The sequence below is a fragment of the Pseudoalteromonas sp. NZS71 genome (assembly GCF_015864715.1).
Taxonomy (GTDB): domain Bacteria; phylum Pseudomonadota; class Gammaproteobacteria; order Enterobacterales; family Alteromonadaceae; genus Pseudoalteromonas; species Pseudoalteromonas arctica.
This window is the reverse complement of sequence record NZ_JADYWS010000002.1, coordinates 1-115343: the sequence shown is the minus strand read 5'-3', so window position 1 is coordinate 115343 and position 115343 is coordinate 1. Positions and strand designations below refer to the sequence as shown.

The window sequence follows — 115343 nt, the reverse complement described above, 5'->3', positions numbered from 1 at the left end:
AAAAATCGTTAGCTGAGCTAAAAAAGTATGCCGTATTTGCAAAAGTTGACATTAGTGCATGTTCAAAGCGATTAATTGGTCTCATTGGTGATGATTTATCGGGTGTACTCGCACAACTTGATATTAACTTTGAAGGTGATGCGAGCGCGTGTGACTTTGAAAGCGGTAAAGCACTAAAATTAGCTGATAACCGTGTTTTATTAATGGTCGATAGCCAGTTTAGTATGCCTGATGACGTATCTACACTTGATAACGAAGCTCCTTGGCAACAAGCATCTATGCTTGCAGGTGAACCTCAGTTAAGTGCAGATGCAATTGGCGAGTATGTTCCTCAAATGGTAAACCTACATGCTATTGGCGGTATAAGCTTTAAAAAAGGGTGTTATACCGGTCAAGAAACTGTGGCTCGCATGAAGTACCTAGGTAAAAATAAGCGTGCAATGTATATAGTCTCAGGTCAAAGCGAAGGGATACTTTCAGAGCCCGATTTAGAAACCCAATTAGGCGAAAACTGGCGCCGTGTGGGTAAACTTATTGCACAAAGCTTTAATGAACAAACAAATAAATTAACAGGCCTTGTTGTGTTGCCAAACGATACTGATGTAACTCAGGTACTTCGTGCAAAACACACACCTCAGGTGGAGCTAAGCATTCTGCCTCTACCCTACTCTCTTGAAGATGAATAAATAGGAATGACTATGATCGTTGCGGCAAACAAAGTGGTAAAAATGCATTATTCGGTAATGGATAATGATGGCAATAGCATTGATAACTCGTTCGGTGGTGAGCCACTACACTTTATCATTGGCACAGGCTACTTAATTTCAGGCCTAGAAAATGCTTTGCAAGGCAAACAACCAGGCGACACACTTAGCGTAAAAGTTGAACCTGATGAAGGTTATGGCGAACGCCACGATAACCTAATGCAAGCTGTACCTAAGTCGATGTTTGAAGGTATGGAAATTGAAGTCGGCATGCAATTTCGTGCATCAACAGATGATGGTGACCAATCAGTAATGATCATCGATATCCAAGATGAAGAAGTTATTGTAGATGGTAATAACCCACTTGCAGGCATAACACTTAACTTTGATGTAGAGATACTAGAAGTACGTGATGCAACCGAAGAAGAACTCACTCATGGTCATGTACATGGTGAAGGTGGATGTGGTCACGACCACTAATACACTGTTAAACCAAGTAAAAAAGCGCCTAGGGCGCTTTTTTTATATCATATTGTTGCGCTTAACCGTTTCAGTTTTTGCCTTACTAGGCAGCGCGATTGATACATTCTTTTCTTTTAAAGCGGCTAGTAAACCTTTTTGATCGTTTGTGCCAACTCGATACAAAGTGCCATCTTTAAGCGTTAGCTGTATTGCACTAAAGCCAGATACTGTATACACCCAACCATCGTGAGTAATTCGCATACCAATACCGTGTCTGTAAGAGTTTTGAACTGCCTTAGCTTCTAACACTTCGCCAAGCTCAATGCTTTGCCCTGCAACGCCAGGACCAAACGCCCAGCTAATTTTTTTATCATCTACTTTTACTGTTAGACCATGGAACAAAAAGCCCACCAGCACTAAAATCCCAGCAAATATCATTAAAGGTCCATCAGCGCCTAACAAGTTCCATGCAAGCGCTACAAAACCGCCTATCCACGCTAATACAAAAAAGATAAACACCGCATACTGTTTATGCTGATACATAATATTCTCTAAATTAAATAAATACTTAAAAGCTGTACACCAATGTAGCACTCAGCTCTGAGTCAAACTTGAGTTTATCATCTTCGGGTTTTGAATTATAACGATACATGTAGGTAAATTTGAGTGATACCGCACCAATCACTTGGCTTATCAGTGCGGTTTCCGATTTTAAGCGAGAATTAAGACCTGAAAGCGACTGCTCTATACTCACATCTTGATTAAAACGAGTACGCTTAGAAACCAAACGTTCCCACTGCATTGCAACACGTACTAAATAACCGGTTTTATTAATTTCATCTTCGCTCACATCCGAATCTTCATCGGCTACTGAACGGTATAAACCAGGTCCTATATCAATATCTACTTTGTTTTTAGAGCCTTGATATACACGCGCACCATAGCCTGTCGCCACCGTACTTTTAAAATCAAGTCCACTAAACTCATCTTCTTCGTAATCACCGTAAATAAAAAATGAGGAGTTTTTAACACCTACTTTATAGTTACCTTGCGCAGATACAAAAACACGATTAGCTGTAACATCAGTGCCACCGCTTTCATCGTTCTCATCACGCTTATAAAGAGAGTCTATTTTAAATTGGTTACGCCACTTTTCAAAGTCTTGGTATAAATTACCTTTGAGCTTAAAACTGGTCGAATTGGTGTTACCTTTACTTAGAATAAAGCCAAATTCAGTATCACCGTAGAACATGTCACCTTTGTGTAACTCATGAATTTCTTCATCAGAGAGCTTGCCATATTCATGAAAATCTTCAAATGGATCAACGGCCCAACTTGGGCTGCTAATTATTAAAAAAATTAAAAATAAATACTTACGCACAATACTCTCTCTGCACACAATTATAAAAATAAGCCGTATTGCTTATTCAGTTTCTTTCCATAAAATATGACAAAACGGAGCATCTTTATCACGACTAATCAAAATTTTAGCAAACAAAACATCATCATTTTCAAATTCTAAACCAACCAACACCTGAATAAAGTGCTCTGGCTCTATTTCAAGGGCTACAAAGTCTTGCCACTGGTCATCTGGCTCGTCTTCTTCAATAAAGCCTAGGTCTTCTCTAAACTCATTAAAGTCTTCAACATCTTTTTCACTCAAGTTATTTGGCGCTAACTCTAAAAAAATATCATAAGCTTGGTGAGTAGCTTCTTCTACCGTATATAAACGTGGACCCGACATATGTGCTTAACCTTAAGCTTTTAAGTTGCGCTATATTATCAAATCTCATCATCATTTTGATAAAAAAAAGCTTAAAACACTGACTTTTTTGTAACCGAGTCATGCTTTATTCAGCATACAACTAAAACGACAAATAACAACTCACCTAACCTATTGAATATAAAGATTACTTTTATTATTTAAGTTAAAATAACAACGTAAAATATTTTTATTATCTTAGGTCCGAATTGTTTAGCCTTTTCTCATCTAAAACCAATCCTTTAAGACTACGGCTTTAGCAATAAATTCCATTTATTTAAAAAATACCGTCACTTTACTTAATTCCTATAACAACATAAGCTCAAGCAACAGGTCAGAGGAGTGTGTAATGATAAAACTAGAAAAACAAAATGGCATTGCAACCGTCACGCTTAGCAGAGCAAAAAAACAAAATGCATTAAGTTTTGAAATGTTTGTAGAGCTAAACAAAGTCATTAAAAATATAAAAAGAGATCGCAGTATTCGTGCTGTGGTAATAAAAGGCGATGGCGAACATTTTTGTGCAGGCCTTGATATATCTGCAGTAATGGCTACACCAATGAACATAGTGAAATTATTGCTTAAATGGTTACCTGGCAATCAAAATTTAGCGCAAAAAGTAGTATTAGGCTGGCAGTCACTGAGTGTGCCCGTTATTGCACAAATTGATGGCAACTGTTTAGGGGGGGGTTTGCAAATAGCTTTGGGGGCAGATTACAGAGTTGTTCATATTGATGCCAAACTTGCCATTATGGAAGCGCGTTGGGGATTGTGCCCCGATATGGGCGCAAATGTAATGATGAGCGGTTTAGTTAAGCGCGACCAAGCACTTTGGCTTGCAAGCCACGCAAACCCAATCACTGCACAACAAGCAAATGAGCTAGGTTTGGTTACTAAACTTACCGATGATACTCAGCAAGCAACGCAAAACATGCTCAATACATTACTTGAGCGTTCACCAGATACGCTCGCTGCAATTAAACGCATTACACAACTTAGCTATAAACCAAACCAACGAAAAATACTCGCTAAAGAAACCTTCAGCCAAATTCGCTTATTGCTAAACCCAAACACTAAAAAAGCAATTGCTAAAGCAAAAGGAAAAGCGAATATAACCTACGCAAATACAAAGCACTGGTAGACTATTGCACAATGCATAAAAGAGTTTGATTTGTTAAAGTTAAGCTCTTATCTTTTCTGTGGGCCACTTTGATGAAATATCTGCTCAGTAGCGCTATTATTTTACTATGTTTAGCCTGCGCTAAACTCACTATGCACTTTATTGGTGGAAGCTTTCCTGCACCGTTACTTGCTATGGTTATTTTATTAGTTTTACTCTTATCGGGTATTGTAAAAGAGCAACATGTAAAACCATGCGCCTCCCCTATTTTAAATATTATGCCTATCTTTTTCATTCCTGCGGGTGTGGGATTTATTGAACATCTCGGCCTTATAAAATCGCACTGGGCATTTTTAGCCTCAGTTGTGGTGCTAGTCCCTATAACTACCTTGTTGCTTGTTAGCAGTGTAATTGCGAACTTTAAGGGAAGAGAAAATAATGACTGATTTTACTTTTTCCGCTATTTCAGAGCTACAGCCTAATTTATGGTGGCTAAGTATTCCTTTTATTATTGTATTATTTTTAGCGCTAAGGGCCGTAAACCAAAGTATAAAAAACAGCGTATTTAAATCGCTCACTAACCCCGTATTTTTAAGTATTAGTATTATCGCTTTATTACTAATTAACCTAAATCTGCCTTATACGCAATTTGCCTCGCACAGCAAATTATTAAGCTGGTTATTAGAGCCCGCGATTGTGGCTTTAGCGCTTCCTTTATATCAGCAGTTTACACACGTACGAAAAAACCTATTACTCATAGTCGCAACATGTAGCTTAGGTATTGTTAACGCAACCGTTGTGGCATTTTTGCTAAGCATATTATTTAATACGCCTGCGCAGCTAAGTGCATCTGTTGCCGCACTCAGTGTCACAACCCCAATATCTTTAATTGTTACTGACTCATTAGGGGGGATTAGCTCTCTTGCTGCGGTTTTAGTTATTTTTATTGGTTTACTAGGCGCTTTATTTGGCTTTATGCTTTTTCAACTCATTAATATTTTTAATCACGAATCTCAAGGTGTTGCCATGGGCACAGCTTGTCATGCAATTGGGACTGCTGCTGCTATTGCTGAGCATCCAAAAGTAGGCGCTTACTCCTCAGTTGCAATGGCGCTAAGTGCTTTATTAACAGCGATTATAGTGCCGCTGTTATATCCATTTTTAGTCAACATTTTGCTATAGTTGGAAAAATACAACATAGCCCTAACATAGAGCGCTTTATGATCAGTTCTGAAATCGAACAGTTTGAAAAATATTACACCATGCTTACTGAGTATATGGTTACCTACAGTATGCAAATTGTTGGCGCTATTTTTATCGTCCTCATTGGTTTGTGGATAGCACAAAAGCTTGCCAAATTTGTAGCCGCGTTAATGACCCGTCATAACGTTGACATTACGCTTACTAACTTTGTCAGTAGCGTGGTAAAAGTACTGCTAATTGTAATGGTTATAATTATTGCACTTGGAAAAATAGGTATCAGCGTTACGCCATTTGTAGCAGCCATTGGTGCTGCGTCTTTGGGTGCAGGTTTAGCGCTGCAAGGAATGCTCTCTAACTATGGTGCAGGCCTTGCCATTATAGCCACTCGACCTTTTGTTGTTGGTGATACTATTGAAGTTAAAAATGTAAGCGGCCAAGTTAAAACAATTGAGCTTGGCTACACTATTTTAATCAATGAAGAAAAAGTAGAAATTACCATTCCAAATAAGCACATAGTAGGTGAAATACTTCATAACTCATTTAGTTACTCATTGGTCAAAGGTGAAATAGATATAGCCTATAGTGCTTGCTCTGATAACGCGATTCGCCTTATTGAAGACGTACTTAAAGCACACGAATTAGTCGCACAAAATCCGTTATCACAAGTGGGTATTGAACGCTTTGCCGATAGCGGTGTTACAATAAGCTACCGATATTGGGTACCTACCACTAAAATTATTGAAACCAAGCTGGCTATTAATGGCGGTGTTTATAAAGCAATTAATAACGCTGATATTGAAATCCCATTCCCTCAACGCGTCATTACTATAAATAAAAGCGATATATAGTCATAAAATCCAGTGGGTAATTCAATATTGAATTACCCACATCAATAAACTTCTTTTACTGCGTAAAAACTCCTTATCTGTTTGTTATTTTATCTGTAATATAAAGACTTGGTTAAAAAAGTCGGCTAATCACTCGCTTTAATTACATAATAACAATAATGAGCCATTATGAATCGCAGCCCTTTTTATTTAGGTGATTGGCAAGTCAATCCCCAGTCAAATACTCTTCAGCGTGCAGAAAAAAATAAACAGTTAGAACCAAAAGCCATGGATGTGTTAGTTCATCTTTGCTTCCAAAAAGGCGAAATTGTTACTACTGACGAGCTATTAGATCAATGCTGGAAAAATGTTGAGGTAGGCGATAACCCGCTGCATAAAACAATTACCCAGTTACGAAAAGCCCTCGGTGATAAAGCAAGTGAGCCCACCTACATAGAAACTATTCGCAAACGTGGTTACCGCGTTATTGCAAAACTTGAGTTTCCTCTGGCTGAAGATATAAAAAAAAGTGAAAACACATGGCAAGGTGGCTCTCCTTTTTTAGGATTAAGCGCCTACAACCCAAGCGATACACACCTATTTTTTGGCCGCAATCAATCTATAGAAACGTTACTCAATAGAATATCGAGCCAAGTTAAATTTGGTCGTGCTTTTTGCTTAATACTTGGCCCTAGCGGTACGGGTAAATCTTCGCTTGTTAATGCTGGGATTTTACCAAAACTGCTAGATGAGCGAGGCTATAACGGCATTGGGGTTATTTCTTATAGCCAACTCGACTTTGCAGATGTTCATAAAAATAGACTTTTTTTAGATTTAGCTTCTGCATTGCTTGATTGGGATATAAATGGCCTTCCTGTATTTGAAGGATTAAGCGCGCAAACACTGGCAGAGCAACTAGAATTGGCAATCGATGGCGTAATCAACGCCATACAAATTGCACTTAGCAAAGCCTCTACACAACTTAAAACACCCCAGTTATTTTTATTTATTGACCGCTTAGAAGTACTGCTTTCTTCTCCTTTATTTAGTAGCGAAACGCGCAGCCATTTTTTATCAGTTATTGAGCGCTTAGCAACCTCTAAAACTGTGATTGTATTTAGTGCGTGTCGTAACGACTTTTACCCTTTAGTGGTTGAACAACCAAGTCTAATGGCAGGCAAAGCTCATGGCGCGCACTACGATTTAACACCGCCAAATCGCCAAGAGCTTCAACAAATTATTCGCCTGCCAGCGTTAACCGCTAATTTAACGTTCTCGAATGACCCAGAAACCCAAACACCACTGGATGAAATATTGTGCGCCGATACAGCTAATAACCCCGATGCATTACCCATGCTGCAATACACATTGCAAGAGCTGTACTTGCAGCGCAGTGATAGTAACGAGCTACTGCACAGTGTTTACACAAAACTCGGGGGTATTGAGGGAGCCATAGGCAAAAAAGCAGAAGATATATTTATTGACCTCAGCAACGAGCAACAACAGCAACTAAAAAGCGTATTATCACAGCTGATCACTTTAAATCCAGATGGTAAAACCATTACGAGCCGCGCTGCCCGCTGGCAAACATTAACGAACACAAGCCAAAAAGAGCTTGTGCAAGCCATGGTCGATAGCCGTTTATTTGTATCGCATTTACAAAATCAAGAAGCCTGTTTTAGCCTTGCTCACGAGGCATTATTACGTCAATGGCCGCGAGCAAAACAATGGATTAATGATCATAAAGATGCCTTAGCAATAAAAAGCCGCTTACAACACCAAGCGCAAAATTGGATAGATGAAGGTAAAAGTAGTGCTTACCTCCTAGCGCCAGGTAAACCGCTACAAGAAGCGCAGCTATTACTAAACGACAAACTGTTTAAATTAGATGATAACGAGCACACTCTTATCAAAAGCTCTATTAAAAAAACAAAAACAAAAATAAGAGTAAAACGGGTGACCGTTGCTTTATTGTGCTTACTTACATTTACCGCGTTATTAATGAGCTTTACTAGTTTTAAGGCCCAGCAACATGCGCAAAAAAAACAGCTTGAGGCCGAAAGCTTACTGGGGTTTATGGTGGGTGACTTTGCCGACAAACTGCGTAGCGTAAAGCGTATGGACTTACTTGATGGTATTAGTAATAAAGCACTTGAATATTTTACAAATCAAACAGACGAATCAGGTTCACTCTTTAGCTTTAGCGATGATAAAGCACAATTTAACAACCGTTTCCAGTACGCACAAACCCTCGAAGCAATGGGTGAAGTAGCTTATTCCCGAGGTAAAACCGATGAAGCCTTTACCGCCTTTGAAAACGCCCGCACCCGCCTTGAGGCATTATTAAAAATACAGCCTAACAATATAGAATTACTAACGCTTGCGGGTGCCAATGCCTTTTGGTTAGGCCAGCTTCATTATGATAAAAGTGATTACGCTGCCACTGAGCCATTATTTAAAAAGTATCATATGTATAGCGAAACCATGTATTCATTAGCAGCGAATGATTTTAATTCCATTATGGAGTTGTCGTATTCACATAATTCGCTGGGATCTTTGTATTTAAAACAATTTAATTATAAAGCGGCAAAACAGAGCTTTACCGAATCACTTACTCTTAAAAACGAAGCGCTTGTGCTAAAGCCCAACAATAAAAACTTATTGCGTGATAAAGCAGATACCCTTAGTTGGCTTGCAAAAACTGAAGGTATGCTTGGTAACTTCAACACTGCAGTGTATATATTGGACAATGCAGTTGCTGTGGTCAAAAAGGTGGCTAATCACTACCCTGATGACGCGAGTCTTTTTTATATGTCAGCAAATATATATATGCAACAAGGCTATTTACTAAGCTATTTACCTGATAAAAAAATGGCCTATTTAAAAGCTCGCTTTGCGAATGAAAATATAAATGAGGCTTTAAAGCAAGATCCAGAAAATAATGAATTTCAACATATGTATTATCGCTCTTTAGCGCAATTAATAATGTTGTCTTATGACAAAAAAGTAGATTCAAGAATAGGAGAAATTATTAGCTTCTTAAAATCACAAGGTTTTAATAGTATCAATTCTATTAATACACAAATTAGTCTGGCTCGCTATTTTATTGACAGAAACTTCCCTCTTAAAGCGCAAGAGTTATTAACAACCCTTGAGAATGATGGCGAATATAAACGTTACATAACCAATAAAATGAAGAATAGAGATAACTTAGCTCCCATAAATATAAACCTGCTCAAAGCTAAATTAGCTTCGACCAGCGAACAGCGAGAGCAATTTTGCGTAAATGCGCTTAAAGCTATTACTCAAACAGTAAAAATAAACCAAAGTATTCACGTAAAGTACCCGCAGGTACAAGCATATACCTGCTTAAACCGAGCAAACGAAATACCAACAATAACAGCAAGCCTGATAAAACTAGGCATTACTGACTTTAAACTATAAATACAAAGGAAATAACATGAATACCACCTTAGAAAAAGTCGATTTTCAAGTACATATTGAGTTTAACGATAAAAAAGAGGCCGTTTTTAGCTATACAGAAAATGGTAAAGCCGTTGACGGCGGCGGTACAGTAAGAGCCGAAACTGCAGGTACTTACACTTTAACTCCTGTAACAGTTGGGCTAGGCTTTTTTTTCACGGGGGCTACAATTACTAATAAAATCGGAACATGTGCCCAAGATTTCAGTTATGAACTTAGTGATAACCGCCAAGCAATCACCGTCACCGATACAGCAAAAAACTCAGGCACTGCATGTTTAATATTTAACGTTGAGTGTAATGATAAACCTTATTCAAGCCCTGACCCACAAGTTATAAATAAAGACAAAAATTAATTATTGATTTTAAATTGCACAAGCATAATTTCCCCAGTGCAATTTATTTATAACCTAACTACCTTTTAGCTAAGCACTGACACACTTCAATAAAAACAAATAAAATCAACAAATTAAAAAAGAAGGTTACCGAAAGGTTTAAAAACCATAAATTAAATAAACTCCTAGACATAAAGTTTCATTAACAATAAAAATGAGCAACACCATGTCTAACAATAATGAAAATAGCAGAGCAAACAACACCGACAACGCTGTATCTGCATTAATGAGCAGCATTTCTAATACCGTTAACAATGAAAAAATAAGCGCAATTATTAATGTCACTAATGTGATGGCCGATGCTATTTTTATTGTTAATGCAGATGGAGTGTTTGAATCAGTAAATCCCGTTGCAGCTCGTTTTTTTAATGTTACGTCTGACTCGTTAATAGGTAAAAAATGGCAAGATTGTTTACAAGAACAGTATCGCGATGACTATCAATACATGTTTGAAAGTTGGAAAAACAACTATCAAACACCACTCAATCATGGCCCGAAAGAAGTTAAAATAATAAAAAACAATGGTAACTGTTTAGATATAGAGCTCTCAATTTCTTGTATACCCGCATCAACTACAAACAATATCCCTCTATTTATTTGTATTATGCATGATATTTCTAGGCATGTTAAAAAGTATAAAGTACTCGAAAACATAGCCAAAATAGATCACCTTACAGGCGTCGCTAATCGCTGCACTTTAGAAAAGGCGATTATTAAAAATTGGCAAGAATGCATAGTAGACAAACAGCCTTTGAGTTTTATCTTGATCGATATTGATTTTTTTAAACTGTTTAATGATAATTTTGGTCATGTAAAGGGTGATAAATGTTTGCAAAAAGTAGCTCAAACAATTGAAGACTGCCTCCCCTCAAAAGATAGTTTAGTAGCACGCTATGGTGGTGAGGAGTTTGCTGTTGTATTACCCCGCTCACATGTCTCAAATGCAGAAATGATCGCAAAACGTATTCAAGAAAAAATACTCAACATTAATTTTAGAGATATTGGTTTGCCAGCGAATGTAAAGATAAGTGTAAGCCAGGGTTTAGCGTGTGAATACGATAATCAGTACAGAACATCTGAGGCATTAATATGCGCGGCTGATACGGCTTTATATAGAGCGAAGTCGGAAGGTCGTAATAAATTATGTATAAGGTGATGTACTAACTATTTGGTATAGCCTTTATCTACTAAAATAAAAAACCGCAATTGCGGTTTTTTATTACTTGAGAAAAGCTTAAATGTCGATTAGCAGCCCTTCGTCTTTTTTAATCTTTTCGATCACCATATAAGTATGATGAGTGCCCACGCCGGGAATATCGACTAAGTCGCCAAGAACTTGTCTATATTCTTCCATATTAGAAACGCGGATTTTTAATAAATAATCATAACCGCCTGCCACCATGTCGCATTCAACGACTTGTTGTATTCTTAGTATATGCTCTCTAAATACCTTAAATACTGCTGTATTTGAAGCAACAAGCGACACTTGAACATGTGCTACTAAGCTTTGATTAAGCTTTGCTTCGCTAAGCTTAGCGTAGTAGCCTTCGATATAGCCTTCTTGCTCTAATCGTTTTACACGATCAAGACACGGGCTTGCACTCAAATTAACCTGTTTTGCGAGGTTAACATTTGAAATTCTGCCGTTCTTTTGTAGAACGTCTAGTATGGCTAAATCAATACGATCTAGCATGCGTAATCTATTTGGAATTGTCATAACAGAATTTTATGCGGATAAGTTAAATTTATGCCCTGTAAATTATCGTAAAACGCGAAATTTAACCAGCATATTCTGCTGAAATTTAATTAGAATGCACTCACAATATCACTGGTAATTTATTGGTAATTAATTTTACTTTAATTCTTAACACTCCTGAGGGTTGCTTATGTTATTCAACGGCGATTTAACAACGATTTGTCCTATTAGACAAAGAATCCGTGACTTCTACCGCATAGATGAAAATGCGGTTATTGATCATATTTTACCGCTTGCAGAAGTAGGCGTAAAAGCACGAAGTCGTGCCTGGGAAAGAGCCCGCCAGATTGTTTTAAACATTCGTAAAGAGCAAGATGGGCAAGGCGGTGTTGATGCGCTTTTAAATGAATTTTCACTCTCTAGTGAAGAAGGCGTTGTATTAATGTGTTTGGCCGAAGCGCTGCTTCGCGTACCAGACAAAGCAACTCAAGATGTACTGATTCGTGACAAGTTAGCGAAAGGTGATTGGAGCTCTCATTTAGGCAGCAGCGATTCTTTATTCGTAAACGCGTCTTCTTGGGGATTATTAGTTACCGGTAAAATGGTTAACTACACAGACAAAACGAAAGAACAACAGTTCGGCATGCTTAAAAAGACCATTGGTCGTTTGGGTGAGCCAGTTATTCGTAAGTCTGTAAATTTTGCTATGAAAATTATGGGTAAGCAATTCGTTATGGGTCGTACCATTGACGAAGCAATTGAACGTGCTGCCGATACAGAGCAAAAAGGTTATGTATATTCTTACGATATGCTAGGCGAAGGCGCGCGCACAATGAAAGATGCGAAGCGTTACTTTGACAGCTACATGAATGCTATACACTCTATTGGTAAAGCGGCAAATGGTCGTGGTCCAATTAAGAGCCCTGGCATTTCAGTTAAGCTTTCTGCTATTCATCCTCGTTATGAGTTCACTCATAAAGACCGTGTGATGGAAGAAATTGTACCAAAGTTAAAAGAGCTTGCGCTTGCAGCTAAAAAATACGATATCGGCTTTACCGTTGATGCTGAGGAAGCTGACCGTCTAGATATTTCATTAGATGTAATTGAAGCAGTATTTAGTGATGAAGATCTTGGTGATTGGCAAGGATTTGGCTTAGCGGTTCAAGCGTACCAAAAACGCGCTATTTTTGTAATTGAATGGCTAACCGACCTTGCAAGCCGTGTTGGTCGTAAAATGATGGTACGTTTAGTTAAAGGCGCGTACTGGGATACTGAAATCAAAACCACACAACAAGATGGTTTAGAGCATTTCCCTGTATTTACCCGTAAAGCAACAACCGATGTTTCTTACAAAGCATGTGCTATTAAAATGCTTGAAGCGCGCGACGTACTTTATCCGCAGTTTGCAACACACAACGCTTACACTGCCGCGACTATTTTAGAAGTAGCGAAAGGCGACAACACCGGTTTTGAATTTCAACGTTTGCACGGTATGGGTGAATCTTTATTCGACCAAATCGTTAACGAAGAAAAAATTCAATGTCGTGTATATGCCCCAGTTGGTCAACACGAAGACCTACTTGCTTACCTTGTTCGTCGTTTGTTAGAAAATGGTGCTAACTCATCATTTGTGAACGCGATTGTAGATACAACAAAACCTGTTGAATCATTACTACCAGACCCTGTAGAAACATTGCAAGGCTTGCGTAATAAGTACAATACGCAAATCAAAATGCCAATTGATTTATACGGTGAAGAACGTGCTAACTCTAAAGGCATGGATTTAACCGATATTAATGTTATTACCCCTTTCAAAGAGAATCTTGAAACATGGTTTAACGAGCACTTAATTGAGCAAAGCCAAGTACCAGAAGGCTCATTGGCTGTTAAAAACCCAGCAAATCACAAAGAAATCATCGGCCACGTTAAACTGCAAACTGGCGAAGAGATGAAGGTATTACTGGCTAACGCTGAAGCGGCACTTGAATCATGGTCACAAACACCAGTAAAAGAGCGAGCTAATTTACTGCGCCGCGTTGCTGACATTTTAGAACGTCATCACGACGAACTAGTCGCTATCTGTATTAAAGAAGCGGGTAAAGTAGCGCAAGATGGTATTGATGAAGTACGTGAAGCGGTTGATTTTTGTCGTTACTACGCAGCGCGCGCTGAAGAGTTGTCTAAAGATGAACGTTTTGAAGCCCGTGGCGTTATTTTATGTATTAGCCCGTGGAACTTCCCGCTTGCAATATTCTTAGGCCAAGTTGCTGCTGCGATTGTTACAGGTAACACTGTAATTGCTAAGCCTGCTGAGCAAACAAGTTTAATCGCCCTTCGTGCCATTGAACTAATGCTATCTGTTGGTTTACCTGAGCACGTTGTTCAACCGGTTATCGCTCGCGGCTCAGAAGTAGGTAAAACAATTGTTCCTGATGAGCGCATTCAAGCGGTTATGTTTACAGGTTCTACTGAAACAGGCACATTAATTTCTCAAACACTTGCTGCACGTAACGACATTCAAGTACCGTTAATTGCAGAAACAGGTGGCCAAAACTGTATGATTGTTGACTCAACGGCGCTTCCTGAGCAAGTAGTTGATGATGTGATCAGTTCTGGTTTTCAAAGTGCTGGCCAACGTTGTTCTGCTCTTCGTGTTTTATTCATTCAAGATGACGTAGCAGATGGCATTATCGAAATGCTTAAAGGTGCTCTAGCTGAGTTACACATTGGCGATCCATCGTTACTATCAACTGATGTTGGTCCGGTAATTGATGAAAAAGCACTTAAAAACTTAAACGAGCACGTTGAGTACTTAAAAGGTAATTCTATACTTCATTACGAATGTAAAATTCCTGATAATACACAAAATGGCGCATACTTTTTTGCTCCTCGTTTATACGAAATCAAAGACTTATCAGTACTTAAACGTGAAGTATTTGGCCCATGTGTTCATATTGTTCGCTTTAAATCGAATGAACTTGATGATGTGATGGATCAAATAAATAACACAGGCTATGGTCTGACAATGGGTGTTCATTCACGTATTGAAGAGCGCTGTGAGTACCTTGCTAAAATGTCACGTGCGGGTAATGTCTACATTAACCGAAACATGATTGGTGCCATTGTTGGTGTGCAACCGTTTGGTGGCCGTGGTTTATCAGGTACTGGCCCTAAAGCCGGTGGCCCTAACTACCTACAACGTTTAGTAAAAGAAAAAGCATCACCAGATAACGTACAAATGACTAACCTAACGCCTGACGAACTTGATTTGCACCACTACAGCGGTGCGAATGAGCAAGTTAAAAAGCTAATGGCCAACTCAATGCGCGATGAGAAAATCTGGCGTGCAACACCACTAAACGACCGTGTTTCGGCTGTACGTCAGTTGCTTGCTAAAATCGCGACGGTAGAAATTATCGACGATTTAGCAGACGACTTAGCATTAACATTATCAGAAGCACGTGCACAGCTTAACCGCCTTGAAAAGCACATGCGTAAGTTTACTACCCTGCCTGGGCCAACGGGTGAGTCTAATACACTTCATCTAGAAGCACGTGGTTGTGTAGTGTGTTATGCAGATAAGAGCACATCATTTAACTTCTGGGCATTGTCTATCATCACTGCTATTGCCGCAGGTAATACGGTAATTACTGTAGCGTCTGAGCTGTTTTATGATGAAGCCGTTGCCTTTAAAGATAAATTTATCTCTACAGGTGTTGCAGAAGGTGTTTTCCAAGTAGCTAAACCTAACCAGTTACAAGCTATTTTGGCGCACCCTCATTTAGCCGGTGCGGTAGTTGCTGCTCGCTCGTCTCGCTTGGGCTACTTTAGCCAACAGCTTGCACAGCGTAAAGGTGCTATTTTACCGGTAATTAGCTCTGAGTATTACGATACATTAATCAAACGTCTTATTACTGAAAAAACAATCAGTATTGATACAACAGCATCAGGTGGTAACACATCACTAATGACGCTTGTTGAAGATGATGAATAATTAAGCTAATGCTTTTTAACTAAAAAATAAAAAAAGGCACTGAAAAGTGCCTTTTTTATTAGGTAGTAACGTATATATTTGTTAGCTTAATGAAAGATTAACAATAGAAGTAATAAATTTGAAAATAATTCCTGTTGGTCAGTTACTGCCTGGTATGTTTGTGCAAAGTGTTACCAGGCAAACTGGCAGTATTAAAATTAAAAATCAAGGCTGGGTTAAAACTCAGGCTGGTATTAATAACCTAATAAAAGCAGGAATTTTAGAAGTAGAAATAGACCCTGATAAAACCCTCATTGACTCAGTCCCTGAAAAAGCTCCTATCACTGTACCTGCAACAAAAATAAAGCGTGACCCTTGGCAAAAAACACACAGTGCCGAACAAGAAATGGGAAAGGCAAAAAAGCTGTATGACGAAGCTAAAACACTGCAAATAAAAGCATTTAAAGATATTAAAGCAGGCCGCGATATAGATATTACGCCATTCAGAGAGCTGGCAAGTGGCTTTATGGACTCTGTTTTTAGAAACCAAGATGCCCTAGCCTGCCTTACCCAAATGCGCCAAAAAGATGCTTACCTACTTGAGCACTCTATTAATGTATCGATATTAATGGGGATTTTTGCTAAGCATTTAGGTATAGAAAAAAACATTATCGTTGAACTGACTACCGGCGCACTTTTACACGACATTGGTAAGATAAAAATTCCTGATGAAATACTCAATAAACCAGGTCGCTTTACCGATGATGAATTTAAAATAATGAAAATGCACTCGCTTTTCAGTAAAGAGATATTAGAAGAGTCTGGTTTAACGGGTATTGCAGTTGATATTGCTGGCATGCATCACGAAAGGCTTGATGGTAAAGGCTACCCGTTTGCTAAAAAGGGCGACGAAATAAGTCAATACGTACGTATGGCGTCAATTGTGGATGTATATGATGCACTTACCGCAGAACGTGTTTACAAAGCAGGCATGGAGCCAATAAAAGCCTTTAAAATACTAAAAGACGGATGCCCAGATAGCTTCGATCCCGAGCTGCTTAATAAATTTATTCAATGTATTGGTATTCATCCGGTAGGAACGCTCGTTAGATTATCGAGTCAAAAAGTTGGTTTAGTGACCGAGAGTAACCCTAGCACACCGCTAAAACCTATCGTTAAAACATTTTACAGTGCTAAGCATAGTCGCTATACAGAGATAAAAGATATCGATTTAGCTAATAAAAAAACCCTAGATACCCTTGAGTCAGCGGTGAAACCTAAAGAATATAATATTGATTTAGAACGCTTTTATAAAAACTCAATATTATCCTAAGCAATATTGAGAGCTCAACATTCTACCGAGCTCTCAACATAATAGCTAAGCGTTTACTGCGGCCAGTCTTGCAAAGCTTTTAAGCTAAACTCATAACCATCAAAATCAAGTACACTTTGCTCAGGTGTAATCTCTCTTACAGTTAAAGCGCCTATGCTCTCTCCTTCATGTAGCTCTCGGCCATTTAGCTTGATCCAACGCTTGTCAGCGCTCGATGAATAAATATGCGCTTGATATTTAATACTAGGTAACATTGATTGCAAGCCATCTGGTAGCAATTCTACAGGCTCAACACGTGATGACGTTTTTGATGCATGGGTAACTTCATAATCCTGATTTTTTTCGACGTCTTGTATAGCTTGCGCAAACGCATTTTTAAGTGTTGTAGGCACCTCATCAAGCTCAGGATCGCTCATCTGTTGAGATTGGTTGTTACCATTAATTGGCTTACCTAGTACTTTATATTTACTCATATCTAGTTGAGCTGATGCTGTATTTTGACTTTGCCCAAATACCGAAGCGTTCTGTGTATTATTTGGATTGTAATTATTTTGTGGATTAAATACTGGCTGATTATAATTTTGAACTGGCATTACTTGTTGCACGTTCTGCTGATTATAACCCGTTGCGCTCGTGACCTGACTCGATGGCATAGGAATATATTGCCCATTAGGCGTTAATAACATTTGCTGTACACCATTAGGTGTTTGCACATGTACAAGTTGCCCTTCAATCGTTGCAGTATTTGTTGGAGCTACTTTAGCAGGTTCTAACTTAGCTATTTGCTGCTTTTCAACTGCGGCATCTACCTCTTTAACTTTTTCTTTAGTTGACGATTTTTCGCTTTCAACCACCTTAATTACAGCGGGTTCCGATATGTTTAATAAAGTAGTACCTTGAAACCACTTACCAGTAGTAAACCCACCAGCTACCGCAATAAAAGCAGCTAAGCTTGTACCAAATACTAACGCTAATCGTCTATAACGCTTAAGTGCTTGCTGTTGCTTTAACTGCTCTGATTGTAAGTCGTATTGCTCAGCACTCATATCTGATTGCTGCGACTGCTTTAGCGCATCTAATAAATAAGACATAACTTACCTAACTATAAAATAAATGAAAGCCCAATGCCTACGGCAAATAAAGCAGCGAATGCAAGGCTATATGGTACAAATGACGTTGCTTTGTTGGCCTCATTAACTGGCGCTACAAAATCCATGGGTAATGACTCATGTGCTGATTTTTTTATTATATCGCTATCAACTATCAACTGCTGCTTTGCAAAAGTGCCTACCAAAGCTCGCTCACATACCAAGTTCATTAATCGTGGCACACCACCGGTTAATTGATGAACAGCTTGCATGGCATCCATCGAAAAAATTCCTTTATCACATCCTGCAACATGTAACCGATGCTTTATGTAAGCAACTGTTTGGCCTTGCGTAAGTGGTAATAAATGGTAACGAGCTGTTATTCTCTGGGCGAGTTGCCTTAATTCATTGCGCTTTAAAAGCTCTTGTAGCTCAGGTTGACCAACCAATACTATTTGTAATAATTTTTTATGATCGGTTTCTATATTTGTCAGCAAGCGTAATTGTTCAAGCACATTAGGGGCAAGTAACTGCGCTTCATCAATTATAAGTATGGTGTGCCCACCCGATTTATTATTGGTCTCTAAGTGCTTTTTTATAATATCGGTAAGACTTTTAAGCGTCGCATTATTAGCATCGTAACTAATGTTGAGCTCATCACAGATACTAGCTAATAACTCTAGCTCTGAAAGTGCTGGGTTATGGATCATCGCTACTTGCGTGTTTTCGGGTAACTGCTCTAACATACTGCGGGTAATTGTAGTTTTACCAGTACCCACTTCGCCTGTTAATAATACAAAACCACCGTCTTCACCTAATCCATAGGTAAGGTGTGCTAAGGCTTCTTTATGTCGTTCACTTAAAAATAAGTAATGAGGGTTGGGCGAAATTGAAAAAGGTTTTTCATTCAGGCCAAAATAGCTTAAATACACCGTGATGTTCCTTCGTAATTAAATCACGGCCTATAATGGCAAAAAAACGCACTAAGTGACAACGTTGTAAGCGCTTTATTATTGAAATAACGTAAATTTATGTAAAACAAAAAAATGCAGCGGTTTTAAGGCTGCACTTTCATCTGTCTAATCTTAGTATGTAATTTACTCTTCGTAGCGAACTAACCGTAAATACACATTACTTGTTTTAGCGTGCAAACTATTCAGGCCACTATCAAATTGATAAACCCATGCAGAGCTCATCGTGCTCACACCCGATGTATTTGACCAATAGTTTTGAAGCTTAGTACCAAAAAACACCTCTTCATTAATGCTCGGCTCGGTGCAACTGTGCTCTAAAATACTCGCCAACTCTTTAATGTTAGGCATTTGCCAATCATCGTAATCTGCGGTTGTATCATTTTTAGCACCGCGTAGTGCTTCTTGCCAAGTAAGAGAAGGTGTAGAGCCTTCGCAAAGCTGCGTCTCTGTATTATAAATTTGCCCATAACTACAACGTTGCCACATAAGGCCTGTTTCGGTATCAGACACTGTGCCATCTGTATTTATGGTAAATCTATCTGTCGGCGTTGTGGTATCTGCACCGTCGTAGCACGTTTGCGCCGCTGCAATATTAAAGCTCAAGCTTATAGTTGCTAGTGCATAGAGTAATTTTAATCTCATTATTTTCTCCTAACGGCTTCTAACTAAACGAACATACGCGGTATTTTCTTTTGGATAAGCAAGATCGTTACCATCACTCATATCAATAATGTACGCTTGCGATAAACTTGTACCATCGGCTGCGGTTTGTGAAGTCCAATAACGTAAGTGGCTTAATGCACTTTCACTTGGCATATTGGGGAAAAACACCTCATCAATTAATATGCTTTGCCCTTGCTTACCATAATCAATTAAACCTAAAAGCTCTGTATAAGTAGGTAACCGCCAATTTGTACCACCACAAAAATCTAAGTTATTCACTTCGTTTATATAACTTTGTACTCCACAACTCGTATCATCCGGACAAGTTGAATTGGCTGTACTGGTATCGGTAAAAGTAGTATCGCCTAAATCCCAAAAGTAATGATTTTGACCCTCACGCAAGCTTGTATTTGGCAATACTCCTGAGGATTCACTTTTTACTTCCCATACAAGTCCAGTAACATTATCGCGTATACAGGTAAAGTCACTACTATCATCACCAACTTCATCAGCAAACTGATTAAGTTTAGTGTAATCAAACGCTAAATTACCTTTACCAACCTTATCTAAGCGGTTTGCATAGCTATCGCGTCCAAATTCAGCATCTTGCGCTGGAAAGTCATCGCTTTCACAGTTAATGCGTTGGGTGTTGTTATAGCACTCACCAACACCACTATCGTTTATAAGCCCAAGCGCTTTTGGTGATACATCAACAAATAAAGAATCTGTATCGGTGCGTTCTTTTGAGTCGGTTACCGTTACTTCAAAGCTCAACGTGGATTCAGTATCTACATCAGAGGCAAAAAATGTCGTTGTACATTGGTCGCTATTACTTAATGTTTCGCTATTACCGGTAAGTTGTTGCCACTTACACTGATAGGTATCGGTGACAGTTTCGCTATTCGTTGCGTCAAGTGTTACTTCTTCAAACTCTTCGATATTTTGATCAGCGCCTGCATTTGCATCCACTAGTTCATTTGTTTTATTAAGCGTCATTGAATATTGAGTACTTGCCTCACCGCCCTCATCATCAGTGACTGTTAGCTGCCAAGATAAATTTACGTTACTTTCTAGTAATGGATGAGAAAAGCTAAGAGTTGACTCATTAAAGCTAGCAATATCTAAATCAGGACCTGATAGCAGTTGCCACAAGTAACTATCAATTTGGCCATTATCATCAGGATCGCTCGACTCAAGGGCGCTCAAAGTAACTGTGTCTTTGTATACAGAAGGAAGTGTTTCAGGAGATGTTTGGGTAACAACAGCAAGAGGAAGTTGATTATTAGAGCTCACTGAAATAGAAATGTCGTCACTAACAGCGCTACTACCGGTGCTTTGATAGCTTACTCTTAAGATTATTTCACTATCAGTTTTTACGTCAGGGGCTGTCAATGTTTGCTCAGCGCCTTCAAGCGGAAAACCTTCTAAGCTTGGGCCGCTAACTTGTTGCCATGAAAACGTACCATCAGCGGGGGAACCTTGTGCTGTGATAGTAAATTCAGTTTTTTCGATAATTTGTAAATCGGTTCCAGCATTAACAGATGTTTCTACAACTGTATTATCGCTATCACCGCCACCACCTCCACACGCACTCAGCAAACCGCAAGAAATGAGGGGGATTAAAGCAAACGCTTTCATACGCAGCACCTTATTATGTCAAATAATTACTATAGTGTAATTACTAGCAATAAGGATGCCATTAAAGTACTACATATATGTATCTTGATGAATGCGTACAAACAATTTCGTACCGATTTTACTGTAATCTACTTTGTATTCACGCCCATCTAAAGCTTGAATAAATAGTAATTGTTTTTCTTCGCCAAATATATCAGGGCTTCCAACATAGACTATTTCTAAATAGCGATCTTTTGCATCACGGCGGTTTTTAGGTAACTCTTCTTTAAATGGCTCTAAGCCATGTTGAGTCACTTTAATTTTAGGATGAATTTCAGAGTTTACAATCACTAAATCATGCTTTTTATCTTTATGTATTATGGTGTTTCGACCACTTTTTAAAAAGGCTCTCTCTTGACTCATTTTTCTTTCCTACAGTCGCAGCTTAATTATTAATTTGCGACGCTATAAACTGACTAGGCTCGCGCTTCCACTTATTTAAGTTAGCACTAAATGCCCAGATATCTCTATCTAACACACTGGCTGGTAATAATAAATCGTAACCGGTTAACAGTTGAAGGTGCTTAGTCCTGTTAGCAAACATAGCTATAAGACCAGTATAGCTTATCCCTTTATGGGATGTGTAATGTGTATCTTCTATTAGCCATTCTGATGGGCAATTGCCATTTTTGCAATGTTTTTGAACAACTTGCATAAATAAATTACGCTGCTCTATTAATAATTTCCCTGCAATTCGAGGCGCTATGCTTGTTAAAAAGTCATCTATGTCGTTTACCTTTATACCAACCGCATTTAATTCTAAGTAATCAAAGCCATCTTCTATTTTGGGTATACCACTGTGATGAAAGTTACTATGAGGCATACACCAAGCTCCGTACTTATGGTAATAAACGAGCTCAGACTCATTTAATATAAGGCTATGATATGGCTCTTGAGTTTTTAAATATCCAATAAAAATAGCGGCAATACACAAGCTCACTAAAAATATTTCAAGTATGCTAATCTCACCCGGTCTCAGTAAATTAAACAACATAATAAAAACTAAACCAATTGCACCTGCAACAAGCACCTCAATTGCGTTTCGCGCACCTTGTGCCCGAAACTTAATGACATTGTTAGATTTATCCATATTGGTAAAACACCATATAAAAAACAAACATAATAACAGCCCAAATTATGACCTTTCTTGTTGTTATACATAAGTTACAGGTGGTTTTAAATTTCATACATTACCGCTTTTTCCTCAACAAAATAGGAACAATGAATAAATCTTATTTACTTTTACGCTTAACGCACAAATTTATGAGACACATAACCGTCTTTTCCCGGTCTTATTTCGTACAATACTTACAATTCATTTTCAGGTATGAAATCAATGTACTCAAGACAATCAGGTAAAGCACTTTTTCCATTTATTATTACGTTACTTCTAATATTTAGCGTTTATTTATATCTACCCGCTAGCCACGGCGAACAGGCCGATTTATCACAAATGTCTACTCAAGTAACAGCTCATACTGTTACTTCTCAGGAAAACGCAGTGATGATAGAAGCGATCGGTAGCGCGCGTGCAAACCAAGCAATCTATATAAAAAGTGCGCAAAACGATTATGTCACAGATATATATTTTAAAGACGGCGACTTAGTCAGTAAAGGACAAAAGTTAGTACAGTTACAGAGCCAACAAGAACAACTTGCCGTTAAAGAACTTGGCATTAACTTACGTGAAGAACAACGTCAGTTAGATCGCCTAACCGAACTTTCACGCTCGCAGTCAACGGCAAAGTCGTTACTTGAGGAGCAGTTATCTCGTGTTGATGCAACAGAGGCCCAACTAGAAAGCGCTAAAACTAAATTAAACGAAATGACTATTAGTGCGCCCTTCTCAGGCTTGTTAGGTAAGCGTGAAATATCAATAGGTGCCTACGTAAGTAATACAACAATAATCACAACACTTGATGATATTAGTATTATTAAAGTTGACTTTAAAGTACCTGAAAAATATTTAGCACAATTAAATATGGGCATGAAAGTGCTTACGCAAAACGATGCCTACCCAGGACAAACATTTAACGGCAAGGTAACGCATATTAGCTCGCGTATTGATTCGGTTACTCGCAGTGTTGAAGTAACAGCAAGCTTTGCCAATAAATCAGGATTACTTCGCCCTGGTATGTTACTAAATACAGCACTTGAGCTAAGCAGCAACCAAGCTTTAATGGTGCCAGAAAAAGCGGTTATACCTTTGCAAGACAAACACTTTGTTTTTCAAATTCAAGATGGGATAGCTAATAAAATTGAAGTGCATGTTGCTAGCAGAAATAATGGCTGGGTTGCTATCGACGAGGGCCTAACTGATGGCGAGCAAATTGTTACTGAGGGGCTAATAAAAATTCGCTCTGGAAGTAAAGTAAGCGTAAAGGGGTAATACGTGAAAATTACAGATACTAGCGTCAAGCGCCCCGTTTTTGCCATTGTAATTAATTTACTGCTTCTTACTTTTGGACTGGTTGCGTTTACTATGCTGCCACTTCGTGAATACCCGGATATTGAAACGCCGATTGTAAATATCAGCACTGAATACACAGGTGCTTCTGCCGAAATTATAGAAACCAAAATAACGCAAATAATAGAAAATCGAATTTCAGGTATTGAAGGTATTAAAAGTATTAACTCATCGAGTCGTAATGGACGTTCAAACATTACCATTGAGTTTGATATTAACCGCGACATAGATGCAGCATCTAACGATGTACGCGAACGTGTAGCACGTGCACTTGATAGTTTGCCTGATCAGGTACGCCCGCCAGAAGTATCTAAATCAAATAGTGATGAAAGCCCAATCGCCTGGTTTGTATTAAACAGCGAAACAATGGACTCGTTACAGCTCTCTGATTACGCGCAGCGTTTTATTGTTGACCGCTTAGCCGTAGTAGATGGTGTGTCTAACGTACGTATTGGTGGTGAGCGCCAATACGCCATGAAAATTTGGCTAAACCGCCAAGCAATGGCTGCACGGGGTATTACCTCAAGCGATATAGAAAATACACTTCGTACAGAAAACGTTGAGTTACCGGCTGGCGAAATAGAATCTATAGATCGTGACTTTACCGTGCGTACTGCCCGTAGTTATAAAGATCAGCGCGATTTTAAAAACCTGGTAATTAAACGTGGTGATGAAGGTTACTTAGTACGTTTAGGTGAAGTTGCCGATGTACGTTTAGAAGCTGCCGATGACGAAAGCTTATTTCGTGGTAACGGGCGTAATATGATTGGCTTAGGTATTGTAAAACAAGCTAAAGCAAACACACTAACCGTAGTAGATAACGCACGCAGCGAACTTGAAAAAATCAAACGCAACCTACCTGAAGGCACTACAATTCAAGACAGCTACGATTCGTCTGTATTTATTAAAGAGTCTATCAATGAAGTTTACAGCACGCTTGCCATCTCTATGGGTTTAGTCGTACTCGTTATATTTTTGTTTTTAGGCAATATACGAGCAACGCTTATCCCTGCGGTCACCGTACCGGTCGCACTTGTTGGTAGCTTTATGTTTTTATTGGCAATGGGCTACTCAATTAACTTACTCACTTTACTTGCCTTAGTACTAGCCATTGGTTTAGTAGTAGATGATGCCATTGTAATGCTTGAAAACATTCACCGCCGTATTGAACTGGGTGAGCCGCCGTTACTAGCTGCATTTAGAGGCGCGCGTGAAGTAGGTTTCGCTATAGTAGCAACCACGCTTGTACTAATATCGGTGTTTGTGCCATTAGTATTTATGGATGGCCGTATAGGTGCATTATTTACTGAGTTTGCTATGGCGGTAAGTGCTGCCGTATTTTTCTCAAGTGTTACAGCACTGACTCTCGCACCAGCCTTGTGCTCTAAAGTACTTAAAGTATCAGACAAACCAAATAAATTTAGCCAATGGATGGACCGCCAGTTTACTAAAATTGAAGTAAGTTACCGTAATTCACTCTCCACCAACATAACCCGTAAATGGGGTTTAATGGTGAGCCTATTATTAGCTGGCTTTGTTAGTTACTCGTTGTTTTTACAAGTTCCTTCTGAGCTAACGCCAAAAGAAGATCGTGGCACGTTCTTTATTATGATGAGCGGCCCTGAGGGCGCAAGTTACGAAAATAACGCCGCTAATATGGCTAAAATTGAAGAACGCTTAATGCCTTACTCGCAAGCCGGTGAGCTAAGTCGCGTACTTGTTCGAGTTCCTGGTTGGGGTGGCAGCGGCGGTGTTGCGATTGTGGGTATGGCCGATTGGGATAAACGCAAACGCTCAACGTGGGAAGTAATGGACGAAATAAGCGGTAAAATGCAAGAAGTTACCGATGTTCGTGCATTTGCCATTATGCGCCGTGGTATTGGCGGTGGTGGTTCATCTCGCCCAATAGAGTTTGTGCTTCAAGGTAATGATTACGCTCAACTAGCCGATTGGCGTGACCGTATAATAAAGCGTGCTGAACAAAACCCTGGTTTAGTAAGAATCGATCATGATTATAAAGAAACCTTCCCGCAGTTTTTAGTCAGCATAGATAAAAACAAAGCTGCCGATTTAGGCGTTTCGGTATCTGATGTAGGCCGTACACTAGAAACAATGCTTGGCCAGCGCCGTGTTACGACCTTTATTGACCGCGGTGAAGAATACGATGTGATTTTAAAAGGAACAAAAGAAGATTTTACCAATCCTACTGATATTTCAAATATATACCTTAAATCACGAAGCGGTGAACTAGTTCCACTTGATAGCCTTATCAGCTTAAAAGAAGAAGCAACAGCATCGCGCTTAAACCGTTACAACCGTATGCGCGCAATTACATTAAGCGCCAACTTAGCTGATGGCTATACACTTGAGCAAGCGCTTAACTTTTTAAACGAAGTAGCCGCGCAAGAAAACGATATAGATGGCGCAGTAGATTACAAAGGTGAATCGCAGCTTTATTACGAAGGCGCATCAGCGATGACCTACGTATTTATACTTGCACTCACCGTTACTTTCTTGGTACTTGCTGCGCAGTTTGAAAGCTTTATGCACCCATTTGTAATTATGCTTACCGTACCGCTTGGTTTAATGGGTGCTATGTTTGGGCTTTGGGCTACAGGACTGACCTTAAATATTTACAGCCAAATAGGTATTGTTATGCTCATAGGCTTAAGTGCTAAAAATGGTATTTTGATTGTAGAATTTACTAACCAATTACGCGACAAAGGCGTTGAGTTTAGTGAAGCAATACTACAAGCAGCTACCCAGCGCCTTCGCCCAATAATAATGACCTCACTTACAACCGTTATGAGCTCTGTTCCCTTGGTTTTTGCTTCAGGCCCCGGCGCTGAAAGCCGTATGGTAATTGGTGTAGTTGTGTTTACAGGGGTTATTGTATCTACCCTGCTGACTCTTTTTGTTGTACCTGCTGCGTATTATGCTCTATCGAAAAATACACAGTCACCTGAGTTTTTACAACAAAAGCTGAATAAACAAGCTGCTGAAAAGCCTTTCGAAGAGATCTAATCTCTTTATTGCGCCGTAACCTTGTTGTTGCGGCGCATACAATTTATGCTCGCCTTTAAACTCCATATACATTTTAGGAATACTTATGAGTTCAACAACGCAAGTAGCAACATTTGGTGGCGGCTGTTTTTGGTGTATAGATGCAGCATTTAGACGTGTAAATGGCGTATTAGATGTGAGTTCTGGCTATACCGGTGGCGAAACCGACACCCCAACCTATAATTCTGTATGCTCTGGCACAACCGGGCACGCTGAGGTTGTTAAAATTGAATTTGATACCACTGTAGTTAGCTTTGAAACACTGCTAGCAATGTTTTTCACTTTGCATGATGCAACACAATTGAATCGCCAAGGTAACGATATAGGCACACAGTACAGAAGCGTTGTTTACTATCACGATGAAGCGCAACTAAAGCAAACCAATGAAATGGTAGCTCAACTGCAAAGCCATGTGAGTGAGTCAATTGTGACAGAAGTCAGCCCTGCCACTACGTATTATCCAGCAGAGCATTATCATCAAGATTACTATAACGAAAACCCACAGCAGGGTTACTGTAGTATTTTAATAGCACCTAAATTACATAAGTTTGAAACCGTATTTAAAGAGTTCTTAGCTGACTAGCTAATTTGAGCAGTTAAATTGATTAGTTAAACTTAGCTACACATTAAAAAGCCCGACGTAAGTCGGGCTTTTTAATATTAATAAATACCGTTAAAACTGGTAGCTTGCGCCTGCAAAAAAGCGACGCTCTGGCGTGTTGTAGTAATACACTTGACCCGTTGTAAAATCAGTATTTGAATCAACAGCGTTATACTCTTTATCAAATAAGTTTTCTACACGAAGCGAAACTTCAATATGCTCATTTACTTGATAATTACCCGCTAAGTTCCAAAGCGTGTATGATCCTAAACGCGTCACAGCACCTTGTCGGTCGCTACGGTATTGCATGTCTAAGCTTGCATCAAAAGCACCAAACTGTTTTGCAAGTTCCCAGTTAAAAGTACGTTTAGCAACATTACGTAACTCTGCGCCCGTTTCTTCGTCTTCAGCGCTTAAGTAAGCAAAGTTAAGGTTGCTATCAAAACCAAAAAACTGCTGAGATAAGCTAAATTCAACCCCTTCGTAGCGTGCTTCATTTAAGTTGATAGGAAAGAAGTTAGAATCTAAAGATATCTTATCTTCAATATCATTTCTAAAAATAGCAACGTCAATACTTGCTATATCAAAATCTACATTTAACCCAATCTCTTGATTTAATGATTTCTCAGGCTCTAAATCAGGATTAGATGAAGGTGGAAAACCAGGAAAAGCCGGAAAGTATAAATCGTTAAATGTAGGTGCTTTAAAACCAGTGCTTTGGCTTATGCGGAACGTGGCGTCTTCAGATAAATGATAACCCGCAGCGGCTGTATATGTTGTTTCATCACCAAACTGTTCATCATCGTCTTGGCGAATTGTTAAATTAGCTAACACTTTTTCAGCATTGTAATAAGCCCCAACAAATACAGCTAATACATCACGCTCTTGCATATCATACTGCGTTGAACTGTGCGATACATCATCGTTGTACCAGTTAACACCACCGCTAATATTAAGCTCTTCAGATAGTATATATTGACCGTTATAATCAAATTGCACACGTTTAGTTATAAAATCATTTACACCAAATGCTGAGGTATCGTGAGAATCATCTGTTGAAATAGCAATATCAATACTGTGCGATTGGTTAGTGTAGTTTTTACTCCAACCTGCAGAAAGCTGATAGTTTTTAAAATCACCTGTTTCTATAGTACTTGTGGCTGGACTAAAGCGACTGTCGTAATCTGCATAGCCTTCACTGTATTGGCCTAAAAACTTAAAGTCGCCGTAATGTGCATCGGTGTAGTTTATTTTAAAACCAAGGTTTTTATTTTCATAGCCATCTTCATCTGGTGCTACGCCTTGCAGTGCATCAAAGTTATCTGTTTTTTCAAAGCCTGCATTAAATGCTGTTGTTATATCATCTGATTTTACAGAGCCTGCCACTTGATAATTTTGATAAGAGTCAGAACCAAATGTAGCGCTTAGGGATAAGTTATCTGACTCACGCGTAATAATATTAATAACACCAGCGAGTGCATCAGAGCCATAAACAGCCGCGCGAGAGCCTTTAATAATTTCTATGCGTTCAATACTATTTAAAGGGACATTATTTAATGCTTTTTGACCAAGTGTTGCTGAGCCTGTACGTACACCGTCAATCAAAATTAGCGTATCGCCAGAGCCAGTACCACGAAGTGACACACCTGTATTTTGGCCAAAACCACCGTTTGGATTAACCTGAAAACCAACTCGCGTGCTTAATAAGGTTGGTAAATCGCGTACGTTGCTTGCTTCTATTTCTGCACGCTCAATAACATTTACACTTGCTAAAACGTCATTGATTGATTGCTCAAATTTATTAGCTGTAACGGTTATTTTTTCAATTGATTGCTCTGCGCCAGACACAGAAAATGAAAGCGCAGCAGAAATAGCAACGCCTAAAGTTGTTTTGTTTAACATGATGTCCCCTACCTTTGCCCACCGCAAAGATTTAAGTAAGTAAGATTGCATCAAGGCCGGTCTCCGGACTCAGTAAGCACATCAAAATATGCAATACTTTACCGTTGCGGGGGCAGTGTTGGGCTTGTAGTCATCATGAAAACGCACCAACTTCCCGATTATCCTGCTAAAAAAATCATTACATGAAGTGGCTAGCAAGCACCTTAAAATATGTCGCTATTGTGAGTATTTTGTTTACAAATGTCAATGGACGTCTATACAGCTAAAAACCTTTAAAATGCAGTTAAGGGCTAGTATAGTTTGAAGAAACGCCATATTTATCAAGTAGCTTCTGAAGTTGTATTTGTGCAGTAGGTAAGCTTAGTATTTCATCCATTTTATTACTAGTGATCTTATTTGATTTAGAGTTAACTAAAAAGTGCGTTTTATAAACGGCATCTGGTACGTTACTTTTATAGAGTAAATCCATATTAAAAGTATTTTGATTTTTAAAATATTGGTAAGCAATATTATTTAAAACACCTACTTCCGCGCGCTTTAATAGCAGCATTTTAACCACATTGAATTCATCAATGGTTAAACTTACCTGATGTTCCTCACTTAAAAATTCGGCATCGGTATTAAATCCAGCAAATTGATACGAGTACCCCAATACCCCAACCTTTGTTAATGACGTAATGTCGTCAAAGTAAGCTTGCTCATTTGTATTTTCTTTAAGCGTATAAAGCTCATTTTTGGTAATGGTATAAAATTCGGTTTTTTTAATATTCTCTTGCGCTGATTGTGGGATCCATTGCAGTGCCATTAAAAATAAAACATCAAAATTATTTTTTTCAACTGACAAAGCAAGCCTTTTTACAGGTAGAGACTCAAGTACGAAGTTAAACTCCTGCTGTGCGCCGTTTAAAATCTTAATAAACTCAGGAGCAAAACCCTGTTTTTTTTGCGCATTAATAATAATGGGAAAGTAGCCATCTTCAACCAGTACATCAATATCAACTGTTTTTGATAAGCTTGGTTTGGTAAATGTAAGCAAAACAAATAACAAAAATAATTGATGACGTTTCATTTTAATACCTTCTAGTGTGAAGTACTTAATTGCATGTGATTAAATATAATAGCTTAAATATCAAAAAGGAGATTAATACATACGGGAGTATCTAGGCAGCAAAGAGGGATAATAGTGAAATATTTAAAAAGAGTAAGTAGCTTCAATCTGTCTGTAAGTATAAACAGATTAAAGCATGCTTAATTTAAAACTATTTATTAATTAATCGCGGAAATTTTTAAACTGAAAAGGTTGACCTAGCTCAGCACTGCGCACTACTTGCATAGCCTCTTGAAGATCGTCACGTTTTTTACCCGTTACACGTACTTCTTCGCCTTGGATAGCAGCTTGAACTTTAACTTTAGAGTCTTTAATGGCTTTAACTACTTTTTTAGCCATGTCCTTTTCGATACCCTGCTTTAAGCCAACGTTACGAAATACATTTTTACCTGCACGGGTAATATCTTGAAGCTCTAAGCTTGATACATCCATACCACGCTTAGATATTTTGTTAGCTAAAATATCAAATAATTGCATAACCTGAGAGTCTGCTTCAGCTTTAAGCTTAATTGTTTTGTCATTTAGCTCAATAGATGCATCAACGCCTCTAAAGTCAAAGCGAGTCTCTAGCTCACGATTTGCATTATCAACTGCGTTTTTAGCTTCGTTCATTTCTACTTCAGATACAATATCAAATGAAGGCATTGGTTTGCTCCTAACTATTTAATCTTAATTTTATGTGGCAATTATAACGCTAAAATTATAAATCTTTACATTTTTCTGCATCTTGTTCAGGTGCGATATTAAATTAGTTTGATATACTTGCGCCTCTTTTTTAAGCGATTTTAGGATTTGTCGTGACAAGGCGTGTTTATCAAGCAATTTTTTTAATCAGCATAGTAGCTTTTACCTTTTTATTTGCCAAAGAAATAAAAGGTGGCGTTGTAAATTTATTTCCTCATGTTGATAAAGTCGCCCATTTTGGGATTTTTTTTATACTAGCCATAATAATGGATAAAGCGTTTAAGCTTCCTTTATATGCGCAAATACTTTTATTGGCAGGTTATGGCGCCTCTATAGAAATAATGCAAGACGCACTTCCATATAGGCAAGCATCACTCGGTGATTTTTTTGCTGATTTTGCAGGTGCTGCTAGCTACTTTTTACTTAGAGTAATTTTTACACCTCGAAAAAAGAACCCATATGGCTAATATTTTAATTGTCGGCGATGGTGCTATTGGCTTGTTACTTGGTCATTTTCTAAGTGCGTCGCATAATGTCAGTGTTTTAACTCGCAAAAGCCCAACAAATACCCGCTTTTATAGTCGAGGTAAGGGGGCATCTAAAAAAATTGACGCACAATTTATTACATTAAATCAGCTAAATAAAGCAGCTGAATTTGATGTTGTTTTATTTACCGTTAAAGCCTTTCAAGTACTTGATGCATTTACGCAAATAAAGCCATTTTTACCAAATCATTGCTCTGTTGTACTTTCGCATAACGGAATGGGTAATGTTGATGAGGTAAATAGCCAACTAAGCACTCACCAAGCACTCTACTTTTTAACTACAAGCATAGCGGGCTTTAAATCAAACCAATACATTGTGCAGCACACTGGTGAGGGACAAAGTGTTATTGGTGCTTGTAATGAATTAGCTTTTCAAAATAGCGCGCCAATAGCTGATATTTTTAAAGTGATACCCAGCCTAAAGTTTACTAATAACATTCAGCAGCTTCGTTTTGAAAAACTACTCGTAAATATTGCCATTAATCCATTAAGCGCTTTAAGTAATGTAAAAAATGGTGAGTTACGCGCACCTAAGTACAACGCTATAATTTTTAATGCACTCACTGAAGCATGCAATATAGCAAAGGTACAAGGGCTTAATATCCCATTGATTAAAGCACTTAATACCGCTTATAAAATAATGGAATTAACGTCTGACAATTACTCTTCAATGCATCAAGACGTAGCGCATTGCAGAGAAACTGAAATATCAGCTATATGTGGCTATATTGGCCAACAAGGTAAAATTTACGGTATTCCTACACCTTACAATGATGAGTTGTTTGTCAAAATTCAGGCAAAAAAAAGCGTGGTATAAACCACGCTTATATAAATTCTTAACTTTAAGACTACAAACCTTATGGGCGGTAAACTTTTACAGTTTCAAAGCCTTGTTCGTGCAGCATAAGTGCCTGTAGTTGGCTCATTACGCCTCTATCACAATATAAATAGTAGTCAGTGTCTTTTGGTAAATCACCAAACTTAGTCGCCAGACGGAAGAACGGTAAATGAACCACTTCAACACCGTCGATTGCAAGCGGTGCAGCTTCTTCTTCCTCTGGTGAGCGAATATCAACTACCACAGAGCCTACAGGCAAATCAGCAACCGATTCAGCTTCTTTAAGTTCTTGTTTGGCTTCTACGTCAATATCACGCACGTCCATTATACGTGCGTTGTTTACAACGGTATCAAGTACATCAAAGTCGAACTTTTCTTCTTCACCAAGAATAACGTCTATTTTGGCTTTAACCGTTGGCTTTTTAGAAATAACACCACAGTATTCAGGCATTGTTTCTGCCATTTCAGCCGTACCAATTTGGCGAGCAATATTAATAATTTCTTGCTTATCGTGTTGAATAAGCGGGCGTAAAATAAGCGTTTCAGTAACACGGTCAATCACGCTTAAATTCGCTAATGTTTGACTAGATACTTGGCCAATACTTTCGCCAGTAACAAGTGCTTGAATGTTTAACTTTTGCGCAACCACACTCCCTGCGCGCATCATCATACGTTTAAGTACAACACCCATTTGGCTGTTTTCAACGTTTTCTAAAATTTCAGCAACAACAGGTTCAAAATCAACCGTTACAAATTTAACTTTATGTGTAGAGCTGTATTTTTTCCATAAGTAGTAGCTTGCTTGCTTAACGCCAATTTCGTGCGCTGCGCCACCTAGATTAAAGAATAAAAAGTGCGTGCGTGCGCCTTTACGAATCATTTGGTAACTTGCTACGCCAGAGTCAAAACCACCCGACATCAGCGAAAGCACATCTTCTTGAGTTGGCAGAGGAAAACCAGCCATACCAAAATGTGTATGAGAAACAATGTAAGCTTTATCGTCTTTTACTTCTAAGCGTATTGTTACTTCTGGGCGGCTAAGCTTTACGCTTGCGCCTTCAATATGCTGATTTAATCCACCACCAACATAACGCTCTAAATCAGTTGAGGTAAAATCGTGTTGCCCTATGCGCTTAGCACGAACACAAAAGGTTTTACCTACAATAGTATGACCAACTAAAGCGATGGTTTTTTGATAAATATCATCAAGAGTTTCAAATTGTGTTTCGGTTACTTCAATAAATTGAACAATGCCAGGGATGCGTTTAAGGCTATCGATAAAATCAAGGCGGACTTGCGCGTCTTCAAGCTTTGTAACAACTGAAATGTTATCCCAGTTATTTCTTACTTGTACTTTTTCGTCAACACGGCGCAATACAATTTTAATGTTATTTTCTAACACTTTAGTAAAGCGTTTACGGACTGAACGGCTTTTAATGGCTATTTCAGGATGTAGTTTGACGATAAATTTAAGCATAGTTCACTCTTAGACTGCGGGAATTCGCGCTCCCAGGCATTTGGCGCGGGATTATAGCAAAAAATTCAGCGCCTAGGAAACAGCCTATTACTATCGATTAAACTACAGCTAGGGCCTGTTTATCTTTCGAGGTTAAATTTACAGCAGTGTGTTTGGTATTTAGGCAAGGCAGAGCCTATGTAGTGTGGTTATTCCCCATAAATAGGCGATAACGTAGCATAAATGCCAAACAAGCGCTGCCCAAAGGGTTCAGCCTAGGGGCGATTAACTCTTTGTTGCTCGGTTTTTACTTAGCCCACTAGGTTACAAACCTCGCGTCGCGATTTAATCGCCCCTAGATTGAACAAATTTTAATCCTGAAAGGTCAACAGGCCCTAAGGCTTGTTGCGCTAATTCAGTATATTTTTCACGTAGCAGGTTCATTTTATCAATGCTTTTATCGGTACTGTACGCTCTAAATAATGTAAGTACTTTTAAAATGCCATGATATATATCTTGCTCAGCAAGCGTACCACTTGGCCTACGGGCTTTAATATAAGGCGTCCAAAAACTAACCGTTAACTTTAGTGTATGTGCTAAATCAATGACATCTTGCTCATCAATAGCAATCATTTCACTGTCGCGAAGTCCTAAAATAATTTTACGAACTTGCTCTAACAACTCTAACTGAAAATCAATATAAGCTTGTTTTAAATCAGCATCTCTAGAGAGAATATCCCCGAGATTATCGTAAAAAAAATGATAGCGCCACATCAGCTCAAATAACGAATCTAGGTAAGCCGTTAAATGATTAAATGCATCATCATCTTTATTAATAGGTTTAAAGTGAGTATTTAAATGATCGCGATACAGCGCAAAAATATGACGGATAATGTCTTCTTTATTTTTAAAATGATAATAAAGATTACCCGGGCTCATCCCTAAGTTTGATGCAATATGATTTGTCGTTATTGCACGCTCACCATTTTCGTTAAACAACAAAATACTGGTGTGTATTATTTTATCCTTGGTATTCATATGCTAATACTCAAATTATCTATAGGCTACATTACACTCAAAAGAGGTAAACAGTATAAACAAATATGAATCATTAAAACACTCCCACCATGGACTGACCTGTTTAAAGAAAGTAAGTGTTTATATGCTTTTTTAGCTAGGCTGCTTTGTGGCATAAACACTGTTAAACTAGCGCTAAAATAATAAATAGTGAACATTATGAAAGTTATTGCAATTTACCCTGGCACCTTTGATCCACTAACTAATGGGCACACAGACCTTATTCAACGTGCAGCTAAAATGTTTGATACTGTATTAGTTGCGGTTGCTAATAACCCAAGTAAAAAACCCTGCTTTAACCTTGAAGAACGTGTTGAGCTTGCAAACTCTATTTTAAGCCACATAGATAATGTTAAGGTGATTGGTTTTTCTGGTTTATTGGCTGACCTTGCGCGCGAGCACAATGCTAATGTGCTTATTCGCGGTATTAGAGCTGTATCTGATTTTGACTATGAATTTCAATTAGCTAACATGAACCGCCGCCTGAACCCCGACTTAGAAAGTGTATTTTTAACACCCGCAGAGCGAAATTCATTTATTTCATCAACACTCGTTAAAGAAGTAGCTCGCCACAATGGTGATGTAAGCGAGTTTGTAGACCCTGTAATTGTTAAAGCTCTAAAAACTAAATTGGGCTGTGGTGCCAGTTAATAATAAATAAGGCCTGTTAGCACTGAAATCCATTACTAATAGGCCCTTTTATTAAACACTTTATTTAGCTTTCCTTCTAACCAAGCAAGTTTTAAAACATCTTTACCTATAAAGAAAACTAAAACCATGGTCAAATCTGTAAAATTTATACCTACTATGTACACCCACCAGAACCACCAAAATTCATAATGGTGCATAACATCATTATCTATATACATTGCAAAAAATAGTAAGGTGTTTATACCTAAACCAAATAATAAATAAATGTATACGCTGCTAATCTTTATAAAAAAACCAGATAAAATAATAACAAATAGAGTAATAATATCGAATAAGAAAAAATCGAAGTAAGTAATCGCGTCCATATCAATAAACATACTAGAAGAGTAAGAAAGTGCCATGATGAAAGATAGCCAAACAATGCTTTTATCTGCGCTATTTATCGAACTTGCTAAAGAATATAAAAAAGCCATCAAAAAGCCCCATTGTACAAAAATACCTATATAAAAAGAGATATTTGTATTTAAAAGTAGCTCAACCATTTTACTCCAACACTAGATAAAAAATTATTATACCGCTTTACATATTACGGCAACATCAAATAAAGGCACAAAATCACTCTTCTTTTAAGTTGAGCTTACTGCCTCAGCGATCTAAATTTAACTTTCTAACACATCTTAAAAGCTTGTTTAAGCCTAAAAAATCCTTATTGATGATTAATACCAATGCCATGGTAAAATCGACAAAATACATCCCGAATGTGTAAATGGTCCAAAACCACCAATAGTAAAGAGTGCCAACGATTACAATATCGTAATGCATACCCAGGAACAGACACGTATTAATAAATAGACCAACAATTACATAGACAAAAGCAATGGGGACAGGATTTTTACATACAGCTCGCCAAAGTAATAAAGTACCTATGGTAGCAAAATCAAAATAAAAGTAATTTAAGTGAGGAGTCGAAGTTCGAGGATCCATAAAAAGACTTGAAGTATAAGAAACCAGCATAATGAATGATAACTGTAGCAGGCTTTTATCTGCCTTATTTATACTTGCTGATAGATTATATAAAAATGAAATTAAAAAGAACCAAGTAAATAATAGTCCTATATTATCGCCTAAATCGACAAGACTCCAGAGTAGGTCAGCCATCAACTGTCCTTTTCAAACTAGTAATCAAACTATTTTTAAATTTCATCAAGTATAAAAAATCTTTGTTTATAAAAAATATAGCTACCATTATGAAATCAGCAGCGTTGACCCCTATCGCGTAAGCATTCCAAAGCCACCAGTAGCTTGTATTATTTGATATATAGATGTCGTAATGCATGAGAAAATGCAGAGTTGAGTTTATAGCTAAACCAGTAATAATATATAGATAGGTAATACCATCATGCCAGAGCCGCCTAAGGGAAATAATAACTAGAAGAGTTAAAATATCGGAAAACAAAAAATCTAGATAAGTTACCGTATCCATATTTGTAAATATACTAAACGAATATGAAACACTCATAACCAAAGACAAATACACTCTTTCTTTATTAGGCTTATTAATCGAATGAGCAAGGGAGTACAAAAAAGCCATAAGAAATCCCCATTGTACAAATGCACCTATGTACAGAGAAACTGTTGGGCTAATTAAAAGTTCATTCAATATTTTTCAACTTTTTAAAGTTCAATGCAACCCCTCTTTTAAAAATGGTATTTTTATTGAATACTAGTGACAGAAACATTAAAACATCGAACATATTAACGCCAATAGAATAAACACTCCAATACCACCAAGGCTCATAGTTATATAAAACGTATAGATCGTAATGCAATATTAAGGTGAGCACAGCATTTATTATTAACGCAAAGGTGATGAAGTGAAAAGCTATAGAGCGGTGAAGTACTTTAAAGTACTCTAAAATTAACAAAGCTAAAATTGTAATAAAATCGTAGAGCGCCCAATTTAAATATAAACTTTCTAATAAGTTTATGTAACCACTGGAAATATATGAGCAGAGCATAACCGCAGATAAATAAACCGAGGATTTATTTTCTTTATTTATACTGGAAGCTAAACAGTATAAGAAGGCCATTAAAAAGCCCCATTGAGAGAAAGCTTCTACATAATCCATCAGGGCTTCAGTAACGTACATTTAAGTTAGGTTACTTTATGGGTATCGTTTGACTTGAAGTAGTTGAGAGTTTTATTTTTTAATTTATGAAGACCGAGAAAGTCTCTATCAACAATTAATGCGACAACCATTGTTAAGTCTATTACATTTACACTATAAAGATAAATATCCCATAGAATCCAAGGCTCTTGATTACCATAAATATAAACATCTAAATGCATAAATAACACAAGAATCATATTTATGGAAAGACCTGTAACTAAATATAAGAGAGAAGTACTAGAACGCTTTACTACACTATAAGCAATTATTAAACTAGCAATAGTAATAGCATCATGTATAGCCCAATCAAAATAAGTTGTATTGTAATATGATATCCAGGTATAAAGATAATCAGTTGCAGAATAAGAAACCATCATAATAAGTGAGCTGATTAGTAAAGTCGTATTTCTTTTAACACCTAAACTATAAACAAAAATGTTAAAAAAGAATGCCATCAAAAAAGCCCACATAACCAGGGCTGATAGTGAAAAAAGACCAAACAGCTCAAATAAAAACATCGAATACCTATATAACTATTTTGGGCGAGAACCAGTCCCACCAGAAAGTAATGAACCACCACGCTGTAAATCAGTACTCGCAGCAGTCATTGCCTCTTGAGAGAAGCTTACTGTATCAGATTGCAGGGTTTTAGGGCTAGCAGTTTGTTCCATTGCAGGCTTTAATTGTTGTGTTTTGTTGTATGCTTGCATTTGTACTTGGCTATTAGCTGAAACTTGCATGTGATTGATCCTTGTAAAAGTTTTAATTATATTTGGTGCAACTTTTAACCACATTATTATGTAGATAAATGCATCACCTGTTTAAAGTAGTGATAGCTATTTTGCTATCTACCTTATACAAAGCAACCAATGTGCCAACTTTTTTTGACACATCAAAACTCACTCAAAACATACTTATATAATCAAACCAAACAGCTCCGACCAGTTTACTACAAACATAAAAAAACGCACAGGGATAACCGTACGTTTTTTGTATCCAGGGAGTTTAAGCTACGTATTTACACGGGATCTCCGCACGTGTACTTAGCTTCAAAATATATTCCATTGCTACTTCGTCACAATTTTCTTTACGAAGGCAAAGTTCACAATCTTTCATTACTTTTTCAGGCAAAGAGTCTTTGCTACAAAAAGTAAAACGTTGGTGTTCAAAAAAATCTGGTACACGTGTTAATACAATAACTCGGTTAAGTGCCAATTTTTTGGCTTTAGTAAGTAGATGATCTACAAGCTGTCTACCCTGCCCCGACACTTTACTTTTTGGGTCTATACCCAATGAGCGTATTTCAGCAAGGCCGGTATCGTAAATGTATAACGACGCACAGCCCGACACTTTTCCATTTATTTCTGTTACTGCAAACTCGTTAATAGAGTGCACCATATCACTTTTTGCACGAGGCAGGTTTTCACCTACCGTTGCCCAATGCTGTATAAGCGTGGCAATTGCTTCTACATCATCTAAATTTGCATCACGTACCGTTATTTGCTGTTTTTTTTTGGCTTCTTTAACAGCATTAGTTACTTGTTCAATAGACGTCCCACCAAGGGCTTTACGTGCTTTTATACATGCATCAATTTCAAGTACTGGGTAAACATCGTCTTCAAATACAGTGTTTACTGATTTGTACTGCTCAAGCGATAGCTCTTCAAGCGTTTTACCTTCGCTAATCGCAAGCTGTACAAGTACACCTACAATGTGATGCCCTTCTCTAAATGGCACACCTTTAGCAACTAAGTAATCAGCAAGTTCGGTGGCATTTGCATGCCCTCCTTTTGCTGCAGCAAGTGTCTTATCGCCGTTTACTTTAACGCCTTTAATACATGCTTGCGCCATATGAATACATGCAAGCCATGTTGGCATAGCGTCGAACAGGCCTTCTTTGTCTTCTTGCATATCTTTATTGTATGCAAGTGGCAGCGCTTTTAACGTCATCATCATAGCGCTAAATGCACCAAATACACGTCCGGTTTTACCGCGAATAAGCTCGAGTGCATCAGGATTTTTTTTCTGAGGCATGAGCGATGAGCCTGATGTTACGTTATCAGCAAGCTCTATAAATCCGGCTTCACCCGAATTATAAAAAATCAAATCCTCTGACATACGAGATAAGTGAATCATCGAAATAGACGCACAACTTAAAAGATCTAAAACAAAATCACGATCAGATACGCCATCAAGGCTATTTTTTGTAGCCGCTGTAAAACCTAATCCGTGTGCTAATGCTTGGCGATCAATCGGATAAGCTGTACCTGCTAATGCACCACTGCCTAATGGGCAAAAATTCATGCGCGCTTTAGCGTCTTGCAGGCGGCTTTCATCACGCTCTAGCATCTCTACATACGCCATACACCAGTGGCTAAATAATACTGGTTGTGCGCGCTGTAAGTGCGTGTAACCTGGTAATATTGTGCCAAGCTCTCGCTCTGCAAGCGCTACAAACTCGCCTTTAAGCTGTGCTATAGCATCTAGTAAATGATCAGCCGTATCACGGCACCATAATCTAAAGTCGGTGGCAACTTGGTCATTACGGCTTCGGCCTGTATGTAATTTTTTAGCTAAATCACCTACTTTTTCAATTAGAGCTGCTTCAACATGTGAATGAATATCCTCTGCACCTGAAGTAGCTACCGCTTGTGGATCTGCTTTAACTTCTTCAAGCAGCTCATTTAATGCAGCCACTAATTTTGTGTGCTCGTCACTTGAAAGTACACTTACCTGTTCAAGTGCACCAGCCCATGCCACAGAGCCAATAATATCTTGCTCTGCTAACTGGTAGTCAAAGGGAAGAGAGTCGTTAAATTGCTTAAACGCCTCATCTGGACCCGTAGAAAAACGTCCGCCCCATAATGCCATGAAATCTCTCCAAACCCTGTAGTGCCCCTTTTATAAGGGGCGTAATAAATTACTTTTTAGCGAGTGCTGAAATTCTGCTTGAAAGCGAGAATAAACGAATAAAGCCTTCAGCGTGTGATTGGTCGTACACATCATCTTCGCCAAATGTAGCAAATGCTTCGCTGTATAAGCTATTTGGTGACTGCTTTTGAACTGCAGTTACTTGGCCTTTGTATAGCTTAAGTACCACTTCACCTGTTGCCACTTTAGAAAGTGCTTCTGCACCGGCTAAAATAGAATCTTTAAGAGGCGTAAACCAACGGCCGTCGTATACTAAATGCGAGAACTCGCCACCGAGTACTTCTTTCCACTTACGGCTTGCTTTATCAAGCACTAGCTCGTCAATGGCTTGAAGCGCTGCCATAATGACTGTGCCGCCTGGCGTTTCATAACAACCGCGTGACTTCATGCCAACTAAACGATTTTCTACAATATCAACACGTCCAACACCATGAGGCGATGCAATATCGTTTAATTTAACTAAACAATCGTAAGGTTTAAGTTCTACGCCATTTACAGCAACCACTTCGCCTTCAACAACTTTTAATGTTACTAGTTCTGATTTATCTGGAGCTTGCTCTGGAGAATTAGTCCAAGTCCATACTTGTTCAGTTGGTTGACACCATGGGTCTTCAAGCTCACCACCTTCGTGCGAAATATGCCAAGCGTTAGCATCACGGCTATAAATTTTTGTAGCAGATGCTGAACACGGAATGTCACGCTCTGCTAAGTAATCAAGTAATGATTCACGGCTCGATAAGTCCCACTCACGCCATGGCGCAATTACTTTTAAATCAGGGGCTAGTGCTGCAAAACATGATTCAAAACGAACTTGGTCATTACCTTTACCAGTACAACCATGAGAAAGTGCATCAGCACCTACTTTACGTGCAATTTCAACTTGTGCTTTAGCAATAATTGGGCGCGCCATAGAAGTACCTAATAAATAAGTACCTTCGTAAATTGAGCCCGTTTTAAGCGTTGGGTAAATGTAATCACTTACCATTTCATCTTTTAAGTCAACTACGTAACATTCAGATGCACCAGAGGCAATTGCTTTAGCTTCTACGCCTTCAAGTTCTTCAGCGCCTTGACCTACATCGGCAACAAACGCGATTACTTCACAGCCGTAGTTTTCTTTTAACCATGGCACGATAGCCGACGTATCAAGACCACCAGAATAGGCTAAAACGACTTTTTTAATTGAACTCATAGGTGTTCCTTAACAAAATTTGGATTTAGTAATGTAACTAGCAGAGCATTTTGCGCATGCATGCGATTCTCTGCTTGTTGAATGATTTTTGATGCTGGACCATCCATTACCTCAGAGGTAATTTCAAATTCACGGTGTGCCGGTTGGCAATGTAATACCGTAGTCGCACCTGTTTGATCTAGCAATGCCTGGTTTAATTGATAAGGCATGTATTTTTCTTTTACTTGCTCAAGCGGCGTTGTATCACCCATTGATACCCATGTATCTGCATATACAACGTTTGCACCAACCGCAGCCTCAACTCTATCGCTCACCATGACTGATGCGCCATTCATTGCTGCAATTTGCTCTGCTTTTTTAAGTATTTGTGAATCTGGCGAACACCCTTTTGGTGTTACAGCAACAAAGTCAGTACCTAGCGTTGCGGCAAGTAACATCAATGAATGAGTTACGTTATTGCCCTCACCTAAGTAAGCTACTTTAAGCTGACTCACATCGCCATGTACTTCTTGAAGTGTTAAAAAATCAGCAAGTGCTTGGCAAGGGTGGTACAAGTCACACAAGCTATTTACCACAGGTACCGATGAATATTCACCTAACGTGGTTAATGTGCTGTGCTGATTTACACGCGCCACAATACCGTCGGCCCAAGTAGAGATATTAAGTGCAAAATCTTTAATTGATTCACGTGCACCCATAGCGCCATTTTGCTGATCTAAATAAACAGCATGACCACCAAGGCGATTAATACCTATATCAAACGATAAACGTGTACGTAAACTTTGCTTTTCAAACAATGTTACGATTGATTTACCCGATAATACTTGGCTGTATTTTTCTGGCTTTGCTTTTATATCTTGCGCTAACTTTAATAAATTAAGTGCGCCTTCTTGGTCTAATTCTAAACCCGTTAAAAAATTCTCAAACATAATAAACCTATGGTGTAATCTTTGTTCCGACATGCTCACCTTGCAGCAGAGCAGTTAAATTTTCTGGCTTTTGCCAGCTGGAAATATACACACCGCGTCGTAAATGTTGGGCAGCGTGAAGGCTGGTCTTAACTTTGACCTCCATCCCGCCCACAATTACTCCATCTGTAATTAAAGTATCAATGTGTTTTGTGTCAAGTTGATGTAACGGTTGTTTATTTGCGTCAAGTACCGCTTCTACATCCGTCATAAAAATTAGTTCTGCATTTAAATTACTGGCAATAGCCGCTGCAGCTTCATCTGCATTTACGTTGTACCACAAGCCTTGTTCATCAAAGCCGATAGAGCTAACAATAGGTAAACGAGAAATTCTAAGTAAATCATTGATGATAGAATCGTCGTTACTTGTGCATTTACCCACTAAGCAAAGCGCTTTTAATTTTTGGGTTGCAGTCACACCCGCCTCAAAAAGACTTAAACCAACAGGCTTATGCCCTGCGCTTATAGCTTGAGTCATTAATTGTTTATTAGCGCAACCTGCAAGCGCACCCACTATATAAGGCATTTGCTCTGCTGGACTAATACGTAAACCTTGGTGTTTAGCACTAGCAAAACCCGCTTGCTTTAGCCATGTATCAACTAAAGCGCCACCGCCATGAACAATGACAAACTCATCATTTTTTTGCTCGCTTAGCACGTCAAATAACGCTTTTGCTGCATTTTCTGTATTAAGTACTGCACCACCGAGTTTAATAACCCACGTTTTTTTACTCATTTAAAACGCCCCTTTTAAGCCCGTAGTGTGATCTAAATTCATAGAAATATTGATACACTGCAAAGCTTGTCCAGCAGCGCCTTTTAATAAGTTATCAATGGCAGACATTACAATTAACTGCGTGCCTTGTTGCTGCCAGCCAATATCAACAAATGGTTGCTTAGCAACACCTTTAATTGAAGGTATTTTATCGCCTAACAAACGAATTAATGGTTCGTTAGCAAGCACTTGATAAGCAGATGCAACGTTTTCCTTGGTAACGCCAGGCTTAAGTTGTACATAAATAGTTTCTAAAATACCGCGCGCAAAGCTACCTAGATGCGGTGTAAATAATACTTTGTGGCCAAGGTGTTGTTCAATTTCAGGACCGTGGCGATGGTTAAACAAACCATAAGGTGCAAGCGATACCTCACAAAAATGTGTTCCTACACTCGCTTTACGCCCGGCACCCGTAACACCCGAAACGGCATTAATAATAATACTTTCGCTGCTCAATAAGCCTGCTTGTTTAAGCGGTTTAAGTGCATTGAGCGCCGCTGTTGGGTAACAGCCTGCAACAGCAATTAGCTTTGCGTTAGCGATAGCATCATGGTTCCACTCTGCTAAACCGTAAGCCGCTTCATTTAAAAGCTCTGGGTGTTGATGCTCAAAACCATAGTAAGTAACGTAATCATCATTATTTGCTAGGCGATAGCCACCAGATAAATCAAATACTTTTTTACCCATAGCTAAAAATTGAGGCGCTAAATCAACACTTACTTTGTGATCGGTACATAAACACACATAGTCAGCATCACTTTGAATGTCATCAAAAGCTGATGCACTAAGAGGAAGTAAAGGACAATCTAGTAAGCCAAGGTGCTCTGGGTATAAATCACTTAGTAATTTATTTTTATCTAAGCTACCCTCAGATACATAACAGCCTGTTAAGGTAAGGTTTGGATGATTAGCAACTAAGCTTGCTAACTCTGCGCCGCTATAACCGCTTGCGCCAATAATAACTACATTCATTGATTACTCGTTATTTTAAAATTTACTGCTAAATATATATGTTGTTCGCTTAAACTAGCTAAGACGCTAAATTAAGACTTAATTTAATGAATTTGTAGATTATCGTCGCATTATTTTCATAGCTTTACTTTAATATATTTATGCTTAAAAAGTGAATTGATATTCATCATAAATACTTTTATATTGTTATGCAATTAAATTGAATAATAATTTTGGATTTTTTTATGCCTTTGCCTTCGTTTATTTCTATGTATCAACAATTGATTGCAGCCCCTTCTATTAGTGCAATTGAAGACAGCTTGTGTATGAGCAATAAAAACGTAATTGAACTCCTTGCGAGGTGGTGCGAAACACTCGGTTTTACGTGTGAAATTATTGAATTAGAAGGAGGTAAGGGCCGCTTTAATTTATTAGCAAAGCGTGGAAAAGGCGATGGCGGGTTAATGCTTGCGGGCCACACTGATACAGTGCCTTTTGATGACAGCCGCTGGAACCACAATCCGTTTAAACTTACCGAACTCGACAATAAATTGTACGGGCTAGGAAGCATTGATATGAAAGGCTTTTTTGCTTTTGTATTACAAGCGATTAGTGAACTTGATGAAAAGCAGCAAACTCAACCTATTTTAATACTCGCCACTGCCGATGAAGAAACAACTATGGCAGGTGCACAGCAAATATGTAAGCACCCTAATTTAAAACCTGCGCGTTGTATAATTGGCGAACCTACTGATATGACGCCAGTATTTATGCACAAGGGCCATATGAGTACAGCAATAAGAGTGGTTGGTCGCTCTGGGCATAGCTCAGATCCCGAACGTGGCCTTAACGCCATTGAAGTAATGCATAAAGTGATTACAAAATTGATGATCTTAAAAGAGCAATTAAAGCATAAGTATTCAATAAATCACTTTGAAATTCCTTATCCAACATTAAACTTAGGTAATATTCATGGTGGCGATAATGCGAATAGAATTTGTGGTTGCTGTGAAATGCACATAGATATGCGCCCATTACCAGGTTTAAGTGTACAAGAACTACAAGCATTAGTGCTTGATGCAACAAAAGAGATAAATCAGCAATATCCAAATGCGGTGAGCGTTATTGATTTACATGAACCAATCCCGGCATTTAGTGGTAGCACCGACAGTGCTTTAGTGAAAATGGCTGAAAAAATAGCGGGGCAAAAAGCGGTCGCGGTAAATTATTGCACTGAAGCGCCGTTTATCCAGCAACTCGGTTGTGAAACGATTGTAATGGGCCCAGGCTCAATTAACCAAGCGCATCAGCCTGATGAGTTTTTAGCGTTGGAAAAAATAAAACCATCGCAACAAATAATCACCAATATCATAAAAGCAAACTGCTTTAGCAATCAGAGTCACTAACTGCTAACAACACAAAATAATAAAGGCGCCAATTGGCGCCTTTATTAATACAAAACTAAGGCCTAATCACCTTTAACTTCTAAGTTAATAAACTTAACTAGCTCTTCAGGTTGCCCTACTAGCATCATAACTTGTTGGTTAATTTCCATCATAGTTTTACCTTCAGGTAGCTTTGCTGACACACTGAATGAATTTAAACCTTTCGCAAAGCTAGTTAAAGCCTCTGCAATATTTTCAGTTACAGGAGCTTGTTGTAACTGCTGCTCTAACATCATTTCCATTTGCTCTAGCGTCATGCCTTGCTTTTCAAGCTCGCTTGATAGTAAGTCTTTTAACTTACCTTGGTTATTTAAGGCAAAGCTAACATTGCGCGGCTCTAACTTACTCATTGCTTGCATAACAAGTGTTTGCTGCTGTAACTCTTGCTCATAAGTAAGTGGCTGGTTACCCGCTTCTTGCTGCGCTTTACTAATCGCCAATGAAGCATCCATTAATGCTTTTGAATTAGCCAAGCCCATATCCATATTAAAACTAACAATGTCTTTTGCATCAAGCTTAACTACTACATCACTATTGCCAGACTCTTCATCGTAATCAAGTGATGAATGTAAGTCGTAACTTGCCGACGCGAGCATTTCGTTTGTATCAGCAGGTAATTTTGAAACAAAATCTTTATCAAACTGAAAGCTTTTTACATCAAATGATGTATGCGGTGATATTTTATCTGGCTCGTAACCTGTTATTTCAATGCTTTGAATATTAGCAACATTGTCGCCCTCTGGGCTTATTACTTCCATGTTTGTTATTTCTACGCTTTTTGAAATAACACTTGCCGATAAACCAGCGTATTTAAATGTAGCGCCAGTTTGCTCGCTTACTAAAGCAAGTTGCTTATCTACTTCTGCACGCACTTCTTGTGTAGCTACATAATTTGCATAGCTCACGCCACCAACGCCCGCAGCTACAATCGCTGCAACTATTACTAACTTTTTCATGTTATTTCCTTATTCTATTCTTTGTGTAAACCGAGTTCTATTAAGAGTAACATTACACATTAACACCCGTAAGTATTAATTAATTAAACTAAGCAACTCATGTACTGTTTTAACTGGGGTAATTTTAGCGCCCAGCCCTTCCATCGACTTATGGTAATTACGAAATGGAATATATATTTCTGTAAAACCATGTTGTGCTGCTTCTTTAACACGTGGCACACCACTATCAATTGGGCGTACATCGCCGTTTAAGCTGAGTTCGCCCATAATACACGTGGTACGTGGCACAACAAATTCATTTAAGCTGCTAAGTAGCGCGGTAACCAATGCTAAATCGATACAAGTTTCTGTTTCATCTATTCTTAGGCCACCCACAATATTAAAAAACGTATCGTGGAATATTTTGGTTTTAGTGTGTTTTCGTAATATACCGGTCAGCATTTTTATGCGGTTCATGTTTAAACCAACGCAAACACGCTGCGGAAATTCCGCCTCGGTTTCGGTAGTTAAACATTGAATTTCAAGTAGTAAATTTCGATTCCCTTTACGGATACAGGTAATTGTAGAGCCTGGCGAGTCGGTTGTAGACCCCGATAAAAATATTTCGCTCGGGTTATCAACGCTTAACATCCCACGTTCGCACATTTTAAAAATGCCAACGGTATCTATATCACCAAAGCGGTTTTTATTTGCCCTAAGGGTTCGAATTTGCCCATCGTTGGTGTCTATGTGTAAAAGCGCATCGACAATATGTACAAGTGTTTGAGGACCTGCTATTTCGTTATTTTTATTTACATGAGCAATAATGAACATGGTTACATCATTTTGCTTACAGTATTGAGTCAATGCTTGGGCGGCACTTTTTACTTGCGAAGGGGAACCTGGGCTACCATTTGCCGTTTCGGTTACAACCGCTTGAATAGAGTCAATAACAGCAAACTTAATTTTATTTTTCTCGAGCTCTTCAATGATGGTTTCAACACTGGTTTCTGAAAGTAAATAAAGCTCGTCAGGGTTATAGTTTAACTTTAAACGATTTACCCTGTTTTTAAACTGCGATAATGACTCCTCGGCCGTACAGTAAAGTGACGGCATACGTTGTGACATTCTCGCGACTAGGTCAGATAGCAAGGTTGTTTTACCAGCACCTGGATCACCCGAAATTATATTAACAGAGCCGGTAGTTACACCACCGCTTAGCACACGATCGAGCTCGCCAATTTCTGTCAGCTGTTTTTCTGCCTCTGACGTAGCAATATCATTAATTTTTTTAGAGCCGCCACCAGCACCGCCAGCATAACCACCTACATTTGCTCGAACTGACGCTTTTTTACTCTGCCCTGCTGAAGGTTTAAATTCTGCTAATGTGTTCCACGCACCGCAGCGGCATTGACCCTGCCAACGTGGGTAGTTCATGCCACATTCTGTACACACAAACTCTATTTTTGCCGCTTTAGTCATTTATAACCTTATCTACGATTCTCTAATTTTAAAAACATTTACTGTTAACAACTTATTTTGCCACTTCAAGCATTTACTTAGCAACAAACTCTTGCCTGCGTAAAAATCTAGCGTCACAATCATTAAATACACATGGTGTTTCTTTTTAGCTATAATTTAGGGCATACTTTTTGCTTTGAAATAGTTTAAAGTAACTTGCCAACAAAATGGCATATAACACATAATAACAAGAGCTAAACAGTAGTAACTAAAATAATTGTACCTATATTAATAACATAGTGCGATTTAACGTTTATTGAACTTCTAATAAATGGACTTAACAGTATACCTACTTTTTCAATTAGACGGTGATGGTTTTATAAATGGCTGATGACATAATGCTCAAACACGAAGACCTCGTGAATGAGTTAAAAACATATTTAGGCAATGCTAAATTTGACCTAATTTTCAAATCAAAAACCGCTGGGTTAACCAAACCTGAGCAATTTTTGATGAAAATGGAAATGTCACGCTTATCTCAGCCAGTGGCACGCTTTGTTGATCTTCGTGGATTAGTGACGGGCCAAGTAAAACCGTATGAGCATAACGGTAAACAGCACTTTATGGATGACACAGCCATTGAAGTGTTTGAAAAAGCACTTAAACAGCATGGTGAATATACCCTAGCCGTTTACGAAGCCGTAATGAATACAGAAAATAACCACCGCGTATTACAAAAACAAGCCGCCGAAAAATCAGAACTACAAGAATCAGAAAGTAACTTAAGCACTGAAGTAATTAAGTTTGCCTCTTACGAGAGCCGCCGTGAAGAACGGATGAATTACTCAATAAAAGTAACTATTGATTACAAAGATAAAAAGAACATTGCTGCTAGCACCTCAGATATATCTTTAAGCGGTTGTAAAGTTAAGCTTGCAACGCGCTACTCTATAAAAAAAGGTGAACTAATAGCAATGCGCTTGGTAGGCCTTGAACAAGACTTTGAACTTGGCCTAAAAAACGGTATTCAATACGAGGTTGTTGCCGTTGAAAATATCTCTCGTGAATACAACCACATTCGCTTAAAACGCACTTATATCGAAAATAACGATGCCTTTAATGACTTTTTAGAAAGCTTTATTCACGGTAATAAACGTCGTTATAAAGTAAATTTAGATAACACGCTCGATGCTGTAGTATCAAAGGGATATGAGCAATACTACATCCCTCGTGTAACGTCTTTATATGTATTTTTAAGCAAAAAAGATGAACAGTACTACCCAAGCCTTAGCCTTACTACTGAAAATAATATTTTTATCCAGCGCTATTTTACCGATGAAAGAAAAACACCGTGTTTGTACAATATACTCAATCATCAGCGCATTACACAATTACTAACCCAAATTACCGCGGTCAAAGAAGATTACCTCTATACATTTACACATATATCATCGGGTAAAATTTACTATTACTCTGCGACACGAACTGAGCTAAATATTAACCCTAAATTACGTGATCTATTTTTAGGTTTTGGTAGCCAAAAAGAAAGTTGGCAGTGCTTTAAAATACAAATAATGCCAAGTCATCCAGATGATTCTTTTATACCGCTTTCATTACCTAATAGTGCTGGCGCTAATATTGAAAAACTCAACAAGCCGCCTTCCCCTCGAGTTAAAGGCCTTATAAAAGACGTTAAATATATTGTTGTACTTACAAGTATTGGCAATAAAACAGAGCAAACAGATTATAAACAACTGACTTTTGATAAAGCGTTAGTAAATCAGCTTAAACATTTTGGCCACGCAAAACATAAAACGCCACCTTATTTAGATATTGTGCCACTTGAATACGTAAATTTACGCTCGCATAAGCGCTACCTTTATAAAACACCGGTTAGCGTCACTATTAATGATGAAGTATTTAACGGTTATACACGTGACTTTTCTGTAATGGGTTTGCAATTAGAGTGCGAGCAACCAGTCACATTTAAAAAAGGTGATATAGTACTTTTAACATTTCCTGAGCTTCAAAAAATAACTAAAAAGCATAAGCTTAGCGAACTAAAGTACGAAATAATGGCCATTAGTAAGTCATTCACTACTATCAACCTAAAAGCGAATCGTGTTGCTGATTTACCCCATGCTGGCGTGACTTTTTTCACTCAGCTAATAGAAGGGAATAAAGACAAACTTAAAGTATCTGAAGAAGCCGCTAAAGTAGAAGGCTTATCTACCGCGCTTAGAAATATGGTTACAAAAAGTGTATGCCAATTTCCGCTGTATTTACACAAGGAAGCTGCACACTTTAAAACAGGTGCAATTGGTTATGGCTTATACGCCAGTCCTATGCATGTTATTTTGCAAAATTTTGGCTTATTAGGTAACAAAACTGACTTTTCGAGTATTCTTACCGAAGAGCAAATTATTAATGTAATAACGCCTAATATTAAAGATCGCAGTCGCCAAGATGCACCGCTTGCTTTTACACTCGCTATTAATTTCGACCCTCGTAAGGGCAAAATTGAAGAGGCTATTGTTAGCCAATGCGCCCTAGGTGAAGACTACTCAAGCTTTTACAAACAAATTAGTAAAGGCATTACATCACAACTTATATTTGTGATGCGTTTGTATATTTCGCGCACAGGTCGCCCCGATACTGACTACCTATCTAATGAGCTTAAATACGTAAGCCAATATGCAATGCATAAAGCAAAAGACTTAGAAGAAGCATTATGGGCTGTTGCAGGCGTGGGGGACGTAGTAGATATAACTGAAGAAGCTCTAAGCCATTTAGAGCTTAAAAAAGAGCAAGTTGAACAAATGGGCCGCCGTAAACTAATCTGGTTAAACCGCTTACGCTAAGCGGTTTAACTTAAACAACTTTAAAGAGCGGGCTCATTTTCTAACGGAATAGCCAACATATACAGCAATTGCAATAATGACCCTTCACAAATAGCCGCTTGTGCTTGCTCAACTACTTTAGGTTTGCCATGCACTGCTACACCTAGGCCAGATTTAGCCATCATGATTAAATCGTTTGCGCCATCGCCAATAGCAACTGTTTGCGACTTCTCAAGCCCTAGTTTATGTTGTAACGACTCTAGAATAATTGCTTTTTGTTGTGCATCTACAATTGTACCCAGTACTTTACCTGTTAGTTTATCGTCTTTAAATTCGAGTACATTAGCGTGCACTTCATCTAAATTAATAAGCTCTTGAACGCGCTCTGCAAACGGTACAAAACCACCTGATGCAATTGCTAAATACCAGTCATGCTGTTTTAGAATTTGACACAGCACTTTAATACCCGGCATGAGTGGCAATGCACTTTTTAGTTCTTCAATTAAGCTTTTTTCAATACCAGCCAGTTTAGCTACACGCTGATTTAAACTCTCGCTAAAATCAAGTTTACCCGCCATTGCAAGTGCGGTTACAGAGGCAACTTCGTCGTAAACATCCGCAAGCCGTGCTATTTCGTCTATGCACTCAATAGTTATTGCAGTTGAATCCATATCCATAACCAATAAACCAGGCTCATATAAATTAGGCGCAGTAGCAACTTGCACTAATTGACAATCTAGAGTGTTTGAAAACTCTTGTAGCACTAACGGGTTTATAGCTTGATCGGAGTTTTGCACGTAAAAACACAGTGCTGGAGCTAACCCTAAATCTGGTTGATATTGGCATATAGCAGTGACGGTTTGGTTATGCATAGCTAAAAAGTCAATAATGCTAACAATGTGTTTTTCTTCAAAATCACCCGCAAATGCGATGCTAAATAACCCTAATGCTTTGTTTGGTATATAATCAAGAGGTGTAAATACACCACCACTATAGCTAAACCATTTATTTAGAGTTAAGTGTTGTAATGGTTGCTCAGCAGCTTGCTGTGCCATGTTGATTTGCGACATGGGATCTCCGTGTTTATTTTTATTTTCCTGATAATTGGCATATCATAACTGGTATTCTCAACACTAAATTCGCCATCAGGTGGGGTTTAAGGTTATAGTTAGTGTAGTTGTAACATCAAATCAAAATGCTGTCAGTAGCATAAACGGTGACTATGAAAAATAACCATATTAAAAACCCTATTACTGCTTCTCAAAGAAAACGACTTGTTCGCTTAATACTAGCGGCTGGTTGTTTTGTATTACTAAGCTGGGTAGGTGTTAATAGTAGTTTTCAGAGTCATCAGTTACTTTATGATAGTGCCGATAGCACGGCAAAAAGCCTCACTCAGTTTATGGCTTTAAATGTTAAAACACCGCTTATTGAAAAAAACAAACCACAGCTCAACGCCATTTGTAACGATATAAGTAAAGATGAATTTGTGCTTTCTGCGACTATTTATGATCAACAAGGCACTTTAATTGCTAGCAGTGATAATTGGCAGTCACATCATATTTATGGACAACTCCCTGACTCTACACCGGGTATTAGTAAACTAAAAACACCTTTTATGGAACCCGTGATAAGCGATGATGACCGCCCTATAGGCTTTGTGTCTGTTACTTATTTAACTCGCGCCGCAATATCCGACAGCCATAATCATTTTCATGACTTAGGTCGACAGGTACTATTAATGCTAGTGATTGCATGTATTTTTACGTGGCAGTTAGGGCGTGGATTAAAACGTTGGCAGGTAAATCGCTATATGCAAAAAACATCTGAACAAGAATCGTAAAGCTGCTTTGCAAGCGTCCCTCTTTCACTATGTGGCTTTAAATCACATAACGCGTTAAATACATCAGGTATATGCAGTGGCGTGTTAACTTCACCTTGATGACCGCTTAACGGCATTGAAGGTGAGTCGGTTTCAAGCACTAAGTGCTCTGGCTCAATAGCAGCAATAACAGCGCGTGTTTTAACTGCGCGTTCATAAGTAATAACACCGCCTACGCCAAGCTTAAAACCTTGCTTAATATAGTACTGCGCTTGTTGAAGTGAGCCAGAAAAGGCATGAATCACTCCCCCGTTTTTTGGCTTACACCGCTTAAACGATTGCGCAATTAAATCATGGCTTTGCCTATGATGCACAATGAGCGGTAAGTTAAGCTCATTAGAAAGCCCTATTTGCTGCTCAAATAAATAATTTTGTTTAGGAAGGTTTTCAATACTTCGATCAAGCCCGCACTCCCCAATAGCTACCAACTGATGCTTATTTGCAGTCGCGAATTCAAATAACGCTTCTATGTGCGATTCGTTATGTTGCTCTAAAAAGTAAGGATGTAGCCCTGCGGCTATTTTTATACTTAGGTAAGTTGCTTTGAGTTTTATGAGAGTATGCGATTGAGCAAGCGTAATCCCCGGCACAACAAACTGATTAACTCCCTTTGCTACACACTCGTTTATGAGCGATTCACGATTCGAATCAAACTCGCTAAAGTCGAGGTGGCAATGAGAGTCAATAAATTGCACGGTTACTTACTCATCTATTTATTAAGGGTTTAAGCGTGTAATTTGCCAGCTATTATCTGCTTGGCGCTGATATATAAAGCGATCATGCAAACGATGCGCCCCACCTTGCCAAAACTCAATTTTAGTGGGCACTACACAATATCCGCCCCAAAAATCAGGAAGTGGTATTTCACCTTTAGCAAACTTATTTTTCATGTTGGCGAAGGTTTCCATGAGTACTTTACGTGATGACACCGGACGACTTTGCGCTGACGCCCACGCTGCTAATTGACTTTCTTTAGGACGAGATAAAAAATACTTTGCCACAGCAGAGGTAGGCAATGGTTTAGCCTCGCCATATACAATAACTTGGCGTTCCATGTGGTGCCACGGAAAGTGCAGCGATATTTTGTTATTACCTTTAAGCTCTTGCGCTTTACGCGAACCTGTATTGGTAAAAAAGACAAAACCGTTATCATCCAGATGCTTTAAAAGCACAATGCGCTGTGAAGGTTGAGCGGTTTCATCAACAGTTGCTACAACCATCGCAGTTGGATCGGGTAACTGGCTTGCCACTGCATGCTCAAGCCATGTTTCAAACTGCTTGAATGGATCATCTTGCAAGTTATCTTCGCTTAACGCGTCTTGCAGGTATTCACGGCGGATATCTTCGAGTTTCATAACAAATCCTTTAAATAAAGCCTTAGAAAAGAGCTTAGAGTAGCGAGCTTAAAACAATAGATGTTGAGTAATAACAAATATTAAGATTCAGGTGCATTCGATAGCAATAACACCGAGTCTCGAGTGTATTCGATAGCAGTAAACATAGAGTCTCAGGTGTATCGATAGCAATAAACACAGAGCCTCAGGTGCATTCGATAGTAATAAACATAGAGTCTCAGGCGTATCGTTGGGTTTCGTTTCACTCAACCCAACCTACAACGTAAACTACACAACTCAGATATCTGCAAGTGTAGAAGTGCTGACAAGACGGAGTGCTTTTTTATGCCAAGGAGCATACATTTAGTATGTGACTTAGGCTAAAAAAGCACGACAACGCAGTCAAAGCGAACTACACGCAGCATACGGTTTACCTAAGTAGTTTAGCCTAAGACAAGGCGTCCAATCCGGCTTATCCCTATGAGCATACGGTTTGTATGTGATTAGGGTAAGTCGGATTGGATAACGCAGTATTAGGTTAAAATACGACGGTGATTACATTTGCTCCATAACTTCAATGCCTAGCAAATCTAATCCCGTTTCTAATGTTTTAGAAACCAAATTACACAGCACTAAGCGGCTATCGCGCACGCTTGGCTCTACGCCCTCTTTAAGTACTGGGCAGGCTTCGTAAAATGTCATGTATAAGCTTGCTAGCTCATATAAGTAACCACATAGTACGTGCGGTGTTGCTTCGCTGATCATTAAATCAAGTACTTCTTCAAGCTGTAGTAGCTTAAGTGCTAGTGCTTTTTCTTGAGGCTCAATAATTGCAACATCTGAATTTAATGTAGCTGCATCAACGCCTGACTTACGGAAAATACTGCGTATACGTGTATAAGCATATTGTAAGTAAGGGGCGGTTGCGCCTTCAAAGCTTAGCATGCTGTCCCAGTTAAAAATATAATCGCTGGTACGGTGCTTAGAAAGGTCGGCGTATTTAACTGCGCCAATACCTACTTTACGTGCAATCTCGCTGCGATCGCTATCACTTAAATCCGATTCACGTTCAGCTAGTTTTGCAGCTGCACGGTTAATTGATTCTTCTAATAAGTCAGCAAGTTTTACTGTGCCGCCAGTACGTGTTTTAAATGGTTTGTTATCGGCGCCCATCATGGTGCCAAACGGGCAAAACTCGTAACTTGTTTCGTCTCGTAATAAACCTGCTTTACGCGCTGTAAGCTCTACTTGATTAAAGTGTAGGTTTTGACGTGCATCTACAAAAATTAAGATACGATCAGCACCTAATTTATTTGAACGGTAATCACATGCTGCTAAATCTGTTGTTGCATATAAAAAGCCACCGCCAGATTTTTGTACGATAAACGCTGAAGGCTCGCCATCTTTATTAGCTAGCTCATCTAAAAATACAACTTGTGCACCTTGCGACTCTACGGCAATGTTTTTATCTTTAAGTAGGCTAATAATATCGTTGAGCTCTGCGTTGTATGCGCTTTCAGCCATAATATCGGCTTGAGTAAGCGTTACATTTAAACGTTTGTATACTTCTTCAGAGTGCTTAACTGAGGTGGCTATAAATAGTTTCCAAAGTTTTTCACAGTGTGCGTCGCCGCCTTGTAATTTAACAACGTAATTACGTGCTTTATCTGCAAAGCCTTCTTCATCGTCAAAGCGCTTTTTAGCATCGCGATAAAAGGTTTCTAAATCAGCAAGCGCTACAGAATCTAAATCTACACCTTGGCTAATTTGATCTTCTAAATGCGCGATTAACATACCAAATTGCGTGCCCCAATCACCCATGTGATTTTGACGTACAACCGTATCACCTCTAAATTCAAGCGCACGCACAATTGAGTCACCAATAATGGTTGAACGTAAATGGCCTACGTGCATTTCTTTAGCAAGGTTTGGTGATGAATAGTCAACAACCACTTTTTGCGGGTTAGCATGCTCGTTTACAGCAAGCTTTGCATCACTGTTAGCGGCTTGTACGCTTTGCGCTAAAAACTCAGGCTTTAAATGAATATTAATAAAACCTGGGCCAGCAATTTCAGTCTTTTGAGCAATATCGCTTACATCAAGATTATCTATAATTTTTTGCGCAAGCTCACGTGGGTTGCTTTTCATTTTTTTAGCCGCGCCCATTGCTGCATTAATTTGGTAATCACCAAATTGTGGACGTGTGCTTTGTGTTACTGCTGGGTTTGTATCTTCAGGTAAGCCTGCGCCCGCCATAGCGGCAATGGCTTTTTCGATTAAAATAGTACGAATATTCATATTTTTTACCTTTGTAAGCCCGCCAAAGCAGGCTTTCAGTTAACTGTAGTCAGTCGATTCTAGTTTTCGCGAGTGTGGTTAAATGTCACTTCTGGGTAACGCTCTACGGATAAATTAAGATTTACACGGCTCGGCGCAATGTAAGTTAAGTTATCACCACCATCGAGTGCTAAATTACTTTCGCACTTGCGCTTAAAGTCTTCAAACTTTTTCACATCGTCACTGCTTACCCAACGCGCTGTATTTACGTTTACACCTTCGTAAATAGCATCTACGTTATATTCGGCTTTTAAGCGCGCTACAACTACATCAAACTGAAGTACACCTACCGCGCCCACAATTAAATCGTTGTTTATAAGCGGTCTAAATACTTGCACAGCACCTTCTTCAGAAAGCTGTACTAAGCCTTTTAATAATTGCTTTTGCTTAAGTGGATCGCGAAGACGAATACGGCGGAATAATTCAGGCGCAAAGTTAGGGATACCGCTAAATTTAAGTTTTTCGCCTTGTGTGAACGTATCACCAATTTGAATGGTACCGTGGTTATGCAAACCAATAATATCGCCCGCGTAAGCGTCAGCTGCGCGCTCACGATCGCCCGCCATAAAGGTTACCGCATCAGAAATGCTCACTTGCTTGCCAATTCGCACGTGATTCATTTTCATGCCTTGGCTGTACTTACCCGATACAATACGCATAAATGCAATACGGTCACGGTGCTTAGGGTCCATGTTGGCCTGAATTTTAAATACAAAACCAGTAAAGTTTTCTTCAGTTGCGACAATAAGTCTGTCTTCGGTTTCACGAGGCAGTGGCGTTGGTGCCCATTTAGTTAAACCATCTAAAACGTGGTCAACACCAAAGTTACCAAGTGCGGTACCGTAATAAACTGGCGAAAGCTCACCTGCTAAAAACAGATCTAAATCAAATTCGTTTGATGCGCCAATAACAAGCTCAAGCTCATCGCGTAATTGCGCAGCTAAATCTTCACCAATGGCAATATCAAGTTCTGGGTTATCAAGACCTTTAATGGTACGAACTTCTTGAATTTTATGACCCTGACCTGTTTTGTATAAAACAGCTTCGTCATTATGAATGTGATAAACACCTTTGAACTCTTTACCACAGCCAATTGGCCAAGTAATGGGTGCACAGGCAATATTTAGCTCTGTTTCAACTTCGTCAAGCACTTCCATTGGGTCGCGAATTTCACGGTCACATTTATTCATAAACGTAACAATTGGCGTTGTACGCAGGCGTGTAACTTCCATTAGCTTACGGGTACGATCTTCTACACCCTTTGCCGCATCAATAACCATTAAACACGAATCTACCGCAGTTAATGTGCGGTAAGTATCTTCCGAGAAGTCTTCGTGTCCTGGCGTATCAAGTAAATTAACAAGTGCGTTGTTATATGGAAACTGCATTACAGAGGTAGTAACAGATATACCACGCTCTTTTTCCATTTCCATCCAGTCAGACTTTGCATGTTGGTTAGAACCACGGCCTTTTACGGTACCGGCTCGTTGAATCGCTTGTCCGAATAACAATACTTTTTCGGTAATGGTTGTTTTACCAGCATCTGGGTGAGAGATGATAGCAAAGGTTCGTCGTTTATTAATTTCGCTAAGGAGATTTTGATCTGCCATTAAAAAAGTTCTTTTAGTTTGTATACGGATATTATCCACTTTAAGTATGCTGAGCTTTCAAGGCTTAAATAATACCAATTGCATTAAATTAGCGTTCTATTATAGCGATAATAAAATAGCGCAATAACAAGGCGAAATTATCACATAGAGTTATTCTCTATGAATAATTTTTAACGTAGTTAGTGAGTTATTTAATACGCTAGAACGATCTTGTTTTAATAAAATTGGTATAGAGCAACCTCGAAAGCTCAACACACCATCAGAAAAGCCCTAAATTGGCCCTTCACATGCGATCCGTTATGTTAATCGTAATTGAAGACTATTTTCGCTGATCTTGGCCTTATAAACAATCAATGGTTGGTTATTAGCTGATCTTTTTTATTAATATGGATTTTGGGAAGCCTAACTGCAAATGAGGTACAAAAAATCAGTAATAAGCCAAATAAATAGGATCAGCACACAATACACCAAGCTTCTGCACACCATTAGAATTTTTAAGCCTTGCTTGAGAAGATAACCTAGTGGCCCGGCTAACAGCCCTGCGTTAACCCACTGGTATTTATAACTGAGAGTAAATTAGAATATTCAATTTTAAGTGATAGCATTTATCTTTAAAAAAATGACTTTAAAAGATGTAAATTTATGTAAACTTTTTTGAACAATAAAATAACGGTTATAAGCATGTAACTTATTAAATTAAAATAACTTAATAAAATAAAAAAACACCAATACAGAGCTAAATACCATGCAACTACTGATTGTAATTTAGCCACCAAGACCGCCACAAGCTTGTGTAATAAAGTCGTAACGCATATTATTGATAGATTGCATGGAGGATAAGTCGTTTGGTCATGAAAACCAGTAAGTTAAGTATTAGATTATTATGGTATATAACACCCCTTGTTATTCTACCGCTGCTATTTTTAGGTGGCTTTACGCTCACCAATGTAACTAATTCAACACAAAAACAAGCTGATTTAATAATGAGCCGTTTTGTTGAGCAACAACAGCAAAAAATATTTAATTATATCGACTCTTTTCACTCTACTGCAAAACTACTTTCAACCTCGCCAGTACTTAGTGATTTTTTAGCAAACGACATTCGTGCCAACGGTAATTACACCCGAAAACTTGGCGCGCTTATGGATGTATTTGCCAGTTACAGTGAGGCTTATCCCGATATAATTAGCATTAATTTAGTTTCAGCCAGTGGGAAAAGCGATGCCTACTACTCTAACAACCTAACAACAGCGCCTAAAAGCTACCCGTTTTTTAATCAAGTATTGCAAAGTAATTTAAGTAAACAGCAATTTATGATTCAAAAGGATGATGGCACCACTAGTTTGTATTTTATTCAACGAATTTATAGTGTTGATTACTATTTAAAACGACCACAGCAGCTTGGTTTCATTGTAATACATATAGAACCTTCAATACTAAACTCTAGTATTTTAGAAGCGCCATATAACAACACGCTTAATTTAATGTTGACTAAAGACGGGAAAATTTTATTTAGCTCCGATTACAATATGCGTGGCCAATACATAAGCGAGTACGAACTTAATCAAGTGCACGACCTCGCTGATATCGGCATGCTTTCAACTATTGAACTCTCAAGCATAGACAAAATAGAGCGAATGATTTTTGCAGTGCAAATGCCCGGCGGATATTATTACGTATCGACCATTCCCAAAGGGGTGCTTTATCAATCAGGTAAAGCCATAAGTTTAATAACAGGCTTAATTGTTATTATTTCGGTGATCACCCTGCCAATATTAATTTTTATAGTGGTACGTAATTTATTACTTAACCCAATTGAATTACTAGGTGCTGCAAGCCACCGTGTTGGTGATGGCGATTTGTCGGTGCACTTACCAGCTCATACAAATGATGAAGTAGGTGTTTTATTTAACGACTTTAACCACATGGTTAATCAAATAAGGCACTACCAACAACAGCTTGAAGAATACAAACACCACCTTGAAGATAAAGTGGAAAGTCGTACCCAAGCACTTGAAGCTATGAACAGCCAACTTGAGTTAGCTATTGGCCAAGCTGAGCAAGCTAATCAACTTAAGAGTCGTTTTTTAGCTAACATGAGTCACGAAATACGCACGCCGCTCACGGCCATTATGGGTTTTACAGAGCAGTTACTACACAACGATAAAGTAGCGAATGACAAACAACACCTAAGCACTATTTTACGTAATTCAAAACACTTACTAGAGTTAATAAATAACATACTCGATTTATCTAAAATTGAAGCTGAAAAGCTGGCTGTTGATTTGTCAGCGTTAAACGTAGTGCAGCTTGTGCACGACATTGAATCAATTATTCAACCACTGGCACAAGAAAAACAATTAACCCTTAATATCGACTATCAACTGCCGCTACCCCGCACCATTTATAGTGATGTGACCCGCTTAAAACAAATACTTATAAACATTGCTAATAACGCCGTTAAATTTACCGAAAATGGTAGCGTGTCTATTTGTGTGCATTATTTACAAGCAAGTCAAAAGCTAGAGTTTGTAATTAAAGATACTGGTATTGGTATGTCTGAGCATCAAATAGAACGTGTATTTAAGCCGTTTGAACAAGCCGATGCCACAACTACACGTCGTTTTGGTGGTACAGGTCTTGGGTTGTGTATTTCTAAAAACTTAGCACTGTTACTTGGTGGCGATGTAAACCTTGAAAGTGAAGTGGGTGTAGGTAGCCGAGTTACAATTAGGGTGGCATGTCAGCTATCTGATGATCAACCCATGCTTGAGTTTTTAACGCAAGAAAGCCAGTTAATACCAGAGAAAGACCCTCTCTTATCGTTTGCAACCAATAGCTTCGACGCCAATATATTAGTGGCTGAGGATAACCCAGATAACCAACTATTAATTAAATTATTACTGCAAACCTGGGGCCTTGAACCCGATATTGCCAGTAATGGCGCACAAGCTGTAGAAATGGCGCTCGTAAACGACTACCAACTTATTATTATGGATATGCAAATGCCTGTAATGGGCGGATTAGAAGCGACTAAAATGCTTCGTCATGCAGCGTATGATGGCCCTATTATTGCCCTTACTGCCAATGTAATGAACCATGATATAGGCACTTATCTAGAAGCTGGATGCGACAAAGCACTGGCTAAACCCATTGATAAAGATGCTCTGGAAAACGTACTCGTAAGCTACCTGCATCTTGAAAAAGATAATCAAAATAAATGGGATAGCCTATTAAAGAGCGAAAAGTTTCAGCAAATTGCCGATAATTACTTAGCTAACTTACCTACATATTTAGAAGAAGTTAAAGCTTTGCAGCATTGTGATGATTGGGAAGCATTAAGAGGTATAGCGCACAGTGTTAAAGGTAGTTCTGGATGCTTTAACTTTGATGAAATTTACCATAGCGCTGCGGCACTTGAAGAGAACTTAAAAAGTAACAATAAAGTACCAAGAGACGAGCTGGTAAATGATTTAATAGCAGCCATTGAGCAAGCAATTAGCGACAAAGTAACCTAAAAAGCAAAGTTACAAAACGGTACAAATGCAGTACTTTAGCGGCTCTATATTTTAAATGCTAATTACCGACTTTAATTATGAAAAGTTTAAACCTAGCGCCATACCCATTAAAATAGCGTCTTCAAAGCCATTTTTAGCAGGGTTATCACTTGGGTAGTAGTTTTTACGCACTGACATCTCAGCAAAGCCTGCGCGCTCGTACAGCGCAATAGCACGCGTATTTGATTCGCGAACTTCTAAAAAGAGGTTTTCAGCATTTTGCTGCTCACCATATTCAATAAACTGCGCTAACAACTGCCTTGCAATACCCTTACCCTGGTGACTTGGTGTTACACAAATATCCATAAGTGTAAAATCAGGCCCTGCTTTTTCACCAATATAAAAACCAATCATGCTTGCCTCATCAAATGCGGCAACATTAAAATAGCGCCCGCCTATACATGAACCCATTGTATTTAAAGTCCACGGATGGCTATGACACGCTGTTTCGATGGCCATTAATTGAGGTATTGCAGTTTCATCTACTGATTTAAAGTTTATCAAGGTATTCACTCATTAAAGCCCATAAAGCACGCTTCTCAGAGGCGTTGAGCTGTGGGGTTGGCAATGTAAGCTTATTGTCGTTTAATTGCATCTCACTGCCCTGTACAACGCTATTTATAATAATAGGTTCTGCACTGAGTTTAATGTCTGCAAGTAGTTGCTCATTTAGCGTTAAAGAACTAGCTATCGTGCTTTGCGATAAAGTATTAGCTTGCTCATTTGCTTGAGGACAATAATGTTGATTGAGTTCAAGATTTTCTATATCAAAAATAGCTGCGTAACGTGGATGCATAACAACTCAGTAGATTAGACATTTGAACAATATAAGAAGTAATAAAAACGATGTAAAGAAGAAATGGCAGGGGCGGAGAGATTCGAACTCCCAACCATCGGTTTTGGAGACCGCTGTTCTACCAATTGGAACTACGCCCCTGCAATGACGACGAATTATAGAGAAGTTTCGCCAAAGGTAAAGAGAAAAATCACTCTTTTAGTTTAACTGCTTTTTAAATAAACAAAACGGCGAATTAGCATGCTAATTCACCGTTTTTTAATCACTTAAACTTAGTTAATTAAAACTAAAATTAATTATTCCCATTCGATAGTTGCAGGTGGTTTACCTGAAATATCGTAAACAACACGAGAAATACCATCTATTTCATTAATGATACGGTTTGATACCACACCTAAAAACTCATAAGGTAAATGTGACCAGCGCGCTGTCATAAAGTCGATTGTTTCCACACAACGAAGTGATACAACCCAATCGTACTTGCGTGCATCGCCCATAACCCCTACCGATTTAACTGGTAAGAATACAGTAAACGCTTGGCTTACTTTATGGTAAAGCTCAGCTTTGTGAAGCTCTTCGATGAAAATCGCATCAGCGCGACGTAATAAATCACAGTATTCTTTTTTGATTTCGCCAAGTACACGCACACCTAAACCTGGTCCAGGGAAAGGGTGACGGTAAAGCATGTCGTACGGTAAACCAAGCTCTAGGCCAATTTTACGTACTTCATCTTTGAATAATTCACGTAATGGCTCAACTAGGCCCATTTTCATGTCATCTGGTAATCCGCCCACATTGTGGTGAGATTTAATAACATGCGCTTTACCAGTTGCAGATGCCGCTGATTCAATTACATCAGGATAAATTGTACCTTGCGCTAACCATTTTGCATTTTTAAGCTTTTTGGCTTGCTCATCAAATACATTAATAAACGTATGACCAATGGCTTTACGTTTATCTTCTGGGTCTGACTTACCCGCTAGATCATTTAAAAACTGCTCTTCAGCTTCAACTTTAACAATGTTTAAGCCAAATTTATTACCAAACATGTCCATTACTTGTTGGCCTTCGTTTAAACGAAGTAAACCATTATCAACAAATACACATGTTAGTCTTTCGCCAATTGCACGGTGAATAAGCATAGCCACAACCGATGAATCAACACCACCAGAGAGGCCTAAAATAACTTCGTCATCGCCAACTGTTTCTTTAATACGCTCGATAGCATCATCGATAATTTTTGCAGCAGTCCACAATTTTTCACAGCCACAAATATCAATAGCAAAACGCTCTAATAAGCGCTGACCTTGGTGCGTGTGTGTAACTTCTGGATGAAACTGTACACCGTAAAAACGTTTTTCTTCGTTAGACATTGCAGCATGTGGACAAGTAGATGTTTTAGCTGTTGTTGCAAAACCAGCTGGAATATCCATTACTTTGTCGCCATGGCTCATCCATACGTCGAGTATGCCGTTGCCGCCATCAGTAATATGGTCTTCAATTGCATCAAATAATGCACAGCTGCCTACTTTTTCAACTTGTGCGTAGCCAAACTCTTTTTTATCAGAGCTATGTACACTTCCACCAAGTTGAGCTGCCATTGTTTGCATGCCATAACAAATGCCTAGCACAGGCACGCCTGCATTAAACACATACTCAGGAGCGCGCGGGCTGTTTTCAAGTGTTGTTGATTCTGGACCACCAGAAAGAATAATACCTTGTGGGTTGAACTCGCGGATTTGCTCTTCAGTCACATCCCATGCCCACAGCTCACAGTAAACACCTATTTCGCGTATACGACGGGCGATTAATTGTGTGTATTGTGAACCAAAGTCTAAAATGAGAATTCGTGAATCGTGAATATCTTTGCTCATGGAGTATCTCGTAAAGTCTGATGCTAACTGCCACTTTGAATACCAATTTTATTAAACGTTGATTTAATGCAACCGATATTTATAAAGGGCTAAAAAGAGGGCCTGTAAAACAAGCCCAATAATTTATCTAATTAAGGTGCTTAACCTAAGCGGTAATTTGGTGCTTCTTTAGTGATTTGCACATCATGAACATGCGACTCACCCATACCTGCTGAAGTAACACGTACAAATTGTGGTTTTGTATTTAGCTCTTCAATTGTTGCACAACCCGTTAAGCCCATAGCACTTCGCAGGCCGCCCACTTGCTGATGAATAATCGTTGCAATAGGGCCTTTGTAAGCTACGCGACCTTCAATACCTTCAGGTACTAACTTGTCTGCTTCGTTTGATTTTTGGAAGTAACGATCTGATGAACCTTCTTTTTGATCCATCGCGCCCAATGAGCCCATACCACGGTAAGATTTGTAATAACGACCTTGGTATAATTCAACTTCACCTGGTGCTTCTTCAGTACCAGCAAGAAGTGAACCCACCATTACACACGATGCACCAGCAACAAGTGCTTTAACAATATCACCAGAAAAACGAATGCCACCATCAGCAATAACAGGAATGTCGCGACCTTTTAAGCCTTCAACAGCATCTGAAATAGCGGTAATTTGTGGAACGCCACAACCGGTAACAATACGTGTAGTACAAATAGAACCTGGGCCGATACCTACTTTAACTGCATCCGCTCCCGCATCAGCAAGTGCAATCGCACCTTCAGCTGTTGCTATGTTGCCTGCAATAATTTGTAAGTCTGGGTACTCTTTACGCGTTTTAGTAACACGGTCAATAACACCTTGAGAGTGACCATGCGATGTATCGATAAGTAAAACATCAATACCCGCTTCTACTAATGCAGCAATACGCTCATCAGTACCTGCACCAACACTTACAGCAGCACCTACACGTAAACGACCTTGGTCGTCTTTACATGCGTCAGGTTTGTCTTGGGCTTTTTGGTAATCTTTTACTGTGATCATGCCTTTAAGTTTAAATTCATCATCAACAACAAGGATTTTTTCAATGCGGTGTTCGTGCATTAAGCCTAAAATTTCTTCGCGTGCTGCGCCTTCTTTAACGGTAACAAGCTTTTCTTTTTTAGTCATAACGGTAGAAACAGGCTGTTCAAGCTTAGTTTCAAAACGCATATCACGACTAGTAACAATGCCTACAAGCACATTATTGCTATCGGTAACCGGAAAGCCTGAAAAACCTTTTTCGTGCGAAAGCTCAATTGCATCTGCAATTGTTAAATCGGCAGTAACCGTTACAGGGTATGAAACAATACCTGCTTCGTAGGTTTTAACTTTACGTACGTTTTTCGCTTGTTCTTCAATAGTCATGTTTTTATGAATAAAACCAAGACCACCTTCTTGCGCAAGGGCAATAGCTAAACGAGCTTCTGTAACAGTATCCATAGATGCTGAAATAAGCGGCAAGTTAAGTTTGATACCACGCGTTAAGCGAGTTGAAATATTTGCCGTGTGTGGCAAAACAGTAGAATGACCAGGTACTAAAAGTACGTCATCAAAGGTAAGAGCTTCTTTAGCGATTCTAAGCATTTTGGCAACTTCTCACATGTGGATCTAAGATAAGGAATTGCGGCCAAATTTTAACAGCGTTGTTGGCATGAGTAAATAATATTTCGCAAATATTTATGATAATATAGGGTCTATTGGCCTTTTAAGGTTAAATTTGCAGCAGTTTGTTAGGTATTTAGGCAAGGCAGAGCCTATGTAGTGTGGTTATTCCCCATAAATAGGCGATAACGTAGCATCAATGCCAAACAAGCGCTGCCCAAAGGGTTCAGCCTAGGGGCGATTAACTCTTTGTTACTCGGTTTTTACTTAGCCCACTAGGTTACAAACCTCGCGCCGCGATTAAATCGCCCTTAGTTTGAACAAATTTTAACCTGCAAAGATCAATAGACCCTTGCTTTATAAATAGTTTTAGGTTGTTTTTTATGTTTTCGAAGCCTTCGCAGGCGGTTTACACCGTTTCACGCCTTAATAGAGAAATTCGCACAATCCTTGAGCAAGGTTTTGCATCTTTAGTGCTCACGGGCGAAATTTCTAACTTTATTACCCCTGCATCTGGACATTGGTACTTTTCGTTAAAAGACGATAAAGCACAAATTAAAGCCGCCATGTGGCGAGGCAATAATCGCAACCAAAGCTACCGCCCTGTAAATGGCGCACAAGTTACAGTAAAAGCGCGTGTATCGCTTTATGAACCTCGCGGTGACTACCAGCTTATTGTTGAGCATATGGAACCCGCAGGCGAAGGCCAGCTAAAACAAGAATTTGATGCGCTTAAAATGCGTTTAGCCGCCGAAGGATTATTTAGCTCTGCTCACAAACAGCCATTGCCCCAAAATATTAATCGCATTGGTGTTATTACCTCAGCAACCGGCGCTGCTATAAAAGATATTTTAACGGTACTCAAACGCCGTGCACCGCAGCTAGAAGTCATCATTTACCCTGCTATGGTACAAGGCAAAGAAGCGCACGTGCATTTAATTAACCAAATTGAATTAGCCAACACACGTGATGAAGTAGACGTACTTATTTTAGGGCGAGGCGGCGGATCACTTGAAGATTTATGGTGTTTTAATCACGAACAGCTCGCCCGCGCTATTTTCAAAAGTGAATTACCCATAGTAAGTGCGGTAGGCCACGAAATAGATACCACTATTAGCGATTACGTTGCTGATGTTCGTGCAGCGACCCCATCAGCCGCAGCTGAGCTTGTAAGCCCAAATACGCAAGAGTTACACAACAAAGTAACGCAATTAGTTAATCGTTTATCTAACGCGTTTAAGCACGGCATTGCCGACAAGCGCGCACTAGCAACGCAGTTACAACACCGCCTTAATTTATGTCATCCGCGTAATCAGCTTAATCAAAAATCACAACGTTTGGATGAGCTAAGCATTGCGCTGCAACAGGCGATGCGTAATCGTTTATACCAACAAGAACGCACACTCAATAACTTAACGCCGCGTTTAATGCGCCAATCACCCGATAAAAAACTCGCTACAGCAAGCCATCAACTTTCGCAATTACAAGCTAGGCTAAACCAAGCTATACAACATCAGTTACAGCAAGCGAATAATAGCTTAGCACTGCAAGCAAGCAGGTTAGATTCAGTAAGTCCGCTTAATGTTTTAGCGCGCGGCTATAGCATCACTAAAACACAACAAGGCAAAGTGGTTAAATCTGTGGGGCAAATTAAAACAGGCGATGTTTTGATTACAGAGCTCGTTGATGGCTCTATAGAATCACAGGTTATACCTATTACATAAAGTTGGTATTACTTAAAACTCTGTACTTAGCAACAATTTAAGCTCGCTATCGCTTGATGTGGAGGTAGTGCTTTTAAATTGTTGCCAAAACTCTTGCTTCATCAACTTGTCGTTTAGCTCTCGCCATTGAGAATTATCAAATGTGTCGTTATCAGCGGGTGCGGCTAGTTCAAATTCACATATCGTCGTTTTACATTTTGCACTAACAACATCGGGTATAATCGCTAAATCAGCTGTTAATAAAAAATCTTGTAATGCCATTTCAGTACGATAAGCCCATTCTTCGTCACGCGTTTGCTTTTCAAATTTATCACGTAAGATCTTCTCAAAATCTGAAGGACCTCTCATTTGCTTTAAAATGCTTTTAACTGTCGCTTTCTGTTCGGCGAGTTGCTGCTTAAGCTGAGTTACTTGCTCTTCTAAAGGTAGTTCATCAAGCATTTGGGTTTCTGAATAGGTTGGAGGCGTGTCTTCAGCGGGCTCTACACTAGCATCTTGCTCAGGTACTGCAGAGTCTGCATTACTTAATACTTCATTACTTTGTTGTTCAGTATGAAGCTTTTGCTGTTTTTCATAACTTGGCTGCGACTTAACAGATTCTGGATGACTTGAAGCTGCGTTAAAGTAGCTCCAAGTTAAACCTACACCCGCAATAAACCCAATCCCTAGAGCCAATAAACTATTCTTGTTCATGTTAATTCCTTTTAAGTTTTATTATTTTTTAATTACTTATAGCATTGCACTCGTGTGCGATTCGTTTTCAGGCTCAGGATTTGCTAAAAAGTTTTGGTTCATACTTTGCGCCGGACACTCACAATCCGGTCGACCAATAATTTTAGCGGGTACGCCAACAGCGGTTGTGTGTGGTGGAACATTGCTAAGTACAACTGAGCCCGCACCAATTCGTGCGCCCTCACCTACTTCAATATTACCAAGCACTTTAGCGCCAGCGCCAATTAATACACCCGCTCTAATTTTAGGATGACGATCGCCCTGCTCATTACCTGTACCGCCAAGCGTTACAGATTGCAAAATTGATACATTATCTTCAATTACCGCTGTTTCACCAATAACAATACCGGTTGCGTGGTCAAACATAATGCCTTTACCTACTTTACATGCTGGGTGAATATCAACCCCAAACACTTCAGAGTTACGGCTTTGAATAAAGCGCGCTAACTCTTTGCGGTTTTGTTGCCACAAGCAATTAGCCAAACGGTGTGCCTGAATAGCATGAAAACCTTTTAGATTTAATATAACCGTAAGATAGGTTTCTGATGCAGGGTCGCGGTCTTTTACCGCTTTAATATCCTCAGCAACAAAAGATAGCATACGGTCACATTTTACAAATGCTTGGTCAAACAGCTCTCGGATAGTGAATGCCGATACCACCGCATCAGCCAACTTATTAGCAACAATAAAGCTCAATGCCGAACCTAAACAATCATGATTCAAAATGCATGAATAAACATGACTTGCTAATAATGGTTCACGTGTTACTACATCGTTAGCTTCGTCGCGAAGCTGTTGCCAAATTGCATGACGCATAATACTGCACTGCCTTAAGTTGATATAAAATAGCCTTTTCCCAAGTCTAACGGATTTAAAGCCTAAGGTGTTAATCCCTTAGTTATTTGTTCTGGTTATTAGATATAACTAGGGACGATTAACTCTTTGTTGCTCGGTTTTTACTTAGCCCACTAGGTTACAAACCTCGCGCCGCGATTAAATCGACCCTAGATTGAACAAATTTCAATCCACAGAGTTCAACACGCCCTAGCACCCAGAAATGATATTTCAAATACGTACCCATTTTTTAGATTAAGTTATACGACAGTAGCTAAAATTACCAATACATACTTAAAATATAGTAAATTAATAAAAATCAAAAGCTAGCAACATACGAAAGCTCACCTGTCATATGAAAAAATACGGACTGACGTACAGCTGACGGCGTAAAAAAACGCTAAATTAATTAGGATTTAAGCTAAGTTTGTTCATTATACCGAGCTAAGCTATATTTAGTTTTATTGATTTTTTACATAAACAAATAGAAATGAGGAATTCAAAATGAGTGATGACTCTGAATTAAAAAATAAAGAAAAGCGTGGAATAAATATATTACTTCTCATTAGTTTAATAATTATGATTATTGGTATTGCCATCAAAATATATGATGCGCGTTTCATTAATTAAAGGACCCTACTACAGAGTCATTAAAGATATAAAGTGCCCCATAAGTTAGGGCACTTTCCAACCATTAAAAACCACTTAAATTATTGAAATACTTTTTCAACTTTTACTACTTCAATATTTTTTGCAGGAATTGCTAATTTGTAATCAGCAATTACTTTATCCTCAGCAACTAGTTCCGCTGGTTTTTTTGTGTTGTAAACCATTGGTGAGGTTTGCTGCGATGCTAAACGTTTTTGCATATCAGCGCCGTCTGCGGTTATAAACACATAGTGAACATTGTCTGTTTGTAAGTTTTCTTTAATAACGCGATTTACATCAGCAAGCGTTAGCGTTTTAAGTTTGTTAGTTACGTAACTTACAAAGCTATCTATGTTGTAAAATTCGCTATCAAGTGCGTAACCTAATTGGCGGTTTTGACTTGCCACCATTTGCGGCACAAAGTTAATTAAAAAGTTACGCGTTGCTTCAAAGTCATCTTCGCTCATACCATTTTTAATTAGCTTATCTAGCTCAAACAAGGCGGTACGTGTTGCAAAGTGCGCATCGTTATTAGAGCGAAGTGGGCGTAACCACACTTGAAATATTTGCTCAGAGCGCCCTAGATTTGCATCAGGCTTGGTTTGAAACATACCACGTGGAAAGTATTCAATGTATCCGTAATCGCCATAGTTCATACCGCGAGTTTCACGAATGCGCTCATATAAAAAGCTGTTAGAACTACGGTGCTCACCAAAGTACGAACGCACAAGCCAAAGGGCTGTCCAGTCTTCGCTACTTCTTATTGTATCAATAGGAAAACCAAACGATACCGCTGTCGATTGCGCCGATTTTTCTACAATAGTTGCATGATGACCTTTAAGCGCTGGTGCATCAGGAATACTTAAACGGCTTTGCTCACCTTTTGGTAGCGTTGCAAAATCGCTCATCATTTTAGCTTTAAGCTTTGCAGGCACAGCCCCAATTAAGCCAACCGTGAGTTTAGATTGCGTAAGCTCGCTGTTATAAAACGCTTTAACATCATCTAGCGTCAACGCTTCTAAATCCGAAATATCACCGTAGTTGTAACTTTCATAAGGGTGATTTTTGTAAAGCGCACTGTATAGCACTTCTTTGCCTAGCTCTTCATCGTTAGATGCTTTTAAGCCTGACTTAATGCCGTCGATCATTTCTTTTTTAAGGCGCTTAAAATCGTCATCTCTAAAACCTGGGTTTAGTAATTGATCGCTCACAAGTGTATACCACTGCGCCGCATTATCTTTATGAATACGCCCTTGAAACGACAGCATTTCTTTATCTATTTGATAGCCAAAGCTACCCGCAAGCGGATAAAGTGCTTTTTGAATATCTTTATAGCTTGTCGCCTCTGAGCCACCTTGTGCAAGTATAGCCGCAGTGAGCGCAGCAACACCTTTTTTACCTTGTGGGTCGGCAGCCGCACCGGTATTGAATAAAAAGTTAACATCAATTAATGGCGAGCTATTGGTTTTATCAAGTACTTTAAATACAGGTGCCGCAGGTGCTTGTTCAAGCTTTGCAGTAAGCGCATTTAAATCAACCTCTTGCTCGAAACCTGGGGCTTTATCAAGTGCCGACATCGTTAATGTGGTACGTGCGTTATCAGTAAAGTATTTGTTAGCAACGGCTTTAATATCTGCGCTGGTGATGTTATCTGCCGATTTATACAGCTGGTTTATAACCTCAGGATCGCGCTCAAAATGCATGTAGCTGGCAAGAGTTGATGCAATCGCTTGCGATGAATCCAAGCCATTAATAAAGCTGTATTTAAGGTTCGATTTTAAATCACTCAACTTTTGCTCATCAACAAGCTCAGTGCGTGCTTTTGCATAAGTTCGGTTAATGGCATCGCGCGCAGTGGCTAAATCATCTGCGTTTTCTACTTTAACAAATACGTGTAATAAACCCGGATCTTTGGTCTCTGGGTTATAGGTAAACATTTGGCTGGCAATTTTTTTGTCGACCACTAGCTCTTGATATAAATCTGAATTATTTGAAAAATAAAGCTGTGAGATTAAATCAAGTGCCGCTCTGTCTTTTTTAGCAGGCTCCCACGCAGCGCCTTTGTACGATACAAGTAACCAATGCCCTGGTAGCGCTTCATCTTGCTGGTGCAAATATTTTGGTGCTTGTTGAACAGGCTCTGCTTTAATGTCAGCAACATAGTTACCCTTTTTCCAGCTACCCCAATGCTTTTTAACCATTGCCATTGTTGCTTGTGGATCTACATCGCCCACAATAACAAGTGACACATACTCAGGTTTATAAAATTTAGCAAAAAACTCTTTCCCGTACGCCATTTGATCTGGCATGGCTTCTATGTCTTTAAAAAAGCCCATAGTGGTGTGTTTATACGTGTGCTTATCAAACGCTTCTTCGCGTACAGCGCTTAATAATTTACGAATTGGGCTCGCGTTGTTTTTTAAGTACTCACCTTTTACCGTTTGTGCTTCTGTTCTAAATTGCTCTTCGGTGTAGGTTAAGTTTTGAAAAATATCAGCTTCAAGCTCAAGCACTTTATCAAGATGCTGTTTTGAAAAGTTTAAATGGTAGTTTGTAAAATCGTTTGTTGTATAAGCGCGGTTATCAACACCTGAATTTTTTAATATGTCTGAGTACACATCTTCAGGGTATTTTTGTGAGCCTTTAAACATCATGTGTTCAAAAAAGTGAGCAAAGCCTGTTTTGCCCTCTTCAACTTCGTTACGCGACCCAACCGATACCGGAATTTGCAGCGACACTACATCAGGGTAGTCGGTTTTAACAACCATGACACGTAAGCCGTTTTCTAGCTCTTCAATTAAATAATCTTGCGAGAAAACACGGTCATCAGCTTTATTTACTTGTTCTTGTTGTGCAGTTGTTTGCGTGCTTTGGTTTTGTTGCATGGCGCAACCTGTTAACGCCAGCGATACCGCTAAGCTGGTTGCTAATAATTTAAATTTCATTGTTGTCCCTTTTTAAATTGAGCAAATTTGTTGTCAGATTTAACTCTTTAATTATGCCCCAAAGCCAATAAATATAAGAGCCCCAAGGGAATTTATTATGTAAACAACTGTGTCAATTATAAATTATGGGAACAAGCACTATGAATAAACATCATGTTAATTGAAAAACTTTCATTAAATAAATCTATCTAGACGTCTAAATGGCTGCTATATTAAATCCATCAAAACAAACTTAGCTGGAATGAGGATTATGGCTTTATCACTAAAAGAGAAGATAGTGGACACCAACCAAGGTGTTTATCTTATTGGTACTACCCCGCCTAAAATTGGCACCGATAAAGCGCAATTAAAAACCATTGCAGAAAAGCTATTAGGTCGCTTACACGAAATTGAATACGACGGCGTGATAATTTATGACATTCAAGACGAAAGCAGCCGCACTAATCAAGACCGTCCATTTGCGTTTAAACAAACCGTTGATCCGCGTGAATACAGCCATTTACTTCGTAATTTATCTGCACAAGATGTGATTACTTATAAAAGTGTGGCGCAGCGTGGCGTAGGCGAATTTAAAGATTGGCTAAGTGAAACTAAAAACGACTACGATTTACAAAATGTAGTTTTAGTAGGTAGCCCATCATCGATAGGCGATATAAAGCTAAGCCTGCCAGATGCTTATAAAGCGATGGCTGAGCAATCAGATGATTTCTTTTTAGGTGGCGTTACGATTGCCGAGCGCCATTCAAGTAAACGAAATGAGCACGAACGATTAATAGAAAAAACAGCACAAGGTTGTCAGTTTTTTATATCGCAAGCTGTTTACGATGCACAAGCGACTATAGAGTTAATTACTAGCTACGCACGTACATGTAAAGCACAAGGGATTACACCTCAACGTATTATATTAACGTTTACCCCGTGCGGCGGCGAAAAAACCTTAGAGTTTATGCAATGGTTGGGTATCTCAGTGCCAGAGGCAACTAAATGGCGCATGCTTGATGCAGACAATACATTAAGCGAATCAGTCCGTATTTGCCGCGAAAACCTCGACTTAATACTTAAAAGCTGTGCGCATTTAGATGTACCGCTGGGCTTAAATATTGAAAGCTTAACAAACCGTAAAGAAGAAATTGACGCGTCAATTAATTTATACCGTTTATTAAAAGCCATTATGGAATTGAACCTTGCGGAAAAGCTAATAGCTTAAAAGCTAGGTTAGAGCTAATTAACACCCTTCTTGGCAAGCCTCATGGCTTGCTTTTTTATGTCCGTTCTTTGAAAAATTAATTAATAAATACAAGTAAAGATTTGCAGCTTAAGCTATTTATTGAAGGTGTTTTTGGTTATTACTCTCAAGCCTTTTTAAGGCAAACCCCATAGAGGAGCACATAACACCAAAAATTATTCCCTCATTAGATATAAATCTAATGCTAGGGAACGTTTCAAATAAGCTTATTATTGCTAAGGAAAAAATAAAACCTATCGCAGAAAAAACCAGCCAAGTTTGTGTGGCATGAGTCATGACGAACCTCCTTTTATTATTGTGCCTTTTTAGCGAGCTTATACGCTTGTTTATTTTTATACATTGCGTGGTCTGCATCATTTAATAGCGCTTCAAAGGGCTGCTTTTGCTTATTAGTAAAACTATAACCAATACTAAGCGATAAATCGCAAACGTCTTCTTTGAGTAAGGCTTTTGAATACTCAGTCGAAATTTTATCCATGATGTAGTTAATCTTGCTTTTATCGCTTACTTGCATTATTGCAACAAACTCATCGCCACCTAAGCGCCCTACTATATCAGCATCTCTTAAATGCGTTTTTAGCGTATCTGCCAATATAATTAAGGCTTTGTCGCCCACTTCATGTCCGCAGGTGTCGTTTAATTTTTTAAAGTCGTTTATATCGATAAACAAACAACACACGTCAAAGCCTAAACGCAGTGCTAAGTTAAGCTTTTGCTGAGCTAGTAAGTTAAGTGCTCGGCGATTATAAATATTCGTTAATGAGTCTAACATGGCTATTTCACGCATTTGCTCATAGCTATAAACAAGCGCTAAGTCGTCTTCAATCAAATCGCGTAGCTGTTCTATGAGTTCAAAGTATTCATCGGTATAGCTTGTTATTTTAGTGTCTTTTAAACATAACGTGCCAAACACTTCGCCTTCAGGCCAATGAATGGGTAAACCTAGGTAGGATTCAACACCGTCTTCAACTACTTCTGGTAGGGTGTTCCATGCATCATTATTACTTGCATCATTAACATATAATGTATTGTTAGTTTCAGCTACGTGGCGACAAAACAGAGGAGTTTGAGGAGGGAGTATAGGGTTGGTCTCAAAGTTAGAGCCACCTTCGTTACTTCTAATAACAACGCGATAGCCTTTGCTTGTTGCCTGAACTATATAACCAGACGGGGCTGAAAAAAGCCCCGTTATAAGGTCGATTGTTTTTTGCCATTTATGCAAAGATATTTGGCCATCAATACCAGAAAATGCCCATTGATCAATTTCAAACATTGCTTTACCTCGGCTATTTAATAGCTCCAGTATAGGCAAAAAAGCAAAGGAAAAGCTATTATTTACGGCGTCTACTTGGCTCTCTTTTACCGGTAATACGCTTTTTATCGCGATCTTTTCGCGACTTATTAGTATTTTTACGATTATCTTTTGGCTTTTTATTTGGATCGGGCTCGTAGCCTGCTAACCATTGTGGCGTTAAACGCGTATCGAGTAGTACTTCTATTTCTTCTAGTAACCATTGCTCATCAATACTAACCAACGACATAGCAAGCCCTTGCTCACCTGCACGACCTGTACGACCAATACGGTGTACGTAATCCTCTGCAATGTATGGTAGCTCAAAGTTAATTACGTATCTAAGTGTTGAAATATCTAAACCACGCGCGGCTACATCCGTTGCAACAAGTACTCGTGTAATACCATCTTTAAAGTTTTGTAGTGCGCGGTCGCGCGCGCCTTGTGATTTGTCGCCATGGATTGACTCGGTTTTTAAACCGTCTTTACACATTTCTTTAGCGAGCTGATCAGCCATTTGTTTTGTGCGGGTAAAAATAAGCACTTGGCGCCAGTTTTTCATGCCAATCATGTGCGATACAAGCTCGCGCTTACGATCCTCATCTACAGCGTAAATAACTTGCTCTACTTCAACGGCTGCTGAGTTACGTTTATCAACTTCAATTAGCTCTGGGTTTTTTAATAACTTTTTACTGAGCTCAAACACGCTGTCATCAAACGTAGCTGAAAATAGTAAGGTTTGGCGATCGCCTGGGATATGGCGCAATATACGTCTAATTTCATCAATAAAACCCATATCAAGCATGCGGTCAGCTTCGTCAAACACTAAGGAGTCTACGCTTGAAAGCACCACACTGCCTTTAACTATATGATCAAGTAAACGCCCAGGTGTTGCCACTATAACTTGGGCTGTTTTAAGTGCTTTTATTTGTGGACCAATACTTACGCCGCCATACGCTAAAGCACCATTAATGTTAGTGCCTTGTGCGTACTTTTCAAAGCTTGCAAATACTTGCTGAGCAAGCTCACGGGTTGGCGTTAAAATTACAACACGAGCAACGCCTGGTTCATCTTTTTTAGGTGTATTTAAAAGCTTATGTAACAGCGGTAAAACAAAAGCAGCTGTTTTACCTGTACCTGTTTGTGCACTGCCCATTACATCACTTCCGGCTAAAATAGGCGGAATGGTTTTAATCTGAATTGCGGTAGGTTGAGTGTAATTATTTTGCTCAATCGCAGTTAATAATAACGGGTCGAGATTAAGTGATGAGAACGTAGTGGCAGACATAGGCTTAGCTTTAAAATAACAAAGAGCGCTATTGTACGCATATTACTGTACTGCGTAAATTAACCAGTTCAGAAAAGTATTTAATCGTAGTTACTCACTTTCGCTTTAGCGCTAAAACAATAAAAAACCAATAAAAAAGGCGCTAAATAACAGTTGTATTTAGCGCCTTTTATAATTTTCTGTAGCTTTAAGCTGGCTTTAGTGTCGCTTTACGTTCGTTGTAAAACGCGATTAAATCATCAACTGTTGCTTGGCAGTATTCGCGAATACCCGAAACCACCATGTGCTTTTCACCACTACCCACTTTAACGCCGTTTTCTAACAGGTTAAAACGTAGTGTGATTTTTCCGCGCTTACCGGCATACTCAAAACTAGGCTCTGCAAACTCAAGTTCTGGTTCTGTAATATTAAGATTATCAAGATTGATAAGCATTGATTCGTAAATCACCATCGGACGAGCAGGGTTTATCATTACCTCTTGCTTGCCCATTAATGGAATAATTACATGCGGAAAAGTAGTACCAGAAAACTCAACATAATTTTTTATAAGACTATTAGTTAATGCTGGGCATTGGCTGGTTTTACCGCTGCGCTTTACCTTTAAAATTACTTTTTCGCCATTGGTAACATCAAACTCATCAGCTCCCTCAGGAAAATTAAGTTTGGTGTTTTCATCAACCATACCAGCAAAAGTAAATTCCATTTGTTCACTAATACCGTAGCGGTCTAGTACCAATGAAAAAAGTAAGTCCCCTGGCGCGCAAAACTTTTTGGCATCTTTGTCGTGAAGTGGATTGTAATCGTCAGCAACGCATTTAGCGAATCGACAACCCTGCTCACGAGAGATAGAAACATAATCAGCATGCTGCTGAAAAAAAGGACTTAACATAGTTTGTTCACTGCTTAAACTGCTTATAACCTATCTATATTACCAGAAAAAAAATATTGAGAGGTCGAATCTGTTAGATTAATGGCTAAATAAAACAGAGCAATAAAAAACAATGACTTTTTATTTATTAGCGCTATCAATTATATGTGTTTTTCCGTACTGCAAAATATCAATAATGCGGCAACCCCTTTGGCACTACTTACTAGCTTTAGGTGTTGTAAGTGCGTATTTTCAAGGTTACATAAATTTATATGCACTGCTCAGTACTGGGCTTTACGTTGTTTTATACTACAGTGTGCTAAATACAAAGCGGGCAATAATACGCGCTATATTAAGTACTGTTTTTATAGTTTCCTCATTGGCATTAGCACTTCATTGGGTGCCTGGTTTTAATAACCTCCCTATTGTTATAGATGAGTGTATTACAAGCGATGCGATTGCTTTTACCCTTTATGCTAATTTTGATAAAGCTATGGCTGGGTTATTCCTTTGTGCTTACTTTTATTCGAATAAAAAAGCTTTAAAAGCAGACTCTAATAAAGCAGGCCCATTAAACGTTAAACAACCTATTTTTATAATTATTGCTACTGTTTTAGCTTCGCTCACTGCGGCTTTAACACTTGGACTTGTAAGCTTTAACCCAAAAGTGCCCAACTTTTGGTTAGCCTTTATTGCTATTAATCTTTTATTTACCTGTGTAACTGAGGAAGCTTTGTTTAGAGGTTTATTACAAACCAAACTTAGCCAAATAATCACATCTACTCGCCTAGCGCTACTTGCTCCAATAATGACAGCTGCAGTGTTTGCTTTGGCGCATTTTGCTGGAGGATTTAACTATGTATTGGTTTCATTTATTGCAGGCTTAGGATACGGCTATGTTTTTTATAAAACGCAGCGCTTAGAGTGGGCTATTTTATGCCATTGGTTGGTTAATGTTTGTCACTTCTTTTTGTTTACTTACCCTATGCTCAGTAAAATCTAAATACATTTACAAATGCTAACAATTTACTCAGCAGTAAACATTGCCAGCATTTGATTTTGTTAGTAATTTACTACTTTAAATAAATTAAAGGATTAATGAATATGCTACGTTTTATAGCAACAATAACTGTGCTCGCCACAATAACTGGTTGTTCAAGCATGACTTATCATACAGATATAGACAACGGCGTTTTATCTCAAGAAATTGGCACCTACGTTAATAAAAGAGATTTACAGCAATTTTATAGCGACCAAGAAGCACACGAAAGTGGCGCAACACTTTTAGGCCGAATAGAAGGTGAAAGCTGTGATGGCGACGGTATGGGCAGCAATAATGCAAGTTACAATCGCTCTAAATCAAACGCGATTGATTTACTTAAAGCTGATGCTATGCGCAGGGGCGGGAATGCTTTTACTATTAATTCCTGTAGTGAAACCTCTGTATCGTACTGCGACTTATCTGTTTTATGCACCGGACAGGCCTACGACTATTAATAAGTAAAAGTGCAAATTATATATTAAGCGCAAAGCTCAGTAGCACACGCTTTCCAGACTCGATTTTAGATACGCTGTGTTCGTACTTATCGGGTCTGAACAAATACACGCGATTAAATAAATTTATAATGCATTTTGAGCATTTAAATACCCCACCCGCTTTAGGTTTCTCTAATACAAAATTGAGCTTGTAATAGCGCCCTTGCTGCACAGGGTCAATATGGTTCATTACGCTATGATTGGTTGGGTAAGTAACAAGGTTTATCGAAAATGTGTTACTGCTAAAAATGGCTTTGTTTTTAACGGTTGCAATCATACTGCCTCCCATGAGTTTATATACCCTATTGTATCATTGGGCTAAGTACTAATACTTTAGTTAAACAATATCAAAATACGATGTCATATAGCTAAACAGCCTGAAACAAAAAAGCCGAACTTATTTTACTAAGCTCGGCTTTTAAAAGTACATTGTTTAGCAATTATGCACTTGGGTATTCGCGGTACGCACGCTCTATATTTTTAGCCTGCTTTTTAGAAATACCTAAATGAGCAAGTGCTACACGTAAACGGGCGCGTGATAGGTCAGACCCCAATATTTCCATTGCATCAAGCACTGACGTACTTGACGTTTTGCCAGTAATTGCGACAAATATTGGCTCTAAAAAGTCTTTAATCTTAAGCTCGTGGAATGTTGCAACTTCTTTTGCAATTGCAAAAATAGCGGGCTTTTCAAAGCTACGTAAACCTTCAAGCTGCCATACAAAAAATTGTAGCGCTTGGCGAATCACGTTTTCGTCTGCTTTGCCGGCTGTTAATAGCGCAGGATCGTAAGTTGGAATACCACCTACAAAGTGCCCTGCAAGCTCAACCATATCCGACAGCGTATTAATACGTGTTTTAACTTCTGGTAATATTTTAGCGAGCATTTCGCCATTAAACTTCCAATCAACAAAGCGCTGAATTAACTGCTCGTCGGTTAGATTTTCGCGGATCCACATGCCGTTTAACCAGCTTAATTTATCTACGTCGAATACTGGACCACCAAGCGATACGCGCTTCATGTCGAAGTTTTCAATCATTTCATTGAGTGTGAACTTTTCACGCTCATCAGGCATTGACCAGCCCATACGGCCTAAGTAGTTAAGCACGGCTTCTGGCAGGTAACCCATTTCTTTATAGTAATTAATAGACGTTGGGTTTTTACGCTTAGACAGCTTTGATTTATCTGGGTTACGTAGTAATGGTAAGTGACCAAGTACTGGCGCTTCCCAACCAAAATCTTCATAAAGCTTTAACAGCTTAGGTGCTGAGTTAATCCACTCTTCGCCACGGAAAATATGACTAATTTCCATATGGTGGTCGTCAACTACGTTCGCTAAAAAGTACGTTGGGAAACCATCCGCTTTTAAAAGCACTTGCATGTCTACGTTTTCCCACGGGATCTCAATTTCATCACGAAGGTAATCGTTAAACTTAAATGTGCCTTCGCTTGGGATTTTCATACGTATAACGTAAGGTTTGCCTTCAGCTAAGTTTGCTTTAATTTCTTCATCTGTATGGTTTAAACCACGACCGTCATATTTAGGGCGTAGGCCTTCTGCCATTTGCTCTTCACGCATTTGATCAAGCTCTTCGCTTGTTGCAAAGCAGTAAAACGCTTTACCATCATCAACTAACTGATGCGCGTATTTTTTATATAAATCGCTACGCTCAGATTGACGGTAAGGACCAAATTCGCCACCCACATCAGGACCATGATCCCACTCAAGCCCTAACCAACGTAGGCTATCCATAATCGCAAGTTCAGACTCTGGCGTGCTACGTACTTGGTCTGTATCTTCTATACGAAGTACAAATTCACCGCCTTGTTGTTTAGCAAAACAGTAGTTAAATAAGGCGATATAAGCGGTGCCAAGATGCGGGTCACCAGTTGGCGACGGGGCAACACGGGTGCGAATTGTCATGGTATATTCTCTTTAAATAAGTGAGATAATAAAAGTGGTTTATGCAGCTACTTTGTTTAAGTAAGCAATAATATCGTTTGATTCGTACAGCCATTGTACTTGGCCGTTTTGCTCTATACGCAGGCAAGGCACTTTAACTTTGCCGCCTTGTTCTAGTAGCTCTTGACGATATTGCTCATTGTCTTTTGCATCACGCGTTTCTATGTTTAAGCCTTCGCGTTTAATGGCGCGACGTACTTTTACACAAAACGGGCATGCTTTAAATTGATACAGTTTAAATTGTGAGGTTTGCTGATCAAGCTGTGCTTGCTCGTCGCTTGCACGCTTTTTACTGCGAGGAGTAAATACAAAATTAAAGAATAAGATTATACAACCTAAAAACCAACGAACTAATTTCATGTTCTGTGCTCTGCTTACAACAATTTAAGGAGCCAGATTTTAGCACAAATTTACAATCAAAAAAGTGTAATACTGCGAGAATTACACTCAAGTAATTTAATTTACTAAAAGTGCTTCTATAGCAATACCATATCATCCCTATGAAGTACTTCTGCGCCACTATCGTAATCGAGTAATTGGCCTATTTGACTAGAATGCGCACCCTTTATTTTATTTACCTCGGTGCTACTAAAGCGCGTTAAGCCCCGTGCAATCACTTGATTTTTATTATCAATTAAATCAATTAAATCACCGCGTTCAAAACGTCCAAATGCATTAGTAACGCCTTTAGCGAGTAAGCTTGCACCTTTATTTTGCAGCGCTGTAATAGCACCTGTATCAATAACAATTTGGCCGGTACTTTTTGGCCCAGCTAGTAGCCATTTTTTACGGCCATCTTTTGGGGCGGTGAGTTTTAAAAAACGTGTACCGGGTAATTCATCACTCATGCATTTTAAAATAACGTTTTTGCCTGCGCCTTTAGCAATAATAACTTCAACGCCTGCGCGCCTTGCAATGTCGGCGGCTTGCAGTTTAGTCGCCATACCGCCGGTGCCTAAATTTGTGCCACTGCCACCAGCAAGTTGGCGCAGCTCATCGTTTATATGTGTTACTTCACCAATGAGAGTAGCATCGGCGTTTGTGCGCGGATCGCTGGTAAATAACCCTTCTTGATCGGTTAGCAGCAATAACTTATTAGCATTAGCCAAAATAGCGACAAGTGCCGATAAATTATCGTTGTCGCCTACTTTTATTTCGCTCGTGGCTACAGCGTCATTTTCGTTAATGATGGGTACAACGTCGTAATTTAATAATGCGGTGAGTGTATCGCGGGCATTAAGGTAGCGCTCTCTGTCGTCTACATCAGCGCGAGTTAGCAGCATTTGCCCTACATTTACCCCATATAAAGCAAATAAGCTCTGCCAAATATGAATAAGTTGGCCTTGTCCAATTGCAGCAAGCATTTGCTTATCAATTAAGCTTCTGCCACAGGGTTTTAATAGCTGTTCGCGCCCAGCAGCTACCGCGCCACTCGATACTAAAATAACGTGATGCCCCTGCTTTTTAAGCTCGCAGCATTGGCGTACTAATTCAACCATGTGTGCTTTATCTAGTTTATCGGTGCCGCCAGTAAGTACGCTTGTACCAAGCTTTACAACTATTACCTGTTCCCTTTGCATGTGCTTTTTACTACTGATTAATTAAAGATGAATTAATTTATACCAGCTCGGTATTTTTGAACAAGTTAAAAATTTTCATGCTAGGATCTGATTTTATTAAATTAAGTAAATTACTCTCTATGCCTGCCAGTTTATGTTTAATTATTGCTACCTTTTTATGGGGCAGCTCTTTTATTGCGCTCAAATACGCCATTGCTATTTACGACCCTGCCTTGGTGATATTTTTACGCATGCTCACCACGTTAGTTTTGTCGCTTTGTTTGTGGCGCTACGTTATTCGGTTTGAGTATTTAAAAGGTGACTGGAAGTATTTAGTGGGTATGTCGCTTGCTGAGCCTTGCTTGTACTTTTTATTTGAAGGCCATGCAATGGAATACACATCGGCCTCGCAGGCTGGGGTTATTGTGTCGTGCTTGCCCATTATTATTGCGCTGCTTGCCTTTTTATTACTTAAAGAATACATAAGTAAATCCATCGTGGTCGGCTTTACGCTGTGTATTGGCGGCAGTATTTTACTTACGCTTCTTTCACCAAGTTCTGAGCAGGCACCTAATCCGCTGTTGGGTAACTTTTTAGAGCTTATGGCTATGGTGTGCGCTGCATTTTATACCGTAAGTATTAAACATTTAGCTAATCGCTACTCGCCCCTGACTTTAATTGCGTTGCAAGGTATTAGCGGCAGCTTGTTTTTTGCACCATTTTTGTTTTTTATCGACCTACCAAGCGAAAACCAACACGACTTAACCGCGCTTATGAGCATTTTGTATTTAGGCTCGTGTGTAACCCTTGGCGGCTACGGCATGTACAACTATGCAATTAGCAAAGTATCGGTATTAACCGCTGCTGCATACTCTAATTTAATTCCTATTTTTACACTTATTTTGTCAGCTATTATTTTGGGCGAAGTGCTCAACGTTTGGCAATGGCTGAGCATATTTGTGGTATTTATTGGTGTAATGGTAAGCCAGCGCCATCAAGAACTTGTGGTTGATATACCGCTTAGCGAATCGGGCGAAGACATTTGCGCAGATACAAGCAATCTTAAATCAGTACCCAAGGCAAGCGAATCAAAAGGGTAACAGGTAAGCAAATACAGCCCGGGTGTTTGTAAAAATGTGTTTTGGGATTGATGAATAACCTCAATCCCCGTTACTTTATAATTTTGTATCACCCCACTTTGCAGCTGCAAAGTAAACGCCTCCCCCACTTTTGCGTTTTGTAAAAATGCAAAGTGGGTGTCGTTATGCCCTGCTATTAGCGCGCCTTTTTCGTTTCCAAATTCTTTTCCGCCAAGCTCCCCTGCGGGTAAAAATTGGCTTGGCGCAAATGCTAAATTACGACCACTCGCTCCAGCCAATACACTTAATGTTTTATTATGACTTGGCCAATCAAGCTTTGCAGTAACGTAGCTGTCGGCGTAATACCACGGCTTTACTTTAGTGCCGGGTGATTTAAGCTCCTCTTGCCATGCTTGTTCAATTAATACTTGAGCAAGCCACGCTTTTGCCTGCATATAAGCACCGTGGCCAAATAATCCAAGCCCAGCTATTAGTAAGCCCGCGCTTAGCCACTTTTTCATTTACGTGCCCTGCTTAATTTAAATGATCGGTTTATTTTAAGAGCGCCATAGCCGAGTAATAAAATACATCCTAGCAATATATGTAATCTGCTTTGCCCATCGGTTTGCGGTAAACGCATTGCCATACTTTGTGGTACTGCATTAGTAGCTTGCGCCGTTTGCTTTGCCACTTCTTTTATTTGAGTTTGTTCAATCGCTATAAAAGCAGTAAACGGGCTAAGTAATTGATGAGTAAGCGCAAGTTCCTGTACTTCATCTTTAACGGTACTTTGCTCGTTGTATAAAAGTAATGACTTAATTTTTTGGCGCGCCCACAGTTTTGCTATACCTTGAGCGCTTGAGCTATTTTGTGTACTTAATCTAATACTTAAGGGCCCTTGTGCAGTTTGCCCAGCAAGTACCACACTTTTAGCATTATTAAGTTTTATAGCGACCATGATAGGCTCGCCAAAATATAAATCAGGTAGTGGTGATGGCCAAAAATCTAAGCTGTTACCGCTTTCATCGCTTAGCGCCAAATTAGTAATAGCCGGATGTGCAAGCTTATCAAACAACTGCTGCATTTTAGGTTGCACCTCGCTTGTGCTGCCTATAAACGTAAATGAGCCCTTACCAACATCTGCCGCTCGGCGCATAAAAAAGCTGTTAGGTGCGCTGCCAATACCTACCGTAAATAAGCGGCTATCACCTAATTTACTTTGAATATTTTTAAACAATGCATCCTCATTACTAACGCTACCATCAGTTAAAAATACAACTTGGCGTACAAAACCATCAAACTCGCTGCCATCAAGTACGGCATTAAGCGCACCTTGTATTTCTGTGCCGCCGTCGGCTTCTAGGCTATAAATAAATCGCTCTGCGCGGCGTAAATTAAAGTCGCTGGCTATAAGTGGTTTATCGCTCATTGGAGTCACTATGTTGTCAAAACCAATTATGTTAAAGCTGTCGTCGCTATCGAGTAATGACAGCGCATAAAACAAGGCTTTTTTAGCTTGCTCCATAGATTGCCCGTGCATAGAGCCTGACGTATCAACTACAAATACCATTTCGCGAGGTAATCGCTGAGTTTGTGTAAAGTGATCCCCCGGTGGCATTAGCATAGCAAGCCCGTATCGGTCACCATTTTCAAACTGCTGAGTAAAAAATGCGGCTTGAGCTTGCTCTTTTTGCAGCGGTTTAAACTCAAGTACAAAGTCGCGATTAACTGCATTTTTCTCATTTAACGCTATTTTATATTGCCCAAATGCGGTGTTTTGTACATCAACATTATGAAATTTAGAATTGATATCCACCAGCTCTAAGCCTACGTCTATATAAATGTTTAAGCTAAATTGACTGCTTGGTACGTTATCATTTTGAGTACTATTTTGAGTACTATTTTGAGTACTATTTTGAGTGATGTTTTGAGTGCTGTAAACAGGGCTCAACCACCCAGTTGGGGCCGGATTAACATGCGTTTGGTTTTGAGTATTAACTTCAACTTCACCACTAATCGCGTGATAACGCGGTGTAATGGTAGTAGGAAACCTAATAGCAAATGTGCCGCTGCTGTAGTCAATTATTTCTTGATACTCAAGCTCAATAATTACTTGCTCACCAGGACCAATATTCGCCACATTCGTAATAAACATATTGGCGCGTTGCTGGCGTACAAGGGCTGCTTGCTTACCTGCTTTTTTAGCCTCCTCGTATTTTTTTTCAGCTTCCACTTTTTTATCAATTTGGCCTTTAATAACTCGCTCACCAATGTGCATTGTCATGGCATGTACGGCGCTTTCATCTGGCAGTGGAAAAACATAGCGCGCATTAACCGCAAACGGGTTTTCGTTTTGATAGGTCTGCGTTACTACAACATGATTAATCAGGCCGGTTAAGGTCATATTGGCATCGCTTTTTAATATTATTGCTGGCCCTGCTGGCGCACCATTGCTATCAAAAAGCTCTAACTTGGGTGATTGCGCATGGCTTTTAAAGCTAGCTAACAGCACAATCACTATGAATATAAAAATGCTTACTTTAGTAAGCATTTTGGTTGGTTTACTCAACATAAAATCACTCCATCGAACGCTTAGCTTTACTTAGGTTCCGTTAGGTTTAGTTACTCGCCATTTGGCCATTTGCTGGGTACATTGAGCGAGTGGTAAGCGTTACGCGTCTATCAAAAAAGTTATCTTCCACCGTGTTGCTGTTAGCCAATGTTTGCTGTTCGCCAAATGCCTGCGTGCTTAAGCGTTTATGGCTCACGCCGTGTTTTATTAAATAGCTTTGCACGGCATTTACACGCGCTTTAGAAAGTAAAAGGTTGGCTTGCTCATCGCCGCGCTGATCGGCAAAGCCACTTAAATCAATTGCGAGTTGTGGTTGGTTGTTTAACAAGGTAATGAGCTGGTCTAACTGCAGTGCAAAATGCGGGGCAACAACACTTGAACCTGTTTTAAATTGTACCGTCATCGCCAATAAGTTATTAATTTGAACTTGAGTTAACTGCTCATTTTGATTGGCAAGCACTTCTACCTGTTGCTCTAACATATTGTTGTGGTTAAGCACGTGTTGGTAATCGCTGGTTTTTTCTTTCATGACCGTAATGGCACGCTCTTGCTCAGCAATTTTGTTATCGGCTACTTTTGAATCGCCTATTAAGCCACCGGCAAATGCCCCAATAAACGCACCAATAGGCCCACCCACTACGCCGCCAATAATAGCGCCTGCACCTAGTCCAATAGCCGTTTCTTTATGGGCTTCTTTTGATGGCGTGTTAGATGTTGAGGCAATTGCTGGAGTACAAAAACTAGCAACGAGTGTTAACGCGATTAATGTCTTCTTCATGATTTGATCCTTAAACTTACTTTTTAATTTATGATGTTTTGTTTTGATGGGTGTATTAAAACAAGCTCAAGTGGCAATAAAGGGGATCAAAAATGGCAAACTGCTGAGCAATTGTGGCAAAAAAATGGCAATTGCCTTTTTAAGCGTACTTAGCTTAAAAACTTCGTTATAGTGCACAACAGAGGCAATAGGATAATGATTAGAATGAAAAAAATAGCCATCGTTGAAGATGAACCCGCAATCCGCGAAAACTACATTGAAATGCTGAGCTTACAGGGCTACCAAGTGAGTGGCTTTGCAGATCGCGCTAGCGCTGAAGCTGCATTTAAAAATGCCCTGCCCGATTTAGCCATTGTTGATATTGGCCTAGGCCATGAAATAGATGGTGGTTTTTTACTGTGCCAAACATTGCGATCGCTTTCTAAAACACTGCCTATTATTTTTTTAACCGCCCGCGATAGCGAAATAGATACCGTATGCGGCCTGCGCATGGGCGCCGACGACTACCTAACAAAAGACATAAGCTTGGCTCACTTGGCTGCGCGTATTGGTGCGCTATTTCGCCGAATGGAAGCACTTGAACAACCTGCTGATGCAAATGCACTCATAACACGCGGGCAGTTAACGCTCGACACGCAACGTATGCAGGTATTTTGGCAGCAACAATTAGTTGATTTAACCGTAACCGAATTTTGGATGCTGTATTCACTTGCCCAGCGACCAGGCCATGTTAAAAGCCGTAACGAATTAATGAGCGATGCAAAAATTTATGTAGACGACAGCACCATTACTTCACACGTAAAACGTATTCGTAAAAAATTTATAGCACTCGATAGCACCTTTGATTGCATAGATACCGTGTATGGCATGGGCTATCGGTGGGAACAACACTAATGCTACGATTTGGTCTGCGCAGTAAATTTATATTACTTTCATGTTTTTTGTTTTTGCTGCCGTGGCTTGGCTACGAGTACGTATGGGAAATGGAAAAGTTTTTACGCCAAGGCCAAGAAAAAACCCTAGTAGGCACCACTCGTGCTCTTGCTACTGCATTACATGAGCGCCCCGCATTATTTGACGAGCAAACCAACTTTTTAGACCAAGTAGTAAAAGGCCGCGATTTATACGCTTACAATCTTAAAAATCCTATTCAGCTCGACGGTAAACTTAACGATTGGGACAGCTACCAGCTGTTATTTTGGCACTACGACAAGCGCTACTTACAAAAAACAGATAACAAACATCAAGCCAGTGACTTATCGTTTGATCATATGGTGGGAAAATTTGATAACTACTTATACGCCGTATTTAAAGTCACCGACAATACCCTTATTTATCGCGCTAAAAATAGCTTAAGCATTACCAATAACGATTATTTACAAATTGGCCTAAAAACGCCAGACGGTCAGTTTAATACTTACATTATTGCGCCGCGCCAAGATGGTTGGGTTAATGCGTTTGATGCAAATACCAAAGCCCCTTTTACAAAAATTCAGGGCTATTTTGAAAGTACCAAATCAGGATATAACGTAGAGCTGCGCTTTCCTATTAACATGCTGGGCAACAAACTTGGCTTTGCCATTGTAGACATTGATAGTAAAGAGGCATTGTTAGAGCCTAAAATAATGTCGACCTCAAACTTAAATAACCCAAACGATTTAGGCTCAGTATTAGTCCCTTCTCCAGAAATTAGCCGTATTTTAAAAGGCATGGGCCACAGTGGTAGCCGCATTTGGGTAGTTGATAACCATCATCGCGTACTTGCGCAATCGGGTACTATTCAAAATGCAGATGGCGTTTGGGCTGATGGACTTGCTAACCAAGCACCTGAAACTTGGTGGCAGCGCTTTGAGCAAAATTACTTGCACCCAATTTACTATAAGATATTAACGCGCCCCGAAAATGAGTTTTTAGATACCCTGCACGATGTAGCTTCTATGCAGGGAACACATTTAGCGAAAGCATTAAAAGGACAACCAGCATCGTCTTGGCGATTAACACCCGACAGTAAAGCCGTTATTTTATCGGCCGCTTACCCTATTTGGATTCAAGACCAAGTAATTGGCGCGGTAATAGCAGAGGAAACCACAAACGGCGTACGTACGCTGCGTAATAAGTCACTCGAAAAACTCTTTAACGTTATTTTAGCTGTGATGCTAATTGGTACTGTCACACTGTTCTTTTTTGCCTCACGTATATCGAACCGAATTAGGCGGCTGCGCGATACAGCTGAACAAGCAATTGATGCACAAGGGCGTGTTACCGGCAGTATTAATTACAGCGATGCTAACGATGAAATTGGCGATCTGTCTCGTAGTTTTTCAAACATTGTAAGCCGACTTGGCGGCTATACCGATTACTTAGAAAATATGTCGTCGCGGTTGTCGCATGAGCTGCGCACGCCGGTTGCCGTAGTGCGCTCGTCACTCGAAAACTTACAAAGCTTGCCACAAAACGAGCTGAGTCAAAAATACCTTGATCGCGCCAGCGAAGGCGTTGAACGCTTAGGTAAAATAATAACCACCATGAGCGAAGCCACTCGCCTTGAGCAAAGCATTCAAAGCAACGAACCTGAACCTTTTGATTTACAAAAAGTAATAAATGGCTGCATGCAAGGCTATCAGCTTACTTACCCAAACCAGTTATTTACGCTTGATGTATGCCAAAACAAATTACCTATGCAAGGTGCACCGGAGTTTATAGCTCAGCTACTTGATAAGCTTATTAATAACGCGCTGGAGTTTAGTGAGGCCAATACGGCTATTAATGTAGGCCTTAAGCAGAGCGAAAATAAAGCAACATTAACAGTGAGTAACACAGGCCCTGCGTTACCCGAAGGATTAACTGAGCATATTTTTGACTCTATGGTGTCGGTACGTAGCCAGCAAATGCAGCAACAGCCACATTTGGGGTTAGGTCTTTATATTGTAAGGCTGGTGTGCGACTACCATAAAGGCAGTGTAACAGCGCAAAACAACGAACAAGGTGATGGTGTCGTATTTACCGTAACACTGCCGTTAGTTAATGGTTAAGGCTGTATTTATACCGTTATATTCGTACCGTTATATTTATAGCCACAGCATTATATGCAAATAGTAAGTACGTAATAAATTAAATTCAGCTGTATATTTTTAGTTAAAAAGAGTTATTTTAATTTACCTTAACTCCATATAAATTAACAAATAAACCCCTCTCATCCCTCAAAACCTGCCGGTTACAATTTAGTACAACTTCAAATGTAACTATTCACTTTTAATTCAGTCGAATGACCATACCCTACATCATATTAAAGTATTAAATTGAAGGAATACTCATGAAACCATCACTAGAGCGTGAAGAACTAGACTTTATTTTTGACTTATACAGGCCCTCTAAAAAACCTGAGTCTGAAAATGTAAAACCAAAAAGTACAAACTACAAAGAGCTAAGAAAGCACGACGCGACTAAAAACCAAGGCGTATCGCACTACTTAGTCTAATTTTATTACGCTTGGGACTTCTCATGTTCTAAAAATGCTTTAATGCAGTTTATTTCTGCAAGTTTTACTTCTTCGCCTATTTCAGGGCCTTTTTTGCCATTTTTAAGTGCATCTTGCACTACTTGTTTCTTATCCATTTTTTGCAGTTCAGTATGAATTGCTCGCAGCTTAGCTGCTTGCGGGTATGGCTTATCGACCAGTGTTTCACCACGCCCTTGTGCATCGCATTGGCATGCTTGGGTAAACGCTATAAAACGTTCTGGGTGTACCAACGCATTTAGGTTAGTCACTATTAGCTTGTGAATGGTTTGCGGCCTTAACTGATCAATCGTGTGGCAAAGGGTGTGATTATCACTGGTGAGTACACCAACATCGCGAAAACGGTTAGGCACTTTTAAGCGCTCACAAAACGCCTCAATAACTGCAACACCTTCGCCTTCGTGCCCACGTAGGTTTCCATATTTTTTAAAACTAAGCGCTTTTCCAAAATCATGGGTTAGTGCAGCAAAACGTGTTTCTAAATTAAAATTTAAATCGGCTGCACGCCTAAGTACCAGCATAGTATGTACAAATACATCACCTTCAGGATGATGGTTTGCCGGTTGCGGTACATTAACCATGCACTCAAGCTCTGGGAAAATACCTAAGCCTTGCAGTGCTTCAAAATAAAGCTCAGGGTGCTTTTCACCCAGTGCTTTTTCAGTTTCAAGCCACACGCGCTCAGGTACTAAATGATTTAGCTCACCTTTATTTTTAAGCTCGCGCATTAATGCATACGTACTTGGGTGAATACGCCAATCACTGCCATAGCGCGCTAAAAAACGGGCAATACGCAGTACTCGAACAGGGTCTTCTACAAATGCCTCCGTGGTGTGGCGCAGTGTTTTATTTTGTAAGTCAGTTTGGCCATTAAACGGGTCAATAATATTACCGTGTTCATCAAGCGCCATTGAATTTATGGTTAAATCACGCCTTGCTAAATCTTCTTCTAGCGTCACTGTTGGGCTGGCATCAACCACAAAGCCAGTATAGCCTTTGCCGCTTTTACGCTCTGTGCGCCCAAGTGCATATTCTTCTTTTGTTTTTGGGTGCAAGTAAACCGGAAAGTCGCTACCTATTGGTACAAAACCGAGCGATTCCATCGTTTTTGGTGTTTCACCAATCACTACATAATCGTTATCTTTAGATTTTATATTTAGCAGTTTGTCGCGCACTGCACCACCAACGAGGTAAACTTTTTTTAAGTTACTTTTCACTTTATTCCCATAAACATTAATAAAATTGTTTGACGTTAATCATAACATTAATTAAAAAATTCTGCGGTGTTTGCCAAGCTTAAGTAAGCTCATTACAATGGCGCATTATTTTCAGCTATAGCCTCACAATTAATGAAAAACCATTCATCAAAAAAAGAACTTATGTTACTACCCATTTTATTAGTGGTTATTTTAATGTGTGTGGCGGGTCACTTTTTACTGCAAGCAAATTTTCAAGACAGTAATGTGGTTGAATACATGTTAGCAGCACTGCCGTTTGCTATGTTTGGATTGGTTATTGTGGCGTTTAAAATGGCGGCTAAAAGCGAAAAGGATGAACAAAACGAGCAGGACTCTTAATCCTACTCAGTTTTAGCTACTTATTATAATTTAAAGTATGTGATAGCCAAACCAGTCTGGCTTTATCGGCTGCGATATACCGCTGGGCGTGAGCTTAATGTTTAGCTGGCTGTCGAGTAAATCAATGGCAAAGCAATCGTCTACATCATGTAAATCATCTTTATGAATATGGCTAAGCCCTGCGAGTAAATCGTTTTTAGCTCGCTCTTTAGCTTCATGACTACTGCTTGCAACATACAGTGCAAAGTCGTGTTGCTCAGCCATAGAATCACTTCTGTAAGCGCCTAAATTTACAAAATAGAGTTGTTTATTTTGCTCCACATAGCTATCGACTACTTCTACTTTAAAGCCATCAATATGATTAATTGCCATGTAGCTATCCATGTGAACACTACTTCTGTCGCCTACCCACTGGCTTTTTAACTTTGTATAAGTTTGCTCGATGTTTTGCCCTACAATAAAACGAATATCATGCATTTCAATGTGGCAACCTTGAATCCGGCCACCTAAATACACCATAAATAACTGCATGCTTTTCCTTAACCTAAATTATCAACATCAATATTATGCTTTTTAATCAACTTATAAAAATCTGAGCGGTTGCGCTTGGCAAGCTTAGCGCCTTCGGCTACGTTACCACCTGCCATTTTTAAAGTGTTAATTACATAGTCGCGCTCAAACTCTTTTTTAGCGTCGTTTAGTGATAATGGCTCTACGTTTGTTTCGTTACTATTTAGCGCAGCTAACACTAAGTGCTCTGAAATAACATCGCTTGGCGTTAATGCTACAACCTGCTCTACTACGTTTTGTAGTTGGCGGATATTACCTGGCCAGTCGTAACGCACAAGCGCATGCATAGCATCGCTTGCAAAGTGTTTTTCAGTTTGCTTCATGCGCTTAGCAATGCTTGCACTAAAGTGCTGTGCTAATAAGCTTATATCTTCGCGGCGCTCACACAGTGGCGGTAATTTTAAATTAACTACGTTTAAGCGATAGTATAAATCTTCTCTAAATTGCTGGTTTAAAATAGCTTCAGGAAGATTTTTATGTGTTGCCGATACAATACGTACATCAATTGCTATTTCTTCTTGAAAGCCTACGGGGCGAATTGTTTTTTCTTGTAATACGCGCAGTAACTTAACCTGCAAGTTAAGTGGCATATCGCCTATCTCGTCTAAAAATAGCGTGCCGCCCTCAGCTTGTTGAAACAAGCCTTGGTGATCTTTAATTGCGCCCGTAAAAGAGCCTTTTTTATGACCAAATAATTCAGACTCTAAAAGCTCCCCTGGTACAGCGCCACAGTTAATTGCAACGAAAGGACCACCGCTTACATGACTATGCTGATGAATCGCCTGTGCGAGTAGCTCTTTACCTGTACCACTAGCCCCCGAAATCAATACATTAACTTGCGTTGGCCCAAGTAGTTTTACTTGCTCTAACAAGTGCAGCATTGCACCACTGCGCGTAACTATATTACTTTTAGGTGCTGCTTCATCTGCATTAACACCATGTATTTCTATCGCTTTAGCAAGGCTGTCAAATAGCTCATCTTTATCTACAGGTTTAGTTATAAATGCAAAAATGCCCTGCTTAGTTGCCTCTACGGCATCAGGAATTGAACCATGCGCTGTCATCATAATGACAGGTAATGCAGGGTAGCGGCTTTGCAACTGACGATGCAGTGCCATGCCATCCATTTCATCCATACGTAGGTCGGTTATTACGGCGTCAAACACTTGGCTTTTAAGTGTTTGTAGTGCGGTTAAGCCGCTTTCACAGGTCGTTACTTCGTATCCTTTTGATTTGATACGAATAGCAAGCAGTTTTAATAAGCTAGCGTCGTCGTCAACGAGTAATACTTTTGCACCTTGCACTTTAGTTGCTGCCATAGTTACTGCTCCTTAGTTTCTTCTCGTAGTAAAAGCTGCTGCTCAATCGTTGCTAACGATGAGAGGGTTTCTTGCATTTTATTGTTAAGTGCTTGCTGCTCTTTTTTAGCATTTATTTGCATAGTCACTTGCTGCTTTTGAAGCCATAAATATTGCTTTATATCATCTGGCCAAAAGTAAGCAAGATCGAGTTTTAGCAACTTAGTCATTACCGTATTTGGATCATCATTTATGTTTAAGCACATAAATTTAAAAAAACGTTTAAGATCGTTTTCACCTGTAAAAATATCTTTTTTTGGCACCAATTTAAATCCGCCACACTGATTAGCGTGCCATGCAATAACTTGCTCTGCAGGCGGATAGCTTGGTTCAATTTTTGGTCTGGGTTTTGGACTAGGTTTACTGTTTTTGTCGTTTGTTATTTTGGTATCGACCACAGGTGCAGGTGTAATTGACACACGCTCTTCTTGCCCATTAGTAATTGCACAACCTGATATAACCATGCTGCTACTGAGCACACATAAAATAGCGATTAAACGCAAGCGCATGTTAATTAACTCCTAGATTTTTTGTTATGGGAATTTTAATTGAAAACCGGCAACCATGCGGCTCGTTATGCTCAACAGTAAGTGTACCTCTTAGCTGTTCAACAGATTCTTTCACAATAGTTAAGCCTAGCCCACTGCCTTGCAGCGTAACATTTTTACTGTGTTTACCTTGATAAAATGCGCTGAAAATTTGAGTTTTTTCTTGCTCTTTAATACCACACCCTTTATCAAGCACAGCAATGCAAAGTTGGTTTTGCTCAAGTGCTAAATTAATAGTAACGCTTTGCTTATCTTGTGAAAATTTTAAGCCATTTGAAATAAGCTGAATTAAAATCATCTCAATAAGCTCACTAGGTAAAGCAAGCTCTTTATTAGGTAAGTTATTTTGCCATTGCAGAGCTTGCTGACGCGCACTTAAGCGATGTTCAAAATGGCTATTAATTTTATTAATAAGATAGCTAAACTCAACTTCGCTTAGGCTGTCTTTACTGGTGCGAATTGCATTATAACTCAGCAGGCTGTCAATCATTGTACGAAGGCGCACCATAGATTGGCTAATAAGCTCAAGCACTGCTTTTTGCTCAGCAGTAATTGGGCCTACTATTTCATCAGTTAGTAAATCAGTGCCTTCGACCATTGAAGCAAGCGGCGTTTTTAGCTCATGGGTAACATGGCGTAAAAAGGTATCTTTTTGCTGCTCAAGCATATGAAGCTGCTCTTGCACCCATTGGAGTTTTTCTCCTAGCTCAACTAGCTCAGCGGAGCCTTTCACAGATATTTTTTGCTGCCAATGTCCCTGCCCTAGCTTATCAATAACCGTAGTTAACCCTTTTAATCGCCCACTTATACGCCATAAAAAACCACCACCAACAATTAAAGTAAGCGGAATAAGTGCCACCAGCCAGTTTATAAATGAAGTTTGTAGGCTTGTAAGCTCATTTTGGTTATTGGTAATTTGCGCTTCATTTTTATCACGTAACCATAAAGTAAGCTCAGCAACTAAATCGCTCACTGGCACAAATAGCTCCGCTTGCTGTTGTTTTTGCTCAACAAGCTCTACATGCGCTGTTTGTAAGGTGACATATAAGCGTTGCCATTGGTGGGTATAATCTTTATCCGTGTTTACAAATTTAAGTTCATCAACACTTTGCAGGGATGATTGCCATTTATCGACAATGAGCTTATCTAACGATTCGCTTTTTAATACCCAGTTTTGCCTAGTGGCGCGCTCAAGGCTGTTGAGTTCTTGTTTTAGGATATTAAACGATTTGGTAACTTGGTAGTTGTTACTCACGATACTTTGAGTCACTGCTAACTGCTTGTTAAGCGCATTTAAAAATACAATCACCACTATAGAAAGCGGGAGTAACGAAAGCAGCATACTCATTGCAAATTGCCCAATTAAATTAGGCCGCCAGTTAAGCATTGCATGGTATTTTTTAGCTATGGTTGCTGGCATTTCGTTTAGTCCTTTTAAGTTAAGCGTTCTATTATTAAGTGCTTACCTTATACACTAGCTGAACCAGCAATTATATTTAATACGATTAACAGCCAGCGCTACAAAAACAATGTGTCGCCAAATAGAGACAACGTAAACCATTGATTTTTAAACCCTACCTTTAATCTCACTATATAGTGTTGCAAAAGGCATACAAAAATTACATTAAACCCCGTAAAAACTTCCCACCCCTTTCAAGTTAAAAATATAAACAATTGAAAATTAACAACAATTATTTTTGGCATCATTTTTGTATTAGCAGTAATAACTTTAATCAATAAGGAAATAATTATGAACAAACGCATTTTAGTAATTTCATCATTACTAGCTTTAGGCTTTTTAGGCGCTAACGCACACGCAATGGACGTTCACGCGACTTTTAACGAGCTTGATAAAGACAGTAACGGCACATTAAGTGAAGCCGAAGCAGGTGAAGATGCCGTTCTACACGAAAATTTTTTACAAATTGATACTAATCAAGATGGGCAATTGTCGCTAGATGAATTCAAAAAATTTATTCAATAAACTCATTTAATAAGGAACGTGATTATGAAACAACTTATAGCCGCTTTTTCATTAATGTTTTTAGCAATTAGTGCCACCGTAATTGCATCGCCAACAAACGTGCGCTTTGCCCATTTAGATAAAGATATGGATGGACAAATATCAATTGTAGAAGCAAAGGAAGACAAAGAAGTAATGAGACAATTTGCCGACTTAGATGAAGACGGTGATGAAAAAGTCTCAAAAAAAGAATTTGAAAGCTTTAAGCCTTAATGAGTAATTACTGATTAAGCTTTACTTAAGCTTGTTACAAGTAAACTGAATTTAAAAGCATTTGCCATAATCCCTGAGGGAGTGTGTAAAAGGATTTAATGTTGGGAGTTAAATTACGGCAAGTGCTTTTTTCCTTTTTACTTTATTTTAGCCACGAACTTTTAATACATCTTTTGGAAGGAAAACCATGAAGATACTTTCCCTTGTTATAAGCATTTTAATGCTATTAAGTTTTGATGCCGCGGCACTTGATGTAAAGCAACGCTTTGATCACCTAGATAGCGACAAAAGTGGCTATTTAACACACGACGAACTTGATCCCCAACCACAACTTTTAAACACCTTTGTAAAATGGGACAAAAACCAAGATAACCAAATTTCGCTAGTCGAATTTAAAAGTTATCTAACTAACAACCTTTACTAAGTGATTTGTATGAAAAGTATTAGCTATATAACGCTGCTGGCGTTTAGTATTTTTAGCGCATTTAGTTTTGCCGCAAGTAACGACATTGCAAAGCAATTTAAAAAGCTAGATAGGAATAAAGACGGTTTTTTATCACGTTCAGAAACCGCTATAGACCCGGCTTTGTGGTCACGGTTTTCAAGCTACGACAGTGACAAAGACGGTAAATTAGCATTAAATGAATATGGCTTATATGCAAGTAAGTAGTTTTATAGCTAGGTAAACAAGCACCTAGCTTATTATATTTATATCTATTAATTACGTTCAGGCTTTATCTTTAGAACAATGCGCCAAATACTCTGCATCAGTAGGTTTTGGGCTCACCATAAAATCCATTTTGAGATAAGTTAGAATAGATTGCTTACTCGTATTTTCAGTTGTCGCTTTCCAGCGCCATAAACCCACAGCAGCTGCCGCATTATTATCAAACACACCCTCAGGGTAAGACGAGATAACCTTATACCCTTGGGCTTCACCTTGTGAATTAATTAACGTAGCAAGCTCAACACAACCTGAAATACTTCTTTTTGCAGCTTCTATCGGATATCGCGGCTCTACTCTTTTAACAACATCCCAATACTCACCTGCCTTACTTCGCAGTTCAGGACTCGATAAATCAATAATACTCAGCATTTCATCGCTTACTTGTTTATCAGACGTTGAGCTACAGGCTGTCAGTATCATGCTCAAGGGGAGTGATAAATAGAGAGCTTTCATAGCATTCCCTTATTCTTGATGCTTATTTAGTTATTTATAAATATTAGTATTAATACCCATCTAATTTTATAAAGGTTCGAGCTAAAATATTACACACACCGAAAGTAATTTTAAAGTGAGGTAAATAAGTACTTTTTTCAAACCTTGTAATTTTCTCTTTACTTGAAATGTTTCATCAGTAGGAGATTTTTTTAGTTTTTCCTGTTACTTGAAATGTTTCGCCAGCCGGACAATTTTTTAAATATTTTTTACCTACTGGTATTGAATCAATCATGAAATCAATTCTGATATGCGTAAGTACAGGTTGTTTAGCTACATTTACGTTAGTAGGCAGCCAGGCCCATGTATTTAAAGATTGAGCTGCGGCTTCATCAAATAACCCTTTAGGATATGAAGAAATTACTTTATATCCTTGCGCCTTACCCTCAGAATTAATAATAGTCATGAGTTCTACACAACCTGCAAGACCTTTTTTTGCAGCAGCTATTGGATATCGTGGTTCTGTTCTTGTGGAAATATTCCAATAGTCTTTCACCCTGTCGCGCAGTTCAACACTTGATAAATCTATATAATCGCGTATTTCAGCATTTGATACATCAGTATGGTTTAGCTTTTCTACACTTTTATCTGCAGTAGGTGTCGATCCACATGCCGCAAGTAATGAAGTTAATGGGAGTAATAAATAGAGGGCTTTCATAGCGTTTCCTTATGCTTTATTGATTGTTTTACATACTAAACAATCACATCAATTACCTATTTTTTAAACAGTTAATATAGAGAAAAACATTAAAATGAGGTCTATCAATTCATTGGTATTATAAAATCAAGTTTGTTAATGTAAGTAAATTAACAATAAAAATTAAGTAACTATGCTACTCAAAAAAATAATCAAACCACTCATACTAGCCAGCCTTTGCGCTAGTTCTAGCTACACTCTCGCACAAACAAAAGTAATTTATAACGCCAATGGTTATACCCCTTTATACAAAGGTGAAGTACAGCAGTTTTCTACCCTCGTTATTAAAAATGGCAAAGTAGTTAAGCTCGGTAGCGAAACACTTAAAGATAGCTACCCAGATGCCAAGCTAATTGACGCGCACGGTAATACCTTATTACCTGGCTTAATTGATGCTCATGGGCACGTTATTGGCCTTGGCGACAATTTATCGCAACTTGACGTACGCGGCGCAACATCGGTTGATGAAGTAACAAATAAACTAAAAGTATTTGCCGATAACAAACAAGGTTGGATTATAGGGCGTGGTTGGAACCAAGAGCTTTGGGCCGATACACGCTTTCCTACGGCTAAAGATTTAGACAAAGTAGTGAGCGATCGACCTGTGGTTCTTTCGCGGGTTGATAGTCACGCCATTTGGGTTAATTCAAAAGCGCTCGAACTTGCTGGTATTAACGCCCAAACAAAAGCGCCTGAAGGCGGTGAAATAATTAAAGACGAATTTGGCAATCCTACAGGTATTTTTGTAGATAAAGCAGAATCGCTAATTACCCAGCATATGCCAGCCCCTTCAAAGCAAGATATAAGTGACTCACTAGATGCAGCAGGTAAGCATTTATTAAGTTTAGGCATTACCTCTACTCACGATGCAGGTATTGATAAAGCCACATGGGAGCTTTACAAAGAGCGCGGCGACCTTGGTAATTTACCGCTACGTATTGTGGCAATGTTAAGTGGTGCAAGCCCTGATTTAGGCGCAATGTTAAAGGCAGGCCGATACCACGACAAAAATGACTTTATGGAAATTCGCAGTGTTAAAGTTTACGCCGATGGCGCACTGGGCTCTCGCGGAGCTGCTCTGATTGAAGAATACGCAGACAGACCTGGTCACCATGGTTTAATGCTTGAAACACAAGAAAAACTCGAAGCGCTCTTTACACAAAGCTTTAAAAGCGGCTTTAGCGCAAATACCCACGCAATTGGCGATAAAGCAAATAAAGTAGTACTTGATGCTTATCAAAATGTGTTTAAAAAAACGGGCGGTATATTACTACGTAACCGAATAGAGCACGCACAAATTGTAACGCCTGAGGATATCCCTCGCTTTAAAGCGTTAAAAATAATCCCTTCAATGCAGCCAGTACATGCCACTTCTGATATGCATATGGCAGAGCAACGCTTAACTGAAAAACAATTAACCGGTGCCTACGCTTGGCAAACATTTTTAAAGCAAGGATCGGTTGTTGCAGCAGGCTCTGATTACCCGGTAGAGCTTGCAAATCCATTTGATGGTTTGTATTCAGCCATTACACGCATGGATCATAACAAACTACCTGAAAACGGCTGGCGCGCAAGTGAAGTACTAAGCCGCGAAGATGCATTACGTGCATTTACTCTCGGTGGCGCTTATTCAGCTCATCAAGAATTTAAGGTGGGTAGTTTAGAAAAAGGTAAATGGGCCGACTTTATTTTAATTGATAAAGACTACTTTAAAGTACCTGTTGACGAGATCTACAAAACAAACGTACTGCAAACATGGGTAGCAGGAATAAAACGGTACGAAAAAACCAAAACAGAAAATACTATCGATAAATAAATAAAAAGGGTTAACGCAAGTTAACCCTTTTTATTTGTGTAATAAAACATGTTTAGCTAAACATGTTTTTCACATCTTTTAGCATATCGTTGTATTCATCACTTGTGAATAATTGCATAGACGGTATTACACCTTTATCTATGTACGTTTGCAGCGCTGCTGACTTATCAGAAACCTGTAATGTTCCCTCTAAAATAGCGCCTACTCGAATAAAGTCTACGTAACTAACTTTATCAGGTTTGTAACTTGGATCTGCCCAGCTTAGAGCTACATCAACAAACTCTTTAGGAAATTCCCACGCTTGCATAATCGACGAGCCAATTTTCCCACTCAGCTTTTGAATTGCGTGCGCTAAAAAGCTTGGGTTGGCAAACACTTCAGGGTGGCGCTCAGCTTCTGTTAAAATTGGTAATACACCAATATTGTAAACAAGCGCAGCTAATGTAATTGAATCACGATTTAATGAAGTGTGTTTATTGTTTTTTAAGTAAAACTCCATGAGTGTTATTGAATGGCTAGCAACGGTTAATGTTTTTTGCCAAGCCTTGCCCATGTAGCCTTTAATCAGCTCATTGTTTGATACAAATAATTGCTCCATAGCCATAGCTGTTGCAATATTTTTAATTTGGCGCAACCCAATGCGAGTCACTGCTTGTTGTAAATTAGATACTTTTACAGAACGTCCCATAATCGCACTATTAGCTACTTTTATCATTCGAGCTGAAAGCGCTGGATCTTGTGAGATTACATCTGACATTTGCATTAAATTCACATCAGGGTTATCTGCAGCTTGGCGAACCTTAATCGCTACTTCAGGTAGCGTTGGTAAAACCAACGTATCGTTATTTATTCTATCGACTAGAATCGTTAATAAAGCGTTTTCTGTAGACATAAAGCTGCCGTCCTTTTGTGTTCAGCCTGTAAAGTAACTGCAAACTCAGGCAGTTAATTTTCGCATTAGTAATATAATTAGTATTGTCTAACTTACCGATAAAGTTAAGAAAATTATAGAAGTTTATTTTTATTTATAATGCTTTATCGCTCATGCTTGCCTTACAACGCCAAATACTTGCTATTTACTATTTAGTTTTGCTTTAATGCACTCACAATTAAGGAAGCGTTTGTACATATTTAGTTTTTTAACTAAAGCAGTACAAATTATTAAACTTACTTTTTAACAGGTAATATAATGATCTTAAATAAAATTAGCCAAGCAATTATGCTCTCTGGTGTCGTTTTTCTTAGTGCATGTTCTGAACAAGCGCCGTCTTCTACCGACAACACAGCCACAGAGCTTGCTCAAAAAAGCAGTGCACAATCAGGCCCTGAGCTTATTAATGCAAATAACCAACGTTTAGATATTTACACCGACTTTAGCCTACAAAGTGATTTATCGCACTTAAGCGATAACCAACGAGCAATGGTTGCAAAGCTTATTGATGCTTCAAAAATAATGGACGAGTTATTTTGGAAACAATCTTTTGGCGAAAATAAAGACGCTTTTTTAGCAAAACTAAACGACGACAAAGTACGTAAATTTGCCGATATTAACTACGGTCCATGGGATCGTTTAAATGGCGATGAAGCATTTTTATCCAGCTATAAAGAAAAACCTCTTGGCGCACAGTTTTACCCTGCTGATATAACCAAAGAAGAGTTAAACAATGCAGATGTTGAGGACAAAACAGGCCTTTACTCTGTAATTAAGCGTGATGAGCAAGGTAAGCTTTACAGCGTGCCATATTCAAAAGAATACGCTAATGAGCTTGCAAAAGCCGCTGACCTTTTACGTCAAGCTAGCAAACTTGCTGACGATAAAGAGTTTGCTAACTATCTAAACTTGCGTGCTGATGCTCTACAAAAGGATGACTTCCAAGTATCTGACTTTGCTTGGATGGACATGAAAAACAACCCAGTAGATGTGGTTATTGGTCCAATTGAGACTTATGAAGATCAATTATTTGGTTACCGCGCAGCTTATGAATCTTACGTACTTATTAAAGATTTAAAATGGAGCGAACGCTTAGCTAAGTTTGCCGCATTTTTACCAGAGCTTCAAAAAGGCTTACCCGTTGATGCTAAGTACAAACAAGAAGTACCAGGCTCTGACGCCGACCTAAATGCATATGATGTTGTTTACTACGCTGGGCATTCAAACGCGGGTAGTAAAACAATAGCGATTAACTTGCCAAACGATGAGCAAGTACAGCTAGAAAAAGGAACTCGTCGCCTGCAACTTAAAAATGCGATGCGTGCTAAGTTTGATAAAATTTTAGTGCCAATTTCAGAGCAGTTAATTGTACCTGAGCAGCGTAAACACATTACTTTTGATGCATTTTTTGCCAATACGATGTTCCATGAAGTCGCTCACGGTTTAGGTATTAAAAATACAATCACAGGTAAAGGTACTGTTCGTCAATCATTACAAGAACACGCAAGTGCGCTTGAAGAAGGTAAAGCCGACATTTTAGGCCTGTACATGATTGAGCAATTACTTAAAAAGGGCGAAATTACAGAAGGAACTATTGAAGATTATTACACGACCTTCATGGCGGGTATATTCCGCTCAGTTCGTTTTGGAGCATCAAGTGCGCATGGTAAAGCAAATATGATCCGCTTTAACTTTTTTGCTCAAGAAGGCGCTTTTTCTAAAAATGAAGAAGGCCTGTACCGCGTTAATATGGAAAAAATGAGCATTGCAATGGCCAAGCTTTCTCGCTTAATTTTAACCTTACAAGGTGATGGCGATTACGAAAAAGTAGATCAACTAATTGCAACGCATGGCGATATAAAAGAAGAACTTGCTGAAGACTTAGAAAAACTAAGTAAAGCAAATATCCCTGTAGATGTAACGTTTAAGCAAGGTAAAGAAGTACTAGGGCTTAAGTAATTTTAGTTAAACTTAGCTAAACCCTAAAAAAGCGTTGCAGCTTAAAACTGCAGCGCTTTTTTTAACTCTGTAATTTGTACATCTGTATACGGCACAACTGGATACTTACCCCAAATTGGCGCAGGCCATGCAGCATCAGTAGTAAAGCGTGCAATATGGTGAATATGTAATTGCGGCACCATATTACCCAAAGCCGCTATGTTTAACTTATCAGGGCTAAACACATCCATTAATAATTTACTTAGCTTGGCTGACTCTTTTAAATACACAATTTGATCATCCTCAGATAAATCAATTATCTCTTTTAAGTTAGCCTGCCTAGGCACTAATACAAACCACGGATATTGGCTGTCGTTCAATAAAAGTACTTTACACAGTGGCCAATCGGCAAGCTCTATACAGTCGCGTTTAAGTTCTGGCGCTAGTTTAAATTCAGGGTTAGTCATTGTTATGTCCTACTTTGTCTTTAATAATCGCCACTTTATAGCATTTAGTTGCAGTTGCACACGCTTGGCTTTACCATCAAAGCAATATTTATAATAAGCTAAGGCAACCTTGTGCTAAAAAAAATAAAACACCTCTCACTAGCCCTTCCATTAATGGTTGGCGCTATTAGTGTTCAAGCAAAACCTTTATCGTTGGAGCGTATTTTTGACGATCCGAGCCTTTCAGGTAAATCACCTGTACAACTTAAATTTTCGCCTGATGGCAGCCGTGTAACTTATTTACAAGGCAAAAGCGATGACTACAACCGTTACGATTTATGGGAATACAATCTAAAAGATAACACCAACCGTGTGCTAGTTGATTCGGCAAAGTTATTTTCAGGCCCAGAAAACCTATCTGATGAAGAAAAAGCACGCCGCGAACGCCAACGTATTTTTGGTAAAGGCATATTAGAATACAAATGGTCTAAAGACGGTAAAGCACTTTTATTCCCACTTAACGGCGACCTTTACTATTACGATTTAGCCTCTGCTAAAAGTAAAAAACTAACCGACACTGAAACATTTGAAACCGATGCACGCTTTTCACCTAAAGGTAACTACGTATCGTTTATTCGAGAGCAAAACCTATTCGCTTTAGAGCTTGAATCAGGTAAAGAGATTCAGCTTAGTAAAGATGGCGGCGGCGTAATTAAAAACGGCATGGCCGAATTTGTAGCTCAAGAAGAAATGAGCCGCATGACGGGTTACTGGTGGTCAGGTGATGAAACTAAAATTGCCTATACCCGCGTTGACGAAACCCCAGTAAAAGAAGCTATCCGTAACGAAATTTACGCTGATGAAGTTAAATTATTTAATCAACGCTACCCGTTTACAGGTACCGATAACGTAAAAATTCAACTCGGTGTGGTTAAACTAAATGACCAAAAAGTAGATTGGATTGATTTAGGTAAAGATGAAGACATTTATATCGCGCGTGCTAAGTGGCTAAAAGACGGCAATACACTGTCTTACCAATGGCAAAATCGCTCGCAACATAAATTAGAGCTTCGTTTTTATAACAGCGAAACTAAAGTCCAAAAAGTAGCATTAACCGAAAACAGCGAAACGTGGATTAACCTACATTTTGATCTTGAGTTTTTAAAAGACAAAAAACATTTTGTATGGGCATCTGAGCGCGACGGTTTTAAACACTTATATCTGTATCGCACAAACGGTCAACTTGTACGTCAAATCACCTCTGGTGATTGGGCTGTTGATAGCTTAAAAGGTATTGATGAGAAAAAAGGCATTGTTTACTTTGCCGGCCGAAAAGATACACCGCTTGAAAGCCATTTATACAGCGCGCCTTTATTTAAAAAGGGCGATGCCAAACGTATCACCGAAAAAGGTCAGTACCATAATGTTGTGCTAGCAAAAGACAGCAAAACCTTTATCGATAATAGCTCGTCTGATAATAAACCAAACTCAGCAGCGCTTCGTAAAGTAAACGGCGAATTTATTACATGGCTTGAAGAAAATAAGCTTGATAGTAACCATCCGCTTACTCCTTATTTAAGCGACTTAACAAAACCAGAATACGGCACAATTAAAGCCGAAGATGGCCAAGTTATGCATTACCGTTTATTTAAGCCTAGCAACATTACTGATGGCAAAAAGCACCCTGTTATTGTTAACGTATACGGCGGCCCGCATGCTCAACGAGTGACGAATAGCTGGCGCAGTAAAAACTTGTACTTTCAGTACATGGCGCAACAAGGTTACGTAATTTTTCAACTGGATAACCGTGGTTCGTACAACCGTGGTAAAAAGTTTGAAGATGCTATTTATAAAAACCTAGGCGTGGTTGAAGTTGCCGATCAAATTAAAGGCGTAGAGTTTTTACGTACACTTGATTACGTAGACCCACAACGCATCGGTGTTTATGGCCACAGCTACGGCGGCTACATGGCACTTATGACTATGTTTAAAGCAGGCGATTACTTTCAAGCCGGCGTATCGGGTGCTCCTGTAACCGATTGGGCTCTATACGATACGCATTACACAGAGCGTTATTTAGGTCACCCTGATACGAATGCTAAAGGGTATGAAGACAGCGCAGTATTTCCATATGCTGATGGCTTAAAAGGCCCATTAATGATTTACCATGGAATGGCTGACGACAACGTGCTGTTTACGCATTCAACTAAATTGTTTAAACAACTGCAAGATAACGAAAAACAGTTTGAAATGATGACCTACCCAGGCTCTAAGCACAGCCTACGTGGTAAACAAGTGCAAACACACTTACATCAAACAATTACAAACTTCTTTAATCGTCATTTTGATGTTAAATAAGCAAGTAAAGTAATAACAGACTAAAGGCTGATTGATAAATCAGCCTTTTTTTTGCATTAATGGACGTTAAGCCTAGATTAAACTCTTTTTTTAGCTACGCTTATTCTATGCGCTAAAGCGCACACTTTTTGAGGATAAATGTATGCCTAATCTACGAAGTTTTAGTATATCCCAGCGTTTTTCACTGTTAATAGCCATAGTTATATTTGGACTAATAGTACTTAGTATATCGAGCCTAACTCATCAATATAGCTCGCTAAAAGACGAGCAATACACAAAAACACAAAATGTAGTAGAAACTGCGTACAGTATAATCGAGCACTTTTATGACCTTGAGCAAAGTAATTCACTTACTCAACAACAAGCTCAATCGCAAGCACTTAATGCAATAAGAGCACTACGCTACGACAAAACCAATTACTTTTGGATTAACAACTACCAGCCAACAATGGTTATGCATCCTATAAAACCTGCGCTTGATGGAAAAGATTTAACTAATAACAAGGACCCTGACGGCAAAGCATTGTTTGTTGATATGGTAAATATAGTTAAACGCTCTGGCGAGGGATTTATCCCTTATAAATGGCCAAAACCAGGTAAAGATAAACCGGTTGAAAAAATCGCATTTGTTAAAGGTTTTAATCAATGGCAGTGGATTATTGGCTCGGGTGTTTACCTTGATTCAATTGAAGAAGCATTTAGCGAGCAACGTAACCTTATAGTCATCAGTGCAATAATTATGATTATTGCTGTTATTTTACTTAGTTACTTTATAGGTAAGAGTATTTTAATACCGACTCGCTTAGCAGCCGATATGATGAAAGACATTTCACAAGGCGAAGGCGATTTAACCCGTAAATTAAATGAATCCGGTAATGATGAAATATCTGAACTATCACGTTCATTTAATTTATTTGCTCTAAAAATGCGAGAGTCACTTGTTCATGTAGCACAAAGTGCAAACGATGTAAGCGAACATGCGCATACAGTTGACGACTCAAGTAGAACAAGCCACTCATTTATTGAGCTTCAAAACGATAGTTCAACCCAAGTTGCAGCTGCCATGGAGCAAATGACTCACCAAATACACGATGTGAGCCGTAACGCTGAAGCCGCAGAGCAAGCAGCTAAGGATGCAGCACAAAATGCATCAACGGGTAAAAATGTGGTTGCGCAAACAATTACAGCAATAGAAACACTCTCAAGCAACATTGAAACAGTCAGCCGTGTAACAGAAGATTTAGCCAACGAGAGCCATAATATAGGCTCTGTACTTGATGTAATAAGAAGCATCTCGGAGCAAACAAACTTATTGGCATTAAACGCTGCCATTGAAGCTGCTCGCGCAGGAGAGCATGGTCGAGGATTTGCTGTTGTTGCTGATGAAGTAAGAACATTGGCCAGTCGTACAGGGCAAAGTACTGACGAAATTCAAACCATGATCACTAAACTACAAGAAGGTGCAAAAGCAGCAGTAGAAGCAGTTAAATCAAGCCAAGCACTTTCAGTTTCTACTGTAGAGCAGGCGTCATCAGCCAATACTTCACTTAATGAAATAGAACGACTTGTTTCAATTATTACCGAAATGAACAGCCAAATAGCACGCGCCACAGAGCAACAAACTCAAGCTGCCGACGAGGTTAATTTGCGTATTAATGAGCTATCTCAATCAACTGAGCAATCATTAAATAATACTAAACAGCTTACCGATGCCAGTGATAATCTTAAACAAAGTAGCCAAGAGCTTTCGAGCGTAGTTAATCGTTTTAAATTAGATTAACCCTAACCCATATAATTATCGTAAAATGCAAAAGCCCTGAATTAACAGGGCTTTTTTATTACATGTAGGTTTTTAGCTTACAAACAGTAACGTGCAAATAAGCTCGTTACTGATGCAGCTGTTGGCTTGCCATGCTGCCAATCACCGCCTTCAACACCGCTTCCTGCAATGTCCATATGCACATAAGGCAAAGGTTGTGCAGAGTCGTTACCGTGCTTATCAAGCCCACCAACAATAGCCATAAACGCCATAGGGAACTGATGTCCACGCGCAGTAACAGCAGATGCTGCGTTATTGCTCGAGAGTACATCGTCAGCTAGCGTGCGTGGTTTAATAAAGTCGTAATCTTCACGGCGAGAACGCGATACTTCAGCGCCATCTGCCCACAAATCTCCAAGGTCAGCTATTTGACGTGAAATACCAGCGCTACGAGCTGGACCATTTTCAACATACGCACCGTAAGGACCCATTGCACGTGCCGCGTGACCCGTTAATGTAGCAACAGTAAATAACGTTGGGTTTATTTCGCCTTTAGCTAAATCTTTCATTTCGCTAAGCAGGTCGCCCATTGCTAAACGCCCTTCTGCATCGGTATTACCAATACGTACACGAACACCTTCACGGCTAGTAATAATTTCATCTGGCACAAAACAATCCGAGCCAATAGAGTTACGAACAACAGCTAAGTACGATACCACTTTAACGCCTTTAGGCTGATAATCCGCAACGGCTTTCATAAAGCCCGCAACAGAAGCAGCGCCGCCTTTATCGCGACTCATGCCTGCCATGTGCCCGCCAACTTTTAAATCGGCGCCGCCTGTATCGTATACAAGACCCTTACCTACAAACATAAGTGTGCGAGTAATTTCGCCCTCTGGTACATATTCAAGCTTAACAACACGTGGGTGATGGCGCTCAACTGCATACGATGCACGAGCAACAGTGCTTAGCATTGGGTAGTTTTTATCAATAGCTGCAATATCATCAATTACGTCAACTGCAATGCTTGAGCCTTTAAATAAATCAACGCAGTAATCAGCAAAACGTGGTGGAGCCATACGCTCAGGTTCGGTGCCACACAAGTCACGCGCGGCATATTGGCCTGCAGCAATTGCATTAACAGCTTTGATTGTTTGCTCGCTTGCGCCAACTAAACCAATTTGAGTAATAGGTTCAATACTTTCACCGTGATATTCACGCGCTTCTAATGGCTGCCATAAGGCTTGGCAAGCGCCTAAATAAGCAACTTCTAAAGCATGCAGATAACGGCTATCGCCATTTAAATTTGGTAAAAATAATGCAGGGTTAACACTACCCGACGCTTTTGCTTCGTTAATTGCTAATTTAGCAGCATCAAAATAACGACGCACGTCGTCGTAATCTCTATTTAACGGACCCGTTGGCGCAAGTACAACGCGTTTGTTTTCAATCACTAATAAAGTAACTTGTTTACCAATACGAGAATCAACTTTTGCTTGGTCTAAAATAGCATCACGTAATGAGTTATTTGGTAATAGAGAAAAGTCATCACTAATAATAATAAGCGCATCATGAGATGTGCATTCAAGGCTTGCACTAACCGCTTGAGGGTATGCCATAAATAAAGTCCTGTTAGAAAACATAAGCCCCTATTATCGTCGATTTAAATATTGAAGACCAGCAAGGTGAGATGAGCTAATTATACAACTTGCCAATAAATGGCAACTTGGGGTTACAGGCTTTACAGCTTAATCGAGAATACTCAGTTGGAAGTTTTGTTCTGGCTCGCTTCTAATGCCAACGCCTATGCCAAGTAATCTTACAGGTTGTTGTAGCCCTCGTTGATAAGCCTTAGTAAGGAGTTGAATAAATATTTCTGTGTTTAGCTCGTGGTATGCCTGATCGGCTGAGGTTACTACAAAATTTGCAAACTTCACTTTAACACTCAGCTTATTAGTACGGTTTTGTAATTGCTGTTTATTTAGCCTTAAAACTAATTCGTCTAACAATTTTGGCAGCTCATCTAAGCACTCTTGCAAACTTGTTTTATTGTATTCGTAGGTATGCTCAACACTCAGCGACTTTCTGATGCGATCTGTTGATACTTTACCAACATATTCACCTGCACATTTTTGATAAAGCGACACACCAAAATTACCCACATGTTGCTGCATCCAGTTAACGCCTTTTTCACGTACATCCTTGCCGGTATATAAGCCTTTTAAATTTAGCTTTTCGAGCGTTACTTTGCCCACTCCTGGAATTTTCCCCAGCGGTAATTGCGCTAAAAAGTCATCGACCTCATCAGGCAAAACGACAAATTGACCATTCGGTTTTTTTTCGTCGCTGGCTATTTTGGCAATAAATTTAATCGGTGCAATACCTGCTGATGCAGTGAGCCCTGTAGCATTGTAAATATCGGCTCTTATTTGCTGTGCAATAAGTGTGGCACTGCCTTTACATGCGGTGCTGTCTGTTACATCTAGGTAGGCTTCGTCTAAAGAAAGAGGCTCAACTAAGTCTGTGTAGCGGCTAAATACTTCACGTATTTGATTTGAAGCTTCTTTGTATACAGCCATGCGCCCAGGGACAATAACTAAATCGGGGCATAATTGTTTAGCATGATAGTTCGACATAGCCGATCGTACGCCATATTCTCTAGCTATGTAGTTAGCGGTTGAGAGCACGCCTCGTCGGCTATTGCCTCCAATAGCAAGCGGTACACATGCAAGTTTTGGATTATCTCGCATTTCTACTGCTGCATAAAAGCAATCCATGTCTATGTGAATAAACTTCTTCATCACCACAACAATAACTGGTTATTTATACAGTCATTATTATAGAATCAAATGTGATAAGCAAGCCTAGGGCCTGTTTATCTTTCGAGGTTGAATTTGCAGCAGTATGTTTGGTATTTAGGCAAGGCAGAGCCTATGTAGTGTGGTTATTCCCCATAAATAGGCGATAACGTAGCACAAATGCCAAACATACGCTGCCCGAAGGGTTCTGCCTAGGGGCAATTTACTCTTTGTTGCTCGGTTTTTACTTAGCCCACTAGGTCACAAACCTCGCGCCGCGATTAAATAGCCCCTAGATTGAACAAATTTTAATCCTGAAAGGTCAACAGGCCCTAGTTAGCGATTAAAAAAAGCGCTTATTGCCTTCTTGCTCTTTATAACCGCGCAACCAAAACATAACCTCGAAAAAAAAACCCGCTAACATTAAAATAATAGCGCCTGATTCGTTACCCATTGCGTAACAGGTAAAAGAGGCTATAAAAACCAAACAAGCTAAGGACCAATTAATTATATTCTGCATATTTTTACCTTTGTGTGTTTTTATGTTTGTCTGTGTAATTTAACTGTAGACCTAAAATTAAATAGGTACAATCATCTTATAAAAAAACATGCCATTAATTACCTTGAGCTCGTAACCCCATGTTGATAATCTAAGTACTTTAAAATTAAGGGCCAATAAATAATGCAAACGTTTAAAGATCAGCACCCTATCCATACCGACATCACCGTAGCGTGGGCTGATATGGATGCACTACAACACGTAAATAATGTAGTGTATTTACGTTACTTTGAAATAGCCCGAATCGACTTCTTAAATAAAATAAATCTGTTCGATACAATAAGCCCTAATGGCGTGGGCCCGGTAATAAGCGAAAATAACATTCGTTATAAACGCCCAGTTACATTCCCAGATACGCTTACAGTCGGTGTTACTATTTCTGATATAAAAACAGACCGATTTGTTATGAATTACACCGTATTTAGTCACGCACAAAACGCTATAACAACAACAGGCACTTCAAAAGTGGTTATGTTTGATTTTGAAACAGGCCAAAAAGCCCTCATTGCAGAGCCTCTTTTATCGGCGTTAGTTAGCTACTCTCAAGACGAGCAATAAGGAATTCTCATGCAATACAGCCCACTTGGCAGCAGTGGTATTAACGTTTCAAGAGTATGTTTAGGCAGTATGACTTGGGGTAAACAAAATACTCAAAGCGATGCTGATGAACAAATAGCCTACGCGTTAGAGCAAGGCGTAAACTTTATTGATACAGCCGAAATGTATGCAGTACCGCCCTCTCCAGAGACCTATGGTAAAACTGAGGAAATTATTGGCAATTGGCTATCGCGTAATCAGCAAAAGCGCAGCGATGTGGTACTTGCTACAAAAATTGCAGGCAATGGATTATCGTGGGTACGTGATGGTGGCAATATTACGCGCCAAACAGTAATAGAAGCCGTAGACGATTCACTTAAGCGCCTTAAAACCGACTACATTGATTTATATCAGCTGCATTGGCCAAACCGCTCTACCCCGCACTTTGGCAGACAATGGCCCGGCACTCTTAAATTTACCGACGTAAATACACAAGAGCAACAAGCTAGTATGCTTGATATTCTAGAAGGCCTTAATGAATGTGTTAAAGCAGGTAAAATTAAACACTGCGGTTTATCTGACGATACGCCATGGGGTATAAGCCAGTTTTTAAGTTTGGCCAAAGAGCATAACTTACCGCGTATGGTATCTATTCAAAATGAGTTTAGCTTAGCGCACGCTAAAGACTGGCCGTATTTAATAGAACAATGTGTACACGAAGATATTGCCTACTTACCGTGGTCGCCTTTAGCAGCCGGTTTATTAACGGGTAAATACCTAAACGGTGCTCGCCCTGAAGGTTCTCGTTGGACCTTCATGCAGCGTAACGGTATCTTTAGAGATACACCCAATGCAGAGCAAGCAACTAAGCAGTATGTTGAGCTGGCTCATGCAAACAATATTACTCCAGCACAACTAGCACTCGCATGGTGTAACCAAGTAGATGGCGTAACCTCTTCAATTATTGGTGCAACAAGCATAGCCCAATTGAAAGAAGATATTGATGCATTTAACATCACGTTAAGCGACGAAATTCTTAGTGAGATTAACACTATATTTAAAAACTATCCTATGCCTTATTAAGCATGTACCAGTTAAAAGCAGCCTTGAACAAGGCTGCTTTTAACTAAAATATTTGACCCTACTACAACCAACACTATACTTTAATTAAGTTTTCTTAATTCAACGAACACTTATCAATGCTGAGAAACGGATACTATGCATTTTGCCTATTAATTGTATTTAACGCGCATGCCGTTGAGAAAAAAGTACAGCCTCTAGAAGAAATTGTTTGGCTGCAAAGTTACACGCCCCCTTTTCATATAGCTAAAAGCGAAAGTGCACCACAAGGCGGTATTTGCGACAACCTAACCGAGCAACTCATTAGAACCATAACAGATGTAAAACATACCCGCTTAATTGTCCCTCAGCAGCGTATAAATAAATATTTAAGTGAAGGAAAAAACGTATGCTTCCCGTGTGTTATTTATAAAAAACATAATAACCAACTACTTAACTACTCAAATCCAACAACGGTATATCCCCCATTTTCAATTATCACGACTAAAGAGCTAAAGCCCAAATTAGAAGAAAAGCACGGCTCGCCCATTCACCTTATTAATTTATTAACCGACCCGCAATACGTATACGGGCAAGCTGCTGCACGTAAATTTACAACTAAAATTAATACAATTATTGAAAATACAAAACGAGATAAAGAGTCATCGTTAAGTTGGAGTAGCGAAAATGAAAGTCAGGCTGTTATAGCACGCTTGAGTCATGGCTTTTTAGACTACTCAATTGATTACCCGTTTATGGCCGATTACTTTAATAAACAAGGGGAGTATACGAATATAGAAAGTGTACCAATAGAAGAAAATGATGTTCAATTTATACGAGGAGCAATAGGTTGTGCGGCTAACGCACCTAATAATTTTGCACAGCAAGCGCTTAAAAAAATTAACCGCGCGCTAAAAAATAATGTACTACAATCGCCTGAGTATCAACAAAGTCAGCATAATTGGCTTAAAACTACCTTTGCCGACTTTGATAAACACTACCAACAGCAAGTTATTAATTTTTACTTACTTGCCACTGATGCTCAAGTAAACACTGATCATTAGCATAAAGTGCAACAGCAAAAATACTTTTAGGCGTTACCTCGCCCACGCCCGAAGGTGTGCCTGTCATTACTACATCACCATCTTCTAAGCTCATAAATTCACTAATTTCTTGTAAAATTGAGTCCGGGTTATGCAGCATAAAATGAGTATCACCTCGCTGAGCTACTTTATTATTAATTTTAAGTTCAAAGGTAAAGTGCTTCATTGCATCAGTTAGCGCTACAAAATCAGTTAAAATTACAGAGCCGTCGAACGCCTTAGCGCGCTCCCATGGAAGCCCTTTATTTTTTAACTTACTTTGTACCGTGCGCTTAGTTAAATCAAGGCCGAGTCCAACCCCCACAAATTTTTTATTTTTAACTACAAAACATAGCTCGGTTTCATAATGCAGCGTATCGCCGTTATGAGCCGCAAATAACGTATTAGTAATCGCGCTATTTGGTTTGTTAAATAACACCATTTGATCTGGCGTTTCGTTATTTAGCTCTGCAATGTGTGCGGTATAGTTTCGACCAACACAGACCACTTTTGATGGTGTTAATTCTTCAGATACTAACTTTATTGAATGCATATAAATAATGTCTCAGTTATTGGACCTGTTGACCTTTCAGGATTAAAATTCGTTCAATCTAGGGGCTATTTAATCGCGGCGCGAGGTTTGTAACCTAGTGGGCTCGATAACTGCTCCTGCGTTATTCTACTGGCTTACATCCATGTAAGAATAAGTAAAAACCGAGCAAAGCTTCCGCGTCCTGCTCACGCCCCTTACCTACATCCATGTCATAGGTAAGATCTTAAGAAATTGAGTTGAAGCTCAATTCATGATCAAATGGTTGTTACCACACAAACCACAG

104 protein-coding genes, 1 tRNA gene and 1 riboswitch (1 of these 106 running past the window's edge) are annotated in these 115343 nt (G+C 39.2%); of the genes, 42 read left to right on the top strand and 63 right to left on the bottom strand.

The genetic code is table 11. The annotated features are described in order from the left end of the window. A protein-coding gene (locus I6E85_RS01595) for a folate-binding protein YgfZ (RefSeq protein WP_024590001.1) crosses the window boundary here: on the top strand, nt 1-686 show its 3' portion. Its footprint begins 226 nt before the window's first position; the window shows 686 of its 912 coding nt (coding positions 227-912); the start codon falls outside the window, past its left edge; it ends in the stop codon at nt 684-686. A gap of 12 nt (nt 687-698) precedes the next feature. Then, nucleotides 699-1184, top strand: coding sequence for a peptidylprolyl isomerase (locus tag I6E85_RS01590; protein WP_007581704.1), 486 nt, complete (start codon nt 699-701; stop codon nt 1182-1184). A gap of 42 nt (nt 1185-1226) precedes the next feature. Here I6E85_RS01590 and I6E85_RS01585 read toward each other — a convergent pair whose 3' ends face one another. Genes I6E85_RS01585 through I6E85_RS01575 form a run of 3 tightly spaced genes read right to left on the bottom strand, consistent with a single transcriptional unit; the run spans nt 1227 to nt 2910 of the window. Then, the gene (locus I6E85_RS01585) at nt 1227-1709 is read right to left on the bottom strand and encodes a hypothetical protein (RefSeq protein ID WP_024590002.1); all 483 of its coding nucleotides are present in this window, start codon (nt 1707-1709) and stop codon (nt 1227-1229) included. Nucleotides 1710-1734: 25 nt separating this feature from the next. After that, nucleotides 1735-2547, bottom strand: a complete 813-nt coding sequence (locus tag I6E85_RS01580; protein WP_007581700.1) for a DUF481 domain-containing protein — start codon at nt 2545-2547, stop codon at nt 1735-1737. Nucleotides 2548-2589: 42 nt separating this feature from the next. Beyond that, nucleotides 2590-2910, bottom strand: a complete 321-nt coding sequence (locus I6E85_RS01575) for an HI1450 family dsDNA-mimic protein (protein ID WP_007581697.1) — start codon at nt 2908-2910, stop codon at nt 2590-2592. A 367-nt stretch (nt 2911-3277) separates the two neighbouring features. Between I6E85_RS01575 and I6E85_RS01570 the strand changes: the two genes are divergently transcribed. From I6E85_RS01570 to I6E85_RS01540, 7 genes are all read left to right on the top strand, one after another. Further along, nucleotides 3278-4069, top strand: a complete 792-nt coding sequence (locus I6E85_RS01570; protein WP_024590003.1) for a crotonase/enoyl-CoA hydratase family protein — start codon at nt 3278-3280, stop codon at nt 4067-4069. Between the two features lie 71 nt (nt 4070-4140). Next, on the top strand, nt 4141-4494 hold the full coding sequence (locus tag I6E85_RS01565) for a CidA/LrgA family protein (protein WP_024590004.1): 354 nt from the start codon (nt 4141-4143) through the stop codon (nt 4492-4494). Continuing rightward, on the top strand, nt 4487-5230 hold the full coding sequence (locus I6E85_RS01560) for an LrgB family protein (protein WP_024590005.1): 744 nt from the start codon (nt 4487-4489) through the stop codon (nt 5228-5230). The genes I6E85_RS01565 and I6E85_RS01560 overlap by 8 nt, the downstream gene beginning before the upstream one ends. Nucleotides 5231-5268: 38 nt before the next feature. Beyond that, nucleotides 5269-6099 carry a mechanosensitive ion channel family protein gene (locus tag I6E85_RS01555; protein ID WP_024590006.1) on the top strand — a complete coding sequence of 277 codons (831 nt, stop codon included), beginning with the start codon at nt 5269-5271 and terminating at the stop codon, nt 6097-6099. Between the two features lie 168 nt (nt 6100-6267). After that, nucleotides 6268-9522 carry a winged helix-turn-helix domain-containing protein gene (locus I6E85_RS01550; RefSeq protein WP_024590007.1) on the top strand — a complete coding sequence of 1085 codons (3255 nt, stop codon included), beginning with the start codon at nt 6268-6270 and terminating at the stop codon, nt 9520-9522. A gap of 16 nt (nt 9523-9538) precedes the next feature. Beyond that, entirely contained in the window at nt 9539-9916 is a 378-nt protein-coding gene (locus I6E85_RS01545; protein WP_024590008.1) for a DP-EP family protein, read from the top strand. Nucleotides 9917-10121: 205 nt separating this feature from the next. Further along, a complete protein-coding gene (locus I6E85_RS01540) occupies nt 10122-11111 on the top strand; it encodes a sensor domain-containing diguanylate cyclase (RefSeq protein ID WP_007581681.1) in 990 nt (329 codons plus the stop codon). Nucleotides 11112-11189: 78 nt separating this feature from the next. On the opposite strand, the gene I6E85_RS01535 is transcribed toward I6E85_RS01540, so the two are convergent. After that, nucleotides 11190-11672 (bottom strand): winged helix-turn-helix transcriptional regulator, encoded by a 483-nt coding sequence (locus I6E85_RS01535; RefSeq protein WP_024590009.1) that lies wholly within the window; start codon nt 11670-11672, stop codon nt 11190-11192. Nucleotides 11673-11841: 169 nt separating this feature from the next. Between I6E85_RS01535 and putA the strand changes: the two genes are divergently transcribed. Beyond that, nucleotides 11842-15645: a bifunctional proline dehydrogenase/L-glutamate gamma-semialdehyde dehydrogenase PutA gene (putA, locus tag I6E85_RS01530; RefSeq protein WP_024592081.1), complete on the top strand. Its 3804-nt coding sequence runs from the start codon at nt 11842-11844 to the stop codon at nt 15643-15645. A 118-nt stretch (nt 15646-15763) separates the two neighbouring features. After that, nucleotides 15764-16957 (top strand): HD-GYP domain-containing protein, encoded by a 1194-nt coding sequence (locus I6E85_RS01525; RefSeq protein WP_024590011.1) that lies wholly within the window; start codon nt 15764-15766, stop codon nt 16955-16957. Between the two features lie 53 nt (nt 16958-17010). Here I6E85_RS01525 and I6E85_RS01520 read toward each other — a convergent pair whose 3' ends face one another. The 6 genes from I6E85_RS01520 to I6E85_RS01495 all read right to left on the bottom strand — a co-directional run bounded on the left by I6E85_RS01520 (nt 17011) and on the right by I6E85_RS01495 (nt 22449). After that, a complete protein-coding gene (locus I6E85_RS01520; RefSeq protein WP_024590012.1) occupies nt 17011-18048 on the bottom strand; it encodes a general secretion pathway protein GspB in 1038 nt (345 codons plus the stop codon). Between the two features lie 11 nt (nt 18049-18059). Next, a complete protein-coding gene (locus I6E85_RS01515) occupies nt 18060-18977 on the bottom strand; it encodes an ExeA family protein (RefSeq protein ID WP_024590013.1) in 918 nt (305 codons plus the stop codon). Nucleotides 18978-19142: 165 nt separating this feature from the next. After that, nucleotides 19143-19661 (bottom strand): DUF1566 domain-containing protein, encoded by a 519-nt coding sequence (locus I6E85_RS01510; protein WP_024590014.1) that lies wholly within the window; start codon nt 19659-19661, stop codon nt 19143-19145. A 9-nt stretch (nt 19662-19670) separates the two neighbouring features. After that, the gene (locus I6E85_RS01505; protein WP_197236495.1) at nt 19671-21320 is read right to left on the bottom strand and encodes a DUF1566 domain-containing protein; all 1650 of its coding nucleotides are present in this window, start codon (nt 21318-21320) and stop codon (nt 19671-19673) included. Nucleotides 21321-21389: 69 nt separating this feature from the next. Then, nucleotides 21390-21722 carry a hypothetical protein gene (locus I6E85_RS01500; protein WP_024590015.1) on the bottom strand — a complete coding sequence of 111 codons (333 nt, stop codon included), beginning with the start codon at nt 21720-21722 and terminating at the stop codon, nt 21390-21392. A gap of 22 nt (nt 21723-21744) precedes the next feature. Continuing rightward, a complete protein-coding gene (locus I6E85_RS01495) occupies nt 21745-22449 on the bottom strand; it encodes a DUF2982 domain-containing protein (protein WP_197236494.1) in 705 nt (234 codons plus the stop codon). Between the two features lie 246 nt (nt 22450-22695). On the opposite strand from I6E85_RS01495, the gene I6E85_RS01490 reads away from it, so the two are divergent. The 3 genes from I6E85_RS01490 (at nt 22696) to msrA (ending at nt 27472) form a co-directional block, all read left to right on the top strand. Continuing rightward, nucleotides 22696-23748 carry an efflux RND transporter periplasmic adaptor subunit gene (locus I6E85_RS01490; RefSeq protein WP_024590017.1) on the top strand — a complete coding sequence of 351 codons (1053 nt, stop codon included), beginning with the start codon at nt 22696-22698 and terminating at the stop codon, nt 23746-23748. Nucleotides 23749-23751: 3 nt separating this feature from the next. Continuing rightward, on the top strand, nt 23752-26850 hold the full coding sequence (locus I6E85_RS01485) for an efflux RND transporter permease subunit (RefSeq protein WP_010553194.1): 3099 nt from the start codon (nt 23752-23754) through the stop codon (nt 26848-26850). 85 nt (nt 26851-26935) lie between these two features. Beyond that, nucleotides 26936-27472 (top strand): peptide-methionine (S)-S-oxide reductase MsrA, encoded by a 537-nt coding sequence (msrA, locus tag I6E85_RS01480; protein ID WP_101164298.1) that lies wholly within the window; start codon nt 26936-26938, stop codon nt 27470-27472. Between the two features lie 90 nt (nt 27473-27562). Here msrA and I6E85_RS01475 read toward each other — a convergent pair whose 3' ends face one another. From I6E85_RS01475 to I6E85_RS01465, 3 genes are all read right to left on the bottom strand, one after another. After that, complete coding sequence (locus tag I6E85_RS01475; RefSeq protein ID WP_197236493.1) at nt 27563-29392, bottom strand: TonB-dependent receptor; 1830 nt, start codon at nt 29390-29392, stop codon at nt 27563-27565. A gap of 36 nt (nt 29393-29428) precedes the next feature. Further along, nucleotides 29429-29613: riboswitch (cobalamin riboswitch) on the bottom strand. A gap of 62 nt (nt 29614-29675) precedes the next feature. Then, nucleotides 29676-30461 carry a hypothetical protein gene (locus I6E85_RS01470; protein WP_024609008.1) on the bottom strand — a complete coding sequence of 262 codons (786 nt, stop codon included), beginning with the start codon at nt 30459-30461 and terminating at the stop codon, nt 29676-29678. Nucleotides 30462-30662: 201 nt separating this feature from the next. Continuing rightward, complete coding sequence (locus tag I6E85_RS01465; RefSeq protein ID WP_007377833.1) at nt 30663-31145, bottom strand: YajQ family cyclic di-GMP-binding protein; 483 nt, start codon at nt 31143-31145, stop codon at nt 30663-30665. A 152-nt stretch (nt 31146-31297) separates the two neighbouring features. Between I6E85_RS01465 and I6E85_RS01460 the strand changes: the two genes are divergently transcribed. Next, a complete protein-coding gene (locus I6E85_RS01460) occupies nt 31298-31651 on the top strand; it encodes a VanZ family protein (RefSeq protein ID WP_007581666.1) in 354 nt (117 codons plus the stop codon). Then, entirely contained in the window at nt 31644-32546 is a 903-nt protein-coding gene (locus I6E85_RS01455) for a ketopantoate reductase family protein (RefSeq protein WP_121954214.1), read from the top strand. Before I6E85_RS01460 ends, I6E85_RS01455 begins: the two co-directional genes overlap by 8 nt. A gap of 40 nt (nt 32547-32586) precedes the next feature. On the opposite strand, the gene thiI is transcribed toward I6E85_RS01455, so the two are convergent. Then, the gene (gene thiI / locus I6E85_RS01450; protein ID WP_101164302.1) at nt 32587-34044 is read right to left on the bottom strand and encodes a tRNA uracil 4-sulfurtransferase ThiI; all 1458 of its coding nucleotides are present in this window, start codon (nt 34042-34044) and stop codon (nt 32587-32589) included. A gap of 324 nt (nt 34045-34368) precedes the next feature. Further along, nucleotides 34369-35061 (bottom strand): TetR/AcrR family transcriptional regulator, encoded by a 693-nt coding sequence (locus tag I6E85_RS01445; protein ID WP_024592300.1) that lies wholly within the window; start codon nt 35059-35061, stop codon nt 34369-34371. 198 nt (nt 35062-35259) lie between these two features. Between I6E85_RS01445 and coaD the strand changes: the two genes are divergently transcribed. Further along, nucleotides 35260-35751: a pantetheine-phosphate adenylyltransferase gene (gene coaD, locus I6E85_RS01440; protein WP_024609006.1), complete on the top strand. Its 492-nt coding sequence runs from the start codon at nt 35260-35262 to the stop codon at nt 35749-35751. Between the two features lie 35 nt (nt 35752-35786). Here coaD and I6E85_RS01435 read toward each other — a convergent pair whose 3' ends face one another. The 10 genes from I6E85_RS01435 to argC form a co-directional block, all read right to left on the bottom strand. Continuing rightward, complete coding sequence (locus I6E85_RS01435; protein ID WP_024609005.1) at nt 35787-36293, bottom strand: hypothetical protein; 507 nt, start codon at nt 36291-36293, stop codon at nt 35787-35789. Between the two features lie 103 nt (nt 36294-36396). After that, complete coding sequence (locus tag I6E85_RS01430) at nt 36397-36909, bottom strand: hypothetical protein (RefSeq protein ID WP_010553183.1); 513 nt, start codon at nt 36907-36909, stop codon at nt 36397-36399. Nucleotides 36910-37403: 494 nt separating this feature from the next. Beyond that, entirely contained in the window at nt 37404-37901 is a 498-nt protein-coding gene (locus tag I6E85_RS01425) for a hypothetical protein (RefSeq protein ID WP_010553181.1), read from the bottom strand. 5 nt (nt 37902-37906) lie between these two features. Continuing rightward, nucleotides 37907-38440: a hypothetical protein gene (locus tag I6E85_RS01420; protein ID WP_010553180.1), complete on the bottom strand. Its 534-nt coding sequence runs from the start codon at nt 38438-38440 to the stop codon at nt 37907-37909. A 15-nt stretch (nt 38441-38455) separates the two neighbouring features. Further along, entirely contained in the window at nt 38456-38662 is a 207-nt protein-coding gene (locus I6E85_RS01415) for a hypothetical protein (protein ID WP_010553179.1), read from the bottom strand. 265 nt (nt 38663-38927) lie between these two features. After that, nucleotides 38928-40793 (bottom strand): argininosuccinate lyase, encoded by a 1866-nt coding sequence (gene argH / locus I6E85_RS01410; protein WP_197236492.1) that lies wholly within the window; start codon nt 40791-40793, stop codon nt 38928-38930. A gap of 49 nt (nt 40794-40842) precedes the next feature. Further along, nucleotides 40843-42045, bottom strand: coding sequence for an argininosuccinate synthase (locus I6E85_RS01405; protein WP_007581653.1), 1203 nt, complete (start codon nt 42043-42045; stop codon nt 40843-40845). Further along, nucleotides 42042-42974, bottom strand: coding sequence for an ornithine carbamoyltransferase (locus I6E85_RS01400; protein ID WP_024592295.1), 933 nt, complete (start codon nt 42972-42974; stop codon nt 42042-42044). The genes I6E85_RS01405 and I6E85_RS01400 overlap by 4 nt, the downstream gene beginning before the upstream one ends. A 7-nt stretch (nt 42975-42981) precedes the next feature. Further along, entirely contained in the window at nt 42982-43749 is a 768-nt protein-coding gene (gene argB, locus I6E85_RS01395) for an acetylglutamate kinase (protein ID WP_121954616.1), read from the bottom strand. Next, nucleotides 43750-44760 (bottom strand): N-acetyl-gamma-glutamyl-phosphate reductase, encoded by a 1011-nt coding sequence (argC, locus tag I6E85_RS01390; protein ID WP_007581649.1) that lies wholly within the window; start codon nt 44758-44760, stop codon nt 43750-43752. Nucleotides 44761-44984: 224 nt separating this feature from the next. Here argC and argE point away from each other — a divergent pair, with 224 nt between their 5' ends. Beyond that, nucleotides 44985-46145, top strand: coding sequence for an acetylornithine deacetylase (argE, locus tag I6E85_RS01385; RefSeq protein ID WP_197236491.1), 1161 nt, complete (start codon nt 44985-44987; stop codon nt 46143-46145). A gap of 62 nt (nt 46146-46207) precedes the next feature. Here argE and I6E85_RS01380 read toward each other — a convergent pair whose 3' ends face one another. Together I6E85_RS01380 and radA are read right to left on the bottom strand one after the other, a co-directional pair. Further along, entirely contained in the window at nt 46208-47140 is a 933-nt protein-coding gene (locus I6E85_RS01380) for a hypothetical protein (protein ID WP_024608998.1), read from the bottom strand. 75 nt (nt 47141-47215) lie between these two features. After that, nucleotides 47216-48601 (bottom strand): DNA repair protein RadA, encoded by a 1386-nt coding sequence (gene radA, locus I6E85_RS01375; RefSeq protein WP_024590039.1) that lies wholly within the window; start codon nt 48599-48601, stop codon nt 47216-47218. Between the two features lie 362 nt (nt 48602-48963). On the opposite strand from radA, the gene I6E85_RS01370 reads away from it, so the two are divergent. Beyond that, a complete protein-coding gene (locus tag I6E85_RS01370) occupies nt 48964-51441 on the top strand; it encodes a PilZ domain-containing protein (RefSeq protein WP_197236490.1) in 2478 nt (825 codons plus the stop codon). 20 nt (nt 51442-51461) lie between these two features. Here I6E85_RS01370 and serB read toward each other — a convergent pair whose 3' ends face one another. Further along, nucleotides 51462-52490 carry a phosphoserine phosphatase SerB gene (gene serB / locus I6E85_RS01365; protein ID WP_197236489.1) on the bottom strand — a complete coding sequence of 343 codons (1029 nt, stop codon included), beginning with the start codon at nt 52488-52490 and terminating at the stop codon, nt 51462-51464. 152 nt (nt 52491-52642) lie between these two features. Here serB and I6E85_RS01360 point away from each other — a divergent pair, with 152 nt between their 5' ends. Further along, entirely contained in the window at nt 52643-53263 is a 621-nt protein-coding gene (locus I6E85_RS01360) for an AhpA/YtjB family protein (RefSeq protein ID WP_197236488.1), read from the top strand. Here I6E85_RS01360 and I6E85_RS01355 read toward each other — a convergent pair. The 4 genes from I6E85_RS01355 to prfC form a co-directional block, all read right to left on the bottom strand. Beyond that, nucleotides 53230-53997, bottom strand: a complete 768-nt coding sequence (locus tag I6E85_RS01355) for a TatD family hydrolase (RefSeq protein ID WP_197236487.1) — start codon at nt 53995-53997, stop codon at nt 53230-53232. The two genes, I6E85_RS01360 and I6E85_RS01355, sit on opposite strands and share 34 nt — an antisense overlap. Before the next feature lie 21 nt (nt 53998-54018). Continuing rightward, nucleotides 54019-54657: a pyridoxamine 5'-phosphate oxidase gene (pdxH, locus tag I6E85_RS01350; protein WP_024590043.1), complete on the bottom strand. Its 639-nt coding sequence runs from the start codon at nt 54655-54657 to the stop codon at nt 54019-54021. Between the two features lie 534 nt (nt 54658-55191). Next, entirely contained in the window at nt 55192-56934 is a 1743-nt protein-coding gene (gene argS, locus I6E85_RS01345; RefSeq protein ID WP_007581630.1) for an arginine--tRNA ligase, read from the bottom strand. 59 nt (nt 56935-56993) lie between these two features. After that, the gene (prfC, locus tag I6E85_RS01340) at nt 56994-58583 is read right to left on the bottom strand and encodes a peptide chain release factor 3 (protein WP_007581628.1); all 1590 of its coding nucleotides are present in this window, start codon (nt 58581-58583) and stop codon (nt 56994-56996) included. Nucleotides 58584-59434: 851 nt separating this feature from the next. On the opposite strand from prfC, the gene I6E85_RS01335 reads away from it, so the two are divergent. Next, nucleotides 59435-62101, top strand: a complete 2667-nt coding sequence (locus tag I6E85_RS01335; RefSeq protein WP_024590044.1) for an ATP-binding protein — start codon at nt 59435-59437, stop codon at nt 62099-62101. 75 nt (nt 62102-62176) lie between these two features. Here I6E85_RS01335 and rimI read toward each other — a convergent pair whose 3' ends face one another. The 5 genes from rimI to guaB all read right to left on the bottom strand — a co-directional run bounded on the left by rimI (nt 62177) and on the right by guaB (nt 66420). Then, a complete protein-coding gene (rimI, locus tag I6E85_RS01330) occupies nt 62177-62644 on the bottom strand; it encodes a ribosomal protein S18-alanine N-acetyltransferase (protein WP_007581622.1) in 468 nt (155 codons plus the stop codon). Further along, nucleotides 62631-62936 carry a hypothetical protein gene (locus I6E85_RS01325; protein ID WP_024590045.1) on the bottom strand — a complete coding sequence of 102 codons (306 nt, stop codon included), beginning with the start codon at nt 62934-62936 and terminating at the stop codon, nt 62631-62633. The genes rimI and I6E85_RS01325 overlap by 14 nt, the downstream gene beginning before the upstream one ends. 64 nt (nt 62937-63000) lie before the next feature. Then, nucleotides 63001-63077 (bottom strand) — tRNA-Trp (locus I6E85_RS01320). Between the two features lie 155 nt (nt 63078-63232). Continuing rightward, nucleotides 63233-64810, bottom strand: a complete 1578-nt coding sequence (guaA, locus tag I6E85_RS01315) for a glutamine-hydrolyzing GMP synthase (RefSeq protein ID WP_024590046.1) — start codon at nt 64808-64810, stop codon at nt 63233-63235. Nucleotides 64811-64950: 140 nt separating this feature from the next. After that, the gene (guaB, locus tag I6E85_RS01310; RefSeq protein ID WP_002958783.1) at nt 64951-66420 is read right to left on the bottom strand and encodes an IMP dehydrogenase; all 1470 of its coding nucleotides are present in this window, start codon (nt 66418-66420) and stop codon (nt 64951-64953) included. A 401-nt stretch (nt 66421-66821) separates the two neighbouring features. Here guaB and xseA point away from each other — a divergent pair, with 401 nt between their 5' ends. Beyond that, nucleotides 66822-68162, top strand: a complete 1341-nt coding sequence (gene xseA, locus I6E85_RS01305) for an exodeoxyribonuclease VII large subunit (protein WP_024590047.1) — start codon at nt 66822-66824, stop codon at nt 68160-68162. A 12-nt stretch (nt 68163-68174) separates the two neighbouring features. On the opposite strand, the gene I6E85_RS01300 is transcribed toward xseA, so the two are convergent. After that, a complete protein-coding gene (locus I6E85_RS01300; RefSeq protein ID WP_197236486.1) occupies nt 68175-68855 on the bottom strand; it encodes a hypothetical protein in 681 nt (226 codons plus the stop codon). Nucleotides 68856-68891: 36 nt separating this feature from the next. Next, nucleotides 68892-69710, bottom strand: a complete 819-nt coding sequence (gene cysE, locus I6E85_RS01295) for a serine O-acetyltransferase (RefSeq protein ID WP_007581613.1) — start codon at nt 69708-69710, stop codon at nt 68892-68894. A gap of 522 nt (nt 69711-70232) precedes the next feature. Here cysE and I6E85_RS21130 point away from each other — a divergent pair. After that, nucleotides 70233-70358 carry a hypothetical protein gene (locus tag I6E85_RS21130; RefSeq protein WP_007581611.1) on the top strand — a complete coding sequence of 42 codons (126 nt, stop codon included), beginning with the start codon at nt 70233-70235 and terminating at the stop codon, nt 70356-70358. An 80-nt stretch (nt 70359-70438) separates the two neighbouring features. Here I6E85_RS21130 and I6E85_RS01290 read toward each other — a convergent pair whose 3' ends face one another. Beyond that, entirely contained in the window at nt 70439-73321 is a 2883-nt protein-coding gene (locus tag I6E85_RS01290; RefSeq protein WP_024590049.1) for a pitrilysin family protein, read from the bottom strand. Between the two features lie 250 nt (nt 73322-73571). On the opposite strand from I6E85_RS01290, the gene I6E85_RS01285 reads away from it, so the two are divergent. Further along, the gene (locus tag I6E85_RS01285; protein ID WP_021032136.1) at nt 73572-74528 is read left to right on the top strand and encodes a methylenetetrahydrofolate reductase; all 957 of its coding nucleotides are present in this window, start codon (nt 73572-73574) and stop codon (nt 74526-74528) included. A 117-nt stretch (nt 74529-74645) separates the two neighbouring features. On the opposite strand, the gene I6E85_RS01280 is transcribed toward I6E85_RS01285, so the two are convergent. The 4 genes from I6E85_RS01280 to I6E85_RS01265 form a co-directional block, all read right to left on the bottom strand. Continuing rightward, on the bottom strand, nt 74646-74843 hold the full coding sequence (locus I6E85_RS01280; RefSeq protein WP_024590050.1) for a hypothetical protein: 198 nt from the start codon (nt 74841-74843) through the stop codon (nt 74646-74648). A gap of 16 nt (nt 74844-74859) precedes the next feature. After that, nucleotides 74860-75840: a sensor domain-containing diguanylate cyclase gene (locus I6E85_RS01275; protein ID WP_197236485.1), complete on the bottom strand. Its 981-nt coding sequence runs from the start codon at nt 75838-75840 to the stop codon at nt 74860-74862. Between the two features lie 58 nt (nt 75841-75898). After that, nucleotides 75899-77146: a DEAD/DEAH box helicase gene (locus tag I6E85_RS01270; protein ID WP_024590052.1), complete on the bottom strand. Its 1248-nt coding sequence runs from the start codon at nt 77144-77146 to the stop codon at nt 75899-75901. A 187-nt stretch (nt 77147-77333) separates the two neighbouring features. After that, nucleotides 77334-78035 (bottom strand): DUF3581 domain-containing protein, encoded by a 702-nt coding sequence (locus tag I6E85_RS01265; RefSeq protein ID WP_024590053.1) that lies wholly within the window; start codon nt 78033-78035, stop codon nt 77334-77336. Nucleotides 78036-78210: 175 nt separating this feature from the next. Between I6E85_RS01265 and I6E85_RS01260 the strand changes: the two genes are divergently transcribed. Further along, a complete protein-coding gene (locus I6E85_RS01260) occupies nt 78211-79017 on the top strand; it encodes a CPBP family intramembrane glutamic endopeptidase (protein WP_231388431.1) in 807 nt (268 codons plus the stop codon). Between the two features lie 101 nt (nt 79018-79118). Then, a complete protein-coding gene (locus I6E85_RS01255) occupies nt 79119-79511 on the top strand; it encodes a hypothetical protein (protein WP_024590055.1) in 393 nt (130 codons plus the stop codon). 16 nt (nt 79512-79527) lie between these two features. Here I6E85_RS01255 and I6E85_RS01250 read toward each other — a convergent pair whose 3' ends face one another. The 4 genes from I6E85_RS01250 to proB all read right to left on the bottom strand — a co-directional run bounded on the left by I6E85_RS01250 (nt 79528) and on the right by proB (nt 83094). Beyond that, on the bottom strand, nt 79528-79827 hold the full coding sequence (locus I6E85_RS01250) for a hypothetical protein (RefSeq protein WP_021032137.1): 300 nt from the start codon (nt 79825-79827) through the stop codon (nt 79528-79530). A 163-nt stretch (nt 79828-79990) separates the two neighbouring features. Further along, nucleotides 79991-81475 carry a glutamate--tRNA ligase gene (gene gltX, locus I6E85_RS01245; RefSeq protein ID WP_007581594.1) on the bottom strand — a complete coding sequence of 495 codons (1485 nt, stop codon included), beginning with the start codon at nt 81473-81475 and terminating at the stop codon, nt 79991-79993. A gap of 39 nt (nt 81476-81514) precedes the next feature. Continuing rightward, entirely contained in the window at nt 81515-81874 is a 360-nt protein-coding gene (locus I6E85_RS01240; protein WP_007581591.1) for a glutaredoxin domain-containing protein, read from the bottom strand. A gap of 116 nt (nt 81875-81990) precedes the next feature. Continuing rightward, nucleotides 81991-83094, bottom strand: a complete 1104-nt coding sequence (proB, locus tag I6E85_RS01235) for a glutamate 5-kinase (protein WP_197236484.1) — start codon at nt 83092-83094, stop codon at nt 81991-81993. A 119-nt stretch (nt 83095-83213) separates the two neighbouring features. Between proB and I6E85_RS01230 the strand changes: the two genes are divergently transcribed. Further along, nucleotides 83214-84173, top strand: coding sequence for a DMT family transporter (locus I6E85_RS01230; RefSeq protein WP_197187952.1), 960 nt, complete (start codon nt 83214-83216; stop codon nt 84171-84173). Here the strand turns inward: I6E85_RS01230 and I6E85_RS01225 are convergent. Genes I6E85_RS01225 through pdsO form a run of 3 tightly spaced genes read right to left on the bottom strand, consistent with a single transcriptional unit; the run spans nt 84068 to nt 87502 of the window. Next, on the bottom strand, nt 84068-84673 hold the full coding sequence (locus I6E85_RS01225) for a class GN sortase (protein ID WP_197236483.1): 606 nt from the start codon (nt 84671-84673) through the stop codon (nt 84068-84070). The genes I6E85_RS01230 and I6E85_RS01225 overlap by 106 nt on opposite strands. After that, complete coding sequence (locus I6E85_RS01220) at nt 84670-86724, bottom strand: marine proteobacterial sortase target protein (RefSeq protein ID WP_024607494.1); 2055 nt, start codon at nt 86722-86724, stop codon at nt 84670-84672. The genes I6E85_RS01225 and I6E85_RS01220 overlap by 4 nt, the downstream gene beginning before the upstream one ends. A 46-nt stretch (nt 86725-86770) precedes the next feature. Further along, nucleotides 86771-87502, bottom strand: a complete 732-nt coding sequence (pdsO, locus tag I6E85_RS01215; RefSeq protein ID WP_197236482.1) for a sortase-associated OmpA-like protein PdsO — start codon at nt 87500-87502, stop codon at nt 86771-86773. 204 nt (nt 87503-87706) lie between these two features. Here pdsO and pdsR point away from each other — a divergent pair, with 204 nt between their 5' ends. The 3 genes from pdsR (at nt 87707) to I6E85_RS01200 (ending at nt 90980) form a co-directional block, all read left to right on the top strand. Beyond that, on the top strand, nt 87707-88396 hold the full coding sequence (gene pdsR, locus I6E85_RS01210; RefSeq protein WP_197236481.1) for a proteobacterial dedicated sortase system response regulator: 690 nt from the start codon (nt 87707-87709) through the stop codon (nt 88394-88396). After that, on the top strand, nt 88396-90534 hold the full coding sequence (gene pdsS, locus I6E85_RS01205; protein ID WP_197236480.1) for a proteobacterial dedicated sortase system histidine kinase: 2139 nt from the start codon (nt 88396-88398) through the stop codon (nt 90532-90534). Before pdsR ends, pdsS begins: the two co-directional genes overlap by 1 nt. A 281-nt stretch (nt 90535-90815) precedes the next feature. Then, nucleotides 90816-90980, top strand: coding sequence for a hypothetical protein (locus I6E85_RS01200; protein WP_007581574.1), 165 nt, complete (start codon nt 90816-90818; stop codon nt 90978-90980). 5 nt (nt 90981-90985) lie between these two features. Here the strand turns inward: I6E85_RS01200 and I6E85_RS01195 are convergent, their stop codons facing one another. Next, nucleotides 90986-92236, bottom strand: coding sequence for a multifunctional CCA addition/repair protein (locus I6E85_RS01195; protein WP_197236479.1), 1251 nt, complete (start codon nt 92234-92236; stop codon nt 90986-90988). A 132-nt stretch (nt 92237-92368) separates the two neighbouring features. Here I6E85_RS01195 and I6E85_RS01190 point away from each other — a divergent pair, with 132 nt between their 5' ends. Beyond that, complete coding sequence (locus I6E85_RS01190) at nt 92369-92596, top strand: hypothetical protein (RefSeq protein WP_007581571.1); 228 nt, start codon at nt 92369-92371, stop codon at nt 92594-92596. 30 nt (nt 92597-92626) lie between these two features. Here I6E85_RS01190 and I6E85_RS01185 read toward each other — a convergent pair whose 3' ends face one another. The 4 genes from I6E85_RS01185 to I6E85_RS01170 are packed head-to-tail and all read right to left on the bottom strand — an operon-like array spanning nt 92627 to nt 96492. Further along, a complete protein-coding gene (locus I6E85_RS01185) occupies nt 92627-93127 on the bottom strand; it encodes a DUF1543 domain-containing protein (RefSeq protein WP_197236478.1) in 501 nt (166 codons plus the stop codon). 8 nt (nt 93128-93135) lie between these two features. Continuing rightward, nucleotides 93136-94485 carry a sigma 54-interacting transcriptional regulator gene (locus I6E85_RS01180; RefSeq protein WP_024590064.1) on the bottom strand — a complete coding sequence of 450 codons (1350 nt, stop codon included), beginning with the start codon at nt 94483-94485 and terminating at the stop codon, nt 93136-93138. Nucleotides 94486-94487: 2 nt separating this feature from the next. Further along, nucleotides 94488-95033 (bottom strand): hypothetical protein, encoded by a 546-nt coding sequence (locus I6E85_RS01175; protein WP_024590065.1) that lies wholly within the window; start codon nt 95031-95033, stop codon nt 94488-94490. 1 nt (nt 95034) lies between these two features. Then, a complete protein-coding gene (locus I6E85_RS01170; protein WP_024590066.1) occupies nt 95035-96492 on the bottom strand; it encodes a sensor histidine kinase KdpD in 1458 nt (485 codons plus the stop codon). 330 nt (nt 96493-96822) lie between these two features. On the opposite strand from I6E85_RS01170, the gene I6E85_RS01165 reads away from it, so the two are divergent. The 4 genes from I6E85_RS01165 to I6E85_RS01150 all read left to right on the top strand — a co-directional run bounded on the left by I6E85_RS01165 (nt 96823) and on the right by I6E85_RS01150 (nt 97978). Continuing rightward, a complete protein-coding gene (locus I6E85_RS01165) occupies nt 96823-97056 on the top strand; it encodes a cag pathogenicity island protein Cag25 (protein ID WP_007581561.1) in 234 nt (77 codons plus the stop codon). 24 nt (nt 97057-97080) lie between these two features. After that, complete coding sequence (locus tag I6E85_RS01160) at nt 97081-97308, top strand: hypothetical protein (protein WP_007581559.1); 228 nt, start codon at nt 97081-97083, stop codon at nt 97306-97308. A 187-nt stretch (nt 97309-97495) separates the two neighbouring features. Next, nucleotides 97496-97732 carry a hypothetical protein gene (locus I6E85_RS01155; protein ID WP_007581558.1) on the top strand — a complete coding sequence of 79 codons (237 nt, stop codon included), beginning with the start codon at nt 97496-97498 and terminating at the stop codon, nt 97730-97732. Between the two features lie 9 nt (nt 97733-97741). Next, nucleotides 97742-97978, top strand: coding sequence for a calcium-binding protein (locus I6E85_RS01150; RefSeq protein WP_007581557.1), 237 nt, complete (start codon nt 97742-97744; stop codon nt 97976-97978). 57 nt (nt 97979-98035) lie between these two features. Here the strand turns inward: I6E85_RS01150 and I6E85_RS01145 are convergent, their stop codons facing one another. Together I6E85_RS01145 and I6E85_RS01140 are read right to left on the bottom strand one after the other, a co-directional pair. Next, nucleotides 98036-98488 carry an energy transducer TonB gene (locus I6E85_RS01145; RefSeq protein WP_197236477.1) on the bottom strand — a complete coding sequence of 151 codons (453 nt, stop codon included), beginning with the start codon at nt 98486-98488 and terminating at the stop codon, nt 98036-98038. Nucleotides 98489-98663: 175 nt separating this feature from the next. After that, a complete protein-coding gene (locus I6E85_RS01140; RefSeq protein ID WP_197236476.1) occupies nt 98664-99185 on the bottom strand; it encodes an energy transducer TonB in 522 nt (173 codons plus the stop codon). Nucleotides 99186-99357: 172 nt separating this feature from the next. On the opposite strand from I6E85_RS01140, the gene I6E85_RS01135 reads away from it, so the two are divergent. Beyond that, nucleotides 99358-101040 (top strand): amidohydrolase, encoded by a 1683-nt coding sequence (locus I6E85_RS01135; protein WP_197236475.1) that lies wholly within the window; start codon nt 99358-99360, stop codon nt 101038-101040. Nucleotides 101041-101092: 52 nt separating this feature from the next. On the opposite strand, the gene I6E85_RS01130 is transcribed toward I6E85_RS01135, so the two are convergent. Beyond that, entirely contained in the window at nt 101093-101932 is an 840-nt protein-coding gene (locus I6E85_RS01130; protein ID WP_024590070.1) for an HDOD domain-containing protein, read from the bottom strand. A gap of 297 nt (nt 101933-102229) precedes the next feature. On the opposite strand from I6E85_RS01130, the gene I6E85_RS01125 reads away from it, so the two are divergent. Beyond that, on the top strand, nt 102230-103930 hold the full coding sequence (locus I6E85_RS01125; protein WP_165721083.1) for a Zn-dependent hydrolase: 1701 nt from the start codon (nt 102230-102232) through the stop codon (nt 103928-103930). A 41-nt stretch (nt 103931-103971) separates the two neighbouring features. Here I6E85_RS01125 and I6E85_RS01120 read toward each other — a convergent pair whose 3' ends face one another. Further along, the gene (locus tag I6E85_RS01120) at nt 103972-104376 is read right to left on the bottom strand and encodes an HIT domain-containing protein (protein ID WP_101217522.1); all 405 of its coding nucleotides are present in this window, start codon (nt 104374-104376) and stop codon (nt 103972-103974) included. 111 nt (nt 104377-104487) lie between these two features. On the opposite strand from I6E85_RS01120, the gene I6E85_RS01115 reads away from it, so the two are divergent. Continuing rightward, complete coding sequence (locus I6E85_RS01115; protein ID WP_169059786.1) at nt 104488-106713, top strand: S9 family peptidase; 2226 nt, start codon at nt 104488-104490, stop codon at nt 106711-106713. Nucleotides 106714-106855: 142 nt separating this feature from the next. Continuing rightward, nucleotides 106856-108493, top strand: a complete 1638-nt coding sequence (locus tag I6E85_RS01110; RefSeq protein ID WP_197236474.1) for a methyl-accepting chemotaxis protein — start codon at nt 106856-106858, stop codon at nt 108491-108493. A 77-nt stretch (nt 108494-108570) separates the two neighbouring features. Here I6E85_RS01110 and I6E85_RS01105 read toward each other — a convergent pair whose 3' ends face one another. Together I6E85_RS01105 and dinB are read right to left on the bottom strand one after the other, a co-directional pair. Next, entirely contained in the window at nt 108571-110091 is a 1521-nt protein-coding gene (locus I6E85_RS01105; RefSeq protein ID WP_197236473.1) for a leucyl aminopeptidase family protein, read from the bottom strand. A 129-nt stretch (nt 110092-110220) separates the two neighbouring features. Beyond that, nucleotides 110221-111273, bottom strand: coding sequence for a DNA polymerase IV (gene dinB / locus I6E85_RS01100; RefSeq protein WP_197236472.1), 1053 nt, complete (start codon nt 111271-111273; stop codon nt 110221-110223). 679 nt (nt 111274-111952) lie between these two features. Here dinB and I6E85_RS01095 point away from each other — a divergent pair. The 3 genes from I6E85_RS01095 (at nt 111953) to I6E85_RS01085 (ending at nt 114489) form a co-directional block, all read left to right on the top strand. Further along, nucleotides 111953-112387 carry a thioesterase family protein gene (locus tag I6E85_RS01095; RefSeq protein ID WP_010553137.1) on the top strand — a complete coding sequence of 145 codons (435 nt, stop codon included), beginning with the start codon at nt 111953-111955 and terminating at the stop codon, nt 112385-112387. Nucleotides 112388-112396: 9 nt separating this feature from the next. Further along, nucleotides 112397-113449, top strand: coding sequence for an aldo/keto reductase (locus tag I6E85_RS01090; protein WP_101163416.1), 1053 nt, complete (start codon nt 112397-112399; stop codon nt 113447-113449). 116 nt (nt 113450-113565) lie between these two features. After that, nucleotides 113566-114489, top strand: coding sequence for an ABC transporter substrate-binding protein (locus tag I6E85_RS01085; RefSeq protein WP_101163415.1), 924 nt, complete (start codon nt 113566-113568; stop codon nt 114487-114489). Here I6E85_RS01085 and I6E85_RS01080 read toward each other — a convergent pair. Then, on the bottom strand, nt 114440-115060 hold the full coding sequence (locus I6E85_RS01080; protein WP_197236471.1) for a fumarylacetoacetate hydrolase family protein: 621 nt from the start codon (nt 115058-115060) through the stop codon (nt 114440-114442). The genes I6E85_RS01085 and I6E85_RS01080 overlap by 50 nt on opposite strands. Nucleotides 115061-115343 lie beyond the last annotated feature (283 nt).

Coding starts and splice junctions, on each gene's coding strand:
- I6E85_RS01590 (WP_007581704.1), top strand. CDS start 699: ATGATCGTTGCGGCAAACAAAGTGGTAAAAATGCATTATTCGGTAATG.
- I6E85_RS01585 (WP_024590002.1), bottom strand. CDS start 1,709: ATGTATCAGCATAAACAGTATGCGGTGTTTATCTTTTTTGTATTAGCG.
- I6E85_RS01575 (WP_007581697.1), bottom strand. CDS start 2,910: ATGTCGGGTCCACGTTTATATACGGTAGAAGAAGCTACTCACCAAGCT.
- I6E85_RS01570 (WP_024590003.1), top strand. CDS start 3,278: ATGATAAAACTAGAAAAACAAAATGGCATTGCAACCGTCACGCTTAGC.
- I6E85_RS01565 (WP_024590004.1), top strand. CDS start 4,141: ATGAAATATCTGCTCAGTAGCGCTATTATTTTACTATGTTTAGCCTGC.
- I6E85_RS01560 (WP_024590005.1), top strand. CDS start 4,487: ATGACTGATTTTACTTTTTCCGCTATTTCAGAGCTACAGCCTAATTTA.
- I6E85_RS01555 (WP_024590006.1), top strand. CDS start 5,269: ATGATCAGTTCTGAAATCGAACAGTTTGAAAAATATTACACCATGCTT.
- I6E85_RS01550 (WP_024590007.1), top strand. CDS start 6,268: ATGAATCGCAGCCCTTTTTATTTAGGTGATTGGCAAGTCAATCCCCAG.
- I6E85_RS01545 (WP_024590008.1), top strand. CDS start 9,539: ATGAATACCACCTTAGAAAAAGTCGATTTTCAAGTACATATTGAGTTT.
- I6E85_RS01540 (WP_007581681.1), top strand. CDS start 10,122: ATGTCTAACAATAATGAAAATAGCAGAGCAAACAACACCGACAACGCT.
- I6E85_RS01535 (WP_024590009.1), bottom strand. CDS start 11,672: ATGACAATTCCAAATAGATTACGCATGCTAGATCGTATTGATTTAGCC.
- putA (WP_024592081.1), top strand. CDS start 11,842: ATGTTATTCAACGGCGATTTAACAACGATTTGTCCTATTAGACAAAGA.
- I6E85_RS01520 (WP_024590012.1), bottom strand. CDS start 18,048: ATGTCTTATTTATTAGATGCGCTAAAGCAGTCGCAGCAATCAGATATG.
- I6E85_RS01510 (WP_024590014.1), bottom strand. CDS start 19,661: ATGAGATTAAAATTACTCTATGCACTAGCAACTATAAGCTTGAGCTTT.
- I6E85_RS01505 (WP_197236495.1), bottom strand. CDS start 21,320: ATGAAAGCGTTTGCTTTAATCCCCCTCATTTCTTGCGGTTTGCTGAGT.
- I6E85_RS01500 (WP_024590015.1), bottom strand. CDS start 21,722: ATGAGTCAAGAGAGAGCCTTTTTAAAAAGTGGTCGAAACACCATAATA.
- I6E85_RS01495 (WP_197236494.1), bottom strand. CDS start 22,449: ATGGATAAATCTAACAATGTCATTAAGTTTCGGGCACAAGGTGCGCGA.
- I6E85_RS01490 (WP_024590017.1), top strand. CDS start 22,696: ATGTACTCAAGACAATCAGGTAAAGCACTTTTTCCATTTATTATTACG.
- msrA (WP_101164298.1), top strand. CDS start 26,936: ATGAGTTCAACAACGCAAGTAGCAACATTTGGTGGCGGCTGTTTTTGG.
- I6E85_RS01475 (WP_197236493.1), bottom strand. CDS start 29,392: ATGTTAAACAAAACAACTTTAGGCGTTGCTATTTCTGCTGCGCTTTCA.
- I6E85_RS01470 (WP_024609008.1), bottom strand. CDS start 30,461: ATGAAACGTCATCAATTATTTTTGTTATTTGTTTTGCTTACATTTACC.
- I6E85_RS01465 (WP_007377833.1), bottom strand. CDS start 31,145: ATGCCTTCATTTGATATTGTATCTGAAGTAGAAATGAACGAAGCTAAA.
- I6E85_RS01455 (WP_121954214.1), top strand. CDS start 31,644: ATGGCTAATATTTTAATTGTCGGCGATGGTGCTATTGGCTTGTTACTT.
- thiI (WP_101164302.1), bottom strand. CDS start 34,044: ATGCTTAAATTTATCGTCAAACTACATCCTGAAATAGCCATTAAAAGC.
- I6E85_RS01445 (WP_024592300.1), bottom strand. CDS start 35,061: ATGAATACCAAGGATAAAATAATACACACCAGTATTTTGTTGTTTAAC.
- coaD (WP_024609006.1), top strand. CDS start 35,260: ATGAAAGTTATTGCAATTTACCCTGGCACCTTTGATCCACTAACTAAT.
- I6E85_RS01435 (WP_024609005.1), bottom strand. CDS start 36,293: ATGGTTGAGCTACTTTTAAATACAAATATCTCTTTTTATATAGGTATT.
- I6E85_RS01430 (WP_010553183.1), bottom strand. CDS start 36,909: ATGGCTGACCTACTCTGGAGTCTTGTCGATTTAGGCGATAATATAGGA.
- I6E85_RS01425 (WP_010553181.1), bottom strand. CDS start 37,901: ATGTACGTTACTGAAGCCCTGATGGATTATGTAGAAGCTTTCTCTCAA.
- I6E85_RS01420 (WP_010553180.1), bottom strand. CDS start 38,440: ATGTTTTTATTTGAGCTGTTTGGTCTTTTTTCACTATCAGCCCTGGTT.
- I6E85_RS01415 (WP_010553179.1), bottom strand. CDS start 38,662: ATGCAAGTTTCAGCTAATAGCCAAGTACAAATGCAAGCATACAACAAA.
- argH (WP_197236492.1), bottom strand. CDS start 40,793: ATGGCATTATGGGGCGGACGTTTTTCTACGGGTCCAGATGAGGCGTTT.
- I6E85_RS01405 (WP_007581653.1), bottom strand. CDS start 42,045: ATGAGTTCAATTAAAAAAGTCGTTTTAGCCTATTCTGGTGGTCTTGAT.
- I6E85_RS01400 (WP_024592295.1), bottom strand. CDS start 42,974: ATGTTTGAGAATTTTTTAACGGGTTTAGAATTAGACCAAGAAGGCGCA.
- argB (WP_121954616.1), bottom strand. CDS start 43,749: ATGAGTAAAAAAACGTGGGTTATTAAACTCGGTGGTGCAGTACTTAAT.
- argC (WP_007581649.1), bottom strand. CDS start 44,760: ATGAATGTAGTTATTATTGGCGCAAGCGGTTATAGCGGCGCAGAGTTA.
- argE (WP_197236491.1), top strand. CDS start 44,985: ATGCCTTTGCCTTCGTTTATTTCTATGTATCAACAATTGATTGCAGCC.
- I6E85_RS01380 (WP_024608998.1), bottom strand. CDS start 47,140: ATGAAAAAGTTAGTAATAGTTGCAGCGATTGTAGCTGCGGGCGTTGGT.
- radA (WP_024590039.1), bottom strand. CDS start 48,601: ATGACTAAAGCGGCAAAAATAGAGTTTGTGTGTACAGAATGTGGCATG.
- I6E85_RS01370 (WP_197236490.1), top strand. CDS start 48,964: ATGGCTGATGACATAATGCTCAAACACGAAGACCTCGTGAATGAGTTA.
- serB (WP_197236489.1), bottom strand. CDS start 52,490: ATGTCGCAAATCAACATGGCACAGCAAGCTGCTGAGCAACCATTACAA.
- I6E85_RS01360 (WP_197236488.1), top strand. CDS start 52,643: ATGAAAAATAACCATATTAAAAACCCTATTACTGCTTCTCAAAGAAAA.
- pdxH (WP_024590043.1), bottom strand. CDS start 54,657: ATGAAACTCGAAGATATCCGCCGTGAATACCTGCAAGACGCGTTAAGC.
- argS (WP_007581630.1), bottom strand. CDS start 56,934: ATGAATATTCGTACTATTTTAATCGAAAAAGCCATTGCCGCTATGGCG.
- prfC (WP_007581628.1), bottom strand. CDS start 58,583: ATGGCAGATCAAAATCTCCTTAGCGAAATTAATAAACGACGAACCTTT.
- I6E85_RS01335 (WP_024590044.1), top strand. CDS start 59,435: ATGAAAACCAGTAAGTTAAGTATTAGATTATTATGGTATATAACACCC.
- I6E85_RS01325 (WP_024590045.1), bottom strand. CDS start 62,936: ATGCATCCACGTTACGCAGCTATTTTTGATATAGAAAATCTTGAACTC.
- guaA (WP_024590046.1), bottom strand. CDS start 64,810: ATGAGCAAAGATATTCACGATTCACGAATTCTCATTTTAGACTTTGGT.
- guaB (WP_002958783.1), bottom strand. CDS start 66,420: ATGCTTAGAATCGCTAAAGAAGCTCTTACCTTTGATGACGTACTTTTA.
- xseA (WP_024590047.1), top strand. CDS start 66,822: ATGTTTTCGAAGCCTTCGCAGGCGGTTTACACCGTTTCACGCCTTAAT.
- I6E85_RS01300 (WP_197236486.1), bottom strand. CDS start 68,855: ATGAACAAGAATAGTTTATTGGCTCTAGGGATTGGGTTTATTGCGGGT.
- cysE (WP_007581613.1), bottom strand. CDS start 69,710: ATGCGTCATGCAATTTGGCAACAGCTTCGCGACGAAGCTAACGATGTA.
- I6E85_RS21130 (WP_007581611.1), top strand. CDS start 70,233: ATGAGTGATGACTCTGAATTAAAAAATAAAGAAAAGCGTGGAATAAAT.
- I6E85_RS01290 (WP_024590049.1), bottom strand. CDS start 73,321: ATGAAATTTAAATTATTAGCAACCAGCTTAGCGGTATCGCTGGCGTTA.
- I6E85_RS01285 (WP_021032136.1), top strand. CDS start 73,572: ATGGCTTTATCACTAAAAGAGAAGATAGTGGACACCAACCAAGGTGTT.
- I6E85_RS01280 (WP_024590050.1), bottom strand. CDS start 74,843: ATGACTCATGCCACACAAACTTGGCTGGTTTTTTCTGCGATAGGTTTT.
- I6E85_RS01275 (WP_197236485.1), bottom strand. CDS start 75,840: ATGTTTGAAATTGATCAATGGGCATTTTCTGGTATTGATGGCCAAATA.
- I6E85_RS01270 (WP_024590052.1), bottom strand. CDS start 77,146: ATGTCTGCCACTACGTTCTCATCACTTAATCTCGACCCGTTATTATTA.
- I6E85_RS01265 (WP_024590053.1), bottom strand. CDS start 78,035: ATGTTAAGTCCTTTTTTTCAGCAGCATGCTGATTATGTTTCTATCTCT.
- I6E85_RS01260 (WP_231388431.1), top strand. CDS start 78,211: ATGCGGCAACCCCTTTGGCACTACTTACTAGCTTTAGGTGTTGTAAGT.
- I6E85_RS01255 (WP_024590055.1), top strand. CDS start 79,119: ATGCTACGTTTTATAGCAACAATAACTGTGCTCGCCACAATAACTGGT.
- I6E85_RS01250 (WP_021032137.1), bottom strand. CDS start 79,827: ATGATTGCAACCGTTAAAAACAAAGCCATTTTTAGCAGTAACACATTT.
- gltX (WP_007581594.1), bottom strand. CDS start 81,475: ATGACAATTCGCACCCGTGTTGCCCCGTCGCCAACTGGTGACCCGCAT.
- I6E85_RS01240 (WP_007581591.1), bottom strand. CDS start 81,874: ATGAAATTAGTTCGTTGGTTTTTAGGTTGTATAATCTTATTCTTTAAT.
- proB (WP_197236484.1), bottom strand. CDS start 83,094: ATGCAAAGGGAACAGGTAATAGTTGTAAAGCTTGGTACAAGCGTACTT.
- I6E85_RS01230 (WP_197187952.1), top strand. CDS start 83,214: ATGCCTGCCAGTTTATGTTTAATTATTGCTACCTTTTTATGGGGCAGC.
- I6E85_RS01225 (WP_197236483.1), bottom strand. CDS start 84,673: ATGAAAAAGTGGCTAAGCGCGGGCTTACTAATAGCTGGGCTTGGATTA.
- I6E85_RS01220 (WP_024607494.1), bottom strand. CDS start 86,724: ATGTTGAGTAAACCAACCAAAATGCTTACTAAAGTAAGCATTTTTATA.
- pdsO (WP_197236482.1), bottom strand. CDS start 87,502: ATGAAGAAGACATTAATCGCGTTAACACTCGTTGCTAGTTTTTGTACT.
- pdsR (WP_197236481.1), top strand. CDS start 87,707: ATGAAAAAAATAGCCATCGTTGAAGATGAACCCGCAATCCGCGAAAAC.
- pdsS (WP_197236480.1), top strand. CDS start 88,396: ATGCTACGATTTGGTCTGCGCAGTAAATTTATATTACTTTCATGTTTT.
- I6E85_RS01200 (WP_007581574.1), top strand. CDS start 90,816: ATGAAACCATCACTAGAGCGTGAAGAACTAGACTTTATTTTTGACTTA.
- I6E85_RS01190 (WP_007581571.1), top strand. CDS start 92,369: ATGAAAAACCATTCATCAAAAAAAGAACTTATGTTACTACCCATTTTA.
- I6E85_RS01185 (WP_197236478.1), bottom strand. CDS start 93,127: ATGCAGTTATTTATGGTGTATTTAGGTGGCCGGATTCAAGGTTGCCAC.
- I6E85_RS01180 (WP_024590064.1), bottom strand. CDS start 94,485: ATGGCAGCAACTAAAGTGCAAGGTGCAAAAGTATTACTCGTTGACGAC.
- I6E85_RS01175 (WP_024590065.1), bottom strand. CDS start 95,033: ATGCGCTTGCGTTTAATCGCTATTTTATGTGTGCTCAGTAGCAGCATG.
- I6E85_RS01170 (WP_024590066.1), bottom strand. CDS start 96,492: ATGCCAGCAACCATAGCTAAAAAATACCATGCAATGCTTAACTGGCGG.
- I6E85_RS01165 (WP_007581561.1), top strand. CDS start 96,823: ATGAACAAACGCATTTTAGTAATTTCATCATTACTAGCTTTAGGCTTT.
- I6E85_RS01160 (WP_007581559.1), top strand. CDS start 97,081: ATGAAACAACTTATAGCCGCTTTTTCATTAATGTTTTTAGCAATTAGT.
- I6E85_RS01155 (WP_007581558.1), top strand. CDS start 97,496: ATGAAGATACTTTCCCTTGTTATAAGCATTTTAATGCTATTAAGTTTT.
- I6E85_RS01150 (WP_007581557.1), top strand. CDS start 97,742: ATGAAAAGTATTAGCTATATAACGCTGCTGGCGTTTAGTATTTTTAGC.
- I6E85_RS01145 (WP_197236477.1), bottom strand. CDS start 98,488: ATGAAAGCTCTCTATTTATCACTCCCCTTGAGCATGATACTGACAGCC.
- I6E85_RS01140 (WP_197236476.1), bottom strand. CDS start 99,185: ATGAAAGCCCTCTATTTATTACTCCCATTAACTTCATTACTTGCGGCA.
- I6E85_RS01135 (WP_197236475.1), top strand. CDS start 99,358: ATGCTACTCAAAAAAATAATCAAACCACTCATACTAGCCAGCCTTTGC.
- I6E85_RS01130 (WP_024590070.1), bottom strand. CDS start 101,932: ATGTCTACAGAAAACGCTTTATTAACGATTCTAGTCGATAGAATAAAT.
- I6E85_RS01125 (WP_165721083.1), top strand. CDS start 102,230: ATGATCTTAAATAAAATTAGCCAAGCAATTATGCTCTCTGGTGTCGTT.
- I6E85_RS01120 (WP_101217522.1), bottom strand. CDS start 104,376: ATGACTAACCCTGAATTTAAACTAGCGCCAGAACTTAAACGCGACTGT.
- I6E85_RS01110 (WP_197236474.1), top strand. CDS start 106,856: ATGCCTAATCTACGAAGTTTTAGTATATCCCAGCGTTTTTCACTGTTA.
- I6E85_RS01105 (WP_197236473.1), bottom strand. CDS start 110,091: ATGGCATACCCTCAAGCGGTTAGTGCAAGCCTTGAATGCACATCTCAT.
- dinB (WP_197236472.1), bottom strand. CDS start 111,273: ATGAAGAAGTTTATTCACATAGACATGGATTGCTTTTATGCAGCAGTA.
- I6E85_RS01095 (WP_010553137.1), top strand. CDS start 111,953: ATGCAAACGTTTAAAGATCAGCACCCTATCCATACCGACATCACCGTA.
- I6E85_RS01090 (WP_101163416.1), top strand. CDS start 112,397: ATGCAATACAGCCCACTTGGCAGCAGTGGTATTAACGTTTCAAGAGTA.
- I6E85_RS01085 (WP_101163415.1), top strand. CDS start 113,566: ATGCTGAGAAACGGATACTATGCATTTTGCCTATTAATTGTATTTAAC.
- I6E85_RS01080 (WP_197236471.1), bottom strand. CDS start 115,060: ATGCATTCAATAAAGTTAGTATCTGAAGAATTAACACCATCAAAAGTG.